Below are 112315 nucleotides of genomic sequence, written 5' to 3' on the forward strand. Positions count from 1 at the left end.
CGAGGCGCGCATTCTACAGCAGCCTCATTTGCTGTCAAGTGATTATTTTCAGAAGCTTTCGAAGATTTCTTCAACAACTTCAACCACTTGCGCTTTCGATCTCTCGTCAGCGGGAGGCGAATAATACAGCATTGAATTACATGGTCAACCCCGCTCTGAAAAATCTTTTCCTTAGCAAAGAGCCCACACCGCGACGCAACGACGCCCTCCTTTAAAAGAAGCGCGTCGTTGCGTCTATATAGATAGAAGGTGTACTTGGCCAATAGGGGATGCGACTGCCAAGGATGACTCCGGTGTCCCCGTGAAGTCAGGCGACTCTTTAATACCGCAGGAGAGCCCGGTACGCATCGGGTCTTTGTTTTCACGCCCAGAACAGGGATCATCGCCCTCCCCCAACCCCAGAGGAACCGACACCATGGAATTGACGCTGGAAGCTGTTGCGCTCTTTGCACTCAAGCTCGTGCATGAGGAGGACGGCGGCAGCCCGGTGTTGAGGGACGACCTGGTGATGGATCGGTATGAGCGGGAGGTGTTCGGATTGCTGGTGCGACAGGGGGATCTGCCTGGAGTTCTGCTGAAGATAGACGAGTGTATGGCGCAGGCGCTGGTCGCTTTGGGTGGGGCCGATACGGTATTGGGACGTGAGCTGCAGCGGTTGTCTACCGACGTACAGCAAGCCTCCACGCTGGAGGAACTCAAGCCACTGCTCGCGACACTGAAGGACTACCTTAAAGCCATTCAATAACGGACTCACCACAAGGACCTTCACATGATCGACTTCAATAACAAAGGCTTCTTCAAACTCAAGCAAAACAACGAATACGCCGAACGCGTCGCGGCCCTGCTGCTGGACGGCGAAGAAGTCATCGACGCCTACAAAGCCATGCGCGACGGCGTGGTCTTCACCACCAAACGCATCATCGCAGTGAACGTACAAGGCATAACAGGCAGCAAGAAGGACTTCACCTCGCTGCCGTACAAAAACATCGTCGCGTACTCGGTGGAAACGTCCGGGACGTTTGACCTGGATTCGGAACTGGAGATTTACTTTTCGTCGTTGGGGAAAGTGAAATTTGAATTCACCGGCAAGACCTCGATTGTTGAAATCTCGCGCTTGATCTCCAAGCACTTGCTGAGCTGATCAGCAGGCATGCTTCAGAACATCACCGATGACGCCTATTGATCGTCACCCACGCTGTTGAACCGAGCCCGATCACCTAAAAGTAAACCGAGGCTGACGACACGCAACCTCATCAAATAAGTGGAGCCCCCAGTCAACAGCTGACGCTACCCACATTCACCAAGCCAGAACTCAGAAGCATGAGGCTACCGCCCCCCAATCTGCATTTCCTACACCGTCGCCCCTTATTTCACTAGCCCACGTTCACAAACCCTGTCGTTATTCCGTCCTGCTTGCTCCGGCCAGTGCCCCACACGCTTTGCAAAAAAAGCCTGTCGGGCCTGGCGCCGCAGTTGATCAGGGAATGATTATGGCGAGTGACAGGGATGCGAAGCCGCACGGTGTCGAGCACGGCTGTGCGCCGAATGAAATTTGGCTGTTCTTGATCCATCACGACGCAATCATTCGTCAGCGCTGTCGACGGTTGCTGCGCCGCCCCCAGGATGCAGAGGACGCCTTGAGCGAGGTGCGCCTGCATTTGTTCAACCTGTTGAGCAAGGCCCCCGAACGCTTGAATAGCGTGGAGAATGTGCCCGCCTGGCTCAAGCGGGTGGCGCACAACTTTTGTATCGACCGCCTGCGCAAAACGCCGGTCACCTGCAGCCTTGAATGGCTTGATCACGATCTGTATGAAAGCGTCACCTGGCAACCTCCGCATGATGACCCGGAACGCAATGCGTGCGGACAAGAAGCCTTGCAGGCCCTTAACCTGGCCATCGGCCGGTTGCCGGCGACACTTTCGCAGGCGTTGGCGCTGCGTTGCATCGATGGCCTGGAATACGAAGGTATGGCAGGCACGTTGCTGATCAGTGAGTCCAACGCCCGAAAGCGTGTGCAACTGGCACGGCAGCAATTACGGGGTTTACTCGGTCCGATTTGCGGCACTTGATTCATTGGCAAGCCCCGCAAGAACAAGCCTGCCCCAAATCATTGGGGCAGGCTTTTCCATACTCAGAAAGCCGCGATCGGGAAGGCTGAACTCACCCACCAAACCAAGGCAGCACCAGGCGCAGGGGGAATACCGTTGAGATAGCCGCCAACCGTAAATGCCAGCCCTTGCTCATCAACACAATAAGGATTGGGAACGACGGCGATCACCGTCGGCGCGGAAGGCCCGAAGAAAATCTGGCTGTTTCCCCCACCCATCACCAGGCCAGAGCTCAAGTGCATGAAGGCATAGCGAATCGACGCGACAACCTGCTGTTGCGTGCAACTGTCGGGGAAGAACGTGGAAGGCCCTGCCTTGGCCACCCACGTCCCCGTCGCCACGTTAAACACTTCTACGTTGGCGTTTGCATAGCGGTAATCGTTAGGTTGATTAAGCCCGTAAGGCACCATGTATGTACGAGGACCGATGGTACGCGCGGCAACCGGGTCAAGCGCCAGCGGCCCCACCAGCGGATCATGGTTACCGGGCCGAGAGTGAAACCCCACCGCATTGCCAGCGGCGTTGATCTCGCCACAGAAGATATGCCGTTGGTTTATCTGCGGGTTGCTCCGGCTGTTAGGGATAGCCACGTTGCTGACCTGCACCGGTAGCGGGATCACCGCGGCTGAAGCCGCAGCGCAGTCCATCTGCGCAGCAGCCGACAGGCTCAGTAGTGCGCTGGCCACACCCATGGCAACGACGGTAAGTGCGTGCATGACAAGACTCCTTTCTGACAATCGGGACGGAATGCCCCTTCGTCAGGACGCAACGCGACTACCAGTTGTGAAGCGTACATGACCGCGTCTGCACGGCTTTCTTGCACAGCGAGGAAGAAGTTGAAACAGATCTTCACAAGCGGTGACGCGGTACGTCAGGAGGGATAAGCCAAGGCATGTTGCTCCGGCTTGAACAGGGAACAAGGAGAAGGACAATGACCACATTCAATGTGAACTTCGCTGTCGATGATATGGAAGGCAAGACCGTTCTGGTATTTCTCAAACCCCAACAGCCTCAGCGCGATTATCGGATTCACGCCTGGCAGATCCTGACCGGCTCTGCCGGTGCCACTGAGTCGTTCGACTACGAGGCCATCATCGAAACCGATGTCACCACCCTTGGTGAAAAAGACAGCAATACCATCATCTCGGGCCGTCGCACGCTTAACCCTGGCACCTTGCTTCAGGCGGTCAGCCCTAACGGATTGTCACCGTACCTTGAGCCGGCGGCGCTTTCACTGGCCAAGGAGAAACTCACACCGCAGCAGTGCGGCATCATCAACAAAACCAACCCGTACCTGCAGTTCGACAGCAACTGGTACGTCAACGGTCGGCCTGTAGTGACCATGCCGAAAGTGGACTCGAGCATGACCGTAAGCTTTGAATACGAGCCCAATTTTTACTTCATGGTGGCAACGCCTCCGATGGTCGGGCAAACCTATATCGTGCAGAACTTCTCGGACATGACCCAGTTCATCGCGCCCATCACCGCCACTGAGGTGAACGTGACGGTAAGCCGTGCCAGCGGCCTGTGGTCGTTCGATTTCGCGCCGATGTAACGTTGAAACACGCGGCGAGCAGATCGCCGCGTGCCTTACCTGCCCCCCCGTCCCCCTCGTAGCCTCACTCCCTAGCACAAGGAAGTGAGCCATCCATGTCAGAACGCTTTTATCCCCCCACCGAAGAAGAGTTACTCAAACAGCGAATCCTGACCCCACAGCCGTCGCGGGCGCCGTATTCGCCATCTGTTGATTTTTACGAGCCATCCCCGCGTTCGCAGATGCGCTTGCATATCGAGCAACGCGAGGACGGCACGCTCAAGGGGTATGGGTTTACACCGGCAATAATCCTGATTGGCAAATGATTGATGTGGTGCAGTTCCAAAGCCGTGGCGATCAGTTTGTGGCGGATTTGGGTGAGGGTGTCGAGCTGATCTGGACACCCGCCGTTGATCCAAGTGGCACGCTGGGTATTCCGACCCTGGAGGCTGCGCCACAAGCACCGGTGATCTGGATTTACCCGCCGACGGATAAAGCGGCGCAGATTCTGGTGAACCCGATTTATCCGCCGTCGTATCGGGATTTTATTCTGGTGTTCCCGGTGGAGTCGGGGATTCGACCGCTGTATGTGGTGGTTAGTGTCAAGGCGGGGGATCACAAGTACCACAAGGCTCCAAATACTGAACAAATAACTGGCTTTGGAAACCTGATAAAAGCAAAACCCATGGCTCCCAGACAGGGCGGTGCCGGGCTGAGAGAGCGTTGGATTGAGGAAAAAGGCAGGAAAGTTTATGAATGGGATTCCCAACATGGAGAGTTGGAAGTTTATCTTGCAAGTGATGGGTCGATAGACGAGGACGTCAATAACGGTATGTTTGAACTGCGGCGTGAATGGCTATCACTGATACAGACACACTTCTCTCATGAAATTGCTCTCTCAGAAAGCGACTACTTCATCGCGTTTGATTACGAAGGTGCAAACGAATAACACAGACTTAGAGAATTCATCTTCATGCGCAGACTGTCGTTCAGGCAGGCCTCCAAGAAGTTGGCTTTCACTTCATCCACGAGGACGAAAAAGGAAACGTTTTCGAATCAGAGCATTGGTACTTCGGCGAAGTCAGCACAACCGATGAAGACCCTGGCGGAGAGCGCTGGAAGTATCAAACCTTCAGGTCCTTCCAAGCGCATCATCCGCATTTGTTCGGCCGTCCACCTAACCCTCTTTCGCCTCACTCCCCTCCCCCCCAATCAGAACCCGTTTCCCCGGATCCGTAATATCAAACACCTGCTGCGCACACGCCGAAGGTTTGAACTGGAACTCCACCAGATACACCTTGCCCTTTTCAGGCTGGAAGCTACTTAACAGAGGCCCGCAAATGGCGTAGATGCCAGGGCGTGAGTCGGTGGACGAACTGGCAACGATCAGCTTCTTGCCAGGTTCTGCCTGGATCTCCAACTGCGGGAAGCGCTTGAACCCAGCGCTGGCCACCGTCTGGTTGAGCTTTGCAATCCAGTTGAAGACGCGGCCTTCACCTGTATCCATCACCGTGCCCAGGGTTTCCATGCGTTCATCGGGGTCGCCTTCGCGGCGTATCGAGAACTCGACGGGAGCGGTGCCGCCGTAGGCTTTCATGATGACTTTGGCATGCTCAGCATCGACGGCCACGGCTTTCTGGCGCAGCTGGATGCCGTCCTTGAACAGGCTGGGCGATGAGTCGCGTTGGTTGGATTGGCAGGCACATAGCGCCAGGGCCAGGGAGAGCAGTGCGATTCGCTTCACGGGAGGATGTCCTTATCTTATCAAGGTGAACGATGATGACTGGACCTGCGATTAAACAGAATGTTCCGCCATGATCGCCTCAGGTCTCGTTAAACACCAACCGCGCACACAACCCGCCCTGCTCCCGGTTATGCAACGCCAACCGGCTGCCGATCTTGCCCACGATCATCTCCACAATCGCCAGCCCCAGCCCAGCGCCATTGGCATTGCCACGGCTGTAGAACCGCTCGAACAAACGCCCCATTTCCGCCTCATCAATGCCCGGCCCCTGGTCCTCCACGCTCAGGCAATGGGCGCCAATCACCACTTTCACTTCGCTGCCCGGCGGGGAGAAGTTGAGGGCGTTGGTCACCAGGTTTTGCAGGGCGATGGCCAGTGCCACCGGTTCGGTTTCGATCCAGCAGTCTTCATCCCCTTCCAGCACCAACTCCACGCCTTTCTCCATGGCCAGCGGTGTCAGTTCGGCGAGTTCTTCGCGCACCAGCTCGGTGAGTTGTACGCGGCTGCGCTTGGGATTGTTCAACTGCGGTTCGATACGCGCCATGGTCAGCAGTTGGCTGCCAATACGGGTGGCGCGATCGACGCCGTTGACCAGGAAGTCCAACGCTTCTCGCCGCTGGGCCTCGGTGCCGGCGCTTTGGGCGTTTTGCGCATGGATGCGCAGGATCGCCAGGGGTGTGCGCAGTTCGTGGGCGGCGTCGGCGATAAAACGGCGTTCGCGTTCCAATAGATCATCCACCTGGACCAGTAGCCGGTTGAGCGCGGTTTGCATCGGCTCCAGGTCGGTAGGCAGCGGCTTGAGGTGCAGCGGTTGCAGGGTCTCGGCGGTTCGCCCGCGAATCTTGCGGGCCATGGCGCGCAAGGGCTTGAGGCCCCAGCCGATCACCAGCCAGATCAACACCGTGAGCAGCGGCACGCCGATCAAGGTGGGCCAGAGGGTGTGGCGCATGATGCGCTGGATCACGTCCTGACGAATGTCGTCGCGCTCGCCCACCCAGATCAGCAGGCCCTGTTGCGGATCGGCGAGGAGAAAGGCGCACCAGTCGTTGCCGTTGTCCATGATGTCGTGGGACCCGAGGGTAGCCGGCGGTGCGACCAACACCGGCGCTTCGGCGGAGCGTACGAGTAATTGGCCGTCGCTGCGCCACACCTGGAAGGTCAACCGGGTTTCATAAGGGTGAGCGACGCCGTCTTCGCCGACACGGCTCATGGCCTGGTCGAAGGCCTGGTACAGGCGGTCCCAATCAGCCTCGCCGGGGTCGCGTTGGCGTAGCACGCCTTGCAACAGGCGCGCGCTTTGGGCGAGTTGGGCGTCGTAGACTTCTTCGATTTCGTGGTGGCTGTCGCGCAGCACCAGCCAGCTGATCAGGGCGTCGCCCAACAGGATCAGCACCAGGACAGGGATGAGGATACGAGCACGCACGGAGGTCATGGTTTGAGCGCCAGTACATAGCCAACGCCGCGCACGGTGCGGATCAGCTCGGTGGATAACTTTTTACGCAGGTTGTGGATCAACACTTCCAAGGTGTTGCTCTCGACCCGGTCCTGCCAGCCATACAACGCGCGGGACAGGCGCTCGCGGGTCACCACTTTGCCGGGGCGCACCATCAGTTGGTGCAGCAGTTGGTACTCCATCGGCGTCACGATGATGTCCGCGTCCAGGTACCGCACCTGTTGGGTGGCCGGGTCGAGGCTGACGCCGGCATGTTCCAGCATCGGTTGCGCGCGCCCCTGGCTGCGGCGCAGCAGGGCACGCACGCGGGCCTTGAGTTCTTCCACATCGAACGGCTTGACCAGGTAATCATCGGCACCGGCATCCAGACCGGCGATGCGCTCGGCGGTGCCGTCGCGGGCGGTGAGGATCAGCACCGGCAGGTCGTGCTGCTCGGCACGCAGTTGCTGCAGCAGATCCAGGCCATCAAGGCGCGGTAGACCTAAGTCGAGCAGCAACAGATCGAAGCTTTCCGTGCGCAGGGCATGCAGGGCCGCAACGCCATCCTGCAACCAATCCAGGGTGTAGCCCTCAACGCCCAATGCCACGCGAATCCCTTGGCCAAGGGCACGATCATCTTCGACAAGGAGTAGGCGCATAGCAAAGTCTCTGTAGGAATCGGCGGCATCATGCCGGGTTCTGGGCGGGGCTATTCCAGCAAAGATGTTACGGCGCGTTGCCAACTAAGGTTGCCCTAAGGTTGGTTTTGCACTGTTAAATCTCCCACATCTGCTGAGAGCTTTTCCATGCGCAAAATTCTCCTGCTGTCCCTGATTATCGCCAGCCCCCTGGCCGTTGCCGGTCCGCAATGCACCACCGCCGAACGCTCGCAATGGCAAGACGAAAAAGCCTTCCAGGACAAGCTCAAGGCCGAAGGCTACGAGATCAGCAAGTTCAAGGTCACCGATGGCAACTGCTACGAGATCTACGGCTTCGACAAGGACAAGCGCAAGGTGGAGATCTACCACGACCCGGTCACCGGCCAGGCCGTGAAGACTGAGATCAAAGGCTGATGCCAGGCGAATCCCTGCGTCTGTGGGACCCACTGGTGAGGCTGTTTCATCTGTCGATCGCCGGGGTCTTCGTCGCCAATTACTTCTTTAACGAAGCGGGCGACGACTGGCATGTCTGGCTGGGCTACTACGCCATGGCCTGGCTGCTGGTACGAACGGTGTGGGGGTTCATCGGGCCGCGCAGTGCACGCTGGGCGGACTTCTGGCCGACCCCGAAACGCTTGAACACCCATCTGCGCTCGCTGCTCAACCGCCGCCCGCAGCATCGCCTGGGCCACTCGCCCATTGGTGCGCTGGTGATGCTGTTGATGTTGCTGGCATTGCTGACCCTCGGCATCAGCGGCTTTTTGATGCAGGAAGTGGATGCCCTGTGGGGCGCCGATTGGCCCCTGCAAATCCATGAGACCGCCGCCAATGTGCTGTTGGGCCTGGTGTGCATCCATGTGCTGGCCGCGGTGTTTGAAAGTATCCAGGTGCGGGACAACCTGCCGTTATCCATGCTCACCGGTCGCAGGAAGCGCCTGCCGGATGAGCGTGCGCAGTAATCCTTTTCTCGACAGGTCCTCTATGCGCTCCGCCTTACTGATCTGCAGCCTGCTCGCCGTCTTCGTGGCCGCGTGGCTAAGCCATCCGCCCCATGTGCTGGCCCCCTTTGCCCAAGTGACGCCAAACACCTCGAAGGTGGCGGCGCCGCCGCAATACACCAGCCGTTTTGTGTCCTCGCAGCTCACTGACTTTGTCCACGCTTCCTCGGTCACCGCCCTGCCCGGTGGCGACTTGATAGCCGTGTGGTTTGCCGGCTCCCGTGAAGGCGCCGCCGATGTACAGGTGCGCACCGCACGCTTCGATGCGCGCAGCGGCGAATGGGGTGCCGAGCAGGTACTGGCCACGCGGGAAAGCACCCGCGCCGGCACCCAGCGTTATATCCGCAAGCTCGGCAATCCGGTGATCGCCCTCGGGCCGGATAAACGCCTGTGGATGTTTTATGTCTCGGTGTCGGTCGGTGGCTGGGCCACCAGTGCGATCAACCTGATGGTCTCGGATGACCTCGGCGCCAGTTGGTCCGCGCCCCGACAGTTGGTGACCTCACCGTTTTTCAACATCAGTACCCTGGTGCGCGCCGCACCGGTGTTTCACGCCGACGGCTCCATCGGCCTGCCGGTGTACCACGAGTTCATGGGCAAGTTTGCCGAGTACCTGTACTTGAGTGCCGACGGCGCGGTGATCGACAAATTCCGCATCAGCCGCGGCAAGAATTCCCTGCAACCGACCATCGTGCCGCTGGATGGCAAGCGTGCCGTAGCGATGTTGCGCTACGCCGGCGACACCCACCACCGCGTCCTGGCCAGCCGCACCGAAGATGCGGGGCAAACCTGGAGCGAGCCATACCCGCTGGAACCGGCAAATCCCAATTCATCGTTGGCGGCGGTGGGTACCGAGGATGACGGGCTGCTCGTGGCCCTCAACGACCTGCAGGACGGCCGCTTCAAGCTCAGCCTCTACGGCACCGACGCCCAGCTCAGTCAATGGCGCACCGTGGTGCAACTGGATGAATCACCCGACCCGCTTGGCCAACCGTTCTCCCCCGAGGCCTATAAAGCAATCATCGGCGAAGGCTTCCGCGCCTCCAGCGGCGCCAAACGCCTGCCGCTGGAACAGCGCTTTCTCAGCAACCTCGACTACCGCGTGTGCAAACCCCAAGGCTGCGATTTCGAATACGAGTACCCGTACTTCAGCCGCAGCCCGGACGGCATGTACCACGTGGTGTACTCGTGGAATAACACCTTTATCAAACATGTCAGCTTCAACGAAGCCTGGCTGGCGGAGCGTCTGTGATGGTTTCTGTGTGGCAGGCCCATTTGAGTTTTGTGCTGCTGGGGTTTGTGCTGTTGAGCGCGCTCAGGTTTACCGCTCCCTGGCGGCCATGGCTGCTGCCGGTGCTGGTGGCGGTCAGTTTTATCCCGGTCAACGCGCTGCCGCTGGCGGCGTATGTGCGCAGTTTTACCGATGACCTGGCGATCAGCACATTGGTGCTGTTGGCGTGGGTCGTGCTCAGCCGCCTGGGCTTAGTGCAACCGCTCGCTCGTCGGCATCAAGTGCAGACGTTGCTGCTGTTTGGCCTGCTGAGCCTGGTGCTGTACCCGGCCACGTTGGGCCTGACCTACTTCGACCCGTACCGCTGGGGCTTCAACCCGCGGCCGATGATCGTCCTGGTGGCGGCAGCCGCACTGTTGATGCTGTGGCTGCGTAATACGCTGGCGGCGTGGATGCTGGCGGTGGGCACGTTGGCCTTTGCGTTACGGCTCAAGGCGTCGGAAAACTATTGGGATTATCTGGTCGATCCGTTGCTGACCGGTTACTGCCTGATCGCCGGCGCGGGGCTGCTGATCAGCGCCGCCTGGCGCCCTCTTTTGAAATGGCACCGGGGTCAATGATGAGTGCGTTGCAATCACGCCGCCTGCGCTACGGCCTGGGCGCGATCGGGTTGGTATTTGTGTTGCTGGCTGCGTTGCGGCTGGTGTTTGTGCTGGGTTTTTCCGGCCTGGACTTGAACACCCCGGCGCTGCTGGAAACCCTGGGAATCGGCCTGCGTTTCGACCTGCGCCTGGCGGTGTTGATCCTGCTGCCGCTGGCCGTGCTGGCGTGGCTGCCGCGCTGGAACCTCACCACCCTGCCGGCCCTGCGCTGGCTGGCGCGCGCTTACCTGGTCATCGCACTGGCCGTGGTGGGGCTGGTGTACATCATCGACTTCGGCCACTACGCCTACCTCGGCGTGCGTATCAATGCGACGGTGCTGCGCTACCTGCAGGATGCGCAGATTTCCCAGCAGATGGTGTGGGAAACCTACCCGGTACTGTGGATAACCGCCTGCTGGCTCGCGGCGGTGGCGCTTTGGGTCTGGGCGTTGGTCTGCCTGGAGCGGTTGACCCTGGATCGAGCGCCCGCCCTTATCGGCAAACCGGCACTGGCAGTGGTGAGTGTGATGGGCGTCGTCGCGGTGCTGCTGGCCCTGCTCGGCCGTGTCGCCCATCTCAACCTGGAAAACCCGGTGCCCCTGCGCTGGAGCGATGCCTTCTTCGCCGGCAACAGCCAACTGGCCGCCGTGGGCCTGAACCCGGTGCTGTTTTTGTATGACACCCTCAAGGTCGGCCAATCGCAGTTCGATGAGGCCCAGGTCCGCCAGTATTACCCGCAAGTTGCCCAATACCTGGGCGTGACCCAGCCCGATGCCCAGTCCCTGGACTTCATCCGCGAACAAGGCGTGCAGCCCTATCGACTGGCCGGCGAGCGCCCGCCCAACGTGATTTTCGTGATGCTCGAATCCCTCGGCACCAGCGCCGTGGGCGCCTATGGCAACCCGCTCAACCCCACGCCGAACCTGGACAAACTGGCGACGCAAAGCTGGTTCTTCAAACACTTCTACGTGCCTGTGACCGGCACCGCGAAAACCGTGTGGGCCAGCATCACCGGCGTGCCCGACGTCACCCGCCAGGAGACCGCCACGCGCAACCCGCTGATCACGCGGCAACACACATTGATCAATGCATTCGAGGGCTACCAGAAGTTCTACATGATCGGCGGCAACGCCGGCTGGGCGAATATCAATGCACTGATCCGCCAGAGCATCGACGATGTGCAACTGTTCGAGGAGAGCGACTGGCAGTCGCCACGGGTAGACGTGTGGGGGATTTCCGACCTGGACCTGTTCAAGGAAGCTGACGATCTGCTGAGCACGCTTCCCAAGGACCAACCGTTCTTTGCCTACCTGCAAACCTCCGGCAACCATCGCCCCTTCACCATCCCCAAACACAACGATGGCTTCCAGCTCAGCCACGTGACGCTGGAACAGGCCCAGGCCGCGGGGTCCCGCAGTGTCGAGCAGTACAACGCCGTGCGTCTGCTGGACTACAACATCGGCCGGCTGATGGACATCGCCAAGGCCGGTGGCTACTACGACAACAGCATCTTTGTGTTCTTCGGCGACCACAACACCCGCATCAGCCAGATCCCGCACATGGCGCCAGCCTTCGAGCAGCTGGGCCTGGAAAGTAACAACGTGCCGCTGCTGATCCACGCTCCCGGCCTTGCACCGCGTGTGATCGAAGAAGCGGTGGGGCTGGCCGACCTGCTGCCCACCGTGGCCGGCATGGCAGGCGTACCGTTCCGCAACGGTGCGATGGGCCGTGACATCCAGCAACCGGCGCCCGAGGGCGAGCGCGTGGTGCCGCTGGTATTGCGCGAAGGCACCTTCCCGATCATCGGCGGCGTGACCCGGCACTTTTTGCTGCAGATGCAGCACGACGGCAGCTCACCCACCTTGCATGACCTGGCATCACTCACCCCGCGTGACGATGTGGCCGCGCAGCACCCCGAGGAATTCCAGCGCCTGCAGGCACTGACCCGTGGGCTGCACGAAAGTGCGCGGTTGATGCTGTTCAGGAATGTGCGTGAGTGATTACTTGGGCTGGAACGTCTCAAGGTACGCCAGGATATTGTCGATTTTTTCCGGGTCGCTGATGCCCCAGAAAATCATGCGCGTACCACTCACCACCTTTTTGGGCGCTTCGATGTAGGCCGCGAGCTTGTCGCGGGTCCAGACCACACCGGAGTTTTTCATCGCGTCCGAATATTGATAGTCGGTGGTGGTACCGGCAGGTCGGCCGATGATGCCGTTGAGCTCCGGGCCAAAGCCACCGCGAGCGCCTTCGCCGACGCTGTGGCAGCCGCCGCAGGTCTTGGTGAAGAGTTTGCCGCCGGCCTCGGCATCGCCGGCGGCATTGGCGGCGCCGGTGTTGAGGATCAGCGCGAGGGTCAGCAGGACGTACTTCATGGGTGACTCCACATCGGTGTTGGCGGCGATTATGCCTGTTTGTCAGGAGCGCATGCCCATCCAGATCACCGCTTCGGTCCACGCCGTAACCACCGGCGTCAGCGCACGAAACCAGGGATCCTGCACATCGATCTGCGCAGCCGAGTGGTCGTGGTGGTGTTGCTCTTCTTCAACGATGGAAGCAATGGCCGCCACTGCCAGTGGGTCGATTTCGCGTAACGCATGAAGCTGATGAGCCAGGTGCTTGAGCACCACGCTTTCCACCGCGACGGTGGTGGCAACAATAGCCTTGCGCCCGCACACCCCGGTGAGCAGGCCCAGCACCAGCCCGCCAAGGCCGCACAGCCAGTAGCTGCGGCAGCGTCGGTAACCCCGTCGTTGCAACTCGGCCTGGAACACCGCGCGATGGCGACGTTCGTGGGACAGGAATTCCTCGAGCTCACCCACCATGCCGGGTACAAACAATCGCGCCATAAACAGCTGGCCGCTGTAGATACAGATCGCGCCATGCTCGCCGGCGTGATCGACTTTGATCATGCGATTGCCCAGGTCCGGGTCGATCAAGGGGGCTGCGGAAGCGTTCACGGTTGACGACCTTGTGCGAGGGCCCACGGGATTCGGGCCGATCCTGATTGCAGAGCGCCGGTATCCTGCCGTACCTCCGCGCAAATGCGCAACCTAGATCCTCGAAACTGACCACCCATCGCCCCATACGCATCCAATCGAACCTAACCGGCCCCGTTCCACTCCACCTTACTGAACCCTGATGGTGGAGTAAGGATCATGGCTCAGCCATCGATTTTGGTATTGGAAGACGACGAGATCATTCGGTCGTTGATGGTGGATGTACTGGAGGATTTCGGCGCGGTTGTGACGTCTTTTCCTTCAGCCGATGAAGGAATGATTTACCTGGAACGCGGCGATGATCCGGTGGACTTGATTGTCAGCGATGTGCAGATGCCGGGGTTGCTCAACGGCTATGACTTGAGCCGGGTAGTGGCTCATCGCTGGCCGTCGGTGCCGGTACTGCTCACCTCCGGCAATGCCAAACTTGCACAGCAATTGGGCGGCTCCGTGCGGTTTCTGCCCAAGCCGTGGAGCACCGAACATTTGCTTGAGTGTGTGCAAACGGCGCTGACCCAGCAGGGCTCATCCATGCATTGATAGCTTCGCGATATCACTTTTGCCGAACTTCACAGCCTGCCTTGTGGTCACTTGCATCAGCAGGGAGCGACTTTTCTGATCCGCTGGTCAGCCTTTTCGTCTTGTGCGTTCAGCTGATGCTCACCTGTTGTGTAGAATTGTCGCCTTTTACAACGCGTCATTCATGGCCGGAAGGCCCACAGTTCGAGCTCATTGCATGCATTCACAGGCCCATGATGGTGGTGCGCCCTCATTGCTGGACGCGTTGCGCGCAGGCACCGGCCTATTGCACGTAGCCTTGGAAGAACGCCTGCCGTTTTTTTCCGAGGAGCTGGATGCCGACTGGTATCGGCGCCTGATCCAGGCGTATTACGGGTTTTACCGGCCGATTGAAGCAGCGCTGTACAGCTGTGAGTTTATCCCTGAAGGCTTCGACCCTGCGTTGCGTATGAAAACGCCGACGCTGATCGACGATCTTCACGCCCTTGGCCTGGACGCCTGCGCGATCAACGCCTTGCCGCACTGTGGGCAATTGCCCGCTTTCGACACCCCCGCCGCCTGCCTCGGCGCCTTGTATGTGCTTGAAGGCGCAACCCTGGGCGGCCAGGTACTGCGTCGGGAAATGGCTCGACGCCTGGCGCTGGACGCCGACAACGGAGGGGCGTTCCTCGATGTGTACGGTGCCGAAACCGGTCGGCTCTGGAAAGATTTTCTCGACTACCTGGGCCGCCTGCCGCTGGACACGCCAGCCAAACAGCGCGCGGTGCACGCGGCCCGCTCGACATTCAGCTGCTTTGAGCAATGGCTCGACAGCCAGGAGGTACTGCTATGAAACCCGAAGACTTTGAAGAGCTGCTTGCCAACTGTGCCGACGAGCCCATCCGCTTTCCAGGGGCGATCCAACCCCACGGTGTGCTGCTGACGTTGTCGGAGCCCGACCTGAACATCATTCAAGTCAGCACTAACGTCGCCAGCCTGTTCAACCGCGCCCCCGAGTCGTTGCTGGGCCAGCCACTGCACACGCTGCTCGGTGCCGAGCACGCCCAGGCCGTGCAGGCCATGGCCGAACACAACAGCTTCTTTGATGCGCCGCCTTTGCACGTCACCCTCAACGGCGCCGAGTTCGAAGGCCTGTTGCACCGCCATCAGGACGTGCTGGTGCTGGAATTCGAACCGCGGCTCAAGGACTTCCGGCCGCGGGCCCTGAAAGGCCGCAGCAGTGACTTGGGCAAGATGCTGCAACGTTTGCAATCAGCGAAAACCCTGCAAGCGCTGTACGAAATCAGCGTGACTGAAATCCAGGCCATGACCGGTTACGACCGGGTGTTGATCTACCGTTTCGAAGAAGAAGGCCATGGCCAGGTGATCGCGGAAGCGTCGGCACCGTCCATGGAGCTGTTCAACGGGCTGTTCTTCCCCGCGTCCGATATCCCGGAACAGGCCCGCGAGCTGTATCGCACCAACTGGTTGCGCATCATCCCGAATGCGGCCTACGAGCCGGTGCCATTGCTGCCCAAGCTGCGCCCGGATACCGGCGAACCGCTGGATTTGAGCTTTGCCACCCTGCGCAGCGTGTCGCCGATTCACTGCCAGTACATGCAAAACATGGGCGTGCTGTCGTCCATGAGCATTTCGCTGATGAAGGGCGACAAGCTCTGGGGCCTGATCAGTTGCGGCAACCGCGAGCCGCTGCTGGTACCCAATGATTTGCGCATCACCTGCCAGACCATCGGCCAGGTACTGTCATTGCAGATCAGCGCCATGGAAGCCCTGGACCTGAGCCGTCAGCGGGAAGAAAAAGTCGAGGCCCTGGCGTTGCTGGATAAAGCCATGAAGGCCTCCGAAGAAAACGTGTTCGACGGCCTGGCCCAGCGCGGCCAGGTGCTGATGGACCTGACCTTGTCCGGCGGCGTGGCGATCATCGAAGACAAGCAATTGCACCGCTACGGCAACTGCCCGGAACCGGCGCAGATCCGGGCCTTGCACAAGTGGCTGCAGGACAGCGGCGAGCCGGTGTTCTCCAGCCATAATCTGGTGTCGATCTATCCGCCAGGCGCCGAGTTCCAACAGGTGGCCAGCGGTGTCCTGGCCATGAGCCTGCCAAAGCCTGTGGATAACGGCGTGCTGTGGTTCCGCCCGGAAGTGAAAGAAAACATCAACTGGAGTGGTGACCCGAAAAAGCCGCTCGACCTGGAAAACTCCGACGCCGGCCTGCGCCTTCGCCCGCGTACCTCGTTTGAAATCTGGAAAGTGGAGATGGCCGGTATTTCCACCAAGTGGAGCCATGGCGACCTGTTCGCCGCCAACGACCTGCGCCGCTCGGCCCTGGAAAACGACCTGGCTCGCCAGGTGCTGCGCGAGCAACAGGCCGTGCGCGCCCGCGATGACCTGGTGGCGGTGGTGTCCCACGACCTGCGCAACCCGATGACGGTGATCTCCATGCTCTGCGGCATGATGCAAAAGGCCTTCAGCTCCGACGGCCCGCATACCTCGCGACGCATTTCCTCGGCCATCGACACCATGCAACAGGCTGCCGGACGCATGAACGTCTTGCTGGAAGACTTGCTCGACACCTCGAAAATCGAGGCCGGGCGCTACGTGGTCAAACCCGTGGCCCTGGACGTCAGCCAAATGTTCGAAGAGGCCTACTCCCTGCTCGCGCCGTTGGCGATGGAAAAAGGCATCGACCTGTCGTTCAACGCAGAGCCTGGCCTGCAGATCAACGGCGACCCGGAGCGGCTGTTCCAGGTGCTGTCGAACCTGATCGGCAATGCCATCAAGTTCACTCCGCGCCAGGGCAATATCGGCATCAGTGCGATGACCAATGGTGAAGAGATCGTGTTTTCGGTGCGTGACTCAGGCGAAGGGATTGCGCCTGATCAACTGCCCCACGTGTTTGATCGCTACTGGACCCAGTCGGAAAACAATCCCACCGGCACCGGCCTGGGGCTGTATATCACCCAGGGGATTGTCCAGGCCCATGGCGGCAAGATCATGGCTGAAAGTGAAGTGGGCCGTGGCAGTGAGTTCCGGTTTACGGTGCCGAAGGTGATTGAGGACTCCCATACCTGACCGCCCCTGTGGCGAGCACCGGTTACACCGGCAACACCACCACCGCCTCCAACCCACCACCCTGGCGCTCCGACAGGGTGAGTGTGCCGCCGTGTTCCAGCACAATCGCCCGGGCGGTAGACAGCCCAAGTCCGACGCCGCCGGTGCTTTTGTTGCGTGAATTTTCGAGGCGGTAGAACGGCAGGAACACCTGTTCGCGATACTGCGCCGCAATCCCCGGGCCGCGATCCAGCACGCGGATCACCACTTCGGCCGGCCCTTGTTGCAGTTCGATTTCAGGCGCCCGGCCGTAGTGGATGGCATTGTCCATCAGGTTGGTCATCACCCGCTTGAGGCCCAAGGGCCGGCCAAAGTACACCAGGCGCGGCGGTCCGCTGAAAGCCAGTTCGATCGCCTGGTCGCGGTAGTCGTCGATCAGGGTTTGCAGCAGTTCCGCCAGATCCAGCTGGGTGGCCTGCTCCAGGCGTGCGTCGTCGCGGAAGAACGCCAGGGCCGTGTTGATCATGGCCTGCATTTCATCGACATCATTGAACAGCCGGCGTTGCTGGTCGGCATCTTCGATGAATTCACCGCGCAGGCGCAGGCGGGTCAGGGGCGCACGCAGGTCGTGGGAGATGGCCGCGAGCATTTGCGTGCGATCCTGGATAAAGTGCCGCAACTGCGCCTGCATGCCGTTGAACGCGAGGATCGCCTGGCGTATTTCGTGGGGCCCGACCGGCTCGATGGGCGGCGCGCGGAAGTCGGCGCCAAAGCGCCGCGCGCCCTGGGCGAAGTGTTGCAGGGGGCGAGCCAGGCGACGGGTCGCGACCAGGGTGACCAGCGCAGTCGAGATCAGCACCAGCAGCACTACGATCACGCTGCGCACGCCCTCGTCCAGCCCCCAACTGCGGGCACGGGCGCTGAACATCAGCCAGGACTGATCGGCCAATTGCATCAGGAGCACATACTGCCCGTTGCCACCTGGCCAGTCGGACGGTTCGTAGGCTTCCATGGGCCGGGTCGGTCCCTGAAGCAGGTGCTTGAACGCTTGCTCTCCCGAATCAAAGTCCGGGTCGTTCAGCACGGGCAAATCAAAGGCCGCGCGCTGCGCTACCCACGTCACGCTGAAGGACTCATCGCCCATCACCTGAGCCAGGTGTGCTCGCTGGGCAGGCTGCGACGCCTCGACCGCGCGCACCACCACGGCGATCTTTTCCAGCAAGCCGATTTCGGTCAACGGTGGTCGTGCCCACACGCCCGCCAATTGTACGAACAGGGCGTTAAGCGCCAGCGCGGTAAACATCGCAACCAGGATGGTCAGGGCAATCCAGCGCGCTACGGTGTCACGTGGACGGCGGCTCATGAACGGCTCACACTGGCGGTGAACTGGTAACCGCCGTTGCGCACGGTGCGGATCATGGCCGGACGCTTGGTATCGAACTCCAGCTTGCGGCGCAGGCGGCTGACCTGCACGTCGATGCTGCGGTCGAACGCGTCATGGCTATGGCCCCGCGCCAGGTTCAGCAGTTGTTCGCGGGTCAGCACGCGCTGGGGGTGTTCGACGAAGACCAGCAGCAGGTCGAATTCGCCGGATGACAGCGGGATCATCACCTCGTCGGGGGAGCGCAGTTCACGGCGCGTAACGTCCAGTTGCCAGCCCGCAAAGCGAATCAAGGGACGGGCAGATCCGCCCAACACTGGCCGCCCCTCGCCTGCCCGACGCAATACCGCACGCACCCGCGCCAGCAGTTCACGGGCGTCGAAGGGTTTGCTCAGGTAATCGTCGGCGCCCATTTCCAGGCCTACCACACGGTCGCTGAGTTCGCCCATGGCGGTGAGCATGATCACCGGTGTTGCGTACTGCTGGCGCAGGCGCTGGCACAGCAACAGGCCGTTCTCCCCCGGCAGCATCAGGTCAAGAATGATCAGGTCGGCGGGATGACGCTCCATGGCGGCCCACAGCTCGGTGCCAACGGCGACGGTCTCGACCGCATAGCCATGTTGCATAAAAAATTTCTTCAGCAGCGCGAGGACTTCAAGGTCATCGTCCACGATCAAAAGGTTGCTCACGGGCGGGCATCACTGGGTGTTGTCGATGCGCCATCTAAAACCATTCGACGCAGCCCGTCATATATTTCAATCGTGCAATAAAGCGTCAGCGCCGCAATAAACCAGACATCTTTGCGCAAGGGACGGCTGCCAGCATCGGCCTCCCTTTTGCGGAGACCGTGCTTATGCGCTCGCTGACCTATCCCCGGCACCTGGCTCGCCAGGTCGTGCTGTTGTTGACCGTGTCTTACCTCACGGGCTGCGCCAGCCCGGCCCCCTCGGGCACCACCACCCGCTGCGCACAGGTGAATTACCCGGTGTACGACCCGGCCGAACCGCTCAATCGCGGGGTGTTTGCCTTCAACCGGACGGTGGATAACTACGCCCTGGCGCCGGTAGCACGTGGCTACCGCTACCTGCCGGATTTTTTCCAGCAGGGTGTGCATAACTTTGCGAGCAACTTCAGCGAGCCGAAGGTGTTTATCAATGACCTGTTGCAAGGCAACCCAAGGCGCTCGGTCAATACCCTTGGCCGTTTTGCGCTGAATACCACAGTGGGCGTGGTGGGGCTGATCGATGTATCAGACCGCGTGGGCATCCCGCGCCATAGCGCCGACTTCGGCCAGACATTCGGCGTGTGGGGCATCGGCAACGGGCCGATTGTCGAACTGCCACTGCTGGGCACCGGCAACAGCCGCGATGCGGCAGGCAAGGTCTTGAGTTTCCTGGTCTCGCCGTTGGGAGACAGTGACACCGTGCAGACCCTGGGCACCCTCAGCCTGGTAGGTGGCACCGTGGATACCCGGGCATCACTGTTGCCGCTCACCGACAGCCTGCAAAAATTGCCGGACTATTACAGCGCAATACGTAATGTCGTGGCACAAAACCGTGCGGCCTTTGTGCTGGATGGCAAGGACGGCGCGACCACTCCCGCGACCGGGGGTTGCGCGGACGGCGCCGCTGATGACTTCTGAGCCGAGTAGCCAAAGGTCGTCATATCTTGCAGCAGGACGTTTATAGCTCGCCAGCGCCCTGCTCTATAAGTTTGGCGGCACTTCGCTCCAAGGGGTGAAGTAACACTCGACTAATAGATAAAAGGACACTGCCATGCTCAGCTCTATCAACGCCACACCGCTCCCCCCTCCTGCCCCCACTACGCCGCAGGACGACACAGCCCTGCAACGCAAGAAACGCAGCATTGAAGACCCTCAGCCGCAACTGGAGCCTCAGGAGGCTGACGGTTCATCGCGCAACCGCCCCAGAAGTGGCGGCCTGGATAGCCTGGGCAAGGGGAACTTGCTCTGAACCGCAGGAAGAAGGGCAGCGTATTGCCCTTCTTCTTTTTTACAGACCGCCCCGCTTTAACAAAACACTGACATCCGTTGCGCTAACCTTGCCGGTTCAACCCTGGCCGGAGCCTGTTACCGCATGCCACATCCCGACACCTTGCCCGCCGTACTCGCCGGCCCTCTGCTGCGGCGCCTGGAACCCCGGCGCCTGGTGCTGTGGCTGGTGGGGAGCCGGGCATTGCCCCTGAGCCTGAAACTGCACTGTGCCGGCCAGTGCCTGGACATACCGCTGGGCCAGGACCGGTGCCAGGTCGTGCCGGTGGGGCGCCAGGCGTACATCCATCTGATTGATGTACGGTTGGACGAGGCGCTGCCCCAGGACATAGTCATCCACTATGACCTGCTGGTCGACGACGCCGGCATTGCCGAATGGGCACCGCACCTGCTGTACGCCGACACACGCTGCCCAAGTTTCGTACTGCACAGCCATATCCATCAACTGGTACACGGCTCCTGCCGCAAACCTCACCACAGCGCCGACGAAGGCCTGCTCTGCGTCGATCGGCTGCTGGCGGATGCGCCTACCCCGGCCGACCGCCCAGCCTTGCTGATGATGAGTGGCGACCAGGTGTACGCCGACGATGTGGCCGGGCCGATGTTGCGGGCGATCCATGGGCTGATTGCGCGCCTGGGCCTGTTCGATGAGTACCTGGAAGGCGCGGTGGTAGACGACAGCGCCAGCCTCTACGGGCATCACGCCAGCTACTACCACCGCGCTGACCTGCTACCCGCGCTGGACAGCAATGAGACCCTGCGCGAACGTTTTTTTGGCGGCGTGAAAAAGCCGATTTTCACCAGCAGCACCGCCGACAATCACCTGGTGACGTTCGCCGAAGTCATGGCGATGTACCTGCTGGTGTGGTCGCCCACCCCCTGGTCCCTGATCACCGTACAGCCACCGCAACTGAACGCCGATGAAGCTGCACGCTATGCCCGCGAACAGGTGCAGGTGGATAAATTTCGCGACGGCTTGCCGGGCGTGGCGCGGGTATTCGCCCATCTGCCCACCTTGATGATCTTTGACGATCACGACATCACCGACGACTGGAACCTCAGCGCGCAATGGGAAGAAACCGCCTACGGCCATCCGTTCTCCAGACGCATCATCGGTAACGCCCTGCTGGCGTACCTGCTGTGCCAGGGCTGGGGCAATAACCCGGACGCCTTTGATGAGCTGGTGGGCCACACCCAGGCACTGGCCACCCAGGCGCAGGACAATCACTTGGACGCCCAGGCACAGGATGATTTGCTCGCGGCGCTGCTGAAGTTCCAGCAGTGGCACTACGTACTGCCCACCACCCCGGCCCTGGTGGTGCTCGACACCCGCACCCGGCGCTGGCGCAGCGAATTCACCCTCAAGCAACCGTCCGGCCTGCTGGACTGGGAAGCCTTGAGCGAACTGCAACAGGAACTGCTCGACCATCCCTCGGCCATCATCGTCTCCCCCGCGCCGATCTTCGGCGTCAAGCTGATCGAGACCGTGCAGAAAATCTTCAGTTGGTGCGGTCACCCGTTGCTGGTGGACGCAGAAAACTGGATGGCCCATCGCGGTGCGGCCCAGGTGATCCTCAATATCTTTCGCCACTCGCGCACACCGGGTAACTACGTGATCCTCTCGGGGGATGTGCACTATTCGTTCGTCTATGAAGTGCTGATCCGCCATCGCAACGCCGGTCCCAGGATCTGGCAGATCACCAGCAGCGGCATCAAGAACGAATTCCCGCCGCGCTTGCTGGAATGGTTCGACCGCCTCAACCGCTGGCTGTACTCGCCGCGCTCGCCCCTCAACTGGTTCACTCGCCGCCGCACCATGCAGGTGGTGCCGCATATCCCGGAGCATGCCGAGGCCGGTGAACGGTTATGGAATTCGGCAGGCATCGGCCAAGTGTTCTTCAACGAGCGGGGGCAACCTGACACGATCTACCAGCACAACGCCGATGGGAAGGCGCGTACGAGGATGATCGCGCCGAAGCAATAGCCCATGGCCACCCTCCTGTAGCCGTCCATCCGCCCTATTCAAAGCGCACAAGCTCCGTTGTACAGTAGCTCCAGCCACGGAGTATCGGCATCAATATGACTGGCCTTGGACGCCAGCCCATGCAAGGAGCGCACAGATGGACGATACCTCCGACAACGGTAATTTCTCCCACCTCAATGCCGACATGCTGCATACCGTGCTGGAGCTGGTCAGCGACGGGATCTGGGACTGGAACGCCAATACCGGGTTCGTCTACCGCAACCCAGGCTGGTACGAAATGCTGGGCTACCCCCGCCACTCCCTGGAAAACAGCGTGTTCACCTGGGAGACCGTCATCCACCCGGAAGACTACCCCCACGTGATGACGCTGTTCGATGACTACATCCACCGTCGCGCTCCCCATTATCAAATCGAATACCGTTGCCGCAAAAAAGATGGCAGCTACCTGTGGATTGAAGACCGGGGCTACGTGATTGCCCGTAACCCCGATGGCTCGGTGGCGCGGATGGTCGGCGCCCATCGCGATATTCATATACGCAAGTGCTCCGTCGAACAGCTGGAGCGGCGCAACCAATCCCTTGAGGCGCTGGTGGCCGAGCGCACGCGCGAATTGTCACGGGTCAACCAGCAGTTGCAATTGCAGCTGGACGAAAACCGCTCCCTGGCCGAACGGGATGCCCTGACCCTCGTCGCCAACCGCTATCGCCTGGAAAAAGTCCTGCTGGAAGAGTGCGACCGCGCCCAGCGTTTTCGCCTGCCGCTGGCATTGATCGCGATGGATATCGATGATTTCAAGCCGATCAATGACCAGCATGGTCACGGCGTGGGCGACCAAACCCTTTTGCAGGTAGTGGAATGCCTGGAAAGCTGCCTGCGCCCAGGCGACCTGCTCGCGCGCTGGGGTGGCGATGAGTTCATCGCGGTCCTGCCCAAAAGCGCACTGGAAACCGCCAGGGAGCTGGCCGAGAAAATCTGCCAAAAGATGCGCAAGATCCCGATGCGCGGCGGCCTCCACGTTACCCTGAGCGTGGGCGTGGCCGAGCGCCGTATGGATGAATCCCCCAGCGCGCTTATGGCGCGCGCCGATCAGGCGCTGTATCGCGCCAAGGCGGCGGGCAAGGATGGGGTGTCGGCGTAGCATCGACGGGGCTACGGCGTTGCCAAAAACGAGCTTTTAGCAACAGCTCTTCCGATTTGGAATGACCCGGCGACTTTATTTCGTTTGCGGCAGGGCCTGGCCCACGGCTTAGATAAAAGCACGCCCGCCACTGCCGAGTCCGAGATTCATGAGCCGCGAAACCATCAGCCAGTCGATTTCCATCGTTCATCCCATCAGCCTCAGCCATGGCAGCAACGCCGAGGTCTGGGACACCACGGGCAAACGCTATATCGATTTTGTCGGCGGGATCGGCGTGCTCAACCTTGGCCATTGCCACCCGGGCGTGGTGGCGGCGATTCGGGAACAGGCGACGAAGTTGACCCACTATGCGTTCAACGCGGCACCGCACACGCCCTACATCGAACTGATGGATCGCCTGACCGGGTTTATCCCGGTGGACTACCCCGTCAGCGGCATGCTTACCAACAGCGGTGCGGAAGCGGCAGAAAACGCCTTGAAGATCGTGCGCGGCGCCACCGGCCGCACGGCGGTGATCGCCTTTGACGGTGCTTTCCACGGCCGCACCCTGGCCACCCTCAACCTCAATGGCAAGGTGGCGCCCTACAAACAAAAGGTCGGCGTCCTGCCCGGCCCGGTGTATCACCTGCCCTACCCCAGCGCCGATAACGGCGTGAGCTGCGCTGAAGCGCTGAAAGCCATGGACCGCTTGTTCAGCGTGGAAATCGACGTCGGTGACGTCGCCTGTTTCATCATCGAGCCGGTGCAGGGCGAAGGCGGTTTCCTGGCGCTGGATATCGAGTTTGCCCACGCCCTGCGGCGCTTTTGCGATGAACACAATATCCTGTTGATTGCCGATGAGATCCAATCGGGCTTCGGGCGCACCGGCCGGCGTTTCGCCTTCTCACGCCTGGGCATCGAACCGGATCTGATCCTGCTGGGCAAAAGCATCGCCGGCGGCGTGCCGCTGGGTGCGGTGGTCGGGCGCAAGGCCTTGATGGATAACCTGCCCAAAGGCGGCCTCGGTGGTACTTACTCGGGTAACCCCATCGCTTGCGCGGCAGCATTGGCTACCCTCGATGCGATGACGGACGAACACTTGCAGGCCTGGGGCTCGCAACAGGAAGCAGCGATCGTCGGCCGCTATGCCGCCTGGCGTTCGCAGCACCTGTCGCCGTACCTGGGCCGCCTGACCGGCGTCGGTGCCATGCGCGGCATCGAACTGGCCAACGCCGACGGCACGCCCGCGTCCCGGCAACTGAGCCAATTGCTGAGCCTGGCGCGAGACGCCGGGCTGTTGTTGATGCCCAGCGGCAAGTCGCGGCACATCGTGCGCTTGCTGGCACCGCTGACCATCGAGCCTGCGGTGCTGGAAGAAGGACTGGATATTCTCCAGGCGTGCCTGAAGCAGTTGGTTTGACGCCCTGCATTCGCCGGTCGGCAGCCTTGACCTGATCCCCCTCCCCGCTGAAAATGCGCGACGCTTTTTTGTCTTCCGTTTACTGAAGTAGTGAAATTTCAATGTCCGATTCTTACACCGAACACTCCGCCGAAGAATCCGTAGTCGCCTTGCACGCCAAGGCTGAATACGAAAACGCCATCAATCTTTCACAGCATGTGCCAGCCGCCAAGATCATCAGCGAGATGGTGCTGGACGCCTTTCACACCTCCAAGGAAAGCGACCAGATCCGCGAACTGCGCGTGGCCATCCGCCAGGCCCACGACGCCTTCGACGACGACAAGGCCTACGACCTGATGGGCCAGCTCAAACAGCTCAAGGACGCCGAAGCCGCTGACAACCTCGCCCTTGAAGACCTGAGCGGCAAGTTCTCCATCAGCCGCATCCTGTCGAGCTTCAAGGATGATCCTGAGTTTCAGGAGCTGGTCTACGGGCTGGCCCTCAAAGTGCTGAACCAGTCTCACCAGGCCATCAGCAACCCAAGCGCCGGCAAAGGCAAGGCCGCTCGCCCCAAGAAAGAAGCCGAAGTGTTTGTGATCAGCAAGGACGGCACCAGCGTCACCCTGCCGCTGCGCACGCCACGCTCGCGGTTGAACGTCGACCGTGAGGCGTTTGAGTTCCTGGGCTTCAGCTTTGTAGGCGAAGGCGACGAAGCCGAGCTGGAGGTTGAAAGCTTTGTGGATAACGCCGGCGTCGAGCAGCCGCTGAGCCGCAAGAGCGTGATTACTGCGCTGCAACAGCAGACGGCGTTTGAGGGCTACAGCATCGCGCAGCAGTGACATCCCTGAACTGAATGTGGGAGGAAGAAATCCTCCTCCCACATCGGCGCTAGACCGTCGCCGCAAACACCTCGCGAAACCGCTCCATCTCCCGCTTGTTCCCCACCGTCACGCGCACCCACTGTGGCCAGTTTTTCCACACCCGCCCGATGAACACGCCCTGTGCGGCAAGCTTGTCGATGACCTGCTCGGCCGGTTGCTTCACGTCGATCATGAAGCAGTTGGCCTGGGAGGCCGTGCAGGTGAAGCCACGGCCCTTGAGCCAGGTGATTGTTTCATCGCGCAGCTGGGCATTGAGTGCCTTGCGTTGTGGCAGCAGCTTTACGTCTTCCAGGCTGGCGAGGCCGCCGAGCAGGGAAGAACCCGCCGGGACATTGTCACCGCCGAATACCGCCAGCCGTTCCAGCAGCGCCGGGTGGCCGATCGCCAGGCCCAGGCGGGCGCCGGCCATGCCGTAGATTTTCGAGAAGGTGCGCAACACCAACAGGTCGTCATGGTCCTTGACCCAGCTCACCACGCTTGGGGTGTCGGCGAAGTCGATGTAGGCCTCGTCCACCACCAATACGCTGCCTTTGGGCTTGTTCGCCAACGCCTGGCGAATAGCCTCGGTAGAGGTGAGGGTGCCCGTCGGATTATTGGGATTGCAGACATAGAGCATCCCCGCCTGGGGATCGGCGGCGAGCATGGCGGGAACGTCGTGGGCGTGGTCGGCGTCAAGGTCCACTTCGCGCACCGGCGCCTTACGGGACTCGGCGGCCTGGCGCGGTACTTCGTAGGAAGGCGTGGCCATCACCAGGCCGCGGGTTTCGCTGGTGAACGCCAGCACCGCGTAGCGCAGCGCGGCCATGGAGCCGGCGAACACCGCCACCTGCTCTTCGGCAATCCCGTGCTGCTGGGCAAACAGGCCGGCCAAGGCGTACATATGTTTGTACGGATACCGGCCGGCTGTCGCGATGCCGCGCTGCATCGCTTCGCGGGCCGCCGTCGAAGGCCCGTAGGGGCTTTCGTTGTAGTTGAGCAGTACCTTGTCAGTCTTGGTCGGCGCAGGTGCGGCGAGCGCCCAATCCAGGCGCCCGAGCAAAGGCAGGGCGGCGCCAAGAGCGAGAAGGGATCGACGACTAACGCTGACCATGGTGACTACTCCTTGTAGACGGGTGAGGAATTCGCACAGCTCGTATAGAAGGGTATGACGAGACAAGGAACGAAGGATTTAACCGAGCCACCATGAAAAAGCCCCGTACAACGTGCGAAGACGGGGCTTTTTTCGAGCAGGGCGCTTCAGCGTTCCCAGTAGCCGGCGATGGGATATTTCGCACACAAGGCTTCGAGTTCTGTACGCAGTTGTTGCTGCAGAATCGGTTCGAGGCGGTACGCGTGCTCCCCCAGCGGGGTGACATTGTCCAATACCCGGCACACCAGATCGATGATGTGTCGACAGCCCTCGGCATCAACACCGCGTTGCGCCATGGAGCCCGTGCCGATACACAAGCCACTGGCAACGGCAGACGAACGCGTCTCACCCGGTATGCGGTTTTTATCCACCACGACACCGCAGCTTTCCAGCGCCGACTCGGCGATAGCGCCGGTAACGCCGCCGCGCAAGCGAATCAGCACGGTATGGTTTTCACTGCGCCCGCCGACCACTTCATAGTCATGGGCCTGAAACGCGCTGGCCACTTCATCGGCCAGGGCACGAATCCGCCCCATGCACGCGTCGAACTCCGGTGTCATCGCGTAGCCCAGCGCAGCGGCTTTGGCGGCGATCATATTGACCGCAGGCGCGCCCTGCATGCGTGGGAACACGGCTTGATCAAGTACACGGCTGAAGGTCGCCCTCAAGCCGGGCACCTTGGTATGGGCATCGCGGCCGGACAGGATCAAGCCTCCGCGCGGCCCACCCAGCTGCTTGTGGGTACAGGTGGTGGTGACATGCGCGGCGTTGATCGGACTCGGGTGCCGCCCCGTCACGACCAGCCCGGCAATATGAGAAATGTCGGCGAGCAGGATCGCACCCGCTTCATCGGCTATGGCGCGAAACCGCTCGAAATCCACAACCCGCGAATAAGCCGATGCACCGCAGATGATGATGCGAGGGCGATGGGCAAGCGCCAGACTACGCACCTGCGCGTAATCGATCAGTCCGTCGGCGGTGGTGCCGTAGCGAATGGCCTTGTAGTAGGCACCGGTAAATACGGCGGGGCTGCCATGGGTAAGGTGCCCACCGTGATCGTGGGCCATGCCCAGCAGGGTATCCCCCGGTTCAAGCAGGGCGGACAGCACTTGGGCGTTGGCGTTGGAAGCCGAGTGCGACTGCACGCCGGCGTAGTGGGCATCGAACAATTCACGCGCCCTGCGGATAGCCAGGGACTCGACCAGATCGACATTCTCGCAGCCCGCCCGATGGCGTCGGCCAGGCGCGCCCTCGGCGGTGATGTTCACCAATGCAGACGCGGAGGCCACCAGGGTGCGGGGTTCGACCGCACAGGAGGACGCGACCAGTGACAGTGTGCGGTGCTGGCGCGCCACTTCCGCGTCCAGCAGCATCGCCAACTCCATGTCCTCGGCGTGCAGATCCGCCATGCCTCGGCGCAACAGGTCAGCCTGATCCTGCAGGTGTACGGTATTGACTGCCATGGGGAGTGTCCTTTCCTTGGTCGCTGCGTAGCGGTTCGTCCTGAACCGTGGCGCTCAATTAAACAGGAAATTAAACATTTTCCAAATTAAATGTTCGCTTTTGTCCCCCTTTGCCGAGTAACTGGCCATTTGCCTTTCCGCCTGACAGGGTCGAGCATCTTGGGCTTTATTGTTAAGCCACGCGCGTGCAACACTTGCGCCCGCCGCAAAGCCTGAACGCCCTGGATGGGTACTTCAGTGCTGAAACAGCCTGCGTGGCGTCTTCAAGGATCAACGGTTTTTACTAAAGGGAAGTGGTGAGCACGTGATGCACAGACGAGAAAAAGCCGAGCACTTGAAGAGCAACATCAAGTACTTGATCAAGAGCCGCGGCGAGACCCAACTGTCGTTGTGCAGCGCGGCCGGCCTGACCCGCACCACGATCTACAACATCCTCGAAGGCAAGGTCGTCAACGTTCAACAGTCGACCCTGCGCAAGATTTCCGATTTTTTCGGCGTGTCTTACGAAGAAATCGAGACCATCGATTTTGAAGCCAAGGAAATCATCGAGAGCAGTGTGTCGCCCCAGGGCAATATGAACCCGGCAGCCGTGCCTGTGCTCAAGCAAAGCCAGGTCATGCAGCACCTGGACAAGCGCATCGGCGAACTGGCCACCCTCTTCCCGCTCACGTACTACTTCGGCGCGTCCCATAACCTGATCGGCGTGCAGTTGGAGCATCCCATCGCGGGTGTGAACGAGCCAGGTGACCTGCTGATCATCCAGAAGGGCTCATCGAGCGATGCCAAGGAAAAGCTGGTGTTCGACAAGGTCACTCAGGCGCTGTTGATCAGCCGTGAGGCCTGCGCCAACTCAGAACGCCTGTGTGTACTGGGCGATATCATTGAGGAGCGCTTCAATGACCACGCATGAAAGCGAGATAGAAAACAGCAAGTACAAACTGCTTGGCTTCGAAAATGACAAGAGCCTGGCCGTGATCATGATCATCGCCACGGGCAAGATCATCCGGGTCAAGTTGAGCGAAGTCATCAACAGCGAAATCATGGACAACTTAAATAAAATGGAAGTTAAAAACCTGTACAAGAAGTTCTATTCCCAAGGCGGCTCGGTGACCGCGTACGACCTCAATGACCGTAATGAAAACTCATGGATGATCTACATCATCCTGAACCTGCTGCTCTTCACTTTTTATATTTTCACCAGCATCGCCGCGACCAAACCGATCTACATCGAGTCACTCGACATCATCGTCACACCCGGCACTTTCCTGTATCCGTTGACCTTTTTGATCGTGGACCTGCTCAACGAAAACTTCGGCCTGAGACTCGCCAGAAAGGCCATTCTGTTTGCCTTTGCCAGCAACGCGATGATCATCATCCTGCTCTACGGCTCGACCTTCCTGCCCGGCCTGCCAGGTTGGAAGCTCGACGGTCCTTACAACGATGTGATCGTCCAGGTATCGTCGGTATTGATCGCCTCTTCGGTGTCGTTCCTGGTGTCGGAAAATATCAACTCGTATTTACTGTGCAAGATCAAAGAACTGACCAATTCCAAATACCTGTACCTGCGCATTTTCCTCAGTACGTTCTTTGCAGTGATTATCGACAGCTTCCTGTTCTGCTTCATCGCGTTCTACGGTGCCATGCAGACCAGCGACATCCTGAGCATGATCTATGTACAGATCGCGATCAAAGTCGGTTTTGCGTTCTTCAATATCCTGCCGGCCTACGGTGCGCGCTCGTTGTTCAAGCGCTACCTGACCGCCGCCACTGCCTGATGCGTAGCAGCTGTCGAGCCTTGTCGAGGCTCGACAGCTGCGTGTTGGAGGTCAGTTCAGCTGCAATTTCTGCTTAAGGCTCTGCATGACCGCTGCCTTGTTCTGCAGGTAGTCATTCAAGCCACGTGCACGCAGGTTGCACGCATCGCACTCGCCGCAGCCGGTGCCGATAATGCCGTTGTAGCAGGTCAGGGTCTGCTCGCGGACCAGGTCCAGTTGCTGGTGGTAATCCGCCAATGCCCAGGTCTCGGCCTTGTTCAGCCACATCAACGGGGTTTCCAGGCGTACGTCGTACTCCATGCCCAGCTTGAGCGCCTGGTTCAAGGCTTTGACGAACTCATCGCGGCAATCGGGGTAGCCGGAGAAGTCGGTTTCACACACGCCGGTGATGACCGTCTCGGCCTTGACCTGATACGCGTAGATGGCCGCCAGGGTTAAAAACAGAATATTGCGGCCCGGCACAAAGGTGCTCGGCAGGCTTTCGCCGGAGCTGTTCACGGTAGGCACCGGGATGTTGTCGCGGGTCAGGCTGCTGATCGCCAGTTCGTTGAGCAGCGACACGTCCATCACTTTGTGAACGGTGGCCCCCAGTTGCTTGGCCAACTGCCGGGCGACTTCGATTTCCGCCACATGGCGCTGACCGTAATCGAAGGTGATGCAGTGCACTTCGTCATACAGCGGCAGCGCCTGGATCAGGCAGGTGGTCGAATCCTGACCGCCACTGAACACCATAACGGCTTTTTTACTCATCACTTTGCTTCCTGCAGGGGTAGGGTTTGGTCGTAGTTTAAAGGTCACTCAATAAAAAACCCCGCGCTTCTTTCGAAGGCGGGGCCTTTTTATTACTCAGACACTCAGTGGGCGTAGGTCAGCAACAGCTCTTTCGGCACTTGGAAATCCAGGGACATCATCACGCTGAGCGCGGTGATGGTGAAGATCGAGAACACGAACAGCTTGCGCGCCCAGACGGTGTCGTCCACCGCCTTGTAGCCGGTCCAGGCCATGTACAACCAGTACATGCCCATGGCGGCGGCGACGGCAAGGTAGCTCATGCCGGCGTAGCCACTGAAGGTCAACATCAAGGTCGCCACGAGGAAGGCCAGGATGTAGAGCAGGATGTGCTTCTTGGCGACCTGGATGCCACGCTTGACCGGCAGGACCGGAATCGAAGCAGCCAGGTAGTCGTTGAAGCGGAAGATCGCGATGGCGTAGGAATGCGGCATCTGCCACAGGCTGAACATCACCAGCAGCACCAGCGCAGCCATGTCGAAGCTATTGGTCACAGCCACATAACCAATCACCGGCGGCATCGCCCCCGACAGACTGCCCACCAGCGTGCCGTGCACCGACTTGCGCTTGAGGTACAGGCTGTAGAGACCGACGTAGATGACAAAACCGATCACGGCAAACAACGCCGCCAGCGGGTTGGCCACCTGGTACAACAGGGCCACACCGGCAACACCCAGGACGGTCGCGAAGATCAGCGCCAGTTTCAGGGAAATCAGGCCCTGGACCAGCACGCGATTCTTGGTGCGCTCCATCTTGATGTCGATGTCACGGTCGATGCAGTTGTTGAACACACAGCCGGAAGCCACCACCAGGGACGTACCGATCATCGCAGCCAGGAAGATGGCCAGATCGACATGTCCCTTGGAGGCCAGGAAGAAACCGCCCGCCACAGAAAGCACGTTACCGAAAATGATCCCCGGTTTGGTGATTTGGATAAAGTGCTTAAGCGACATCGGGTCTTACCTCACTTCGCCATCATGAACGTATGGATGCTGAACATGATCCATATCGACAGGCCAACCAGCAGCAGGATTACTAAGCCTGCGAACACGAACGCAATCACGTTATCGCGCTGCTCTTTAGAGCGATCCAGGTGCAGGAAGTACACCAGGTGAACCAGAACCTGAATCACCGCGAACGCCAGTACGATCATCAAAGTGATCGACTTCGGCAGGGTCGGGTACATCACCAGACCGAACGGGATGAGCGTCAGGATTACCGACAGGATGAAGCCGATGGCGTACGACTTAACGCTGCCGTGGCTCGCATCATGGCTGTCATGGTCATGGGAGTGTGCATTAGCCATTACAGAGTCCCCATCAGGTAAACAACGGTGAAGACGCAGATCCAGACCACGTCCAGGAAGTGCCAGAACAGGCTCAGGCAGCTCAGGCGAGTCTTGTTGGTGTTGGTCAGGCCGTGTTTATTGACCTGATACATCATCACCGCCATCCACAGCAGGCCGGCCGTCACGTGCAGACCGTGGGTACCAACCAGCGTGAAGAACGCCGACAGGAAGCCGGAACGGTGCGGGCCGTAGCCTTCGGAGATCAGCAGGTGGAACTCGTTGATCTCCATGCCGATGAAGCCCAGGCCGAACAGGAAGGTCAGTGCCAACCAGCTCAGGACGCCTTTCTTGTTGCCCTTGTAGAAGGCCAACATGGCGAAGCCGTAGGTGATCGAACTGAACAACAGCAAGGCGGTTTCGCCGAGCACGTAAGGCAGTTCGAAGATGTCGTGGCCCGACGGGCCACCCGCAACGTTGTTTACCAGTACCGCGTACACCGCGAAGATCGACGCAAACAAGATGCAGTCGGTCATCAGGTAGAGCCAGAAACCGAAAACGGTCATCGGCCCCGAGTCGTGGTGATGGTCATCGTGCCCATGGTCATCGACATGGGCGTGTCCAGCATTGGTCACTAAGTTCGACATGGTTTAAGCCTGTTCCAACGAGGTTTCTACACGGTTGGCCGGGATTTTCTTCTCGGCGACCAGGCGAGCGTGCTGCTCGGCTTCGATGCGCTCGATCGTTTCGACCGGCACCATGTAGCCTTGATCATCACGTGCTGCGTGGACAATGAAGTAGCCGATGGTGCCCACCAGGCTCACGATTGCCAGCCACCAGATGTGCCAGATCATCGCGAAACCGAACACGGTCAACAGCGCACCCATCACCACGCCAGTAGCGGTGTTGCTTGGCATGTGGATCGGCTCGTAGTGCTTGGGCTTCTGGTACGCAGTACCGTCTTCCTTGGCTTCGGTGAACGCATCGATGGTGTTCGCAGTCGGGATCACGGCGAAGTTGTAGAACGGAGGTGGCGACGAGGTCGACCATTCCAGGGTGTGGCCATTCCATGGGTCGCCGGATTCGCAAGCGTTCTGCTTACGGTCACGGATGCTCACGTACAGTTGGATCAACTGGCAGGCAATACCCACAGCGATCATGAGTGCACCGAACATGGCGACGTACAGGTACGGCACCCACTCAGGGTTGGTAGTGGCGTTCAGACGACGGGTCATGCCCATGAAGCCCAGTGCATAGAGCGGCATGAACGCAACGAAGAAGCCCGAGATCCAGAACCAGAACGCAGCCTTGCCCCAGCCTTCGTGCAGCTTGAAGCCGAACGCTTTCGGGAAGTAGAAGCTGAAACCGGCGATGTAGCCGAATACCGCACCACCGATGATCACGTTGTGGAAGTGCGCGATCACGAACAGGCTGTTGTGCAGTACGAAGTCAGCACCCGGGATGGCCAGCAGTACGCCGGTCATGCCGCCGATGGCGAAGGTCACCATGAAGCCCAGGGTCCACAGGACCTGGCTGGTGATGCGCAGACGGCCGTGGTAGATGGTGAACAGCCAGTTGAATAGCTTCACCCCCGTCGGGATGGAAATCAGCATCGTCGCCAGGCCGAAGAAGGCGTTGACGCTGGCCCCCGAACCCATGGTGAAGAAGTGGTGCAGCCACACCATGAAGCCCAGTACGGAGATTGCGCCCGATGCGTAGACCATCGAGTGGTGACCGAACAGGCGCTTGCCGGTAAAGGTCGAGATCACTTCGGAGAAGATACCGAACGCTGGCAGGATCAGGATGTACACCTCAGGGTGACCCCATGCCCAGAACAGGTTCACGTACATCATTGGATTGCCACCAAGTTCATTGGTGAAAATGTGGAAATCCAGGTAACGGTCAAGCGACAGCAGCGCCATGGTAGCGGCCAGGATCGGGAACGACGCCACGATCAGGACGTTGGCCCAGGTGCAGGTCCAGGTGAAGATCGGCATGTCCATCAGTTTCATGCCAGGGGCGCGCATTTTCAGGACGGTGGCCAGGAAGTTGACCCCCGTCAGCGTCGTCCCGAGTCCTGATAACTGTAGCGCCCAGATGTAGTAGTCCACACCCACGCCAGGGCTGTACTGGATGCCCGACAATGGCGGATACGCAACCCAACCGGTCTTGGCGAATTCGCCGACCCCCAGGGAAACGTTGATCAGCACCACGCCGGAAACCAGCAGCCAGAAGCTCAGGGAGTTCAGGAACGGGTAGGCAACGTCACGCGCACCGATCTGCAGCGGCACTGCAAGGTTCATCAGGCCGGTGAAGAAAGGCATCGCCATGAAGATGATCATGATCACACCGTGGGCGGTGAAGATCTGGTCATAGTGTTCAGGCGGCAGGTAGCCAGGCGAACCTTCGGTGGCCATGGCCAACTGGGTACGCATCATGATGGCGTCGGCAAAACCACGCAGCAGCATGACCATGGCAACGATGATGTACATCACGCCGATTTTCTTGTGGTCGACCGACGTCAGCCACTCGGTCCACAGGTAGGTCCACTTCTTGAAATAAGTGATTGCTGCAAACAGTGCCAGACCACCCAGCGCGATCATGGCGATGGTAATCATCACAATCGGCTCGTGGAACGGGACCGCATCCCAACTTAATTTACCAAACATCGTTTACTCCTCTGCCCCAGCAGTTGAATGCGAGCCGGTGTCAGAACCTTCAACCGCGGCCACTTCTTTCTTCTCGTGCTTGACCGGCTTGCCTGGCTTCATACCTTCGTACTTGTCGACGATTTTCTGAAACAGGTTCGGCTCATACGCGGAGTACAGGGCGACAGGGTTGTTCTGACTTGGTTTGGTCAGGGCGTCGTATTCAGCTTGATCAAGCTGTTTAGGTGCGGCCTTGACTTCGGCTACCCAGGCGTTGAAATCTTCCTGGCTCGTCGAGATCGCTTTGAATTTCATGCCGGTGAAGCCAGCGCCGCTGTAGTTCGCGGAGATGCCTTCCATTTCAGCTTTTTCGTTGGCGATCAGGTGCAGTCGGGTCTGCATGCCTGCCATCGCGTAGATCTGACCGCCCAGGGCAGGGATGAAGAACGAGTTCATCACGGCGTCGGAGGTGATCCGGAAGTTAAGCGGGGTGTTCTCAGGGAAGCGAATCTGGTTAACCGTGGCGATACCCAGGTCCGGGTAGATGAACAGCCACTTCCAGTCCAGCGCGACCACTTCGATGTTGATCGGCTTGACGTCGGACTCCAGCGGACGGTACGGGTCCAGCTCGTGGGTCGACTTATAGGTGATGTAACCCAGGGCGATGATGATGAGGATCGGGACCAGCCACACCGCGATTTCGATCTTGGTGGAGTGCGACCACTTAGGCGCGTAGGTCGCGCTGGTGTTCGACGCGCGGTATTTCCAGGCGAAGGCAAAGGTCATGATGATCACAGGCACCACGACCAACAGCATCAGCAGGGTGGCAGTGATGATCAGGTTTCGTTGATCCAGACCGATCTGTCCTTTTGGGTCCATCAAGGTCCACTTGCAGCCTCCCAGCATTAACATCATGCCAAGCAGCGGCAAAAAGCCTAGTAATCGGGGGTACCTGTTTTTACTCATCTCACGACCTCTAAAGCAGCTTGCGCAATGCAGTTGGGTTTTGATCGCCAACACTTCACCCTGCCAAGGGTTGGCATTTCTCTTCGATTGAATAAGAGCCTGCCCGGCACGCCATATAACGGAGCGTTTCACGGACCTGCGGTGAGTTCTTATTCGATTTCGTGGTTAAAGGCCTTATTACAGACCAATTCCCTTTGGTGCGGATAGTTGAAAGGCTGCCGGAACCTTGGGGTCGCACAGAGCCGTCCATCTGCCCCTCGACCGCTCCAGTGCTCAAAGATTGAGCAGCACCGGACATTCAGTGCGGGCGATTGTAGTTAGCTAGCGATGTATAAACCATGTCTTATAAAGAAATAATTTTTATCGATTACAGCAATAATCCTTCACCAATATTGCAATGGTTCGCGATCTTATCGCGTTCGATTCTCAACAAAAACCAAAAAAATTGCCGTGTTATAGGGCAAACCGTCACAGCCCTTACCCCCCGTAAGGGCCTACGAAACCTATGCAACCCCCCATAAAACAAGGCATTCGGACATCACTCAAAGCCTTGTACGACGTGAGGTACGTGGCGGCGTCCAAACCACGAACTGACAGCACATCCTGGAGGCTTTTTGCAAATTTAAGCGCTGGTTTGGCGGGTCAGGAACGTCCTGCGGCGGCTTCCGTGTGACAACATGTCGCACACTGCGCGCAGCCAAAATTGTCCGGCGTCACGCTCTGTTCACAAAAGCCTACATGCAAAAACGCCCCGGCCTTCCTTGAAGAAAGACCGGGGCGTTTCACTGATGGGTTCAGCCTTTGTGGCGGCGATTGCGATAGATGCCCAGGGGCACCAGGATGACCGTCAGCACGAACGCCACCAGCGCCCATTGCGCCAGGGACAGGCCCAGCACCGGCGGGTATGGGGTGCTGCAGAAACCGTCGACCTGGAAGCCCAGTGGGAAGACCTTGGCCAGGGGCAGGTCGTCGACGATAGGTTGCAGTACATCGACGCCGCAGCTCACCTGCGGGAAGAACTGGGTGTACACATGGTGACCGGCCGCAGCCACCCCACCGAGAGCGCTGAGTACCACCAGGCCTTCGAACAGCGTGAGGGCGCCCTTGGTGCGCATGGCGGCACCGATGAACGCGAAGATCGCAATCAACAGCAAGGCATAGCGTTGCAGGATGCACAACGGGCACGGCGCCTCGCCCAACACCACCTGCATGTACAACGCCCCACCGATCAGCGCCAGGCAGATGATGCCCAGCAACACCAGAAAGCGCCGCTCCCTGCCTAAACGCAATTCGTCACTCATCCCCGTATCCCTTTGTTTGGTTGTGCCAATGGCCGCAAGTTTACACACAGAGAGTGGTTTAAACAGAGAGGGGTTAACAGGGGATTAATCGAGAGGAACAGAGATCCAAATGTGGGAGAGGCGAGCCCCCGCCCACATTATTTTGAACAGTGTGAACCTTCAGGTCCTATTCCAAGGCAGCCGCCGGGCCGAAGAATTCGTAGCGGCTTTGTTTCTCGGGTACGCCCAGGGCCTTGAGGTGGCGCTTGATCGCCGCCATGAAGCCTTTAGGTCCCAGGAAGTACGCGTCCAGGTCACGCTGCTCCGGCAACCATGCGGCCAGTTGCTCCTGGCTCAACAGACCGACTTTATCCGCCGCCGGGCTCACGCCATCGTCCTCGGCATAGCAATAAAAGCGCTTGAGCTGCGGGTGCTTGGCTGCCAGGCCGTCGACCCAGTCACGGAACGCATGCACCCCGCCATTGCGCGCGCAGTGGATAAAGTGCACCGGACGCTGGGTGGCCAGTGCGGCCTCCAGCATCGGCAAGGTTGGGGTGATCCCTACCCCGCCGCTGATCAGCACCAGCGGCTTATCGCTGGCCGCCAGGGTGAACTCGCCCGACGGCGGAAACAGGTCAATCGTCGCACCGACCTGCAACTGGTCATGCAGGTGATTGGAAACCCGCCCGCCGGCCTCGCGCTTGACGCTGATGCGGTATTCACCCCCATCACTCAACGCCGACAGCGAGTAGTTGCGGCGCACTTCCTCACCGTCGAGCACCAGCCTCATGCCGATGTATTGGCCCGGCGCGGCCGCGAGGATCGCCCCGTTGTCCGCCGGCGCGAAATAGAAGGAAGTGATCTCGGCGTTCTCCTCCACACGCTTGACCAGGGTAAACGCCCGCGCACCGCGCCAGCCGCCGGGGGCCTGGGCTTTCTCTGTGTAAATAGCGGCTTCGGCACCGATCAGGATGTCCGCCAGTTGGCCGTACGCGGCGCCCCAGGCATTCATCACCTCAGGGGTGGCGATCTCACTGCCCAGCACCTCGGAAATCGCCCGCAGCAAGCAAGCGCCCACGATCGGGTAATGCTCCGGCAGGATCTGCAAGGCGACGTGCTTGTTGATGATCTTCGCCACCAGGTCGCCCAGTTGGTCGAGCTGGTCGATATGCCGCGCGTACATCAATACGCCATTGGCCAGGGCGCGGGGCTGGTCACCGCTGGCCTGGTGAGCCTGGTTGAACAGCGGGCGAACCTCAGGGTACTCGGAGAGCATCATGCGGTAGAAATGGGTGATCAGCGCTTCGCCGCCGCTTTCCAGCAGGGGCACGGTGGATTTGACGATGGCACGGTCTTGGGCACTAAGCATGGGAGCCTCCTGGGCTTCTTTACTGATTGCCCTTAGCTACTCAGTATTCATGCCAACTTATAAATCCTTTAATTTCAATAAGTTGAACATTATGTAGTCAGTATGACCTCCTACACCTTATAGTCATATGGACTACAAGGAGTCATTATGACTGCACACTCGCTGCTCACCACCCTGCTGCCGCTGGTCGCCGACCTGTCGCGGGAACTGCCCGAAGGCGAACGCTATCGACGCCTGCTGCAAGCCATGCGCGCCCTGTTGCCGTGTGATGCGGCCGCCCTGCTGCGCCTGGACGGCGAGTCGCTGGTGCCGCTGGCGGTGGATGGCTTGAGCGCAGACACCCTGGGCCGCCGCTTCAAGGTCAGCGAACATCCGCGCTTCGCCGTGTTGCTCAGCAGCCCCGGGCCCACACGCTTTGACAGTGACAGCGAATTGCCCGATCCCTACGACGGCCTGGTCGATGGCGTGCACGGCCACCTGGAAGTCCACGACTGCATGGGCTGCCCGCTGTTTGTCGACGATCTGCCCTGGGGCCTGTTGACCCTGGACGCGCTGGACACCGAACGCTTCGAACGGGTGGAACTGGACGCCCTGCAAGCCTTCGCCAGCCTCGCCGCCGCCACGGTCAACGTGGCCGAACGTATCGAACGCCTGGCGTTGCGCGCCGAAGACGAACACCAGCGCGCCGAAATCTACCGCCAGGCCAGCGGCCAGCAGCACAAGGAAATGATCGGCCAGAGCAAAACCCACAAGCGCCTGGTGGAGGAAATCAAGCTGGTGGGTGGCAGCGACCTCACGGTGCTGATCACCGGCGAAACCGGGGTGGGCAAGGAACTGGTGGCCCAGGCCATTCACGCGGCGTCGTCCCGGGCGGACAAACCGCTGATCAGCCTCAACTGCGCGGCCCTGCCGGAAACCCTGGTGGAAAGCGAGTTGTTCGGCCATGTGCGTGGCGCCTTTACGGGCGCGCTGAATGAACGGCGCGGCAAGTTCGAGCTGGCCAATGGCGGCACGCTGTTTCTGGACGAAGTGGGCGAACTGTCCCTGAGCGTGCAGGCCAAGCTGCTTCGGGTGCTGCAAAGCGGCCAGTTGCAGCGCCTGGGCTCGGACAAGGAACACCAGGTGGACGTGCGCCTGATCGCCGCCACCAACCGCGACCTCGCCGATGAAGTGCGCAACGGCCGCTACCGCGCCGACTTCTACCATCGCCTGAGCGTGTACCCGCTGCAAGTGCCGGCCCTGCGCGAGCGCGGGCGTGATGTGTTGCTGCTGGCCGGCTTCTTCCTCGAGCAGAACCGCTCACGCATGGGCCTGGGCAGCCTGCGCCTGACCAGCGATGCCCAGGCGGCGCTGCTGGCCTATAACTGGCCGGGCAATGTGCGGGAGCTGGAACATTTGATCGGACGCAGTGCGCTGAAAGCCCTGGGTAACTGTCGCGAACGCCCGAAGATTCTGAGCCTGAGTGCCCAGGACCTGGATTTGCCCGACGTCAGCACGCCAATGATCGAAGCACCGGCAGAAGCAGCCCTGGCCGTCACCGGTGACCTGCGCCAGGCCACCGAGGACTACCAGCGCCAAGTCATCAACGCCTGCCTGGAACGCCACCAGCACAACTGGGCCAGCGCCGCCCGCGAACTGGGCCTGGACCGCGCCAACCTCGGCCGGATGGCCAAGCGTTTAGGGCTCAAATAAACCAGACAACTCGGTCAAATGTGAGAAATGCAGGAAATGTGGGAGGGAGCTTGCCCCCTCCCACACTAGACCTGCTTTGCCTGAAGGATCGGATTCACCGGCTGAGCCACCTTGGGCTTACGAAACACCAACACATTCCCCAGCATCACCAGTACCAACCCCGCCAACGCCGGCGCGGTCCACTGGTAGCCTTCGGCAAACGCCGACACATTCAGCGCCACCACCGGGAACAGCACCGTGCAATACGCCGCACGCTCCGGCCCCATGCGCCCGACCAACGTCAGGTAAGCGGTAAAACCGATCACCGACCCCGGAATCACCAGGTACCACAACGCACCGATGTACCGTGCGCTCCAGTCCATCTCAAACGGAATACCGCGCACCACGCAGTAGGTCGCCAGCATCAACGAACCATACAACATGCCCCAGGCATTCGTGGTCAGCGGCCTCAGACCGGCCTTCTGCTGCAGGCTCGAGAGCATATTGCCCGCCGAGAAACACATCGTCCCCAGCAACGCCAACCCCAACCCCAGCAAGGTCTGCGGGCTGGCGGTATGCCCCACCAGTTCCGGCCAGAACAGCAGGCCCAAGCCGGCCAAGCCCAGGCTACCGCCCATCAACACATTGCGTGCCACCCGCTGGCCGAAAAACACCCGGGCGTTCAGCGCATTCCACAGCGTGGCCGTGGAAAACACCACCGCCACCAGGCCGCTGGGGATCCATTGGCTGGCGGTGAGAAAGCACATGAAGTTGACACAAAACAGGCACAACCCCTGGGCCAGGCAGATAAGGTGCCCGCGCCGGTTCATCACCTGCAACTTGCGACTGACCAGCAGCAACGCAAACAACACCAGGGCCGCCAGGCCGAAGCGGTAGACGATGGACACGGGAATCGCCACCACGCCAAGCTGCCATTTGAGGGCGATCCAGGTGGTGCCCCAGATCAGCACGGTAAGTAGATACAGGGAAAGGTTCATAGCGGGCTCCATCGATTGAGCCACAGTGTCGCCTTCAACCCGGGCAAGGCTCTTGCACAATCTTGCGCTTTTGTCGGGCGATGGGATCACAGCGCCAGCCTCGCGGAGTAGGATGCAAGGCGTCGGAGAACACACACCATGCCAGACCTGGAATCCCTGCAAGTCTTCCAAGCCCTTAACCGCTCGCCCAACGCACGCCTGGAAGCCTGCGCCGAGCTCGGTGACGGCTTGTCTGCGGCCTTGTGGAGCAACCATCACGATTCCCAGGACTACCAGGCGCCCAGCCATCACACCTTGTCCTGCTATGTCGGTGGCGGCACCGGCACGTTTCGGCGCGACCGGCCGGGCACCAAGGGCGGCCCCGACAAGCTGTGCATCCTGCCTGCCGAGCACCAATCGGCCTGGGTGATCAACGGTGAAATCCGCCTGGCCCACGTGTATTTCAGCCCGGAACAATTTGCCCTGGGCTGCGTTACCCTGCTTGATCGCGAACCGCGCGCGCTGGAACTGCGGGAAAGTACCTTCCTGGAAGACCAGCGCCTGGCCCGACGCTTCCACCAGTTGATCGCCCTCAACTGGGACGAACCCGCCGAACGCCTGCTCACCAGCAGCCTCGCCCATGAAATGCTCAGCCACACCCTGCTCAGCCAGGTGGGCGCCCGCGAAGGCCTGCGGTTGAAAGGCGGGCTGGCCGCCTACCAACGACGGTTGCTGGTGGACTACATCGACCAGCACCTGGAAGACCCCATCAGCCTTGGGCAACTGGCTGGGTTGTGCGCGTTGTCGGAGTACCATTTCGCCCGGATGTTTCGCCAGAGTTTCGGCCTGCCGCCCCATCAGTACCTGCTGGCGCGCCGGCTGACCCGCGCGCAAAACCTGCTGCGTGGCGGCGCCCTGCCGTTGGGCGAGATTGCCCTGCTGTGTGGTTTCTCCAGCGCCAGCCACTTTACCCATCGCTTCCGCCAGGCCATGGGCGCCACGCCCGGCGAATACCGTCAGGCGTTCATCTAAACCATCAGGCCCAAGGTCTTGGCCTTGGCCACCGCCTGGGTGCGCCGCTCCACGCCGAGCTTGCTGTGAATGCGCCGTGCGTGGGTCTTGACGGTGTGCAGGGAGATAAACAGGCGGTCGGCAATCTCCAGGTTGGAACTGCCGAGGGCGATCAGTTGCAGCACTTCCAGTTCGCGCTGGCTCAAGGGGTTTTCCACCGTGCCGGAGGTTGATGCCTGAGGCTCCAGGCCCAGCTCACTCAGCAGTCCCGGCGCGCGCAGACGCAGTTCGCGAATCGCTTGCTGCACCTGGCAACGCCCGGCCAGTTCCAGGCCGGCTTGCAGCGAGCGGCGCGCCAAGGCCGGATCACCCAGCTGCCAGGCGACTTCGCCCAGCACCAGGTGCAGTTCGATTTCCAGGCACAGCATGCCGCGCTGATGGGTGGCTTGCAGCAACGCGTGGAGCCGTTCCAGCGGTTGCTCGGCGCAGCCCAGCTTCACCTCCGCCAGCACCAACAGGTATTCAAGACGCGGGATCAGTTCCAGGGTGGCCGGCGGTGCTTGTTTGGCCTGGGGCCCACGGAAGTGACGCAGCACGCGGCGCACCGCTTCCACGGTCAATTCGGCGCGCCCCTGCTGCAACCAGAAATGCCCGCTGACCAACAGCAGCACCGCGCGGTACACCGTGTCCGGTACCTGGCGTTGCTGCATCAGCCGCTCGGCCTCACGCAACTGGACAAAGGCCTGGGCGTAATCGCCACGGTTGGCAGCCAACAGTGCCAGGCCGAGAAAGCCGTAGAGCACGCGCTTGTCCTGGCTGTGCAGGCACATCTTCAAGCCCGTGTCGAAACACTCGGCGGCCAGGCTGTCCTGGCCCTGGCGCAAGGCCAGGTGCCCGCGTCGCAAGGCGATACGCCCCACCAAGGGGCCGGCCTTGAGCCGCTGTTCAAGCAACATGGCCTGTACATTTTCCAGCAGGCTCTGGGCCCGGTACGGTGCCCCGCGCTGTTCCAGCAGTTGAGCGTGATCCAGCTCAAGCAGCGCCTCCAGCAACAACGAACCCTGGGCGCGCGCCAGGCACAGCGCTTCGCGGTTCAGGCGTTGGGCCACGTCCAATTCGCCGCGCAACAAGGCTTGCTGGGTCAGGCCCGACAGGCACATCAGCCGCGAGGTCCACGCGCTGTCGGGCAAGGCCTGCAGCGCCTCCAGAAAATGCAGGCGCGAGCCCTCGGCATCGCCGCCCAGGTGCAGCAGCCAGCCCCATTGCGCCTGCCAGCGCGCCAATAAATACCGCTGCTGCGCCGCCGTCGGTTGCGGGGCAAACCGGGCCAGTTGATCGATGCACACCGCTGCCTGCTCGAAGCGCCCGGCAAACAGCAACGCCGCCGTCACCAGCCCCACCAGTTGTGCCGAGCCGAGCATCAACTCATCGCCATGCTGCTCATGCAGGTGCAACAGCAAGACGGCGTTCTGCTGGCGGAACAGGTCCTCGAAACTGAAATGCTGCAACAGACTCACTGCCATTTCATATTCTTCGGCCAGCAGCGCCTGTTCGAAGGCGGCCTGCCAGTCCTGTTCGGCGCAGAACCATTGGCAGGCGCGGCGATGCCAGGAGCGTTTGGCCGGCCAGGGCTCGTTTTGCATCAACTGCGCCAGGGGCGGAAAAACCTGCAGCCAGTCGGTGTCTTCCCACGGCTGGATAAAGGCGCCGAGCACCTGCAGATCCCTCAGGTACTGGTCACCGTCACCCGCGCCGAACAAGTGCTCGCACAGGCCGGCGTTGAAGCGCGGCAGATGGGCCAGCACGCGCCAGGCCTCCGCCAGCTCCGGCGGCAATGTGCTGAACAGTTCGTGTTGCAGGTAGTCGAGCAAGGTCTTGTCGGGGTGCCCATCCCCCAGCAGGGCGATGCGCACGCCCGCGCACCAACCGGCGCTGAACTGCTGCACGCTGTCGACCGAATGCCCGGGGGCATGGCTGAGCAGTTGCTGGATTTCCCCAGGGCTGAAGACCAGTTCGGCGCCACATTCGAGCAACTCATCGTCGAGCAGCAGGCGCGGCCAGTTGCACGCCGGTCGCCGCCGTGCGCCCAGCCACCAGGTCAGGGCCGGGCTGCTGGCGGTGAGCAGGCGGTCGAGCAAGGCGTCGGTGTCGGGCGTGGGCAAGCGGCAAAAATCATCGAGGAACAGCCACGCCGAGGCCTGCCAGCGGCTGAGGTCGAGCAGCAAGGTGGTTTCATCGGTAAACGTCAGGCCCAGGTTTTGCGCCAGCCGCAGGCACAGATCGAGGGGGCTGAGCACCGCGCCATTGAGGGGCAACCAGTACACCTGGCAACCCGCAGGCGCCTGCAACGCACATTCGGCGAGCAGCGCGCTCTTGCCACTGCCGCCGGGGGCGCAGAGTAATTTGACCCTGGCCTGGTCCGTCAGCAACGGCTCGGCCAGGCGTGGGCGCAGCAAATGGTGAGCGGACAGCCGGGGCATGAATCCAGGACGGTCCAGGCAGCGTGTCATGGCAGTCATTGCTGCATCCTGCTTTTTTATTGTTATGCAACCTGATGCTTACCCTAGTCCTGTGGCGGGTGGTTGTTGAAGAAGTATTCAGCGGGGTGATTGAAGGCCATGCACAGAACCCCATGTGTACAAAACCCACTGTGGGAGGGGGCTTGCCCCCGATGAGGGACTGTCAGTCACTGGATTGGTTGACTGATACACCGCCATCGGGGGCAAGCCCCCTCCCACATTTGATTGCATTTCATATTGGGATCAGCGCACGCCTTCAGCCCTCAACGCCGCCGGGGTGTAGTCCGCTGCCTTGGCCGCAAAGCCGAACACGAAGCTGCTCTTCTCTTCGTTCTTCATGCCCAGTGCGATGTAGCGCCCAGCAATGATGTCGTACAGGGTCTCGACGGTGTAGGCCGGCACCTGGTGGTCGTAGTAGAACTGCGCATGGCCTTCGGCGACGCGCCACAGTTGGCCACGACCGTCGTAGTGATCCACCAGCGCGACTTGCCAGCTGTCTTCGTCGATGTACATGTGGCGCTTGGCGTAGATGTGCCGCTCGCTCGGCTTGACCGTGCCGACCACTTCCCACACGCGGTGCAGTTCGTAACGGGTCAGGTCCTGGTTGATATGACCGGCCTTGATGATGTCGTCGTACTTGAGCGACGGCGAATCGAGCTTGTAGCTGTTGTAGGGGATGTACATCTCTTTCTTGCCCACCAGCTTCCAGTCATAGCGGTCGGGGGCGCCGGAGAACATGTCGAAGTTGTCGGTGGTGCGCAGGCCGTCGGATGCGGTGCCCGGGCCATCATAGGACACTTGCGGCGCGCGGCGCACGCGCCGCTGGCCGGCGTTGTAGATCCAGGCCAGGCGTGGCTCCTTTACCTGGTCGAGGGTCTCGTGCACCAGCAGTACGTTGCCCGCCAGGCGTGCCGGGGCGGTCACCGATTGCTTGAAATAGCTCAGCACGTTGGCCGCCTTGGCCTGGTCGATATCGGGAATCGCCTGGGGCACCGCCACTTCCTCCTCGAAGCGGATCGGCGTGTAGCTGCCATTGGTCTGCGGGGTGGCCTGGGTGATGATGCGGCGCAGGTTGCCACCGTGGTAGCGGGTGATGTGGTTCCACAGCACTTCCACGCCATTCTTGGGAATCGGGAACGCGTAGTAACGGTTACCGGTGAAGTTTTCCAGGCCGTTGCCGTCGTTGATCGTCTTGACGTTCAGCGCGCTGCGCTTGATCGACTCGTAGATGTCCGGTGGCAGGTTGACCGTACGGTGGCTCGGGTACACCGGGATCTTGTAGGTCTCGGGGTAGCGCTTGAACATCGCCACCTGGCCGTCGGAGAGTTTGTCCTTGTACTTGTCCACCGTGGCGGCGGTGATCACGAACAGCGGTTTTTCATTGGCGAACGGGTCGGCGAGGAAGCCTTTGCTGTCTACCGCGCCGGCGTTTTTCGGGATACCGCCGGTCCAAGCCGGGATCGAGCCATCGGCGTTGCCGGCTTTTTCGGCGCCGACCGGTGTCAGGGTGGTGCCCAGCTTGGCCGCCTCTTCCGGCGACACCGCCGCCATCACGTGGGAAGCCAACAGGCTGAGGGCCAATACTGCAATTGTCTTACGCATGGATTCTTGTCCTTCTTTTTTAAGCCAAATCAGAAGTTCACGCCGAAGCTGAGGGCGAGGAAGTCGCGGTCGGTCAGGGTGTTGTAGTCGCCGCCAAAGAAGTCGGTGTAGCTGAGGCTGGCGGTGTAGGTGCTGCGATAGTCCGCATCCACGCCGACGCTGATGGCCTTGGCGCCTTTATTGAAGATCCCGTTGGGCCCGTAGCCGGCCACGTCATGGGACCAGGACAGGTTGGGCTTGAGGTTCACCCCGGCAATCGCATTGTTGTAGTCGAGGATCGCCCGCGCGCGGTAGCCCCAGGAGGTGGAGGTGACGAAACCGTCGGTGTCACCCTGGAAACCATAGGCGCCGTACACCGAGTCGCGGCCGTAACGCAGCTTGGATTTATCCTCCAGGCCGGCCACATGCACCACGGCCGCTTCGCCCACCAGGGTCAGGCGTTCAGCGCCCAGTACCTGGTCGAAGAACTGGGTCATGGTGCTTTGGATCTGGGTGATTTCCTTGCGGCGGTAGCCCTTGTTGTCGGCGCCGAAGGAGGAACGGATCGGCGATGCCGCATTGCCGGCAATCGGGTTGATCAGGGCCAGGGTCAAGTCAGTGGTGTTGAGCTGCACCGGTGCATTCGGGCGGTAGCTGATCTCGCCGGTCCACGCCGTGCCGGTGGGCAAGGTGGTGGAGAAGCTGGCGCCGAACAGGCGGATGTCTTCCGGATAGTCGAGGTAGTACTGGCCACGGCCAAGCATGGTGCTCTGGGCCAGGGCCGAACCGAAGCCCGCCGGAGCGGCCGCCGCGATACCACCGATGGTCGCCAGATTGGTGTTGGCGGTAATCGTGCCCACAGTCGGGGTGCGGCTGTGGTAGTTCATGAAGTACAGGCCGTACTCCGTGTCATCGCCCAGCCAGCGCAAGGCTGCACCGAATTGGCCGGAGTCCCGTGCATCGCGGTCACCGGCACGCTGCACCACCACGCCTTCGCGGGTCACCACAAAGCCTTGGCCGCGAGCCGCTGCGATCGGTTGGAGCGGTGCAATCGCCGGACTACCCACCGTGTAGTTGCCGGTGCAGCCATCCGCCGCCACGTCATTGCCAAAGAAGGTGCCGCAGTTATCCAGCACCGTCTGGTCCCACTCCAGCTGGTAGAAGCCTTCCACGGTCAGTTGGTTGGTCAGGCTCTGGGACGCAAACAACATGTTGACCGGGATCAGCCCTTCCTTGATCTCGGCACCGGGCCGACGGAACGCCGACACGTCAATCGGGTTGATGCTGTTGATGGAGTTGCCGATGAAGGTACTTTCGCCCCAACTGACCACCTGCTTGCCGGCACGCACGGTGCCCGGCAGGTCGCCCAGGGAGTAGTTGTGGTAGACGAACGCATCGAGGATCTGCGCACCGCTGGACTTGGCGCCTTCCTTGCGGTTGTGGTCGCTGATCTGCTTGAACTCGCGGTCTTCGTCCTTGAGTTCGAAGTCGTACCAGTACTTGCCGCGCACGAACACACCGGTGTCGCCGTACTTCAGCTCCAGGTCATGCAGGCCTTTGAAGATCTTGGAGAAGGTCTCACCCTTCTTGAAGTTGAGACGCCCGTCATCCCCCGTGGAAGCCTGGCCCGTGCCACCATTGACGGTGCCCACGAGCTTTTTATCGGCATCGCGCATGCCCCAGCTCGAGCCGACCGACAGCGAGGAGTCGAATTGCCCTTCGATCTCGCCGATGTTGAAGGAAACAGCCTGTGCCTGGGCACAGCAACCCAACGCAACCGCAGCGGCCAGCGCCTGTGGCGTGAAGATGGCGCGCATTGTTGTTTTTGTCATGCGTCTTCCCCGGTGAGTGACAGAAGGCCTCACCCTACTGCCGCGCATCAGGAGCGATAAGCGCACCAAGGAGGGATTCGCTCTATCGCTCGAAAGGATGACAAGCCGCTCTGGCCGGGGTGCGGGCAGCCCCATGGATTGGGTGGATGGCGGGCTATCAGGGGAATGGATGGCTTGCCCTGAAACTGTTGCGCTTTCAGTAACAGTCCTTGTCATGAATCGGGATTACTCATTTTGTAACAACCGACTATTCTTGCCTGGCTTTCAGGGCAAACAGCCCGCTTCCCCCTCGGGAAGAACAGCCAGACTTGAATGGATTGATGCCTGTTTTCAATCTGTTACCTGTGTTCACTGACGTTGATTTGTCGCTCCTTGATCCAACGTCTGACTTCAGCCGCTGCGTTTGCAGCGGCTTTTTTTTGCCTGAAATAAAACGGGGCGCCATCAGCGCCCCGTGGGATTCAAGCTTTTTCAAGCAACGATCACAGGCTGTACTTCTGCAAGTTCGCCATCATCTCCTTCAGCGCTTCGATGTTGTCGGTGGGGTGGGCTGCGCCTTCAAAGTCGCAGATCTGCGCCCAATGCGCCGCCACGTCATCGGGGGAGAACCCGGCTTCAGGGTCGAAGCCTACGCCCAGGCTGCGTTCCCAGCGGGTCTTGCCGATCCAGCCGCCACCCACCTCGAACAGCCCGGACGTTTCCTGGCACGCTTCGCTGCCCAGGTACACCACCAGCGGGCTGACCAGTTCCGGCTTGAGGCGCTCGAACACTTGCGGCGGGATCAGGCCTTCGGTCATGCGCGTACCGCCGGTAGGGGCGATCGCATTGACCAGGATGTTGTTCTTGCGCCCTTCCAGGGCCAGGGTGCGGGTCAGGCCGTACAGCCCGAGCTTGGCCATGCCGTAGTTGGACTGGCCGAAATTGCCGTAGATGCCCGAGGTGGACGCGGTGAAGATCACCCGGCCGTAGCCTTGCTCACGCAGGTGGGGCCAGGCGGCGCGGGTGACTTTGTAGGCGCCTTCGACATGCACGCGGTAAACCAGGTCCCAGTCGGCGTCGTCCATTTTGTGGAAGGTTTTGTCACGCAGGATGCCGGCGTTGTTGACCACTACGTCGACGCGACCGAAAACGTCGAGGGCGTTCTGGACGATTTTGTCACCGTCGGTGACAGAGTCATGGTTGGCCTCGGCGACACCGCCCGCAGCACGAATCTCGGCGACCACCCGGTCGGCGGCGGAGGCATTGGCGCCCTCGCCCTGGGTAGAACCGCCGAGGTCGTTGACCAGGACCTTGGCCCCGTGCCTGGCGAACAGCAGCGCATGGGCCCGGCCCAATCCGCCGCCGGCACCGGTGACGATCACGACCTTATCCTGGAACTGCACTGACTCACTCATACCAAACTCCGCTGGCGACAATGGGAATGGTTCGAGTGTCCGGCAACGCGCCTGCGGTCACAATAAATACGGCGGAGTCTGAATGGTGCTCGATAAGGCTGGGGGATGATGACTCGTCTCTCTGTAGGAGCGAGCTTGCTCGCGAAAAATCCCAGAGCGCCGCGTGGTGTCAGGATTCCCACGTTATCGTTGACGATTTTCGCGAGCAAGCTCGCTCCTACAGAAAAGGATTCGGGATCAGGAATAGGCCACTTGCGAGGCCGGCTGCCCGAGCCGATCACGAAAGGCCTGGTAGTGCCTGAGCACCTGCACCGGCGCCTCGATCTGCGGGTAGTGGCCGATATTGGCCAGCAACACCGTGTCGGCGTCGGGCACCAGTTGCTGGTAACGCTCGACCATATGCGCGCCGGAGATCGGGTCCACTTCGCCGTCGATCACCCGCAACGGCACTTCGGCGCGCTGCATCGCGCCGACCCAGCGATCACGCAGGCGACGGCGCTGGGGGACGTAGGCGATCAGTTTGTGCAGGATGCGCGTGCCGCCGTTGGCATTGATCAGGCTCCAGAAATCATCCAGCGCACTTTCACTGGGGCGGGTGTCGGGGCCGAATATCTGGCCGAAGCTGTCAGACAGGGCACTTCGCCCGAAGGCGCGGCCGATCATCCAGCCCAGGGGGCTGAGCAAGAGTTTTTGCACCAGCGCCAGGCGATGGGTTTCGGGGAACAACCCGCCATTGAGGAACACACAGCTGGCCATCTCAAACCGGCCTTCGTAGTGCCGGGCCAGGAGTTCCTGGGCGACGCTATCACCGTAGTCGTGGGCCAACACATGCACCGGCTGTTCCACCCGCAAGTGTTCGAGCAGGGCCTGTTGCAAGTCAGCCTGTTCCAGCAGGCAGTAATCGTGGTCCAGCGGCTTGGCCGAGTCACCGAAGCCGAGCATGTCGCAGGCGATCACCAGGTGCCGCTGGGCCAGGGGTTGCCATAGGTAATGCCAGTCCCAACTGGCCGTGGGGAAGCCATGGATCAGCAGCAGCGGTTCGCCCTGCCCGGCCACCCAATAGCGAAGGGTACGGCCGCGAAAGACGAAATCCTGGCCACGCTTGCGCCAGACTCTGAGCGGGATTTCGGCGAGTGGCATCAGCGGTTATACCCTGGGTCTTGCAGGTCCAATTTGCGCAGCAAGGCCGGCCAGGCCAGCGCGCCGCCCATGCCTTGGGCGCTCTTTGTGACAGCCGCCACCATCGCCTTGGCACCGGCAAGAATCTGCGGCCCGATGGCGATCAATTCGGCGCCGCCGCTCTGCGCCAGCACCTGAATATCGCAGGCGCGCTGGAAGGTGAACATCATCAGAAAGGTGTCGGCAATGGTACTGCCGCAGGTCAGCAGGCCATGGTTGTGCAGCATCAGGAAATTGCTATCCCCGAGGTCGGCCTGCAGGCGGGCTTTTTCTTCGTGGTTCAAGGCCACGCCTTCGTAGGCGTGGTAGGCCAGGCTCGACAGCACGAAAAGCGATTGCTGGCTGATGGGCAACACGCCCTGCTTCTGCGCAGCGACGGCCACACCCGCGGCCGTGTGGGTGTGCAGCACGCACGTCACATCATGGCGAACTTCATGGATGGCACTGTGGATGGTGTAGCCCGCCGGATTGATGTCGTAGGGGCTGTCCATCAGTTTGTTGCCGGCCAGGTCGACCTTGACCAGGCTCGACGCGGTGATCTCGTGGAACATCAGCCCGTAGGGGTTGATCAGGAAATCATCGGTGCCCGGCACCTTGGCCGAGATATGGGTAAAGATCAGGTCATCCCAGCCATGCAGCGCCACCAGGCGATAGCAGGCCGCCAGGTCGACGCGGGTCTGCCATTCGGCAGCGCTGACCTGGTCTTTGACATTCTGCGGCGATAGAACGGGGGCTAGGCTCACGGCGATGACCTCCTTGGCGCACTGTCTTATTGTTGTTTTTTTGTGTGATGGGCCAGTCTAGTCAGACCTCATGGCCGCCGGAGTTGCCTTGGCAGCCAGCTTGATGACCGAGCGGGTCAGTTCAGAGAATAGTTGAAGTTTGTTTAAAGCGCGTCAGAGAAGCGCCGCCAGAAAAGGCACGGCAAACAGGTTGAGCAACCCCGTCAACACCATCACCAGGCCGGCGACCGAGCCCTCTTCGCCACCCACTTCATGGGCGCGGCTGACACCCGCACCGTGGGCGCCCACGCCAAACAATGCGCCACGTGCCAGGGGTGTCCGCAGCGGCAGCCATTTGAGCAAGACACCACCGAGCATGGCGCCGAACACACCGGTGAACATCACAAACACCGCCGTCAGCTCCGGCACGCCACCCAGGTCGGAAGACACCGGCATGGCGAACGGTGTGGTGATCGAGCGCGGCACCAGCGACATCGTCACGGCGCTGTCCAACGCCAGGGCTTTTGCCAGGCCGAACGAGGTCGCGATCGACGCCACGCTGCCCGCCATCATGCCCAGCAACAACGCTGGCCAGTGCCGCGCCAGCAAGCGGCGCTGCTGCCAGATCGGCACGGCAAACGCCACAGTCACCGGGCCCAGCACCAGCATCAGCCAGTGGGTGTCGGTGGCGTATTCGGCATAAGCGGTGTGCATCGGCAAGGCCACCGCCAGCAACAGTGCCGGCACCAGGATCAGCGGCGACAGCAGGTAGCGCCCGGTACGTCGGTAGAGCCAGCGGCTGAATACGTAGGCGCCCAGGGTCAAGGCGAGCCAGAACACCGGCATCAGCTCAAGCTTCATGGCGCAACCTCCAGCGGCACACCGCTTCTACCGTAAACGCCGTGACCAGCATCACCGCCAGCGTGCTGAAGCCGATCACCAACAGGATGCGCCAGCCATCGTTGCGCAGCAGGCCACCGTAATCGAGCAGGCTCATCAGGGCCGGGATGAAGAACAGCAGCATCTCGGCCATCAACACCCCGGCGCCCAATTGCAGTGCCGCCGGTTTGACCAGGCCGCTGGCGAACGTTGCCAGCAACAGGCCCAGGCCCACCACGCCACCGGGAATGGGCCAGGCCAGCCAGGTCGCCAACTGGGTGCCCAGCAGATAAATCGCGAGCAGCACGACCAGTTCAGTCAGCAAACGGCCAAGGTGTTTGATGGGAAAACGTTTCATGGGCTTTGGGTCCTCGCAGGCCCCCATTTTAGAGCGCGGCCTTCCATCCCCACAGCGAATTGTTAGACTGCCAGCCATTCCAAACTGGAATCAGGCCGATGGAATTCAAACAGCTGCGCAGCTTTGTCGAAGTGATCCACCGAGGGGGCTTTACCCAGGCGGGGAAAACCCTGCATATCAGCCAGTCCGCCGTCAGCAAACAGGTGGCGCAACTGGAGCAAAGCCTTGGCACACCGCTGCTCGACCGCATCGGCTCGCAGACCCGCCTGACCGCCGCCGGCCAGGTCGTACTGCAACGCGCCGAAGCCATGTTGCGCCTGCAAGCCGAACTGCTGAGCGAGCTGGACGATATGCAGCAGCTCACCCGCGGCGAGTTGCGCCTGGGCCTGCCGCTGCTGGCGGGTGACACGCTGTTCGCCGGGTTGTTTGCCGAGTACCGCCGGCGCTACCCGAACGTCACCATCCAACTGCTGGAAGGCGGTAGCCGCAATATCGAACAGGCCATCCTGAGCGGTGAGCTGGAAGTGGGCGGCAGCTTGAAACCCAATGACCCGGCGTTTGCCTGGCAAGCCTTTTGCGATGAACCCCTGGACGCACTGCTGCCGATTGACCATCCCCTGGCGGACAACGCCCAGGTGCGCCTCGAGGAATTGGCGGACACACCGTTCCTGATGTACCAGCGCAGCTTTGTGCTTAACGACCGCCTGATGCAGGCGTGTCAGCAGTTGGGTTTTACCCCGAAGGAAATCGGCCGCAGCGGCCAAGCGGATTTCCTCGCCGCCTTGGTGGCCGCCGGCCAAGGCGTGGTGCTGCTGCCCAGCGTGGTCGCCCGTGGGCTGGTGCGACCTGGGGTGGTGCGCCTGACGTTGAAGGCGCCCGACTACCTGCGCTGGGACATTGCCTTTATCTGGCGTGAGGGCGCCTACCTGTCGAAAGCCGCCCAGGCCTGGCTGGCGTTGTTACGCGAGTTTCCGGTCAAGCGCGCAGTGCAGTGACCAGCTCGGCCAGCCATGGCTCGGCGTCGGCTTCCGGGGTGACGCTTTCGCTGGCGTCCAGGCGCAGCATCGGCAGCACTTCACGCACACCCAACTCGCCGAACAGCTCGCGCATTTGCTCGCCACCGCCACAGAAGGTATCGCCGTAGCTGGCATCGCCCAGGCCGATCACTGCGCCGGGCAGGCCGCGCCAAGCGGCGGGCAGTTGGTCGCGAATGGTTGAATACAGGGGTTGCAGGTTGTCGGGCAATTCGCCCATGCCGGTGGTGGAGGTCACCGCCAGAAAGGCTTGCGGACTGAAGGCTATTACATCCGCCAAGGTCGCACGGGGATTGTGCCAGGCCTCAAAGCCGGCCTTGTTGAGGAGGTCGGCGGCGTGGCGCGCGACTTCTTCAGCCGTGCCGTACACCGAGCCGGAAAGGATGGCGACTTTCATCAATCTGATCCTGTAGTTGAGCGAAAGCCTGGGATATTAGCAGCTGGCGCAAATATTTCGGCGCCCGCCGTGCAAGATTCAAGGCATGTCTTAAACTGCCCACTCCAACCACAAGCCATGGACCGCTCAATGATTAACGCCAAGCTGATGCAAATGGTGATCAACGCTTCCAACGACGGCATCGTCGTCGCTGAAAGAGAAGGCAAGGACAAGCCGCTGATCTACGTGAACCCTGCATTCGAACGGCTGACCGGCTACACCCTCGACGAAATCCTCTATCAGGATTGCCGCTTCCTGCAATCCGGCGACCGTGACCAGCCGGCCCTGATGGCCATCCGTGAAGCGCTGGAGAACGGCGGTGCCTGCCGGGAAACCCTGCGCAATTACCGCAAGGACGGCAGCCATTTCTGGAACGAACTGTCCCTTTCAACGGTTTACAACGCCGCGGACAAGCAGACGTATTTCGTCGGTGTACAAAAGGACGTCACGCTCCAGGTCAAGGCCCAGCAGCGTGTCGCGCAGCTGGAAAGTGAACTGGCCGAGGTCAAGGCCGAGCTGGCAGCGCTCAAAGCGACAAGCGGATTAAACAAAATTTAGAAACTGCGGCCATAACAGCGGATAATGGCACTTTAATACCTCTCCATTGAGCAAGCACGATGCAACGCAATGCGCTTCTGACCCAGGATGAGCTGGATTTCATTCAGAGCATGCAGCACAACCCGCAACTCAACCTGCGGGATGCTTCGTCGAGCCTGACCGTCAACGGCGGTGCACAGATTCGCGACTTGCTCACCCGCCTGGCCGCCCATGACCACCTCACCATCCAGGCGCAGTTCGACAACCAGCAACTGACCTTCCCCCTGCATCTGGTAGAGGATGAGTTCAATGCGGTGCATCTGCGTTTGGGCGTGCCGAGTATTTTCGAAGACGGGCCGATGATACGCCCGTGGCGCCTGGCGCTTGAAACGCCGGTGGCGCTGGAGAACATCCGCGGTGCTGCTGGCGCCCTGCGGGTGCATGAAGTGTCATTCAAGGGTGTGCTGGTGGAGATTCGCAGCCGGATCAAGCCGCCAAAAACCTTTTCCCTGTGGTTCAGCCCGTCGGGCTACGAACGCATCGCGCTGCGCGGCTCGTTCGAGCGGGAAACGGCGCGAGGTTTGTTTGCCTACCGCTTGAGCCAAAGCGACGTGGATGAAACCGAGCGCCTGCGTCAGTTCATCCTGCACCAGCACCGCCTGGTCCACCCGCACATGCATGCCTGAAATCAGGTATCCAGCGCGCCGCTGAGAAACTGTTGCAAGCGCCGCCGCATCAAGCGACCTTCATTGCCCAGGCAGCCGATGGACGTGCCGGCCAGGCCGTCCTCGGCAAGATCCGACGCCGCACCTGCAAGCAGCAGCGGGCAATCCAGGGTCAACGCCAAGCGGTTCAAGCGCCCGGCAAGATCATGGTTATGCGAGTAATTGGAGAAGAGGATCAGCGCCTGTGGGTGAGTCTTCTCGCAGACCAGCGTCAACTCGTCAAACGGCTGTCCCATGCCCAGCACTTTCACGGCCAGGTCATCCCGGCTCATCAAGAGCGCCGCCACCAGCAACTCCAACTTGCGGCACTCACCCGCCATGGCCGCCAGCAATACCCGCGGCACGGGTGAAGCACACGCCAGTTGCAGGCGCTCCAGGGCACGTACTCGCAGGAAGTTGTCGAAGAACAGCCACTCGCTGGCCTGGCCGAAACGCCCCTGATGACGCAACAGCTCATTCCACAGGGGCATCAGAATGTCCTGGAACACTACGTCGAGTGGGTAGGTCGCCAGGACCTGCCCATACACACGCTCCAGTTGACGGTCATCGAAGTCGCTGACGGCCTGCATCAGCCGCGCCTGCCACTGCGGCCATTCGCTTTCCTCGACCGCATCGCGCTGCGCACGAACGGCTTCGGCCTGCTGATCGTCGCGAGCGAGAATCTTGCCCACTTTGCTCACGGCGACGCCGCGTTCGATCCAATCGAGAATACGATGGACTGTCTGTATATCGGCCTTGGAATAGAGGCGATGCCCACTTTCGGTGCGCGTGGGCTGTATCAGCCCATAACGGCGCTCCCAGGCACGCAGGGTGACCGGGTTGACGCCTGTCAATCTCGAGACTTCACGGATCGGAAACAGCTCATCGGAATCAGTGGAATCCAGATGCGAAACACTTTCAAGCGGAGCAGTAATCACGGGCATTTTTGACCAAAAAACCAACGTTAACTGGGCGCTCATTTAACGCCTTTACACCTGTCTTTTTCAAGTTTCCCGCTTTTCGGACCAATGTCGCTGGTGTATTCGGGTAAAACAGGAATAATCCTTGCCTGCTTTTTTACGCGTCGCTGCAACACCCCGCAGCTTCGTCTGTGCGCCACCTACACGGTCCAGTGCACCCGTACATTTGGAGATACACAATGTCTACCTCTCCCGTCACCTTGATGGTTGCGCGCCGCGTGGCCAAAGGGCGCTATGAAGAACTGATGGCCTGGCTGCGCGAAGGCGAGCAATTGGCCACCGACTTCCCCGGTTACCTGGGCTCCGGCGTGCTGGCCCCACCGCCCAATGACGATGAATTCCAGATCATTTTCCGCTTCGCCGATGAGAAGACCCTGCACGCCTGGGAGTTTTCCGCCTCACGCAGTGCGTGGTTGAGCCGTGGCAGCGATTTGTTCGCCGACCCGTCCGAGCACCGTGTACGGGGCATCGATGGCTGGTTTGGCGCAGCGGGTGCCCGTCCGCCACGCTGGAAGCAGGCGGTGGCGATCTGGCTGGCGTTTTTCCCGGTGTCGCTGCTGTTCAACTTCGTCCTGGGGCCGCTGCTCAGTGAACTCGAGCTGGGGCCACGGGTGCTGGTCAGCACAATCGCACTCACGCCCTTGATGGTGTACTGGTTCATTCCGCTGTCGACCCACCTGCTGGCGAACTGGCTGCACCCAGCGCCAGCCCCGCGCAAGGCCTCCGAAGCGGCGGCGTGAGTACAGGGGCGGCCCGTCGCTGGTATGATTTGCGCCTGCCAGCGACGCGAGCCTCCCATGACTGCAACGAACGCCCCGATCCTGATCACCGGCGCCGGCCAGCGCGTCGGCCTGCATTGCGCCGAGCGCCTGCTGGACGAAGGCCAGCCGGTGATTTTCAGCTACCGCAGCGAACGCCCCGGCGTGCAGGCCCTGCGTGAGCGTGGCGCAGTCGGCGTGTTTGCCGACTTTTCCACCGAAGCCGGGATTCTCGCGTTTATCGCTGAACTGAACAGCCACACCCAAAGCCTGCGTGCGATCATCCATAACGCTTCGGCCTGGGTCGCGGAGGCGCCGGGCGACGAAAGCCGTGCCTTTACCGACATGTTCAGCGTGCACATGCTTGCGCCGTACCTGATCAACCTGCATTGTTCACCCTTGCTGCAACGCTCGACACCTGCCGACATCGTGCATATCAGCGATGACGTGGTGCGCAAGGGCAGCCGCCAGCACATCGCCTACTGCGCCACCAAGGCCGGGCTCGACAGCCTGACGCTGTCGTTCGCCGCGCAGTTTGCGCCGCTGATCAAGGTCAACGGCATCGCCCCGGCGATGGTGATGTTCAACGAAGGCGACGACGCGGCCTATCGCACCAAGGTGCTGGCCAAGTCGGCCCTGGGCATCGAGCCTGGCCCCGAGGTGATCTACCAGAGTGTGCGTTACCTGCTGGACAACCCCTATGTCACCGGTACCACCCTGACCGTCAACGGCGGGCGGCATATCAAGTAAGCCGTTTGTGAGGATGTTGTATGACCTTATCCCTGCCCCACCATTACCGCGAGATCCTCAAGGGCCTGGGCGAAGACCCGGAACGCGAAGGCTTGCTCGACACCCCCAAGCGCGCCGCCAAGGCCATGCAGTACCTGTGTCATGGCTATGAACAGAACCTCGAGGAAATCGTCAACGGCGCACTGTTCGCCTCCGACAACGACGAGATGGTGATCCTCAAGGACATCGAGCTGTATTCGCTGTGCGAGCATCACCTGCTGCCCTTTATCGGCAAGGCCCACGTGGCCTATATTCCGACCGGCAGGGTACTGGGCCTGTCGAAGCTGGCGCGCATCGTCGACATGTTCGCCCGGCGCCTGCAGATCCAGGAAAACCTCACCCGGCAAATCGCCGATGCCATCCAGGACGTGACCCAGGCCGCTGGCGTGGCCGTGGTGATCGAAGCCAAGCACATGTGCATGATGATGCGCGGCGTGGAAAAACAGAATTCAACCATGAACACCTCGGTGATGCTCGGCGCGTTCCGCGAGTCGAACACCACGCGCATGGAGTTCCTGCAACTGATTGGACGGAGCAAGTAGCAATGCCACAACTTCAACCAGGCATGGCGCGCATCCGGGTCAAGGACCTGTGCCTGCGCACCTTCATCGGTATCAATGAGGACGAAATCCTCAACAAGCAGGATGTGCTGATCAACCTGACCATCCTGTATGCCGCCCAGGAAGCCGTGCGCGACAACGACATCGACCACGCGCTGAACTACCGCACCATCACCAAGGCCATCATCGCCCACGTGGAAGGCAACCGCTTTGCCTTGCTGGAGCGCCTGACCCAGGAACTGCTGGATCTGGTGATGAGCAACGAATCGGTGCTGTACGCCGAAGTCGAAGTGGACAAGCCCCATGCGCTGCGCTTTGCCGAGTCGGTGTCGATTACCCTGGCGGCCAGCCGCTAACCCCTGAATTGTCAGTGAGCCCTATGAACGATCAACAACGCCTCGAACTCGAAGCCGCCGCCTTCCGCCGCCTGGTGGCGCACCTGGACAGCCGCAAGGATGTGCAGAACATCGACCTGATGAACCTCGCCGGTTTCTGCCGTAACTGCCTGTCCAAGTGGTACAAGGCCGAGGCCGACGAGCGCCAGATCGAGCTAAGCCTCGATGACGCCCGTGAAGTGGTGTACGGCATGCCGTACGCCGAGTGGAAAGCCCAATACCAGCAAGAAGCCAGCGCCGAACAACAGGCGGCGTTCGCCAAAGGAAAAACCCATGACTGATTTGAACACCCTGCGCGCCAGCCTCGACAGCGGCGCACACGTTTTTGCCGACACCCTGGCGTTTATCGCTGCCGGTTACGATTACCAGCCGCAGGCCTTCACCAACGGCGATGTGGAAAACGCTGCCGGGCAGAACGAAGGTTCGTGCAAGACCTTGGGCCTGGCGCTGCTGGAAGGCTTGAGCGACCAGGAAGCGCTGCTGGCGTTTGGCGAGCATTACCGCTCGGTGGTGGCCACGCCCGAGGGCAGTGACCATGGCAATATCCGCGCGTTGATTGCCCATGGGTTGGCAGGTGTGAAATTCGCCGCCCAGCCACTGACCCGCAAATCCTGAGTCAGATGCAGATCAAAATGTGGGAGAGGGCTTGTCCCTCCCAGATTTAAATTGCACCCATAAAAAAACCGGCCTCGTAGCCGGTTTTTTTATTTCAACAATTTAGAACGCAGCGTCCTTCAAACCGTCGAGGTAACGCTCGGCGTCCAGGGCCGCCATGCAACCGGCGCCGGCCGAGGTGATGGCCTGGCGGTAAACGTGATCGGCCACGTCGCCGGCAGCGAAGATGCCTTCGATGTTGGTCGCGGTGGCGTTGCCTTCACGACCGCCTTGCACCACCAGGTAACCGTCTTTGGCTTCCAGCACGCCTTCGAACAACGACGTGTTCGGGGTGTGGCCGATGGCGATGAACACGCCGTCGACTTTCAGCTCGTCGAAGCTGCCGTCGTTGTTTTTCAGGCGAGCACCGGTCACACCCATGTTGTCGCCCAGGACTTCATCCAGGGTGGCGTTGAGCTTGAGGATGATCTTGCCTTCGGCGACACGGGCGTGCAGCTTGTCGATCAGGATCTTCTCGGCGCGGAACGTCTCGCGGCGGTGAACCAGGGTCACGGTGCTGGCGATGTTGGCCAGGTACAGTGCCTCTTCCACGGCCGTGTTGCCGCCACCGACCACGGCGACCGGCTTGTTGCGGTAGAAGAACCCGTCACAGGTGGCGCAAGCGGAAACACCCTTGCCCATGAACGCTTCTTCCGATGGCAGGCCCAGGTAACGAGCGCTGGCGCCGGTGGCGATGATCAGTGCGTCGCAGGTGTAGACGCCGCTGTCGCCGGTCAGGCTGTAAGGTTTTTTCGAGAAGTCGACCTTGTTGATGTGATCAAACACGATCTCGGTTTCAAAGCGCTCGGCGTGTTCTTTCATACGTTCCATCAGCACCGGACCGGTCAGGCCGTGGACATCGCCCGGCCAGTTGTCGACTTCAGTGGTGGTGGTCAACTGACCGCCCGCCTGCATGCCGGTGATCAGCAGCGGCTTGAGGTTGGCCCGGGCAGCGTAGACGGCAGCGCTGTAACCGGCAGGGCCGGAACCGAGAATAATCACTCGCGAATGACGGGTATCAGACATGACTCACTCCTATCGACCGCCCGGACTACAAGACGGCTGGAATAAAAAAGGGACCACGAAGCACTTGGGGAAGGCTTTAACTCGCAGGCCCTGAAAAATAATGGGTGCAGCGTATCGAGGGGGGCAAGATTAAGGAAATACGCAATAACAATCCAGCTCATAGGCGGTCTCTATGCAGTCAGGCCGATTAATCGACGCCTTTGTTACCGTTGATGTCGTCACACCGACCACGCTTTCGCCTTGAAGGCAAAGCCGGTAAGGTCGGCGCGTTCGTCATCCTGCTCGGAGTTCTCCATGCCCGCCCCTGTTCTTTCCGGCCCGCAATACCTGCGTGAAGGCCTCAAACTGGTGCTGAGCCCCGGCCTGCGGCTGTTTGTGCTGCTGCCGCTGGCGATCAACCTGGTGCTGTTCGTCGGCTTGATCTACTTTGCCGGCCATCAGTTCAGCCTGTGGGTCGACCACTTGATGCCGACCCTGCCCGGCTGGCTGAGCTTTCTGAATTACCTGCTATGGCCGCTGTTTGTAGTGCTGGTGGTGCTGATGGTGTTTTTCACCTTCACCATGCTCGCCAATATCATCGCGGCACCGTTCAATGGCTTTCTTTCCGAGAAAGTCGAAGTGGTGGTACGGGGTACCGATGACTTCCCGGCCTTCAGCTGGGGCGAACTGATTGAAATGGTTCCGCGTACCCTGGCCCGGGAAATGCGCAAGCTGGGCTACTTCCTGCCACGGGCCATCGGCCTGTTTATCCTGTCTTTCATTCCGGTGGTCAACCTGATCGCCGCGCCACTGTGGCTGCTGTTCGGCGTGTGGATGATGGCGATCCAATATATCGACTACCCGGCCGATAACCACAAGCTGGGCTGGAACGAAATGCTCGCCTGGCTGCGCCAGAAGCGCTGGCAGAGCATGAGCTTCGGCGGCATCGTCTACCTGGTGCTGCTGGTGCCAGTGGTCAACCTGTTGATGATGCCGGCGGCAGTGGCCGGGGCGACGTTGTTCTGGGTGCGCGAACAGGGCGCCGAGGCCATGGCGACGCCGAAAGTGGCCAAGTCATAAATCCATCATCTGCATGACACAATGGCGACATGGCCCACGGCGACACTGTGGGTCATGACGACAGCTTCGCTCCACATCACTCTCATCACCGAAACCTTCCCGCCAGAGATCAACGGGGTGGCCAATACCCTTGGCCGCCTGTGCGAAGGTTTGCGCGCGCGCGGCCATCAAGTCGAACTGGTTCGCCCGCGCCAGGGCGCCGATGCAAGCCGGCCCAGCGATGATGGCTTGCTGCTCTGCCGTGGCTGGCCGCTGCCGGGTTACCCCGGCCTGCAATGGGGCCAGTCGTCGATGCACAAGTTGCTGCGCCGCTGGACCCGCCAGCGCCCCGACGTGCTCTACATAGCCACCGAGGGCCCGCTGGGGCTGTCGGCGCTGCGGGCGGCACGGCGCCTGGGAATCAGTGTGGTCAGCGGTTTTCACACCAATTTCCAGCAGTACTCCAACCAGTACGGCCTGAGCCTGTTAAGCCGCATGGTCACGCACTACCTGCGCTGGTTTCATAACCGTTCGACCTTGACCCTGGTGCCCAGCGCCAGCCAACGCCTGGAACTGGAGCGTCGGCATTTCGAGCGCCTGGGGATGCTGGCGCGCGGGGTGGACAGCCAGTTATTCCACCCGGCCAAGCGTGACAACGCACTGCGGGAAAGCTGGGGCCTGGAAAACGACGATATTGCCGTGCTGCACGTGGGGCGCCTGGCCCAGGAGAAAAACCTCGGGCTGCTCAAGCGCTGCTTTGACGCGCTGCAGGCAACTTATCCACAGCGTCGGCTGAAGCTGATCATCGTCGGCGATGGCCCGCAACGCCCGATGCTCGAGCGCGACCTGCCCGACGCGGTGTTCTGTGGCACCCAGCGCGGCGAAGAACTGGCGCGGCATTACGCATCAGGGGATGTGTTCCTGTTCCCCAGCCTGACCGAAACCTTCGGCAATGTGGTGCTCGAGGCCATGGCCTCCGGGCTGGGTGTGGTGGCGTACGACCAGGCGGCGGCGACCCAGCATATCCGCCATGGTTACAACGGTGTGCTGGCCATGCCGGGTGATGAGGACGCGTTTTGCGATGCGGCCAGATGGTTGCTGGAAGACAGCGAACATTTGCGCAGGGCCCGCCTCAATGCACGCCAACATGCGAGCCGCCAGGGCTGGCCGGCGATTATCGAGCAGTTCGAGAACCAGTTACGCGATGTGTGCGCAGAACATTCGGCAGCTCCAACACTGCCTGACATTCGTTGAACGCTCTACGAATGACGTAGGCCAATTCCCCGCCCTGCCTGCCTACCCCTTGAATACTGGTTTCAACGGTAGGAATCCCTCCCTGAGACTGCCTGAATCGGTACGCCACAACAGGATATTTCCGGAACGTCGAGCGAATTATCACCACTGATATGACACCTGCCGTAAGAGGGGGTGTGTCCCTGTGAAACACACTCGAACGAGGCAGGTCATTCATGCTGAAAAACTAATAGAGAGCACTATGTCGACACTGATAAATGGATCAATGGCGCTGAGATTCCAACCATTCAACCCCTCCGCATGGGCATCCCCATCCGGAAGCGGTCACAACCACCAGAACCACGCAAACACTGGCTGGAACCGCCCGCAACCTTCGCGCCCGCAAAACAACTGGCAAACGGCGCAGAATGACTGGCAACGCCCATCGCACAACCATGACAACCGCCCGCAGTCCACACGCCCGCAAAACGCCTGGCGGCCGGCGCAGAACGACTGGCAACGCCCACTGCACAACCCTGACAACCGCCCGCAGTCCACACGCCCGCAAAACGCCTGGCGGCCGGCGCAGAACGACTGGCAACGCCCACTGCACAACCCTGACAACCGCCCACAGTCCACACACCCGCAAAACGCCTGGCAACCGGCGCAGAACGACTGGCAACGCCCGCAGCCCACTGACGGCCTCCCACGACCTGGCGGTACGCGCCCAAACCAGGAGCAATGTTCCGTCAGGCCACCTCAATGGGCACGTTCCGACCAGACGGACAGCACTTCTAGCTTTAACCAATATGGACCAAGGACAAGGCAATAAGCATTGAGGCGAATGATGGTCTGAACACAAGCGAAAGGCCGGGTACTCACTACCCAGCCTTTCGCCTGAAACAGCTAAACCTTCACGCTCAGCCGTCGATAGTGACCGCAGGCCTGGGCTCCCCCCTACACCAGGGTCGTCAACGCCTCGCGACTGAACGGCAGAATGTCGCCTTCACGACCTTCACGCACCTTCACGGCCCAATCCGGATCTACCAGCAGCGCACGGCCAACAGCGACCAGGTCGAACTCGTCGTTGTTCAAGCGCTCCAGCAGTTTTTCCAGACTGGCCGGTTGGGCGACCTTGTCGGTATTGACCATGAACTGCAGGAATTCGCCATCCAGGCCGACACTGCCCACGGTGATAGTCGGTTTACCCGTGAGTTGGCGGGTCCAGCCGGCGAGGTTGAGGTCGGAACCTTCGAACTCCGGCTCCCAGAAACGGCGGGTGGAGCAGTGGAAAATATCCACACCGGCATCAGACAACGGCTTGAGGAATTCACCCAACGCCTCGGGGGTTTGCACCAGGCGTGCGGTGTAGTCCTGCTGCTTCCATTGGGAGAAACGCAAGATGATCGGGAAGTCCGGGCCGACGGCGGCGCGGGTGGCCTGGATCAACTCGATGGCAAAGCGCGAACGGTTGGCCAGGCTGCCGCCGTATTCGTCGGTGCGCTGGTTGCTGCCTTCCCAGAAGAACTGGTCGACCAGGTAGCCATGGGCGCCATGGATTTCCACGCCGTCCATGCCGATGCCCTGGGCATCCTTGGCGGCTTGGGCGAACGCGGCAATGACATCCTTGATGTCCTGGGTGGTCATGCCGTGGACGACCACGTTGCCATCCTTGAGTTTTTCCATCGGGCCGTAGGCCGGCACACTGGCGTCAGGCTCGGTACCGATGCGGCGCACACTGCCCACGTGCCAGAGCTGCGGGACAATCTTGCCACCTTCGGCGTGCACGGCATCGACGACCTTCTTCCAGCCGGCCAGCGCCGCCTCGCCGTAGAAATGCGGGACATTCGGGTAGCCATTGGAGGCCGGGTGACCGACCACGGTGCCTTCGGTAATGATCAGGCCCACGCCGGCAGCGGCACGGCGGCGGTAGTACTCGATGACCTTGGAATCAGGCACGCCACCTGGGGAAAACGAACGGGTCATCGGCGCCATGACCACACGGGTCGACAGCTGCAGTGCACCGAGCTGGAACGGTTTGAACAGGGCTTGGACAGGCATGGGAGCACTCCGCGGAAAACGAGGTTTATGATGCGGATAATATGGGGAGTGCAGCGTGCCGAATAGCACTATTGATTTGGGTGATTAAGGGGTATGAAAGCAGCGGCTAGCTGCAGGTTTAAAGCTGCAAGAGCCGCGCATGTGCTTCTACTTGCAGCTTCAAGCTTACAACTTGAAGCTGCACCGGCAGGTGTTCAACTCAGGGCTTTTTCGATGGCCTGCACGACCGTCGGATCATCCGGTGCAGTGCGCGGCGAGAATCGCGCGAGGACCCGGCCATCCTTGCCCAGCAGGAATTTCTCGAAATTCCAGGTGATATCCCCTGGAAACTCTGCACCCTCGCCCGCCAGCAAACGGTACAGTTGGTGACGCTCAGGGCCGTTCACATCGAGTTTGCTGCCCAGGGGGAAGGTCACGCCGTAGTTCAGGCTGCAGAACTCGCGGATTTCTTCCTCGGTGCCCGGTTCCTGGCCAGCAAACTGGTTGCACGGCAGGCCAAGCACGGTAAAACCCTGGTCCTTGTACTGCTGATAGAGGTTTTCCAACGCAGCGTACTGCGGGGTCAAGCCACATTTGGAGGCTACGTTGACCACCAGCACAACGTGCCCCTTGAAGGGCGCCAGCGGCAGCTCTTGTCCGTCCAAAGCTTTGAGTTTCAGGTCGTGGAAAGCACTCATGACGAACTCCAGATTTCCCATGTTCTTAGCAAAGCAGCGCTTCGAGATTACAACCCGCAAGCCTGCAATCATAGACGCCGATTGCAAAACTCGCCTGCGGATTACTGAGCGGTCGGCCACGGCAGAATAGGAATCGCCGTCACCGCGTTCTGCGGGCTGCCTTCGATCAAGCGGTCACTGTAGACCAGGTACACCAGGGTATTGCGCTTCTTGTCGAGGAAACGCACCACCTGCATGGTCTTGAACACCAGCGAGGTGCGCTCCTTGAACACTTCGTCGCCGTCCTTGAGCTCGCCCTTGAAGCGAATCGGGCCGACCTGACGGCAGGCGATCGAGGCTTCGGCACGGTCTTCGGCCAGGCCCAGGCCGCCTTTCACGCCACCGGTCTTGGCGCGCGACAAATAGCAGGTCACGCCGTCGACCTTGGGGTCATCGAACGCTTCGACCACAATCCGGTCGTTGGGGCCGACGAACTTGAACACCGTCGACACCTGGCCAACTTCTTCGGCCGAAGCCAGCAGCGGCAGGGCCAGCAGCAGGCCGAGCAATCCCTTCATCACGCGCATCGTGTATTCCCTTTGTTTAGACCAGGATCAGGTTATCGCGGTGAACCAGTTCCGGCTCCGCCATGTAACCCAAGAGTCCGACAATCGCGTCAGACGATTGTCCGATGATTTTCTGCGCTTCCAGGGCGCTGTAGTTGGCCAGGCCCCGGGCGATCTCACGACCGTCGGGCGCCACGCACACCACCATCTCGCCACGGCGGAAGCTGCCCTGCACCAACTTGACGCCCACCGGCAGCAGGCTCTTGTTGCCCTGGGACAACGCCGACACCGCGCCATCGTCGAGCACCAGGGTGCCACGGGTTTGCAGGTGCCCGGCCAGCCATTGCTTGCGCGCCGCGAGCATGCCGCGTTCGGGCGACAGCAGCGTACCGATGCGCTCACCCGCCTTGAGGCGATCCAGCACACGCTCCAGGCGCCCACCGACGATGATGGTGTGGGCCCCGGAACGTGCTGCCAGGCGTGCTGCGCGCAACTTGGTCTGCATGCCGCCACGCCCCAGGGCGCCGCCGACGCTGCCGGCCACGGCGTCGAGCGCCGGATCATCGGCGCGCGCTTCGTAGATCAGTTGGGCATCGGGGTTATGGCGTGGGTCAGCGTCGAACATGCCGTCGCGGTCAGTGAGGATCACCAGCAGGTCGGCCTCCACCAGGTTGGCCACCAGCGCGGCCAGGGTGTCGTTGTCGCCGAAACGGATTTCGTCGGTGACCACGGTGTCATTCTCGTTGATCACCGGGATGACCTTGAGCTCCACCAGCGCACGCAAGGTGCTGCGGGCGTTGAGGTAGCGCTTGCGGTCGGACAGGTCGTCGTGGGTCAGCAGGATCTGCGCCGTGTGGCGGCCGTGCTCGGCAAAGCTGGATTCCCAGGCTTGCACCAGGCCCATCTGGCCGATGGCGGCGGCGGCTTGCAGCTCATGCATCGCGCTGGGTCGCGCGGTCCAGCCGAGGCGGCTCATCCCGGCGGCAACTGCCCCGGACGACACCAGCACCAACTCGACACCTGCTTCATGCAAGGCCACCATCTGCTCGACCCAGACGCTCATGGCTGCACGATCCAGGCCTTTGCCATCTGCCGTCAGCAGCGCACTTCCGATCTTTACGACCCAGCGCTGCGCACCTGTCACTTTGCTCCGCATCATCTTCAACCTTAGATTGAGGGCCGCGCGACCCAGCGCCGCCCATAACGTTATACCCGGATACCAAAACGCCGCTCCTGGGAGCGGCGTTCAAGTTTATCGCAACGGATCAGTCGCGCACGTAAATGATTTCCGGACCGTCTTCGTCATCCACGTCTTCTTCGTCCCAATCATCGTCGCCAATGTCATGGACCGACTTCACGCCGCTGCGGCGCAGGGCACGCTGGTCGTCCAGGGCTTGCAACTGGGCACGGGCCTCGTCTTCGATCTGCTGATCGAGTTCGGCGAGTTCGGCCTTGAATACCGGGTCGGCCGCCAGACGGTCGGCACGGTCTTCCAGGTAGCGCATGATGTCGCGGGTCAGGCGCTCGGTGCCTTCTTTGGCGATCGCCGAGATCACGTAGACCGGACCGGTCCATTCCAGGCGATCGACGATTTCCTTGACGCGCTCCTCGTGCTCTTCCTCGAGGATCTGGTCGCACTTGTTCAGCACCAACCAGCGATCACGCTCGGCCAGGGCCGGGCTGAACTTGGTCAGCTCGCTGACGATCACTTCGGCGGCGTCCGGTGCACTGGTGTCATCCAAGGGCGCCATGTCGACGAGGTGCAGCAGCAAACGGGTGCGGGACAAATGCTTGAGGAAGCGAATCCCCAGGCCTGCGCCGTCGGAAGCCCCTTCGATCAGGCCGGGAATGTCGGCGATCACAAAGCTTTTCCAGCGGTCGACGCTGACCACGCCCAGGTTTGGCACCAGGGTGGTGAACGGGTAGTCGGCGACTTTCGGCTTGGCGGCCGACACCGAGCGGATGAAGGTACTTTTGCCGGCGTTCGGCAGGCCCAGCAGGCCCACGTCAGCCAGTACTTTCATTTCCAGCTTCAGGTCACGCTGCTCGCCCGGCTTGCCCGGCGTGGTCTGGCGCGGTGCACGGTTGGTACTGGACTTGAATCGGGTGTTACCCAGACCGTGCCAACCGCCCTGTACAACCATCAGTTTCTGGCCGGCCTTGGTCAGGTCGCCAATCACTTCCTGGGTCGCGGAGTCGATGATCGTGGTGCCGACCGGTACGCGCAGTACCAGGTCTTCGCCTTTTTTACCGGTGCAGTCTGTGCTGCCGCCGTTGGAGCCACGCTCGGCATCGAAATGCCGGGTGTAACGGTAGTCCACCAGGGTGTTGAGGTTTTCGTCGGCCATCATGTAGATGGAACCGCCGTCACCGCCGTCACCGCCGTTGGGGCCACCGTTTTCGATGAATTTTTCGCGACGGAAACTCATGCAACCGTTACCGCCGTCGCCTGCTTTTACTCGGATGGAAACTTCATCAACGAACTTCATAACAAAACGCCTCTCGCCGCACGGACGAGCTTAAGAAACCAAGACATAAGACTCTTGCAAAAATGAGCGCAGCGACCTCAATCAACAGCCGCAAATCCAGCTGCTTGAGCCCATTACAAACAGCTTTGCAAGAGACTCACTCCACAAACGAAAAAGCCCCGTCGCAAGACAGGGCTTTTCCAGCGATCGCGCAATTAAGCGGCGACAACGCTCACGTAACGGCGGTTGAACGCGCCTTTTACTTCAAACTTGATCACGCCTTCGATTTTCGCGAAGAGGGTGTGATCTTTACCCATGCCAACACCGTAACCGGCGTGGAATTGGGTGCCGCGCTGACGCACGATGATGTTGCCCGGAATGATTTTCTGGCCGCCATACATCTTAACGCCAAGGCGTTTGGCTTCTGAGTCGCGACCGTTACGGGTACTACCACCAGCTTTTTTGTGTGCCATGAGTCAATTCTCCTAGTGAGGAATTAGGCTGAAATTAAGCCTGAATACCGGTGATTTTGATCTCGGTGTACCACTGGCGGTGGCCCATACGCTTCATGTGGTGCTTACGACGACGGAACTTGATGATGCGGACTTTATCGTGACGACCTTGGGAGATCACTTCAGCCACAACGGTAGCGCCAGCAACAACTGGAGCGCCGATGTTCACGTCATCGCCATTGGCGACCAACAGAACGCGATCAAAGGTAACGGATTCGCCGGTAGCGATTTCCAGTTTTTCGATCTTCAGGTATTCACCTGGGGCGACCTTGTATTGCTTGCCACCAGTAACAATTACTGCGTACGACATGGTATTTCTCCGATAATCCTGCTCACCCAGCGCTTTATAAGAAGAGGTATTGGCTGGCATGGCTGCATGGGATGGACGTCCCGAATGCAATTGCGTAAGGCAGGTGCTGCCCAGGAAGTTCAGGGTGCGCGATTGTACGCAAGGTAAATGGGTGTTGCAAGTGGCCGTCTATCGCGCCTTGACACCCGGGGGTCAGGGTCCTAGCATGCCGCGCAACCCTTCTGGAGCGACTGTCGCTGATGCAACCCCAAGCTTTCTACCGCGCGGTCGCGGACGATTTTAGCGCCGTCGACGGCATCATCAAGCAGCAGCTGACGTCTAAAGTGCCGCTGGTCTCCAAAATTGGCGACTACATTACGTCGGCGGGCGGTAAACGCCTGCGTCCTTTATTAGTGCTGCTGTGTGGCAAGGCCCTGGGCCGCGAAGGCGATGACCTGCGCCTGCTGGCCGCCACCATCGAATTCCTGCACACCGCGACCCTGCTGCATGACGACGTGGTCGACATGTCCGGCATGCGCCGTGGCCGCGAGACCGCCAATGCGATGTGGGGCAATGCCCCGAGCGTGCTGGTGGGCGACTTCCTGTACTCGCGCTCGTTCGAAATGATGGTCGAGCTGGGCTCGATGCCGGTGATGAAGATTCTTTCCCAGGCCACGCGCATCATCGCTGAAGGCGAAGTGCTGCAGCTGTCCAAGGTTCGCGACGCCAGCACCACCGAAGAAACCTATATGGAAGTGATTCGCGGCAAGACCGCGATGCTCTTCGAAGCCTCCACACACAGTGCCGCCGCGCTCTGTGGCGCGACCGCCGAGCAGGCCGAAGCCCTGCGGACCTTCGGTGATCACCTGGGCGTGGCATTCCAGCTGGTGGACGACCTGCTCGACTACCGTGGCGATGCAGAAACCCTGGGCAAGAACGTCGGCGACGACCTGGCCGAAGGCAAACCGACCTTGCCGCTGATCTACACCATGCGCGAAGGCACGCCGGAACAGGCGGCCCTGGTGCGCAAGGCGATCCAGAAAGGCGGGATCGAAGACCTGGAGGCCATCCGCGCTGCCGTGGAAGCGTCCGGTTCCCTGGAGTACACCGCGCAACTGGCGCGTGACTACGTGGCCCGTGCGATCCAGTGCCTGCAAGCCCTGCCGGCCAGCGAGTACCGGGATGCCCTGGTTGAGCTGAGTGAGTTTGCGGTCGCGCGTACTCACTAAAACATACCTGCAAGACCAATGTGTGAGGGGGCTTGCTCCCGATAGCGGTGGATCAGCCGGTCGATGTATCGACTGGAACACCGTCATCGGGGGCACGCCCCCTCCCACATTTGGATTTCATACAGCCTGCAACATCACAAAACCCTATATAATGTGCGACTTTTAGTCATCCCTGAATCTCAAGGAGCTTTAGTGAGCACGTTGCCACCCTGCCCGAAATGCAATTCCGAATACACCTATGAAGACGGCGCCCAGCTGATCTGCCCGGAATGCGCCCATGAGTGGTCCGCCAATGGCGAGGCCGAAGTGGCCGGCGATGAAACCGTGAAGAAAGACTCTGTGGGCAACGTCCTGCAGGACGGCGACACCATCACCGTGATCAAAGACCTCAAGGTCAAGGGTACGTCCCTGGTCGTGAAGGTCGGCACCAAGGTCAAGAACATCCGCCTGTGCGACGGCGACCACGATATCGATTGCAAGATCGACGGTATCGGCCCGATGAAACTCAAGTCCGAGTTCGTGCGCAAAGTCTGAACCTGCTGCATCCATCCCGCGCCCGCGCGGGATGGCGTTTTGCCCTCCCCGTTGACCCCTCGCAATATCCACACAGAAAAACCAGGAAACTGCCAATAGGCACTTGCTATTCTACGAATAAGAATTATTCTCATTGAAACCCATCAAGGAGATGTACCCATGACTTATTTGATAGATGCCTGGCTCGACCGCCCACACCCTTACCTGCGCATCCTTCATCGGGAAACCGGCGAAGTCTGTGCGGTGCTGGAAGAAGAAGCGCTGAATGAATTGCAGGATCAGGGTGACCTGGACGTCAACGGCCTGAGTTCGAGTGAACCAGGAGTGCTCAAGGAAGTGGTGCGTAATCTGTTTCTGTTCTGCTATGCCCGAGCGTTGCGCCCGGCGACGGAGCTCAATGGCAAGTTCCATCCATGAACACACCGGCAAAACACTGTGGGAACGAACGACCCCGTTCCCACAGGTAACCAGCAGGTCTTACAGAACGTCGAGCAGTTCGACGTCGAATACCAGCACGCTGTGCGGCGGAATGCTGCCAACGCCTTGAGCGCCGTAAGCCAACTCGCTCGGCACGTACAGGCGCCATTTGCTGCCGGCATTCATCAGTTGCAGGGCTTCGGTCCAGCCGGCGATCACGCCGCCTACCGGGAATTCTGCAGGCTGGCCACGCTCGTAGGAGCTGTCGAACACAGTGCCGTCGATCAAGGTGCCGTGGTAGTGAGTACGAACCTGGTCTTCACGGGTCGGCTTGGCGCCGTCACCAGCGGTCAGCACTTCAAATTGCAGGCCGGAAGCCAGGGTGGTGATGCCATCACGCTTGGCGTTTTCAGCCAGGAACGCCAGGCCAGCGCCAGCGGCGGCTTCAGCCTTGGCAGCAGCCTCGGCTTGCATGATTTCGCGGATGACCTTGAAGCTGGCGGCCATTTGCTCCTGGTCAACACGGCTTGGTTTGCCGGCGAATGCATCGGTCAGGCCAGCCAGGATCGCGTCCAGGCTCACACCCGGTGGTGGGTTGTCGCGCAGTTGGTCGCCCAACTGACGGCCGATACCGTAGCTGACGCGGGTTTCGTCGGTGGACAGATTAACTTCGGACATGAAGAGGCTCCGCTGTAGGGCAGCACTGGAAACAGTGATGTGCGCGCCGCCCTGAACTAAAAGGGCCAGCAGACTAGCACACAAGACCTGCTGGTGATGAGCCCCCCACCGCGGCACGGCACCGGGATCGCGACCCTTCGTCGCACGCGCAATAAAAGCGCTTCAGATTCAACCCTCCCCGCCGATACAGCGCTACACACTTTGGCTGGCTCAAACAACAACACCGTCCAGCAGACAAAAAATCACCTTCGCGGAGCATTCGATGAACAGCTGGTTCGGTAACATCAGCGTCAACCTCAAACTGGGCCTGGGCTTCGGCCTGGTACTGGTTCTCACCTCAATCCTGGCCTTCACCGGCTGGACCAGCCTGGGCAGCCTGATCGACCGTAGTAACTGGATGAGCGATATCACCCAGCTCAACGCGTCGCTGACCAAACTGCGCATCGTGCGCCTGCAATACATGTTGGCCAACGGTGATGAAGCCGTGGCGCAGAACGTGCAGACCAGCCTGGATGCCTTTGCTGCCCAGCAACAGAAACTCCTGGACAGCTTCAAGAGCCCGGAAAACGTCAAGCTGCTCAACGAGCAGAAAGCCATCATCACGGCTTATCAGCAATCCCTGAACAAAATGCGTGAGGCTTACCGTAACGGCAACGCTGCTCGCCAGGTCATGGGGGACAAGGCCGATATCGCCAACGCCCAGATCGATGCGCTGGACACCAGCGTGCAGCAGATACCCGACAGCCCGGAGCGCTTCACTCAGTTCCAGGCGGTGACCAACGCCAAGCAGGCGTTCCAGTTGGCCCGCTACGAAGTGCGTGGCTACACCAACAACGTCAACCCGGACACCGAAGCCCGCGCTGCGGCACAAATCGAGAAAGCCATCGGCGGCTTGAAAGGCCTCAGTGTCGCATTCGGCGCCAGCCAGCAAAGCGCGCTGAGCGCCCTGGAAACCGCCCTGGGCGCCTATCGCACAGCCGTTCAAAACTACAAGACGGCCAACGCCAATATCGTGGCTGCCCGTGCCGAAATGACCACCCAAGGCGCCGATATCGTCACCATCAGCGACAAGCTCTACGACATCCAGCTGGATCGTCGCGACGCCGAAAGTGCCCAGGCCCGTAGCCTGCAGTTGATCAGCACGCTGCTGGCACTGCTGGTCGGTATCATCGCGGCACTGGTGATCACCCGCCAGATCACCCGTCCACTGCAGGAAACCCTGGCTGTGGTTGAGCGCATCGCCTCCGGCGACCTGAGCCACAATATCCAGGTCACCCGTCGCGATGAACTGGGCGTACTGCAACAAGGCATCCAGCGCATGGGCACCACCTTGCGTGAACTGATCAGCGGGATTCGCGACGGCGTGACCCAGATCGCCAGTGCCGCCGAAGAGTTGTCGGCCGTCACCGAGCAGACCAGCGCCGGTGTGAACAGCCAGAAGATCGAGACCGATCAGGTCGCCACGGCAATGCACGAAATGACCGCCACCGTGCAGGAAGTCGCACGCAACGCCGAGCAAGCCTCTCTGGCTGCCGCCGACGCTGACGGCCAGGCCCGCGCAGGCGATAAAGTGGTAGCCGAGGCCATCGCCCAGATCGAACGCCTGGCCGCCGAAGTGGAACGTTCCACCGATGCCATGGCGCACCTGCAACAAGAGAGCAACAAGATCGGCAGCGTGATGGACGTGATCAAGGCGGTGGCCGAACAGACCAACCTGCTCGCGCTCAACGCAGCGATCGAAGCGGCGCGTGCCGGTGAAGCCGGTCGTGGCTTTGCCGTGGTCGCCGACGAAGTGCGTGGCCTGGCCCAGCGCACGCAGAAATCCACCGAGGAAATCGAAGGCCTGGTCGCCGGTTTGCAGAACGGCACCCAGCAAGTTGCCAACGTGATGAACAACAGCCGCAGCCTCACCGACAGCAGTGTCGAACTGACGCGCAAGGCCGGTGTGTCCCTGGAAAACATCACCCGCACGGTGTCGAACATCCAGTCGATGAACCAGCAGATCGCCGCCGCTGCCGAACAACAAAGCGCCGTGGCCGAAGAGATCAGCCGCAGCATCGTGAATGTGCGTGATGTGTCCGAGCAGACCGCCACCGCGAGCAATGAAACGGCGAAATCGAGCGTGGAACTGGCGCGTTTGGGTAGCCAGTTGCAGCAGATGGTCAGTCACTTCCGGGTGTAAGAAATCAAAAAGCCGCCTCGGCATATACCGAGGCGGCTCCACCTCTCAGACGTTAGCAGTCATCGAAGCTGTCCCGCAGGAACTTCCATACGTGATAAGCACGTAGGCAGTTCACTACGAGGTTCCATGTACGTCGTGCAAACCTAGACATACTCGGCCCTCCGTGAGTTGGGCCTTACCTCCAGCACACTTACCGGAACATGTGGGCCTTAGGATGCTGGTCATAGCTTCCGATGAGGCGGCCGGGCTTTGGTTCCTCCCGCATAAATCCGGCACGGATTACTAGCCCGTGGCGTTCGGTCCATAATTCCGCGCGCATACCCAGCCACCTACAAAACGACATACTTGGAACGGGGTGATACTAACCAACATCCTCATCGAAGGTGTGACGGGAGATGAGAAAACCCTCCGCGGAGGTCCGCTAATTTATTGCCAATTCTTGCCACCGTTTTTTATAACATTCAGTGAAATGCGTGAAAACCGTCGGCCTTGGCCAGTCCTTGCGGGGCGCGACAATCGGCAGTAGTATTCTTCTCGCTGGTCATAGCTTCCGCTGAATATGCAACCCCAGCTACTAACCGGGATTGCAATAAAAAACCGCCCTACTAAGGCGGTTTTTTATTGCCTGCGATTTACCTCTCAGCCCTCACCTTCCTCAACAAACACCACCCGATTCCCAAACGGATCCTTGATGCTCATCTCCCGCGATCCCCAAGGCGTTTCCTCAACCCCAGGCTTGGCGTAACGGTAATCCTTGCCCGCCAACTGCTGCTGATACGTGTCCACCCCTTGCGCCTGAATCCGCACCGCCGCGCCCGGCGAAGCATCGCCATGATGTTCGGACAGGTGCAGCACACAATCGCCCAGCGAAACCTGCAGATAGAGTGGATAGTTCGCCTCGAAACGATGCTGCCAATCGACCTTGAACCCCAGAAAGTCGACGTAGAACTCCAAGGCCTTGGCCTCATCGAAAATCCGCAGGATGGGGGTGACTTTTCCTAAGTGCATGACAATCGCTCCGTGTATGAAAGCGCCCACTATAGAGTCGAAAACCCACCACGCAAATCCCCACTGCGCGCCAGGAAGCGCCCCGGTCGCTGACCGTTCGCTTGGCCATCGCTGTAGCTCAATACGCCGTTGACCCACACGCCGTCAATGCCTTGCGCCGCCCGCTGTGGCTCATTGAAATCCGCCACATCCCGCACCCGCAACGGGTCGAACAACACCAGGTCGGCCCAGTGCCCTTCACGAATTTCACCACGCTCGGATAACCCAAAACGCGCTGCCGACAAGCCGGTCATCTTGTGCACGGCGGTGTGCAACGGGAACAACCCGACATCCCGGCTGAAATGTCCCAGCACCCGTGGAAACGCCCCCCACAAGCGTGGGTGTGGAAACGGATCTTCGGGCAACCCATCAGACCCCACCATCGACAATGGATGCGCAAGGATGCGTCGCACATCCGCTTCATCCATCCCGTAGTACACCGCCCCCGCAGGCTGTAGACGACGAGCGGCGTCCATCAACGAGACGTCCCATTCGCCGGCAATGTCCTGCAAGTCGCGCCCTCCCACTTCCGGGTGCGGCGTCGACCAGGTAATCGTGATGCGAAACGCGTCGGTCACCTGCTTGAGGTCCAGGGTCGAAGAACTGGCCGCGTAGGGATAACAATCACACCCCACCGGGTGGGTTTTCGCCGCCGACTCCAACGCTGCCAACAGCTGCGGACTACGCCCCCAGTTCCCCGCGCCCGCACATTTGAGGTGGGAAATGATCACCGGTACCTGTGCGTGCCGGCCGATCAGAAAAGCCTCGTCCATGGCCTCCAGCACCGGTTCGAATTCGCTGCGCAAATGGGTGGTGTACACCGCACCGAAGGCCGTGAGTTCTTCACTCAGTTGCAGCACCTCATCGGTCTCGGCATTGAACGCGCTGGCGTAGGCCAGGCCGGTGGATAAACCGAGGGCGCCGGCCTCGAGACTCTCGTGCAACTGCACACGCATGGCGGCGATTTCATCCGGTGTGGCGGTGCGATGCAGGTCGTCCATGTGGTTACTGCGCAGCGCCGTGTGACCGATCAATGCCGCGACGTTGACCGCTGGATGAGCGCTTTCAACGGCGCTGCGATAGTCGCTGAACCGGGGATAAACAAACGCCGCAGCGCTGCCCAACAAGTTCATCGGGTCCGGCGGATCGCTGCGCAAACTCACCGGTGAGGCGCTGATGCCACAGTTGCCGACAATCACAGTGGTCACACCCTGGCTGAGCTTGGGCAGCATCTGCGGCTGGCGGATGACCACCGTGTCGTCGTGGGTGTGGACATCGATAAAGCCCGGCGCCAGTACACGGCCAGTCGCATCGATTTCATGCGAGGCCACCGCCGTCGACAAGTCGCCAATGGTCTCGATGCGCCCGTCACGCAACCCCACATCGGCGACAAACCCTTCGGTGTTGCTGCCATCGATGATCAGCGCCTGGCGAATCAGCGTGTCGTACGTCATGTCAATCTCCAAGCGGCAGGCGGTCAGGGCCGCCGCGATAATCGTCGAGGGCCAGCTTGATCCGGCGCAGGCGTTCCTGGTTGTCGTCGGGCAGGGCCAGCGCCAGTTCGGTGGCGAGCAGGTCGATGGCCAGCAGCATGCCGTAGCGCGCCGCCGTGGGTTTGTAGATAAAACTGGTTTCGGCCGGTTGCAGCGGCAGCAGCACATCCGCCAACTGCGCCAGGGGTGAGTCGGCCAGGGTGATGGCGACGATGCGCGCGTCGTAGTTGCGTGCCAGCGCCACCACATCGAGCAACTCAGGGGTGAGGCCCGTGAGCGAGCAGACAATCAGCGCGTGTTCCGGCCCCAGGGTTGCCGCCGTGACACGCATCATCACCGGGTCGTGGCTGGCGGCAATCGGGTAGCCCAGGCGAACCAGGCGCACCTGCAATTCATCGCTGCACAAACTCGACGGCCCGCCCATGCCGAACGCGTGGATCATCCGCGCCTTGCCCAGCAGGTTGACCGCATCGACAAAGCTGGCCTGGTTGAAACCCGACAAGTGCTGGCGCAACGTCGCTTCGATATCGCCGAGAATCTGCCGATGAAATGCCGACTGTTCAGGCAGCCCCGCCGGGTCCAGGAAGCGGCTGCCGACGCCGCTGGCCTGGGCCAGTTGCAGGCGCAGGTCGCGCAAATCCCGGCAACCGACACTGCGGGCAAACCGCGACAACGTCGCGGTACTGACCTCGGCCCGTTGGGACAGCTCTTCCAGGCTGGCCGAGGCGGCAAAGCCCACATCCTCCAGCATCAGCCTGGCGATACGCCCTTCGCCGGCGCTGAAGGAATCCTGACGGGCGCGGATCTGGTAGAGGATGTCCATGAAGGCTCCGGGTTACAAAATACAGGACAGACCGTAAGTCAGACCGAAGGCAACCACAGAGATCAGCGTCTCCAATACGGTCCAGGTCTTGAAGGTCTGGATCACCGTCATATTGAAGTATTCCTTGATCAGCCAGAAGCCGCCGTCGTTAACGTGGGAAAAGATCACCGAACCCGCGCCAGTCGCCAACACCAGCAATTCCGGGTGTGGATAACCCAGGCCCAGGGCGACCGGCGCAACCACGCCGGATGCGGTAGTCATGGCCACCGTGGCCGAACCTGTGGCGATGCGCATCAAGGCCGCAAACAGCCACCCCATCACCAGCGGCGACAACTGAAACGCGTGGGCCAGGCCGAGGATCTCATGAGTGACGCCTGCATCCACGAGGATCCGGTTCAGGCCACCGCCCGCGCCCACCAGCAAGGTGATGCTCGCGGTCGGCGCCAGGCATTCATTGGTGAACCTGAGGATCGACTCACGGTTGAAGCCCTGCGCCAGGCCCAGGGTCCAGAAACTCACCAGGGTTGCCACCAGCAGCGCAATCACCGAGTTGCCGATAAACAGCAGAAACTGATTGAAGCCGCTGCCCGGGGTGGAGATCACGTTGGCCCAACCGCCGATCATCATCAGCACCACCGGCAACAGGATGGTGCCCATGGTCAGCGTAAAGCTCGGCAAACGCTCACGAGGTTCACGCTCGATAAACTGGCGTTCCAGCGGGTTTTCCGCCGGCAGGTGAATACGCGGCACGATGAATTTGGCGTACACCGGGCCGGCGATGATCGCCGTGGGTATACCGATGAGGATCGCATAGAGCACGGTCTGCCCCACCGACGCGTTATACGCCAGCACGGCCATCATCGCCGCCGGGTGCGGCGGCACCAGCGCATGCACCACCGACAGGCCGGCAACCATCGGCAGGCCGACCATCAGGATCGACACCCCCACGCGCCGCGCCACGGTAAAGGCGATTGGCACCAGCAGCACAAAGCCCACTTCGAAAAACAGCGGCAGCCCCACCAGGAAGGCGATGCACACCATGGCCCAATGGGCATTACGTTCGCCGAAACGGTTGATCAGGGTGCGCGCCACCTGCTCGGCGCCACCGGACTCGGCCATCATCTTGCCGAGCATGGTGCCCAGCGCCACGACCAGGGCGATATGCCCCAATGTTTTGCCGACGCCCGCCTCGTAGGAGCCCATGATGGTGTCAGCCGGCATCCCGGCCATCAGCGCCAAGCCGATGGACACCAGGGTGATGACGATAAACGGGTTGAGCCGGTAACGTGCGATCAGCACGATCAAAGCAATGATGGCGATGGCAGCGTATGCCAACAGCCCGAAGCCCGGTGATGCGGCCATGCGGTACTCCTCGGAAAGGGTCACGTCGAATTGGTTGTGAAACTCATAAATCATTACCGAGGAGCATTTTCAAATTTTATGAAAGTAACTTTCGCCCACGGATAAGCGCTGTCGCGTTGGGGTATGCCCAAGGGCCGTGCATGAAAATCCGGGGGGTGTTCTTACATGAAGATCAGAGAAGGCTGGAAACTCAACGAATACCCTTGAGTCATAGAATGCACATCCACCGTTGCCAGGAAAATCGAGCATGATTCGTACGACACTCGCCGCCGGCGCCCTGCTTCTCGCCGTGTGCGGCACTGCCGCCGCCGCCGACAACCCGGCGCTGAAAAAATGCATGGACGGCGCCAACACCACTGCCGACATGGTCAGCTGCAACGTCAAGGAAACCAAGGTGCAGGACACGCGCCTGAACAAAGCCTACAAAACCGCCCTCGCCGCCCAGGAAGGCAACCGCAGGCAGCAACTGCAGGACCTGCAGCGCCTGTGGATCAAGTACCGTGACGCCAATTGTGCCTTCGCCGGCTCGGCTACTGGCGGCACCATCGACCAGGTCAACGGCACCGGCTGCGTGCTGGACATGACCCAGACCCGCGCCCAGGAACTGGAAGACCTGGTCGGGCCATAAAATCAGTCGTGATGCACCCTCGCACGCTTGAGCAGCTTCTTGCAGCGTTCGGACAAATGCAGCACGCGCAAATGCTTGCCGGCCTTGCTGTAGCGCTCGCGCAGGGTCATCAGCGCGGCAATCGCCGAGTAGTCGACAAAGCTCAGGTGACGACAATCCAGCGTCACCTGGGCGGGGTCGTTGGCCGGGTCGAACTGGTTCAGGAACGGCGTCGTCGAGGCAAAGAACAGCGTGCCGTGCAGGCGATAGAGCTTGCTGCCATCCGCTTCCAAATGCGCATCGGCGTACAGCTCACGGGCCTGTTGCCAGGCAAAGTTCAGTGCTGCGATCACGATGCCGCACAGCACGGCGGTGGCCAGGTCGGTGAACACCGTGATCACGGTCACTGCGATGATCACCAGCACATCATTGAGCGGCACCTTGTTGATCACCCGCAGGGACGCCCAGGCGAAGGTCTGCTGGGACACCACGAACATCACCCCCACCAGCGCCGCCAGCGGGATCCGCTCGATCAGCGGTGACAGAAACAAAATAAACAGCAGGATCATCACCCCGGCGAACACCCCGGAGAAACGTCCGCGCCCGCCGGAGCTGAGGTTGATCACGGTTTGCCCGATCATCGCGCAACCGCCCATGCCGCCGAACAGGCCCGAGAGCATATTCGCCGCGCCCAGGGCCACGCTCTCGCGGTCAGGATAGCCACGGGTCTCGGTGATTTCGTCGGTGAGGTTCAGGGTCAGCAGGGTTTCCAGCAGGCCGACCATGGCCATCAGGAACGCATAAGGGGCGATGATGCCGAGGGTTTCCAGGGTCCAGGGGATCTGCGGCAGCGCGAAGGCCGGCAGGCCGCCGGCGATGTGGGCCATGTCGCCGAGGGTACGGGTCGGCAGGCCGAGCAGGTACACGGCCAGGCCCACGCCAAGGATCGCCACCAGGGCTGGCGGCACCGCACGGGTGATGCGCGGCAGCAGGTAGACGATGGCCATGGTCACCAGCACCAGGCCCGTCATCACGTACAACGGCATGCCGCTGAGCCAGCGTTCACCGTTCTTGAAATGTTCCAACTGGGCCAGGGCAATGATGATCGCCAGGCCGTTGACGAACCCCAGCATCACCGGGTGCGGCACCATGCGCACCAGCTTGCCCAGGCGCAACAGGCCGAACGCAACCATGATCAGCCCGCCCAGCAGCACCGTGGCCAGCAGGTATTCCACGCCGTGCTGCACCACCAGCGCGACGATCACCACCGCCATCGAGCCTGCCGCCCCGGACACCATGCCCGGCCGGCCGCCGAACAAGGCGGTGAGGGTGCAAATGATAAAGGCGCCGTACAGCCCCATCAGCGGGTTGAGGTGAGCCACCAGGGCAAAGGCGATGCACTCGGGCAGCAGCGCGAAAGACGTGGTGAGGCCGGCCAGGGCATCGGCGCGCAGACGGGTGAGGTTCATGAGGTACCAGGGCATTGCGGGGGATAAGGCGGGGAATGGTACGGAATTGAGCGCGGTGGGGCCAGATTTTTAAGGCAAGCACACACCCTGTAGTGAGCGGGCTTGCCCCGCGTTGGGCTGCGAAGCAGCCCCAAAACCATTCACCGTATTTCTGTCTGAATGTATGCGATTACTGACAGGGGGCCGCTTCGCAGCCCGACGCGGGCAGGCCCGCTGGCCACAACTAAACGGCGGAAAACTTAGACCATCTCCTGACGAATCCACTCCACCACCGACGTACGCTTCGGCGCCCAGCCCAGCAACTCCCGGGCATGCCTGCCACGCACGCGGCTGTTGGAGCCCAGGCCATAGTTGGCCATTTCATAGCCCCACTCGGCCTCAGCCTCGGCCAATGGCCAATCCTGCGGCCGGCCCAGGTTCAGGGCTTGGGCAATCGCCGTGGTCATGTCGATAAACGAGGCCTCGCCGCTTTCCACAAAGTAGAAGGTGCCCGGCACGTTGCGGGTCAGTGCCAGCAGGTACAGCGCCACCACGTCTTCAATGTGCACGTTGGACCAGATGTTCTGCCCGGCGCCCACATGGCGCACCACGCCGCTCTTGCGTGCCTGCTTGAGCAAGCGCGGCAGTTGCACGCTGTCGCGCTTCACACCGAGGCTGTGGCCGTAGATCAGGGTGTTGCAGATCACTGCTGAGTTCACGCCGTCTTTTGCGGCCGCCAGGATCAGGTTGTCGATGGCCACGCGGGCAGCCTTGTCGACGGTCGGCTCCGGCAGGCTGTCTTCGAAATAGATGACATCGCTGGACTTACCGCCCGACGCATCCCCCACGATGCTCGAACCGCTGGTGTGCAGGAATGGCTTGTCCGAACCTTTCAGTGCGGCCAGCAGGGTTTCCACCGCGGCACGATGGTCGCTGCTCGCGGCATTGATCACTGCATCGGCTTTGTGCGCTTGCTCGGTCAACACAGCAGCATCGTCGAGGGTGCCGATCACCGGGTTGATGCCCAGGGCAGTCATTTCAGCCGCTTGCCCGGCGCTGCGTACCAGGCCGGTAACCGTGTGACCAGCCTTGACCAGGCCGGTGGCGATGGAACCGCCGATAAAACCGGCTGCGCCGGTAATGAATACGTTCATGGAGAGTGCTCCTGACGGGGTAAGTGATGGCTCCATTGTTGCGGACTCATCCCTGACGAATAAGCCCGCACCGCCCAATTCACTCTTGCGTGAGGGTCACGAATCAGCAGGCATACCGCGCCAGCTTGGCCTGGATAAAGTCCAGGAAGCACTGGATGCGCAGCGCCAATTGCGAGTTGCGGTAGAACACCGCGTGGATCGGTTGGCGATACCCGCTGTTGAACGCCTCCAGCACCGGCACCAGGCGCCCGGCATTGATGTCTTCGACGGTCATGAAGTTCGACAGGCAACAAATGCCCTGCCCTTCCAACGCCAACTGGCGCAGGGTTTCACCACTGGACGCGGCCACGCTGGGCTCGATCAGCCAGCGGTCACCTTCCACATGGCGCAGCGGCCAGTGGTTGAGGGTTTCGGTCTGGGTAAAGCCCAGCAGGGTATGGTCAGCCAACTCGGCGACCGTCGTCGGCGTGCCGTACTGCTTGAGGTAGTCGGGGCTGGCGAGGATATGCAGCGGCGTACAGCCCAAGGATCGCGCATGCAGGGTGGAGTCGGCCAGGGCACCGATGCGAATCGCAATATCGGTGCTCTGTTCCAGCAGGTCGATGATCAGGTCATCGCTGTTCAACTCCAGCTGGATCTGCGGGTACAAACGGCGGAATTCGGCGATGTAGGGCACGATCCCATGCAGCATGAACGGCACGGCGGCATTGATGCGCAGGCGCCCGGCGGGGTTTTTCTGGCGTGACGACAGGCGCTCTTCCAGCTCGTCCATCTGCGCCAGGATCAGCTTGGCCTGCTCGAAGAAGTACTTGCCCTCCTCGGTCAGGTCCATGCGCCGCGTGGTGCGGTTGATCAGCGTGGTCTCAAGCTTGGCTTCCAGGCGCGACAGGGTGCGGCTGACCGCCGACGGCGTCTGCCCGACCTGCTCCGCGGCGGCGGAAATCGAGCCGCACTCAATCACGCTGACGAAGATCTGTAGCTCATCGGATCGGGCTTTCACGGGCGGTCCTCGTTATCGGTGTACCGCAGCTTACACCGAGAGGTTGAACACCCGCGCCAGATGCTGTTCGTAGCGCGCCACATCCACCTCGATGGCCGGGCGTTTCATCACGTCCACGCACAGGAAGGTCGGCAGGCCGGTCATGCCGAGGAACTCGTTGGCTTTGTGGAACGGGAAGTACACCGCATCCACGCCCTTGGCTTCGAAGAAGTCGGTCGGATCGTCGAAGGCTTGCTGCGGTGCATTCCAGGTCAGTGACAGCATGTAGTGCTTGCCCTGGACCAGGCCACCGCTGCCGTATTTCTGCGAGGCGTCGGAACGGGTGCGACCATCGCTGGCATACAGGCTGCCGTGGCCTTCGGTGAAGACTTCGTCGATGTACTTCTTGACGATCCAGGGCGCGCCCATCCACCACCCGGGCATCTGGTAGATGATCACATCGGCCCAGAGGAATTTGGCGACCTCTTCGGCCACGTCGTAGCCTTCGTCGATATGGGTGACCTTGACGTCGATACCGCCTCGGTCCAACACCGCCAAGGCGGTGTCATGCAGGGTGGCGTTATAGCGGCCGTCGGAGTGGGCGAATTTTTTACCGCCGTTGAGCAGGAGTACTTTTTTCATGGGAGGCATCCAGAAGGTTGAAAATGTCTGGACGCAGACTATCCACCTCGGCCCTTCGGAATAAGCGGTCACCGGGCAAAATACCTTTGACCACAAGGAACGAATGGATCGCTAATTGTTAACCGCCGATCAGCAAATGCCCGCCCAGCAGTGCCATGCCGATAAAAAATACCCGCTTGAACAGCACCGCACTGATGCACTGGCGCACCACCTGGCCCAGCCACATGCCCAGCAGCGCCGGCACCAAGGCCAGCAACGAGGCGTTGATTGCACCAGCGCCCAAGGTGCCGCGCCAGGCCAGACCGGCGGCCAGGGCCAGGGTCGATACCGTGAACGACAACCCCAACGCCTGCACCAGTTGATCGCGATTCAAACCCAGCGCCTGCAGGTACGGCACGGCAGGAATCACAAACACACCGGTGGCCGAGGTGATAAGGCCGGTGATCAGCCCGCACACCAGTCCCAGCCAACGCTCGGTCCGGGCCTTGACCTTGAACGTGGGCAGGAACAGTCCGCTCAGTGCATACACCAGCAACGCGGCGCCCAGTGCGCGCACCACCCATTGCCCGCCGTCCATCCCCAGCCACACCGTGCCCAGCCCGGTGCCGAGGAAAATCAGCAGCAACATCGGCCAAAGGCGCTTGAGCAAAGCACTCAGGTGCCCGCCAAATGCCAATTGCCACAGGTTGGTGACGATCGAAGGGATGATCAGCAATGCCGCAGCCTGCGCCGGTAACATAGCCAGGCCGAGCATGCCCATGGCGACAGTGGGCAGCCCCAAACCGATGATACCCTTGACCGTACCGGCCAGCAGGAAGGTGCCGATCACCAGCAAGGTAAGGGCGGGGCCGAGGTTCTGGTAAAATGCGAGAAAGGTATTCATGGGCAGAGTGTGCGACTTTTCGATGCGCTCTAAAATTCGCCATATACTGAGGCAGCCTCTTGTTTTGCGTGACCCTGAGGCCAGTCCAGTCACCCGAGCCATCAGCCATGCACTTTGACCTGATCGACCTGCGCCTCTACCTGCACACCCTCGACACCGGCAACATCACCGCCGGCGCGGCCCGCAGCCATTTATCCCTGGCCGCCGCCAGTGCCCGCATCCGGGCGATGGAGGCATCGTTGGGCATCGAGTTTCTCCAGCGTGGGCGTCGCGGCGTCACCCCCACACCGGCGGGCAAGGCCCTGGCCCGTCACGCCCGCCTGTTGTTGCAACAGGCCGAGCACCTGCAACAGGACCTGGCGGAATACGCCAACGGCGTCAAAGGCCAGGTGCGCCTGCTGTGCAACACCACTGCGCTCAGCGAATACCTGCCGGAACTGCTTGCGGACTTTCTGCGCGAACACCCCAACCTCGATATCGACCTGCAGGAATTGCCCAGCCTGCGCATCACCCAGGCCTTGCGCCAGGGCACGGCGGAGTTGGGGATCATCTCCGACGCCGTGGACACCCACGGCTTGCAGACCTTGCCCTTTCGCGACGACCCGCTGGCGCTGATCATGCCGCACGACCATCCCCTGGCGGGCGGCACGGTGAGCTTTGTCGACAGCCTGCAATACGACTACGTGGGTCTGGCCGCCGCCAGCGCCCTCGCGGTGTACCTGGAAGAACAGGCACTGCACGCGGGCTTTCGTGTGCAGACGCGTATCCGCGCCGAGGGTTTTGACGGGCTGATTCGCATGGTGGCCCGCGGCGCCGGCCTGGGCATCGTGCCCCTGGCGGCGTTGGCGCGCTGGCCAGCGCCGCGCCGCTTCATCGCCCAACCGTTGCAGGAAGAGTGGGCTTGCCGAACGCTGCTGTTATGCGCGCGTTCGTTCGAACAATTGCCGGGTTACGCCAGGGCCTTGTTCGATGCCTTGGTCCTGCCCTTGCGGAAAAACCCGTAATACACCGCCGACAGGATCAGCAGGAACGGCACGCCAAACACCAGGGTCATCTTGAACGCTTCGGTGAAGTACGTGGTGATCATCACCGCGCCCATCAGCACCAACCCCAATAACGTGCTGTAGGGAAACAGGCGCAACTGGAACGACAGCTTCGCGCCGCCATGACGCTTGCGATAGCGCCGGAAGAACAGGTGCGTGAGGAAGATCATGAACCAGGTGAAGATCGCGCCAAACATCGAGATCGCCATCATCAGGGTGAACGAACTTTCCGGGTACACCAGGTTCAACAGCGTCGCCAGGGCGATGCCCGAGCTGGACAACAGCAAGGCATTGAGCGGAATGCCGCTCTTGCTCAAGGCCCCCATGGACCTGGGCGCAAAGCCGGCGCGGGACAGGCTGAACATCATGCGCGTGGTGATGTAGAGCTGGCTGTTCATCGCCGACAAGGCCGCGATCAGGATCACGAAATTCATCACCCCGGTGGCGCCGGGAATGCCGATGGTCTGCATCACCGTGACGAACGGGCTCTGGGCCTGGCCGGCCTGGTTCCACGGCACGATGGCGAGCATCAGCGCCAGGGTCAGCAGGTAAAACACCACCAGCCGCACGATGGTCGCGCGAAAGGCTTTCTTCACGGCCTGCTCCGGGTCCGCCGCTTCACCGGCGGCCACGGCGATCATCTCGACGCTCAAGTAGCTGAAGATCGACACGATCACGGCAATCCACATGCCGCTCACGCCATGGGGGAAAAACCCGTCGTGGGCCGTGTAGTTCTGCACCCCGTATTGTGGGTTGCCGGAGCCGAACACCACGTACACCGCGAGGATGATGAAGCCGACGATGGCGCTGATCTTGATCGTCGAAAACCAGTATTCGAAGTTGCCGAAAGTCTTGACGCTGATGGCGTTGAGCAGGATCAGCACGCTGGAAAACGACACGATCCACACCCATTCCGGCACGTGGGCGAACCAGTACTTCATGTACATCGCCACCGCCGTGACCTCGGCCCCCACCGCCAGCACAATCGCCGCCCAGTAGGCATAACGCACCAGAAACCCGGCCAGCGGGCTGATGTAGAACTCGGCATAGGCGCCGAAAGAGCCCGAGGTGGAATGGGCCACCGTCATCTCGGCCAGGCAGCCCATCAGCAGCAAGGTGATCAACGCGCCGATCGCGTAGCTCACCAGCACGCTGGGCCCGGCGTAGCCGATGGCATAGGCGCTGCCCATGAACAGCCCGGTGCCGATGGCGCCACCGATGGCGATCATGCTCATCTGGCCGGAAGTGAGCTGGCGCCTCAGGCCCAGTTCGCGGTGGGTGATCTCGGCAAAGCCGTGGTCGGGTGTGCTCACGTGGTGTGCCCCTTTATTATTGTGGTTGTACTGTCTAACCGTTGTCACAGATCCCCTGTGGGAGGGGGCTTGCCCCCGATAGCGGTGGATCAGCAAAAATTTAAGTAACTGACAAACCGCCATCGGGGGCAAGCCCCCTCCCACATTTTCTCCGGCGTTTATTCAGGTGACGCTGTGGCGGACCTTGAATTGCGGCTGGTCCCAGGTGATGTTATCGAGAATCTCACCGAGGATTTCCACCGCATCCCACACCTCGGTAAAACTCGTGTACAGCGGCGTAAACCCAAAACGCATGATGCGCGGCTCGCGGTAATCACCGATCACGCCACGTGCGATCAGGGCCTGGATCACCGCATAGCCTTCCGGGTGTTTGAAGCTCACATGGCTGCCACGCCGAGCGTGTTCACGCGGCGTGATGAGCACAAGGTTGTGGGCGGCGCAGCGGCTTTCGACCAACTCGATAAACAGGTCGGTCAGCGCCAGGGATTTGCTGCGCAGGCGGGCCATGTCGGTCTGTTCAAAAACTTCCAGGCCGCATTCCACCATCGCCAGCGACGTGATCGGCTGGGTGCCGCACAGGTAGCGGGCGATGCCAGCGCTCGGCGCATAGCTGGATTCCATGGCGAACTGCCGGGTATGCCCGAACCAGCCCGACAGCGGCTGGTGCACCAGGTCCACCAACGCCGGGTTGACCCACACGAACGCCTGGGAACCGGGGCCGCCGTTGAGGTATTTGTAAGTGCAGCCAATCGCATAGTCAGCACCGGCCCCGTGCAGGTCGATGGGCACCGCGCCGGCCGAATGCGCCAGGTCCCAGATGCTCAGCGCGCCGCATTCATGGCTCAAGGCGGTGAGCGCCTGCATGTCGTACATGTAGCCGGTCTTGTAGTTGACGTGGGTGAGCATCACCACCGCCACGTCGCCGTCGATGGCCCGGGGCAGTTCATCCGGGCTGTTGACCAGGCGCAGGGAATAGCCCTGTTGCAGCAACTCGGCGAGGCCCTGGGCGATGTACAAATCGGTGGGGAAGTTGCTCGCTTCGCTGACGATCACCTTGCGCGCCGGCTCACGTTGGCGCTGCACGCTCAAGGCGGCGCTGAGCACCTTGAACAGGTTGATCGAGGTGGTATCGGTGATCACCACCTCTGCGTCCCGCGCCCCGATCAGCGGCGCCAGGCGGTTGCCCAGGCGCTGGGACAAGTCGGCCCAGCCGGCGCTGTTCCAACTGCGGATCAAGCCATTGCCCCACTCTTGCGCGATGACCGCCTGCGCCCGCGCCAACGCCGCCACCGGACGCGCACCGAGGGAGTTGCCGTCCAGGTAGATAACGTCCTGCGGCAAGGCGAACTGCTGACGTAGCGGCGCCAGCGGGTCCTGGGTGTCGAGGGCTTGGCAATGGCTGCGAGGGGTCATGGGCTGTCCTGGTTTTTGTCAGTGAGGATGCAGCAAATAATGAACGAAGATTTAAAGAATTTTCGTGCAAAGTGGTGGGTAACAGGCTAATTAAGCTGTAGGAAATTCGAATTTAACCCCTAAATACGCGGATTTATTCTAACCATGATCCTTGACGCCACCGACCTGCGCCTCCTGCATTTCCTGCAACAGGATGGCCGTATCAGCAACCAGGAACTGGCGGAAAAAGTCGCGTTGTCGCCCTCTGCCTGCCTGCGTCGTCTACGCCTGCTGGAGAGCGAAGGGATTATCAGCGGCTACCGTGCGGTGTTGAATGCCGAGCAGTTGGGGATTGAACTGGAGGCCATCGTCCACCTGTCATTGCGCCAGGATGTGGAGGATTGGCATGAGACGTTTATCAAGAAGGTGCAAGGCTGGCCGGAAGTGGCCAGCGCCTACGTGATCACCGGCGCCAGCAACTATGTGCTGCGGGTGCAGGCACGCAACCTCAAGCACTTTTCGGACTTTATCGTGAACCACCTGAACCGCACGGCGGGGGTGATGGATATCCGCTCGGAGATTGTGCTGCAGAAGATCAAGGATCGGGATGAGGTGCTTGATCTGGTGGTACGCAAATAGGAGCAGCGCCATCGGTAAAATGTGGGGGGCAAGCCCCCTCCCACATTTTTGACCGCATTTAGTCTTCGAGGGCGCGAACCCGCTGCATGCGTTTTTGCTCTACCGGCGCTGCGGCGGTTTGCAACTCAAAGTCAAAATCAATCTGCGCAAACCGCCCTTCCACGCCAAACTCCCGCGCCAGTTGCTGATCGTCACTGAAGCGAATCTCGGCAATCAACTCATCCCGCGTCGCGTAGGCAAAATCATCGTGCAGGTACGGGTCATCCGACAGGTTGATCTGGGTGGTCAGGTGCCGATGCCCCGGCGCCGAGATAAAGAAGTGGATATGCGCCGGGCGCTGCCCGTGGCGCCCCAGTTGATCGAGCAACTGCTGGGTCGGCCCGGTCGGCGGGCAGCCGTAGCCCGACGGCACGATGCTGCGAAAGCGGTAGTTGCCCTGGGCGTCGGTCTCGATACGCCGACGCAGGTTGAATTCGGATTGCGTCGGGTCGAACCACGAATACGTACCGCCGGTATTGGCCTGCCACACATCGACAATCGCCCCGGCCAACGGCTTGCCGTCGGTGTCGCGCACCTGCCCGCGCATAAACAGCGGCACCGCGTCGTCCTTGCCATCGTCCAGCCGCGCCTCGTACTTCGACAGCGGCGCGCCGGCCACATACAGCGGGCCTTCGATGGTGCGCGGGGTACCACCGGACTTGCCGGCTTCCTCGTCGGCGGCGTCCATCAGCATATCCAGGTAATGCTCCAGGCCGAGCCCGGCGGCGAGCAGTCCGGCCTCCTGGTGCTTGCCCAGTTCGTTGAGGTAGTTGACCGCCTTCCAGAACTCTTCCGGGGTCACGTCCAGGTCTTCGATGATGTTTACCGTATCGCGCAGGATCCGGTAGATCAGCGCCTTGGCGCGCGGGTTGCCGCCGTCAGTGAGGTTGCCGCTGGCTTCTTCGAGAAACCGTTGGGCGTGGGCAGTCTGGGACAGTCGGATGGACATGGTGCGTTCCTCATCTTGTAGTTATCAGAGTGAAAACCGGCCTAGCGGTCGTCTTCATGGATCGACGAAGGGTGCCGGCACAAGGCATTCACTTCGATGGCCATGTAGGGGTAAAGCGGCAGTTGCATCAGCAGGTCATGCAGTTCTTGCACGCTGTCGACGTCGAACACGCTGTAGTTGGCGTAGAGCCCGGCGATGCGCCATAAGTGGCGCCATTTGCCCTGGTGCTGCAGACGCTGGGCAAAGGCCTTTTCGTCGGCCTTGAGGCTGGCGGCGCGCTCGGGGTGCATGTCGACGGGCAGGTTCACGGTCATTTTTACGTGGAACAACATGGGCGGCGCCTCTTAGTGTTTGTCACGACGGAAGAACGCAAGGCGCTCCTCATCGATGGCCAGGCCCAGGCCCGGCAAGTGGGAGACATGCAGCTGGAAATCGCGGTACAGCGGCGGCTCGGCAAGAATGTCTTCGGTCAGCAACAGCGGGCCGAACAACTCGGTACCCCATGCCAGCCTGTTCAGCGTGAGGAAGGCATGCGCCGACGCCAGGGTGCCGATCCCCCCTTCCAGCATGGTGCCGCCGTACAGGCCGATACCGGCGGCCTCGGCAATCGCGGCGGTGCGCAATACCGCGCGGGGGCCGCCGTTCTTGGCGATCTTCAGGGCGAACACCGAGGCCGCGCCTTCACGGGCCAGGTTGAAGGCCTCTTCGACACACTCGATGGATTCGTCGGCCATGATCGGCGCCGGGCTCGACAGGTTGAGCCGGGCCATGCCGCCACGGTTGTTACGCGAGATCGGCTGTTCGATCAGGTCGATGCCGTGGTCGCCGAGCACCTTGCACGCCCGCAGGGCCACGGCTTCGTCCCAGGCCTGGTTGACGTCGACGCGCACGCTGGCACGTTCGCCCAGGGCCTGTTTGATCGCGATGACATGGGCCAGGTCCTCGCCCACTTCACCGGCACCGATCTTCAATTTGAAGATGCGGTGGCGGCGCAGGTCGAGCATCTTTTCGGCCTCGGCAATGTCCTGGGCGGTATTGCCGCTGGCGAGGGTCCAGGCCACCGGCAGTGCATCGCGCACACGCCCACCGAGCAGTTCGCTGACCGGCAGGTTCAGGCGCTTGCCGAGGGCGTCGAGCAAGGCGCTTTCGATACCGGATTTGGCAAAGGTGTTGCCGCGAATGCTGCGCTCCAGGCGCAACATGGCCGCGTTGATATTGCTGGCGTCCTGGCCAATCAGCAGTGGGGCGAAGTGACGGTCGATGTTGACCTTGATGCTCTCGGGGCTCTCGTTGCCGTAGCTCAGGCCGCCGATGGTGGTGGATTCACCGATGCCTTCGATGCCGTCGGCGCAGCGCACGCGGATGATCACCAGGGTCTGGTTTTGCAGGGTGTGCATCGCCAGCTTGTGCGGGCGAAGGGTGGGAAGGTCGACGATAATGGTCTCGATCGACTCGATGGCGCAAATCGGCATGGCAATACCCGCTGGGTTCTTTATAGATTTACGTCGATTCTGTGCCGCATTCTTCCTGGCTTCCAATATAGAATTGGTCTCGATCAATACCCTCAAGGTATGAAAGGAGCCGTTATGGAACTGCGTCATCTGCGCTACTTCCAGGTGCTGGGGCAGACCCTCAACTTCACCCGTGCTGCCGAACGCCTGCACATCGCCCAGCCGCCGTTGAGCCGGCAGATCCAGCAATTGGAAGAGGAATTGGGCGTGATCCTGCTGGAGCGTGGCCGACCGCTGCGGCTGACCGAGGCCGGGCGGTTTTTCTATGAGCACGCCAATGTGTTGCTCGAACAATTGGCCACGGTCTGCGACAACACCCGCCGCATCGGCCAGGGCGAGAAGACCTGGCTGGGCATCGGCTTTGCGCCGTCGACCTTGTATGGCGTGCTGCCGGAATTGATCCGGCGGTTGCGCAGCCATGAGGCGTTGGAACTGGAGTTGGGGTTGTCGGAGATGACCACCTTGCAGCAGGTCGAGGCGCTCAAGGCCGGACGTATCGACGTGGGCTTCGGGCGCATTCGCATCGACGACCCGGCCATCGTCCAGCGTGTGCTGGTGGAGGATCGGTTGGTGGCCGTGCTGCCCGCCGGCCACCCATTGCTCGATGCACCCGCGACCCTCGCCCAACTGGCCGCCGAGCCGTTTGTGCTCTACCCCGGCAACCCGCGCCCCAGCTATGCCGACCATGTGATCGCACTGTTCGACGCCCACGGCCTGAGCCTCAAGGTGGCGCAGTGGACCAACGAACTGCAGACCGCCATCGGCCTGGTCGGTGCGGGCATGGGCGTGACACTGGTGCCGGCGTCGGTGCAGGTGCTGCATCGCGCGGATATCGGCTACACGCCGGTTGTGGAAGCGACGGCGACCTCGCCGATCATTCTCAGCCGACGGGTGAATGATCAGTCGCCGGGGCTCAGTCATTGCCTGCAGTTGGTTGAAGAACTGATCTGAAATCGCCCAGGCACCGCCCCTCCCACTGGTTGATCTTCATCAGGTTCAAGTACTGCGCATACGCATGCGTTGCAGCGTCTGGCTGGGGGATTCATCGAACAGTTTTCGATACTCCGCCGAGAACCGCCCCAGGTGGGTAAAGCCCCAGCCGAAGGCGATCTCGGAGATGGTACGGATCGATCCATGCTCGAGGATTTCCTGGCGCACCGCACTCAGCCGGTGCTTCTTCAGGTAGGCCATGGGTGACAGGGCAAAGTACTTGCGAAACGCATCGAACAGCTTGAACCGCGACACCCCGGCAGCGGTTTCCAGGTCTTCCAGGTGCAGCGCCTCGCGGGCGTTGTCGTGAATGTACTGGCGCGCACGGATCAGGTAATGGGGCAGTTTCACCCCCAATACATCGCGCAGTTCTTCCGAGTAGTTGTTCGGCTGGGCGAGGATCAGGCCCTTGATCAATGAGCTTTCCAGGTCACGGGTGAACGCCGCCTGTTCATACAATTCGCTACGGCACTCCAGCTCCGCGATGAAGTAGCGCGCCATGCGCCACCACGACGCCGACGCCCCCTCCACCGCATCCATCACCGGTTCAAATTGCAGCGGCGCCTCGATCGGCCGTTGCAGCAAGCCCTCCAGCGACTCGCTCATCGCCGCCCGCGTGATCACCACTTGCAACTTGCGGCAGTCACCGGAAATCGCCAGCACCTGATGCTCGTTGGGCGCGATGATCACGCCCTGGTCGCGGTTGGAACTCAGGCGTTGGCCGTTCTTGCTCAGCTCCTGCTCCCCCACCAACGGCAGCGTGAGGCTGTAGCTGCTGAAGTGCTCGGCGTCTTCGATATCGATGGTCACGTCGGTGCCGTACTCGATCACCCCCAGGGTGGTGGCGCGGGACTTGAACACGTTGGCACTGTGATGAAAGCGCAGGCGCTCGGGCGTGCTCGTCACCAGGCGGTGCGGTCCGCAAATGCCGGACATCCAGCTGCGGGCGCCTTCGAGGTCGAAGCGTTGGACATGGATATCGCGTGTAGGACTATTCATCAGTGTGCACCCACGGCGGTCAGGCGGTTGCGCGCTCTGGCGGCGCGTCGTTGTGGTTCCACAGCAAGTTCTACGCCACGCCGACCCGATTGCAACCGAGTGGATAGCAACGGCCGACTATGTGGATAAACCACAGGTTTTGCCGCCCCTGGCCGCACCGGACAGTGGCGCGTTGCGTCACCGCCCCGCACCGCCGTGGGTATTTGCTGCCCAACTTTGCGGCCCACCTTCCCCCATTAAGCGGATAGCCCGCCACCTTGTCGCAGCCTCCTAATGGCTCACCTGTTCAGCCATTATCAAAAGGTGCCTCCCATGAGTGGTGCAAGAAGCGTCGAGCAATGGAAAAGCTTTATCGAGAGCTGCCTGGATTTTCGCCCGGCAGACGCCGTGTTCCGCATCGCCCGCGACATGTTCACCGAGCCGGAACTGTTCGATCTTGAGATGGAGCTGATCTTCGAGAAGAACTGGATCTACGCCTGCCATGAAAGCGAACTGGCCAATAACCACGACTTCGTGACGATGCGCGCCGGGCGCCAGCCGATGATCATTACCCGTGATGGCGAGGGCCGGCTCAATGCGCTGGTCAACGCCTGCCAGCATCGCGGCACCACCCTCACCCGGGTCGGCAAAGGCAACCAGTCCACCTTCACCTGTCCGTTCCACGCCTGGTGCTACAAGAGCGATGGCCGGCTGGTGAAGGTCAAGGCGCCGGGGGAATATCCGGAAAGTTTCGACAAGGCAACACGCGGCCTGAAAAAGGCCCGCATCGAGAGCTACAAGGGTTTTGTCTTCATCAGCCTGGACGTGAATGGCCGTGACAGCCTGGACGACTTCCTCGGCGATGCCAAAGTGTTCTTCGACATGATGGTCGCGCAGTCGGCCACCGGTGAGTTGGAGGTGCTGCCGGGCAAGTCGGCCTACACCTACGACGGCAACTGGAAACTGCAAAACGAAAACGGCCTGGACGGGTATCACGTCAGCACCGTGCACTACAACTACGTGGCCACGGTGCAGCATCGCCAGCAGGTGAATACCGAGAACGGCAGCGGGTCCGCCAGCACCCTGGACTACAGCAAGCTCGGCGCCGGCGACGCCAACACCGATGACGGCTGGTTCGCCTTCAACAATGGCCACAGCGTGCTGTTCAGCGACATGCCCAACCCCAGCGTGCGCTCCGGCTACGCCACCATCATGCCGCGCCTGGTGCAAGAGCACGGCCAGCAGAAGGCCGAGTGGATGATGCACCGCCTGCGCAACCTGAATATCTACCCGAGCCTGTTCTTCCTCGACCAGATCAGCTCGCAGCTGCGCATCATCCGCCCGGTGGCGTGGAACAAGACCGAGATCATCAGCCAGTGCCTGGGGGTGAAAGGCGAATCCGATGCCGACCGCGAAAACCGTATTCGCCAGTTCGAGGACTTCTTCAACGTCTCGGGCATGGGCACACCGGACGACCTGGTGGAGTTCCGCGAAGCCCAACGTGGTTTCCAGGGCCGCCTGGAACGCTGGAGCGATATTTCACGCGGCAGCCATCGCTGGGAAACCGGGCCGACGCCGAACAGCGAAGCCATCGGCATTCAACCGGCCATGACCGGCACCGAGTTCACCCATGAAGGCCTGTACGTCAACCAGCACCGCAACTGGCAGCAGTTCCTGCTCAAGGGTCTGGACCAACAAGCGCTGACACTGCGGGAGGTGAAGTGATGAATGCGCCATTGCAGTACCGGATCGAGCAGTTTTTCTACCGCAAGTCCGAGCTGTGCGACGCCCAGGACTGGGACGCCTATGTGCAATTGTTCGACCCGCACAGCGAATTCCACCTGCCGCAATGGGACTCGGAGCACGTCTACACCCGCGACCCCAAGCGCGAGATGTCGCTGATCTACTACGCCAATCGTTCGGGCCTGGAAGACCGCGTGTTTCGCCTGCGCACCGGCAAGGCAGCATCCGCTACACCGATGCCGCGCACCTTGCACCTGATCAACAACGTACGCATTGCCGAGCAGGCGGACGGCACGCTGGAGGTCCGGTTGAACTGGCACACGCTGTTCTATCGGCTGGCCACATCGGAGCAGTTCTACGGGCATGCCACCTATCGCCTCAAGCCCCATGGCGACAGTTGGCTGATCACTCGCAAGCATGCGCTGCTGCTTAACGACACCATCAATTCGGTGCTGGATTTCTATCACCTTTGAAGCACATCACATCTTGTGGCGAGGGAGCTTGCTCCCTCACCACAGGTGATGTGCCAGCCCTACACGCGTGGAGTTTCCGTGAATGAATCACAAAGTGGCCTTCAGTTTTGCCGACGGCAAGACCCTGTTTTTCCCGGTGGGCACAAATGAAATCCTGTTGGATGCGGCACTGCGCAATGGCATCAAGATCCCCCTGGACTGCCGCGAAGGCGTATGCGGCACCTGCCAGGGCCGGTGTGAGTCAGGTGACTACACCCAGGACTATGTGGACGAGGAAGCCCTCTCCAGCCTCGACCTGCAACAGCGCAAGATGCTCAGTTGCCAGACCCGGGTGAAGTCCGACGCGGCGTTCTACTTCGACTTCGATTCGAGCCTGTGCAATGCGCCGGGGCCGGTGCAGGTGCGTGGCACGGTAAGCGAGGTGCAGCAGGTGTCGGCCAGTACGGCGATCTTGACCGTGCGGTTGGACGCGGCGCTGGATTTCCTGCCGGGCCAATATGCGCGCCTCTCGGTGCCCGGCACCGACTGTTGGCGTGCCTACTCGTTCGCCAACCTGCCGGGCAACCAGCTGCAATTCCTGATCCGCCTGCTGCCGGATGGGGTGATGAGCAATTACCTGCGGGAACGTTGCCACGTCGGCGATGGGTTGCTGATGGAGGCGCCGCTGGGTGCGTTCTACCTGCGCCATGTCAGCAAACCGCTGGTGCTGGTGGCCGGCGGCACCGGACTGTCGGCGTTACTGGGCATGCTCGATGAACTGGCCGCCACGGGCTGTGATCAGCCGGTGCTCCTGTACTACGGCGTGCGCGGGGCCGAGGACTTATGTGAAGCGCAGCGTATCCATCAATACGCCTCGACAATCCGCGGTTTTCGCTACACCGAAGTGCTGAGCGCACCGGCGCCTGAATGGCCCGGCAAGCGCGGCTACCTCACCGAGCATTTCGACCTGGCCGAATTGCGCGACGGATTGGCGGATATGTACGTGTGCGGCCCTCCGCCAATGGTCGAATCCATCCAACAATGGCTGGCGGATCAGGCACTTGATGGCGTTCAGCTGTATTACGAAAAGTTTACCCAGAGTAATATCTGACTCCTCAGCACTTCTGAGGGGTTCTACCCCGAGAAAAACAAGTAGAAGGGAACGTTAATGGCGGATGACATGGTTAACCCGGCAGGCCTCAAGCGTGGCCTGAAGAACCGGCATATTCAGTTGATCGCCTTGGGCGGGGCGATAGGCACGGGGCTGTTCCTCGGTTCGGCCGGGGTACTCAAGTCGGCGGGGCCGTCGATGATCCTGGGCTACGCGATCGCCGGTTTCATCGCGTTCCTGATCATGCGCCAGCTCGGCGAGATGATCGTCGAAGAACCGGTGGCCGGCTCGTTCAGCCACTTCGCGCACAAATACTGGGGCGGTTACGCGGGCTTCCTGGCCGGCTGGAACTACTGGGTGCTCTACGTGCTGGTGGGCATGGCCGAGCTGACTGCGGTGGGCAAGTACATCCAGTTCTGGTGGCCGCAGATCCCGACCTGGGTCAGCGCCCTGGTGTTCTTTGTCGCGGTGAACCTGATCAACACTCTTAACGTGAAGTTCTTCGGTGAAGCCGAGTTCTGGTTTGCGATCATCAAGGTGGTGGCGATTGTCGGCATGATCGTGCTCGGCTGCTACCTGCTGTTCAGCGGCACCGGCGGCCCGCAAGCGTCGGTCAGCAACCTGTGGAGCCACGGCGGATTCTTCCCGAATGGCGGCATGGGGCTGTTGATGTCCATGGCCTTCATCATGTTCTCGTTCGGCGGCCTGGAGCTGGTGGGTATCACCGCTGCCGAGGCCAGCGAGCCACGCAAGGTGATCCCCAAGGCGATCAACCAGGTGGTGTACCGGATCCTGATTTTCTACGTCGGCGCATTGACCGTGCTGCTGTCGCTGTACCCATGGGATCAACTGCTGCAAACCCTCGGCGCGTCGGGCGATGCCTACAGCGGCAGCCCGTTTGTGCAGATCTTCTCGCTGATCGGCAACGACACCGCCGCCCACATCCTCAACTTCGTGGTGCTGACCGCGGCGCTGTCGGTGTACAACAGCGGCGTGTACTGCAACAGCCGCATGCTGTTCGGCCTGGCCGAGCAAGGCGATGCGCCGAAAGCGCTGATGAAGCTCAACAAGCAAGGCGTACCGCTGCGGGCCCTGGCGATCTCGGCGCTGGTGACGATGCTGTGCGTGGTGGTCAACTACGTGGCACCGCAAAGTGCCCTGGAGCTGCTGTTCGCGCTGGTGGTTGCCTCGCTGATGATCAACTGGGCGCTGATCAGCATCACCCATATCAAGTTCCGCAAGGCCATGGGCGAGCAAGGCGTGACGCCGTCGTTCAAGACCTTCTGGTTCCCGTTCAGCAACTACCTGTGCCTGGCGTTCATGCTGATGATCATCAGCGTGATGCTGGCGATCCCGGGGATTCGCGAGTCGGTGTATGCGATGCCGGTTTGGGTGGGGGTTATCTATGTGGCCTACCGGTTGCGAGTGAGTAAGACGAAAGCGGTTGCCGCTGCGCAGTAATATCCATGTGGGAGGGGGCTTGCCCCCGATAGCAGTGTGTCAGTCACTTATGTGTCCACTGACCCTCCGCCATCGGGGGCAAGCCCCCTCCCACATTTGATTGCGTTTACAGCGTGGAGCGCACTCGCCACAGCTCGGGGAACAGCACGGTGTCGAGCATCTTGCGCAGGTAACCCACGCCCTCGGTGCCGCCGGTGCCGGGCTGGAAGCCGATAATCCGCTCCACTGTGGTCACATGCCGGAAGCGCCATTGGCGGAACGAATCCTCCAGGTCGATAAACTTCTCGGCCAACTGGTACAAGTCCCAATACCGGCTCGGATCGCGATACACCTCGCGCCACGCCGCCTCCACCGACTCATCGTGCACGGTCGCCGCCGTCGGGTCGCGCTCGGCACGCTTGGGGTCAATCGCCAGCCCCGCCTTGACCATCAGGTTGATCGCCTCGTCATACAGCGACGGCGTGGCAATCGCCACCTGCAACGCCTGCAACAACTCGGGCCGATGGGCATGGGGGCGCAACAGCGCCGGGCTCTTGTTGCCGAGGATAAATTCGATCTCGCGGTACTGGAACGACTGGAACCCGGAGGACTGCCCCAGGAACGGGCGAATCGCCTTGTATTCCGACGGCGTCATGGTCGCCAGCACAGCCCAGGCGTGCACCAGTTGATCGAAGATTCGCGACACCCGCGCCAGCATCTTGAATGCCGGCGGCAACTCGCCCAGGCGCACGTGTTCGCGGGCGGCCTTGAGTTCGTGGAGCATCAACTTCATCCACAGCTCGGAGGTCTGGTGCTGGATGATGAAGAGCATTTCGTTATGGTCCGGCGACAGCGGGTGCTGGGCGCTGAGCACTTTGCCCAGGTCCAGGTAGTCGCCGTAGCTCATGGACTCGGAAAAATTCAGTTCGGCGTTATGCCATTCTTCCGGTGGCTGGTAGTCGGCAGAGAAAGGACATTGGCTCATCGCGTGGGCTCCTTGAGCGGGCGGAGAATGGCACGGACCGGGCTGGCGTCCAGGTTGGCGAAACGCAGCGGCAGGGCGATCAGTTCGTAGTCGCCCTCCGGTACGTCGTCGAGCACGATGCCTTCGAGAATCGCCATGCCATGCCGCGCCACGGCGTTGTGGGCATCCATGGTCTTGGACTGTTGCGGGTCCAGGGAGGGCGTGTCGATCCCGATCAGGCGCACACCCAGGCTGGCCAGCAGTTCAATGGTCTGCGGGGCGATGGCGGTGAAGTTCGCATCCCATTCGGTCAGCGGTGCTTGTGGATAAGTACGCAACAGCACGCGCTCCGGCAGGTTATCCACACGCCCTTGCAACTGATGGGGCTGGACCAGCGCGCCGCTGTCCAGGCAATGCAGCACCCGGCACGGGCCCATGTACACCTCCAGCGACACCTCGCCAATCGGCGCTCCGTCGGCGCTGTAATGCAGCGGCGCATCCACATGGGCGCCGGTGTGCGGCGACAGGGTGATGCGCCCGACATTCACCGGGCACTCCGGGCCGAACTGCCACACACGCTCTTCCTGGAACGGCGTATCGCCCGGCCAGGTCGGGGTTGCCGTGCTCAAGGGCGGGCTGATATCCCACCACGTTTTTATTGAGGTCATTTGAAGGCTCTCGGCGGTTACTGGGGTGAATGATACGAGGGCCAGATGTGAATTTTCTTGCGAATTCGTGCGCCGCGAGTGACTTCTTTCGCACTTACTGCGAGGAAACGACGGATTCACGCTCAAAAGTGTCGGCTGACCTGGCGCCATCGGGGGCAAGCCCCCTCCCACACTGATTCGCGATGCCCCGACAATCGTGTTCGCCTGCGCTTCTGGGCATCCCGATGTCGAGTTCAGACCACTGGCGCAACGTCCCAGGCCTTAGGGTGCATCTTTCCATTCCCTGCCTCGGAGTCATCATGTCCAAGCCCATCACCGTACTGCGCGACACCCACCCCCTGCCGGTCCTGGATGCCTGCAAATGGGAAAAGCTCGAAGGCGACCCGCACACCGTCAACCTCAACGCCTACACCAGCGAAGACGGCAGCAAGATCATGGGCACCTGGATCTGCACGCCGGGCAAGTGGTATGTCGAATACGTGAAATGGGAATACTGCCATTTCCAGGAAGGCTACTGCGTGATCACGCCTGAGGGGATGGAACCGATTCACTTGCGGGCTGGGGATATCTTTGTGGTGGAGCCAGGGATGAAGGGGACGTGGGAAGTGGTCGAGACGGTACGTAAGTATTTTGTGTTTGCTTGAGCCACCTCTTCCAGTGAACTGCTTTTTTGTGGTGAGCGGGGCAAGCCCGCTCACCACCGTCAGTTTATTCGGGTTTGCGATAGCTGTTGATGATCGCCGAAAAGTCCTTGCCCCCTTCGCCGCGCTGACTCATCGATTGATACAACTGCTGGGCCACCGCACCGAGGATCACCGGTTGCTTCGCCTGGCGAGCGGCCTCGGTGGCCAGCCCCAGGTCCTTTAGCATCAAATCGGCGCCGAACCCGCCGGTATAGCCACGGGACGACGGCGCGGTTTCGATCACGCCCGGCCATGGGTTGTAGGTGTCGGAACTCCAGCAGCGCCCGGTGGAGCTGTTGATGATCCCGGCCAGCACCTGGGTGTCGATGCCCAGCGCGTCGCCCAAGGCCATGGCTTCGCTGACGCCGACCATGCTGATGCCGAGCAGCAGGTTGTTACAGATCTTGGCGATTTGCCCGGTGCCCACATCGCCGCAGTGCACGATGTTGCGGCCCATCTGTGCCAGCACCGGTTGCAGGGTGGCGAACAGTTCCGGGGTGGCGCCGACCATGAAGGTCAGGGTCCCGGCCTGCGCCCCGCCGGTGCCGCCGGAGACCGGTGCGTCGGCCATCACCACGCCTTGCTTGGCGGCAGCAGCGGCGACGTCGCGCGCGGTCTGTGGGTCGATGGTGCTGCAATCCACCGCGGGCACGCCGTTGCCGATCCCCGCCAGTACACCGTCTTCATTCAGCCAGACACTGCGCACATGGGCGGCGGCGGGCAGCATGGTGATCACCAGCTCGGCGCCTTGGGCAGCGTCACGCGGCGAGTCGCTGATGCTGCCGCCCAATTCGGCGAGTTCCTTGAGCACCGTCTGGTTCAGGTCGAACAGGTTCAGCCCATGGCCGGCCTTGATCAGGTTGCGGGCCATCGGTGCGCCCATGTTACCCAAGCCGATAAATGCAATCTTCATGGTCGTCTCCCGAATCAGCGCAGGTTGATGGTGGTGTTGACGCCATCGTTGACCGTGTCGTCGTCGAACCAGCGGCTGGTGACGGTCTTGGTCTGGGTGTAGAACTGCACCACTTGCTTGCCGTACGGGCCGAGGTCGCCGAGCTTGGAGCCACGGGAACCGGTGAAGCTGAAGAACGGCACCGGCACCGGGATCGGGATGTTGATACCGACCTGGCCCACATCGATTTCGCTCTGGAATTTACGCGCCGCCGCCCCGCTCTGGGTGAACAGGCCGGTGCCGTTACCGAACGGGTTGGCGTTGACCAGCGCAATGGCCTGGTCGAGGGTGTCGACTTCCAGCACCACCAGCACCGGGCCGAAGATTTCCTGGGTGTAGATCTGCATATCGGTGGTCACGCCCGAGAACAGGGTCGGGCCGACGAAGTTACCGTGCTCGAAACCCGGCACCTTGATGTCGCGGCCGTCCAGCTCGAGCTTGGCGCCTTCTTTCACGCCGCTTTCAATCAGCTCCAGGATGCGGGCCTTGGCGCGCTTGGAGATCACCGGGCCGACATCCGTGCCCGCTTCGCTGCCGGCGTTGACCTTGAGCTTTTGCGCCAGCGCTTTCAGATCCGGCAGCCATTGCTTGGCCGCCCCCACCAGCACCACCACCGAGGTGGCCATGCAACGCTGGCCCGCCGCGCCGAAACCGGCACCGACCAGGGCATTGAGGGTGTGTTCACGGTTGGCATCCGGCAGTACCACGGCGTGGTTCTTGGCGCCCATCATCGATTGCACGCGCTTGCCGTGCTTGCCGGCCAGGTCGTAGACATGAGTGCCGACGGCAGTCGAACCGACGAAGGACACCGCCTTGATGTCTTTATGGGTGCACAGCGCATCCACCACATCCTTGCCGCCGTGCACCACGTTGAGCACACCCGCCGGTACGCCGGCTTCCAGCGCCAGCTCCACCAGCAGCAGGGTCGACAGTGGGTCCTGTTCGGACGGCTTGAGAACGAAGGTGTTACCGCAGGCGATGGCCATCGGGAACATCCACAGCGGAATCATCGCCGGGAAGTTGAACGGGGTAATGCCGGCACACACGCCGATGGGTTGGCGCAGTGTGTAGGTATCGACGCCACCGGCGACGTTCTCGGCGAACTCACCCATTTGCAGGGTGCCGATGGAACAGGCGTGCTCCACCACTTCCAGGCCACGGAAAATATCGCCCTCGGCATCGGCAATGGTCTTGCCCTGCTCGGCGCTGAGGACCACCGCGATACGCTTGGAGTGTTCGCGGATCAGGGCTTGCAGCTTGAGCATGATGCGCATGCGCGCGCCGATCGGCGTCAGCTTCCAGGTCTGGAAGGCTTGATGGGCGGCGTCGATGGCGGCATTGACTTCATCGGCCGTGGCGAACGGGACTTTGGCCAGCACTTGCTGGGTGGCCGGGTTGACGATGTCTTGCCAATGGGTGGTCCTGGACTCGACCCACTCACCGTTGATGAGCAACTTGACCTGTTGCACGGAAATATCGGCAGATGCGTTCATGTGGTCTCCAACTCTTATATTTATACAGAGACAAGGCGCTTGAATCGCCTTGAAGAATGAGGCGTTCGGACTGTTTTTGGAGTATAGATGTGCAAATCTCTAATAAGAACGCACATAAAAGCCGGTCCAATATGCAAAAAAACATCACATCACTGGGCTCCCTGAATTGGGACGACCTGAAGTTTTTCCTCGAAGTGGCCCGCACCCGCAAGGCCAGCGTCGCCGCCAAACGCCTGGCGGTGGACTACACCACCGTGTCGCGGCGCATCAGCTCATTGGAAGTGTCCCTCGGTACGCTGCTGTTCGAAAAATCCCGGACCAACGGCTTCGTCCTGACCCCCGAAGGCCAGCGTTTGCTGGGCTACGCCGAGTCCATCGAAAGCACCCTGCACATGGCCTGCGAACAGGTGTCCGGCTCCGGCGTGGCGCTGTCCGGCCATGTGCGCATGGGCTGCACCGAAGGCTTCGGCAGCTTCTTCGTCACCCCGCAGTTGAGCCACTTCGTCGACACCTACCCCGCCATCTCGGTCGACATCCTGCCCCTGCCCCACTTCATCAGCCTGTCCAAGCGCGAAGCCGACATCGTCATCGCCCTGGAACGCCCGGAACACGGGCCCTACGTGTGCTGCAAACTGTGCGACTACAAACTGCAGCTGTACGCGACCCAGGAATACCTCGACCAACACCCGCCTATCCACAAACCGGCAGATTTGGCCGAGCATCCGTTTATCAGCTATGTGGATGATCTGGCCTTCAGCTCGGAGCTGCTGTACCTGGCCAACGTCGTGCCCGGCGCCAGCGCCAGCCTGCGCAGTACCAGCGTGATTGCACAGTACGTGGCGGCGCAGCAAGGGCGGTCGATGGCGATCTTGCCGTGCTTTCTGGCGGCGCAGGATCCACGGTTGCTGCCGGTGTTGGGGGAGCAGATTGCGATTACACGGCAGTTCTGGATGTATTGCCGGGAGGATTTGAGGAAGCTCAAAAGAATCACTCTCCTATGGGATTACATAAGAGAGGTCACTGAGATGAATGGCCCATTATTGCTGGGCGAAACACGACTACTCCGATTCGCAGATTGAGTGCGGGCAACGAGTAAGGGAGTTTCATCGTAATGATGCCAGCAGGGGTTAGCAACAGGTTGCTGCCAAGGGTTGCTGCTAAGTTTGTGAAATCTGAGGAGGCCTCACAATAACACGTAGACGCGATAAGACTGCTGTGTTGGCCTAGGTGGTGGACGCAATCTGAGGGTATAAGGGGAACGCACGAGGAGCACCCCAGTGAAGTGATGTCTCGAAAATTTCCATCATATTCCGTTGAAGAGCTCAAAGAAGCAGTTTAGAAAAAAGCATGAAGGGATATTCGCGAGGGGTTGCCGAAAGTCCTTCCACCCTATAGTTTCAGATCTTGGGCATGGCGAGATGCCATCTCCATCTATCCATGGGTAGTCGGCCAGTCGGGTAACGCCCTATCAAATCAAGGAAGAAGCACATGTCCTCAATCGTACCGAAGCCCCCTGAGCCAGCACTTCCAGCACTGCTGTCAACGGTACTTCCCGCATTAACCTCACTAACGACAGCGCTTGGAATCCCCAGAACCGTTCTGGCAAGCGATGAGGAAATAGAGTACGCATGGCGAGACTTACCACGTGAACTTAGAGATATACCGGCGCCCCTGCGTGGGGAGTTAGTTGCAAGGATGTGTGTTGCGGTAAGCACTGGCCTCTTTGATAGTGCTATGAACTACATCTGGAACGCTGCCATTTTGCAGCTGCGTACAAAAGTAAGAAACTTTGGCCTGCCTATAGTTGCTCAAATTCTTCAGTCAGATTTTGAGGAAAAGCATTTACTGGAATTGCAAGACAGCCGACTCCTTGAACTTGCCCTGAAGCTAAACTTGGTCAACGAGGACGGCTTTTTCTTCTTGGACCAGTGCCGTGATGTCCGGAACAATTTTTCTGCTGCACACCCTACCATTGGGACAGTAAATGATCGTGAATTCACGACATTCCTCAACAGATGTGTCCGCTACGCACTTGCAGACGCCTCGTCACCACGAGGAGTCGACATTGGTGCTTTCATTACTGCAATCAAAGGCGCGCGGTTCAACGCAAATCAGAATGGCATTTGGGTCCAGCGTCTTTCCGAAACTCACGATGCTCAGCGACAAATGCTGGTCGTCATGGTGCATGGGATTTATTGTGATCCCAACACATCCGAGCCATCGCGACTCAACGCGTTAGACGTTTGCAGTGCTCTTAACAATGGATTCACTGCTGGCATTCGATCAGACCTTGTGAACAAGCACAGCGAGTATGCCGCCAAGGGAGATGAGCCGCGCCATACAGCTTCGCTCCAATTCTTCGAGAAACTTGGCCTTCTAACTCTCCTAAATGAGTCGGAACAGCATGCGGTTTTCTACCGAGCAATTGATCGACTGTGGAACGTCCACAACGGCGCGAACAATTTCTACAACGAGCCTCCTTTTGCAGAGCGCCTTTTAGAGCTTTCAAAGCAAAGCGCAATACCCGAGACGATCCAAGAACAATTTGTACAAGTCGTAATTTGCTGCATTATCGGGAATGGGTACGGCGTATGCTGGGCAGCAGTATCAAATTACGAGCAACTCATTCGTTCTTTTTCACCTCGGGAGGTTGCGATGATGATTGGTTTAGCCGCCACGCCAACAACTATACTGGCTCGCAGAGTATCGAGCCATGCCTCTTGCCGCCAACGGTTTAAGCAAACATTAACACTCATAGACCCGGCAAGTGTCCCAAGCAGCGTAAAAGCGGCATATGATTTCTATATGAAATAAACAACTTAAAGCTTATAGACCAGCTCGCAAGCCAAAGCTACAACACCAAAAGGGAACTGAATCGTGGCGGAAAACTTACCTTATAGCACCTCCGTTGGAACACTTATTAATATGCTGGATAAGATAAAATCAGCATCCGTCCCCGAGAGAGTCACCCAGGACTTTGTTTCGACAAAATTAGCAATGAAAGGTGGCACCGCAGCTGCATGCATTCCATTCCTAAAAAAGATGGGCTTTGTAGCAAGCGATGGAACTCCGACCGACTCGTACAAAGAGTTCAGAAATCCCAAAAAATCAAAACTTGCGATCGGCAAAGCCTTCAAAAAACTTTATCAAAAACTCTATGAGATGAATGAATACGTCCATGACGCTACCGACCAAGAGATACTTGGCTTGATTGTGGAGTGTACAGGCGGAGAAAAAGACTCGTCAGCAACAAAAGCAACACTAACAACTCTAAACGCGCTTAGAAAAATTTCGGATTTCGACATCGAAAATGACGAATCCACCGAAGCTTCAGAGTCAATTAACGGCAGGGCAATACCATTTGAGCCAAATCAACCAACACCTTCGCACTTTCAAATTCCGCCACAGCATAGCTCTGGCAGCAAAGGGATCAACCTCGCTTACACAATCAACCTAAACCTGCCAGCAACTAAAGATATAGAGGTATTCAATGCGATATTTAAAAGCCTTAAAGAACACATCCTAGGAGACTAATATGGCCTTCGAAGAGACAGTAAAAGCATTTGGCATGACCAACATGCTAATCGAATCAGAAATTGATCAGTTGGAAAAAAGCCTCTCAATTAAACTTCGCAACGAAATCAGCAAAGAGGAAGGACTGAACGAAATCGAGAAGGCGTACGTCCCCCAATTTGCAGAAACTTTGCGAATTGAAGCTGCAGAAATGGCTCGAAGCTACGAGCTATTTTATTGCCTGGAAAAGACTATCCGACGACAAATAACGGAGATCTTAGAACTCAACCAGGGTGCTAATTGGTGGAGCGATAAGACTATTCCTCAACAAATTTTTGCTGACGTAAAAAAACGAGTACAACGAGAGCGAGAGTCGGGCATAACTCCGCGCTCCTCAGACCAACTCGATTACACCAACTTCGGCGAACTCGGAGAAATCATAAAATCAAACTGGCAAATATTTGCAAGCGTCTTTAACAACATAAAAGCAGTTGAGAAGATCATGTCAAATCTCAACTCACTCAGAAATCCAATTGCGCACTGCAGCATGCTTGCAGAAGATGAAAAGCTTAGGCTCGATCTTAGTCTCCGTGACTGGTTCAGGCTGGCGGAATGACACAAAATTTTACGTTGAATATCATATGAGCTAGCCATTAGGGCGAGTAGTTTGTCGGGTTACCCAGATGGAGTGCAATGAAGGTTTCGGCAAGGCGTCATGGGGTGTCCATAACAACCTTTCTGTCAGTAGTCTTGAGTGAAACGGATGCAGTGCGGGTGATGCTGCCGGTTTCGTGAAGGCGCAGAGAGTAAATACCATTACTTCGACAGTGGTAGAGCTTAACGAGCTTCGTCCTCGGATTGCGTGAGATCAGTAGTTTTGTGACAGCATTTTTGACAACAGGTCGAGTTGCGAGGAAGGTCATGTCGGTTAGCAACGTAATCATTGCGTTAACCCTTACTCCCATGCAGTTCTGGATCTATTGCCGGGATGACTTGCGCAAGTTAAAGCGGAATACGATGTGGTGGGATTACATCATGAAGGTGACGGAGCAGAATCAGGTTTTTTGATGAGGGAGACATGGGACGTCACTTTCAAGAACTAACAAGAACTAAAGGGCCATCAACGACGATTCGCTTTAAATTGCAGGACGTTTCCTAGAGAATCTCCGGCCTATTGCGCTGTACCGTTTGGATCACTAGCCTCCCTGGGTCGCTGCACATCAGCGATCGGGTTTAGCGATCCGGTTTCGAGCGTGGCACTGCCCCCAACAGTATCAGCTGGCGTCCGTCAGCTTTTAGCGTTTTATGGCGGCTGTGTGCGGGAGACTTTCGAGTCTACCCGGGATGCGCTCTGGCCCGGATCGCTAACCTGCACACAGCTGCCACCCTCTTCATGTTTAGCGATGTGATGTGGCGGCTCTACTTCAGCAGAGAGCAATTACCATGAGCAAAATCATTCCCGACCCACCGCTTTCCTCCCTCACCACCCTCGGCGTCGTTACCTTCGGCGACTACGGCGAAAACGAAAAACCGCTGTTCCGTGTCAATTCCGGCATGCCCATCGGCGAAGCGCTGGAGCATGCCTCAACCTTGCTTTTTTACTCCAAGAAACTCGCGATGGAAGCCGCCATGGATGTGCGCGGCGAGCAATACGCATGGGCCGCGCATTATCTGTGTGAGATGGGCAAGGCCGTGGTGGATGACTTGACGCAGGCGATGACGCCGAGCTGTTGAGCGAACGCTATTCATATGTGGGAGGGAGCTTGCTCCCGATGGCGGTGCGTCAGTCAGCTTATCTATCACTGACCAACTGCTATCGGAGGCAAACCCTAATGCCGGTCAGTTAAGAAGTCTTAAGAGCGCAAAGTAACCTGTGGCGAGGGAGCTTGCTCCCGCTGGACTGCGCAGCAGTCCCAGTCTTTTTAAACAAAGAGCTGGGGCCGCTTCGCAGCCCAGCGCGGGACAAGCCCGCTCACTACAATATTGTGTAGATACCTTTGCTGCGATGGCGGTGTGTCAGTCAGTACATCCAGTACTGATACACCGCTTTCGCAGGCAAGCCAGCTCCCACAGTTGATTGGATTTCAGATTGAAATCGGCGGTACGGACTCAGTCCGACATCACCACTATCGACACCCGTCGATTCTCCGTGCGCCCCGCCGCGGTGTCATTGGACGCCACCGGCTCGCTGCTGCCCAAGCCGCGCAGTTGGATGTTTTCTTCCTTCATGCCCACACTCATCAACACCGTCGCCACACTTTTCGCGCGGCGCAGGGACAGTTGCTGGTTGTAGGTTTCCTTGCCCGAGCCGTCGGTGTGGCCATCGACGCGTACGCGCTCGATGCCTACACCCAGCAGGGCCTTGCCGATGCGCTGGACGATGTCGGTGCTGGGTTGGTTAAGGGTTTCGACGTCACTGCCAAACAGCACTTTGCCGGACAGGCCGAACGCCCAGCCGTCATCGGTAAGCTCGAAGCCCTGTTGCTTGAGGACGGCGACTTGCGCCGGGGTCAGGCCTTTGGAAGGCGCCGTCTGGCAACCGCCCAGGGCGAGCAGCGCCACCAGCAGGGTGATAAACATAAAACGCGCGGTCGAGAACAAGGAATCAACTCCTGTGTTGAACGTTGACGACGGGGCTCTCCGGCTCCGCCGTTTGCTGGCCCCCCGAGGACAAACGCTTGGCCTGGTACATCGCCGCATCAGCGGCATTGAGCAAGGTGCCGGGTGTGACGCCATGTTCGGGGTAGATGGCTATCCCGATACTGAGGGAGGTCAATACCTGGGTGCTGCCGGGCACGGCAATCGGCATGTCCATGCTGGCGATGATTTTTTCGGCGATGCGCTGGGCGTCTTCGACCTTGTGCAGCGGCGCCAGCAGGATGGCGAACTCGTCACCGCCCAGGCGCGCTACCAGGTCATCTTCACGCAATTGCGCACGCACCCGTTCGGCGACGGCCACCAGCACGGCATCACCGGCGGCATGGCCGAAGCTGTCATTGATCTCTTTGAACCGGTCACTGTCGAGGTACAGCACGGCCACCTGTTCCTTGGCCTTGGCGGCGCTGCGCAGCGCGCGAATCAGGCGGCCTTCGAAGTACGCGCGGTTGGGCAGACCGGTAAGGCTGTCGTGGTTGGCCTTGTGGGCGAGGGTTTCGTTTTCGCTTTGCAGATGGTTTTGCCAGGCTTCCATCTCGCCGAGCAGGGCATTGAAGTCGCTGCCCAGGCTATCGAGTTCGGCGATGCGGGCCGGCGGCACGCGGCGGTCGAAGTCACGCTCGCTGCGGGCGGCGTGGGCCACGGCGGCGAGGCTTTGCAGCGGCTCCGTAATGCCGCGCAACAGACGCCGCGCCAAGTGCAGGGCGACCCAGGCACTGAGGACGGTGCAGATCAGGATCCCCGCCAGGCCGCTGAGCAGGAAGCGCAGCAGGCTACCGCCGTGGCCGGTCAGGTGAATGCTGCCGATGGTGCGCCCCTGGTGGAGGATCGGTTGGCTGATGGGCTGTTCGAGCAGGGTATGCGCCAGCGCCAGTTCAACCCGGGAGAGCATGCCGGTTTCCGGGCGTTCCCAGTGCGCCAACAGCCGGCCACTGCTATCGAACACGTCAGCCTGGGCGACTTCTTCGGTGGAGGCAATCAGGCTGAGGGCTTCGGTGGCGGCGCTGCGGTCGTTGAACACCACGGCCGCTTCCACGGTGTAGTTGATGGAACGGGCGATCAGGTGCAGGTTGTGTTCGGCGTAGACCCGCAGCGCCAACACGCCGAGCAGGGTCAGGGAGACACTGGCCAGCGTCACCGCCACCAGCGCCAGGATCATGTGCCCCCGGCCGATGACGGAACGCAGGGTAGGTCGTACGTTCGCCGCTTTCATGTGGTGGGCGCCCGGCGCCGGGACAGTTGCAACACGCTGGGATGAATGCGCACGCCGCTGCGCGCCACCGAGTCGAGGTTGACCTCAAACGACACTTGCTCATCGCCCACCCGCAGGCAGAACAGGCTGCCCACGGTGCATTGGTCGCCGCCTTCACTGATGCTGAGCACCGGGTGGCCGATCAACGAGGCAAACAGGCGGCTGCGTTCGTCATTGCTGAGTTTGCCGATGTACACGGCGTCGCAGGCGTTGACGATATCGGGATGGTCGGCCAGCAGGCGCCGCACCACGACCGGACGGCCGGTGGCCTGGATGGTGCCTTTGATCAGGTCGTCGGTGTATTGGGTCGGGCCGACGATGCACAGGCGCAGTTGCGCAGGCTCTACTGGCCAACGGGCATAGCTGAGGATACCGAGTACCACCTGGGTGACCGCCTGGGCGCGCTGGTCAGCCGGGCCTGGGGCCTCGGCAAATACCCGGGGCGCCAGCAGGCATAGAATCGCCACCAGCAGCAAGCGTCTCCAGCTCGAACTAAGCTCTGTGGGCGAGACAGCCAGGTTCATGCAACGATTCTCTCAGGTGTTTTCGGGGTGATGCCGCAACGATAGCACAGCGTCAGATATTTCTGACTCCTGACCCAACTCCAGCATCAACCCACTCAAGCGTTTGACCTTGCGGCGCACGGCCTCTTCAAACACCCCGCCCCGGGGTTCGATCAGGCTGAACCAGCGCTTGGCGCGGGTGATGCCGGTGTAGATCAACTCTTTGGTGAGCACCGGGTTCAGCGCGTCCGGCAGGATCAATGCGGTGTGGGTGAACTCCGAGCCCTGGGATTTGTGCACGGTCATGGCGTACACGGTTTCCACATCATTGAGACGGCTGGGCAGGACAAAGCGCACGCCACCCTGGCCATCGTTACGTGGGAAAGCCACCCGCAGCACCTGGGGGCCGCCGTCGCTTTCAGGCAGTTTGAGGGCAATGCCGATATCGCCGTTCATCAAGCCCAGGCCGTAATCGTTGCGCGTCATCAACACCGGACGGCCTTCGTACCATTGCTCATCCCCCTCGATCAGCCGCACTTTGCGCAAGGCGGCCGTGATGCGCAGGTTCAGGCCTTCGACACCCCAAGGCCCCTTGCGCACGGCGCAGAGCAATTGGAACGCATCGAAGGCTTGCAGCAGTTGCTGGGCCCAGTGGATCCAGGCGAGGTCATCGCGCGGGGTGTCGACGGCGGGGCGTGCGCTGTGCAGCAGGTTGAGGTAATAGCGATAACCCTGGGCGCCGTCGCCCTGCCCGTCCAGCACCAAGCGCTCCAGGGCGTGGTCGTGCTCACCTTTGAGGCTGATGCAGAACAGGTCGCTGTGGCTGCGCGCGGCCAGCAGCTTGCGAGCATCGTCGGCGTTTTGCTGGTTGACCCAGCGCGCCAGTTGGCCGATGCCGCTGCCTTCGCCGAAACGCCGTGAGTAGCGCAGCATCACCACTTGCTGAGCCAAGGGATGGCTGCCATCGAGGTCTTCGTGCAGGCCACTGGCGCTGAGGTCTTCGCCGCTGACGGTTTGCAGCCATTGGCGGGTGTCGGGGCTGTACCAGCCGGCTTCGGCATCGCGGCACAAATCACCGAGTACGGCGCCGGCCTCCACCGAGGCGAGTTGGTCCTTGTCGCCCAGCAGCACCAGGCGGGCATGGGGCGGTAACGCATCCAGCAGGTTAGCCATCATTTCCAGGTCGATCATCGAGGCTTCGTCCACCACCAGTACATCCAGGGGCAACGGGTTGCCAAGGTGATGGCGGAAGTGCCGAGTGCCCGGGCGACTGCCCAGCAAGCGGTGGACCGTGGTGACCTGGGTCGGGATCTTTTCCTTCACGCTTTGCGGCACTGTCAGC

The 112315-nt window shown here is 60.6% G+C and carries 112 protein-coding genes and 4 pseudogenes (1 of these 116 cut by a window edge); 54 read left to right on the forward strand and 62 right to left on the reverse strand.

Features of this window, described 5'->3' with window-relative positions; genetic code table 11:
* The first annotated feature begins 415 nt into the window (after window positions 1-415).
* The 3 genes from C8K58_RS28555 to C8K58_RS28565 all read left to right on the forward strand — a co-directional run bounded on the left by C8K58_RS28555 (window position 416) and on the right by C8K58_RS28565 (window position 2069).
* Entirely contained in the window at window positions 416-745 is a 330-nt protein-coding gene (locus tag C8K58_RS28555; protein ID WP_027607589.1) for a hypothetical protein, read from the forward strand.
* Between the two features lie 24 nt (window positions 746-769).
* Window positions 770-1141 (forward strand): PH domain-containing protein, encoded by a 372-nt coding sequence (locus C8K58_RS28560; protein ID WP_027607590.1) that lies wholly within the window; start codon window positions 770-772, stop codon window positions 1139-1141.
* Window positions 1142-1490: 349 nt separating this feature from the next.
* The gene (locus C8K58_RS28565) at window positions 1491-2069 is read left to right on the forward strand and encodes an RNA polymerase sigma factor (protein ID WP_065926019.1); all 579 of its coding nucleotides are present in this window, start codon (window positions 1491-1493) and stop codon (window positions 2067-2069) included.
* Window positions 2070-2131: 62 nt separating this feature from the next.
* On the opposite strand, the gene C8K58_RS28570 is transcribed toward C8K58_RS28565, so the two are convergent.
* Entirely contained in the window at window positions 2132-2824 is a 693-nt protein-coding gene (locus C8K58_RS28570) for an EndoU domain-containing protein (protein ID WP_027607592.1), read from the reverse strand.
* A gap of 215 nt (window positions 2825-3039) precedes the next feature.
* On the opposite strand from C8K58_RS28570, the gene C8K58_RS28575 reads away from it, so the two are divergent.
* The 3 genes and pseudogenes from C8K58_RS28575 (at window position 3040) to C8K58_RS32565 (ending at window position 4591) form a co-directional block, all read left to right on the forward strand.
* Window positions 3040-3663, forward strand: coding sequence for a hypothetical protein (locus C8K58_RS28575; protein WP_027607593.1), 624 nt, complete (start codon window positions 3040-3042; stop codon window positions 3661-3663).
* Window positions 3664-3758: 95 nt separating this feature from the next.
* A pseudogene (locus C8K58_RS28580) lies at window positions 3759-4450 on the forward strand (S-type pyocin domain-containing protein); the annotation flags it as partial.
* A gap of 24 nt (window positions 4451-4474) precedes the next feature.
* Entirely contained in the window at window positions 4475-4591 is a 117-nt protein-coding gene (locus C8K58_RS32565; RefSeq protein ID WP_175472335.1) for a colicin E3-like toxin immunity protein, read from the forward strand.
* Window positions 4592-4819: 228 nt separating this feature from the next.
* Here the strand turns inward: C8K58_RS32565 and C8K58_RS28590 are convergent, their stop codons facing one another.
* The 3 genes from C8K58_RS28590 to C8K58_RS28600 form a co-directional block, all read right to left on the reverse strand.
* Complete coding sequence (locus C8K58_RS28590) at window positions 4820-5386, reverse strand: hypothetical protein (protein ID WP_098480106.1); 567 nt, start codon at window positions 5384-5386, stop codon at window positions 4820-4822.
* A 79-nt stretch (window positions 5387-5465) separates the two neighbouring features.
* A complete protein-coding gene (locus tag C8K58_RS28595) occupies window positions 5466-6818 on the reverse strand; it encodes a sensor histidine kinase (protein ID WP_027607595.1) in 1353 nt (450 codons plus the stop codon).
* Window positions 6815-7477, reverse strand: coding sequence for a response regulator (locus tag C8K58_RS28600; protein ID WP_027607596.1), 663 nt, complete (start codon window positions 7475-7477; stop codon window positions 6815-6817). The genes C8K58_RS28595 and C8K58_RS28600 overlap by 4 nt, the downstream gene beginning before the upstream one ends.
* Before the next feature lie 147 nt (window positions 7478-7624).
* On the opposite strand from C8K58_RS28600, the gene C8K58_RS28605 reads away from it, so the two are divergent.
* Genes C8K58_RS28605 through C8K58_RS28625 form a run of 5 tightly spaced genes read left to right on the forward strand, consistent with a single transcriptional unit; the run spans window position 7625 to window position 12347 of the window.
* Window positions 7625-7891, forward strand: a complete 267-nt coding sequence (locus C8K58_RS28605) for a PepSY domain-containing protein (protein ID WP_108574756.1) — start codon at window positions 7625-7627, stop codon at window positions 7889-7891.
* Window positions 7891-8436, forward strand: coding sequence for a cytochrome b/b6 domain-containing protein (locus C8K58_RS28610; RefSeq protein WP_092359267.1), 546 nt, complete (start codon window positions 7891-7893; stop codon window positions 8434-8436). Before C8K58_RS28605 ends, C8K58_RS28610 begins: the two co-directional genes overlap by 1 nt.
* A gap of 22 nt (window positions 8437-8458) precedes the next feature.
* The gene (locus C8K58_RS28615) at window positions 8459-9727 is read left to right on the forward strand and encodes an exo-alpha-sialidase (protein ID WP_108574757.1); all 1269 of its coding nucleotides are present in this window, start codon (window positions 8459-8461) and stop codon (window positions 9725-9727) included.
* Window positions 9727-10326 carry a hypothetical protein gene (locus C8K58_RS28620; RefSeq protein ID WP_027607600.1) on the forward strand — a complete coding sequence of 200 codons (600 nt, stop codon included), beginning with the start codon at window positions 9727-9729 and terminating at the stop codon, window positions 10324-10326. The genes C8K58_RS28615 and C8K58_RS28620 overlap by 1 nt, the downstream gene beginning before the upstream one ends.
* The gene (locus C8K58_RS28625) at window positions 10326-12347 is read left to right on the forward strand and encodes an LTA synthase family protein (RefSeq protein ID WP_027607601.1); all 2022 of its coding nucleotides are present in this window, start codon (window positions 10326-10328) and stop codon (window positions 12345-12347) included. Before C8K58_RS28620 ends, C8K58_RS28625 begins: the two co-directional genes overlap by 1 nt.
* Here C8K58_RS28625 and C8K58_RS28630 read toward each other — a convergent pair whose 3' ends face one another.
* Both C8K58_RS28630 and C8K58_RS28635 read right to left on the reverse strand, forming a co-directional pair.
* Window positions 12348-12722, reverse strand: coding sequence for a cytochrome c family protein (locus C8K58_RS28630; RefSeq protein WP_027607602.1), 375 nt, complete (start codon window positions 12720-12722; stop codon window positions 12348-12350).
* 42 nt (window positions 12723-12764) lie between these two features.
* Window positions 12765-13307 (reverse strand): demethoxyubiquinone hydroxylase family protein, encoded by a 543-nt coding sequence (locus C8K58_RS28635; RefSeq protein WP_223841625.1) that lies wholly within the window; start codon window positions 13305-13307, stop codon window positions 12765-12767.
* 198 nt (window positions 13308-13505) lie between these two features.
* On the opposite strand from C8K58_RS28635, the gene C8K58_RS28640 reads away from it, so the two are divergent.
* The 3 genes from C8K58_RS28640 to C8K58_RS28650 all read left to right on the forward strand — a co-directional run bounded on the left by C8K58_RS28640 (window position 13506) and on the right by C8K58_RS28650 (window position 16937).
* Entirely contained in the window at window positions 13506-13886 is a 381-nt protein-coding gene (locus C8K58_RS28640) for a response regulator (protein ID WP_027607604.1), read from the forward strand.
* A gap of 196 nt (window positions 13887-14082) precedes the next feature.
* Window positions 14083-14697, forward strand: a complete 615-nt coding sequence (locus C8K58_RS28645; protein ID WP_027607605.1) for a biliverdin-producing heme oxygenase — start codon at window positions 14083-14085, stop codon at window positions 14695-14697.
* Complete coding sequence (locus C8K58_RS28650) at window positions 14694-16937, forward strand: ATP-binding protein (RefSeq protein WP_108574758.1); 2244 nt, start codon at window positions 14694-14696, stop codon at window positions 16935-16937. The genes C8K58_RS28645 and C8K58_RS28650 overlap by 4 nt, the downstream gene beginning before the upstream one ends.
* Before the next feature lie 22 nt (window positions 16938-16959).
* On the opposite strand, the gene C8K58_RS28655 is transcribed toward C8K58_RS28650, so the two are convergent.
* Both C8K58_RS28655 and C8K58_RS28660 read right to left on the reverse strand, forming a co-directional pair.
* Window positions 16960-18279: an ATP-binding protein gene (locus C8K58_RS28655; RefSeq protein WP_027607607.1), complete on the reverse strand. Its 1320-nt coding sequence runs from the start codon at window positions 18277-18279 to the stop codon at window positions 16960-16962.
* The gene (locus C8K58_RS28660) at window positions 18276-18986 is read right to left on the reverse strand and encodes a response regulator (protein WP_108574759.1); all 711 of its coding nucleotides are present in this window, start codon (window positions 18984-18986) and stop codon (window positions 18276-18278) included. The genes C8K58_RS28655 and C8K58_RS28660 overlap by 4 nt, the downstream gene beginning before the upstream one ends.
* Window positions 18987-19150: 164 nt before the next feature.
* Here C8K58_RS28660 and C8K58_RS28665 point away from each other — a divergent pair, with 164 nt between their 5' ends.
* The 6 genes from C8K58_RS28665 (at window position 19151) to C8K58_RS28690 (ending at window position 25647) form a co-directional block, all read left to right on the forward strand.
* Window positions 19151-19939: a VacJ family lipoprotein gene (locus tag C8K58_RS28665; RefSeq protein WP_092359278.1), complete on the forward strand. Its 789-nt coding sequence runs from the start codon at window positions 19151-19153 to the stop codon at window positions 19937-19939.
* Window positions 19940-20072: 133 nt separating this feature from the next.
* On the forward strand, window positions 20073-20270 hold the full coding sequence (locus C8K58_RS28670; protein WP_108574760.1) for a hypothetical protein: 198 nt from the start codon (window positions 20073-20075) through the stop codon (window positions 20268-20270).
* 123 nt (window positions 20271-20393) lie between these two features.
* Complete coding sequence (locus C8K58_RS28675; RefSeq protein WP_108574761.1) at window positions 20394-22292, forward strand: alkaline phosphatase D family protein; 1899 nt, start codon at window positions 20394-20396, stop codon at window positions 22290-22292.
* Window positions 22293-22428: 136 nt separating this feature from the next.
* Window positions 22429-23430 (forward strand): diguanylate cyclase domain-containing protein, encoded by a 1002-nt coding sequence (locus tag C8K58_RS28680; protein ID WP_027607612.1) that lies wholly within the window; start codon window positions 22429-22431, stop codon window positions 23428-23430.
* A 148-nt stretch (window positions 23431-23578) separates the two neighbouring features.
* The gene (locus C8K58_RS28685; protein WP_108574762.1) at window positions 23579-24829 is read left to right on the forward strand and encodes an aspartate aminotransferase family protein; all 1251 of its coding nucleotides are present in this window, start codon (window positions 23579-23581) and stop codon (window positions 24827-24829) included.
* Between the two features lie 101 nt (window positions 24830-24930).
* Window positions 24931-25647: a hypothetical protein gene (locus tag C8K58_RS28690; protein ID WP_092359284.1), complete on the forward strand. Its 717-nt coding sequence runs from the start codon at window positions 24931-24933 to the stop codon at window positions 25645-25647.
* A 49-nt stretch (window positions 25648-25696) separates the two neighbouring features.
* Here the strand turns inward: C8K58_RS28690 and C8K58_RS28695 are convergent, their stop codons facing one another.
* Window positions 25697-26779 (reverse strand): pyridoxal phosphate-dependent aminotransferase, encoded by a 1083-nt coding sequence (locus C8K58_RS28695; protein ID WP_092359286.1) that lies wholly within the window; start codon window positions 26777-26779, stop codon window positions 25697-25699.
* Window positions 26780-26925: 146 nt separating this feature from the next.
* Window positions 26926-28281 (reverse strand): serine hydroxymethyltransferase, encoded by a 1356-nt coding sequence (gene glyA / locus C8K58_RS28700; RefSeq protein WP_027607616.1) that lies wholly within the window; start codon window positions 28279-28281, stop codon window positions 26926-26928.
* Window positions 28282-28585: 304 nt separating this feature from the next.
* On the opposite strand from glyA, the gene C8K58_RS28705 reads away from it, so the two are divergent.
* Window positions 28586-29191, forward strand: a complete 606-nt coding sequence (locus tag C8K58_RS28705; RefSeq protein ID WP_027607617.1) for a helix-turn-helix transcriptional regulator — start codon at window positions 28586-28588, stop codon at window positions 29189-29191.
* A complete protein-coding gene (locus C8K58_RS28710; protein WP_027607618.1) occupies window positions 29178-30056 on the forward strand; it encodes a queuosine precursor transporter in 879 nt (292 codons plus the stop codon). The genes C8K58_RS28705 and C8K58_RS28710 overlap by 14 nt, the downstream gene beginning before the upstream one ends.
* Window positions 30057-30107: 51 nt before the next feature.
* Here the strand turns inward: C8K58_RS28710 and queC are convergent, their stop codons facing one another.
* The 8 genes from queC to hmpA all read right to left on the reverse strand — a co-directional run bounded on the left by queC (window position 30108) and on the right by hmpA (window position 38393).
* Complete coding sequence (gene queC, locus C8K58_RS28715) at window positions 30108-30806, reverse strand: 7-cyano-7-deazaguanine synthase QueC (protein WP_027607619.1); 699 nt, start codon at window positions 30804-30806, stop codon at window positions 30108-30110.
* Between the two features lie 104 nt (window positions 30807-30910).
* Complete coding sequence (gene cyoE, locus C8K58_RS28720) at window positions 30911-31798, reverse strand: heme o synthase (RefSeq protein WP_027607620.1); 888 nt, start codon at window positions 31796-31798, stop codon at window positions 30911-30913.
* A gap of 11 nt (window positions 31799-31809) precedes the next feature.
* Window positions 31810-32151 (reverse strand): cytochrome o ubiquinol oxidase subunit IV, encoded by a 342-nt coding sequence (cyoD, locus tag C8K58_RS28725; RefSeq protein ID WP_010206434.1) that lies wholly within the window; start codon window positions 32149-32151, stop codon window positions 31810-31812.
* Entirely contained in the window at window positions 32151-32777 is a 627-nt protein-coding gene (locus tag C8K58_RS28730; RefSeq protein ID WP_010206435.1) for a cytochrome o ubiquinol oxidase subunit III, read from the reverse strand. Before C8K58_RS28730 ends, cyoD begins: the two co-directional genes overlap by 1 nt.
* Window positions 32778-32780: 3 nt before the next feature.
* Window positions 32781-34799 carry a cytochrome o ubiquinol oxidase subunit I gene (gene cyoB / locus C8K58_RS28735; RefSeq protein ID WP_065939027.1) on the reverse strand — a complete coding sequence of 673 codons (2019 nt, stop codon included), beginning with the start codon at window positions 34797-34799 and terminating at the stop codon, window positions 32781-32783.
* Window positions 34800-34802: 3 nt separating this feature from the next.
* Complete coding sequence (gene cyoA / locus C8K58_RS28740; protein WP_027607622.1) at window positions 34803-35744, reverse strand: ubiquinol oxidase subunit II; 942 nt, start codon at window positions 35742-35744, stop codon at window positions 34803-34805.
* Window positions 35745-36538: 794 nt separating this feature from the next.
* Complete coding sequence (locus tag C8K58_RS28750) at window positions 36539-37045, reverse strand: disulfide bond formation protein B (protein ID WP_027607623.1); 507 nt, start codon at window positions 37043-37045, stop codon at window positions 36539-36541.
* 166 nt (window positions 37046-37211) lie between these two features.
* On the reverse strand, window positions 37212-38393 hold the full coding sequence (hmpA, locus tag C8K58_RS28755; protein ID WP_108574763.1) for an NO-inducible flavohemoprotein: 1182 nt from the start codon (window positions 38391-38393) through the stop codon (window positions 37212-37214).
* Between the two features lie 147 nt (window positions 38394-38540).
* Here hmpA and norR point away from each other — a divergent pair, with 147 nt between their 5' ends.
* Complete coding sequence (gene norR / locus C8K58_RS28760; RefSeq protein WP_027607625.1) at window positions 38541-40085, forward strand: nitric oxide reductase transcriptional regulator NorR; 1545 nt, start codon at window positions 38541-38543, stop codon at window positions 40083-40085.
* 65 nt (window positions 40086-40150) lie between these two features.
* Here the strand turns inward: norR and C8K58_RS28765 are convergent, their stop codons facing one another.
* Window positions 40151-41062: a DMT family transporter gene (locus C8K58_RS28765; RefSeq protein ID WP_027607626.1), complete on the reverse strand. Its 912-nt coding sequence runs from the start codon at window positions 41060-41062 to the stop codon at window positions 40151-40153.
* A gap of 138 nt (window positions 41063-41200) precedes the next feature.
* Here C8K58_RS28765 and C8K58_RS28770 point away from each other — a divergent pair, with 138 nt between their 5' ends.
* Window positions 41201-42073: a helix-turn-helix domain-containing protein gene (locus tag C8K58_RS28770; RefSeq protein ID WP_027607627.1), complete on the forward strand. Its 873-nt coding sequence runs from the start codon at window positions 41201-41203 to the stop codon at window positions 42071-42073.
* Here the strand turns inward: C8K58_RS28770 and C8K58_RS28775 are convergent.
* From C8K58_RS28775 to C8K58_RS28810, 9 genes and pseudogenes are all read right to left on the reverse strand, one after another.
* Complete coding sequence (locus C8K58_RS28775; protein WP_108574764.1) at window positions 42070-44571, reverse strand: LuxR C-terminal-related transcriptional regulator; 2502 nt, start codon at window positions 44569-44571, stop codon at window positions 42070-42072. The two genes, C8K58_RS28770 and C8K58_RS28775, sit on opposite strands and share 4 nt — an antisense overlap.
* 243 nt (window positions 44572-44814) lie before the next feature.
* Window positions 44815-46173 (reverse strand): DUF1329 domain-containing protein, encoded by a 1359-nt coding sequence (locus tag C8K58_RS28780; protein ID WP_027607629.1) that lies wholly within the window; start codon window positions 46171-46173, stop codon window positions 44815-44817.
* Between the two features lie 29 nt (window positions 46174-46202).
* Window positions 46203-47984: a DUF1302 domain-containing protein gene (locus C8K58_RS28785; protein ID WP_081744486.1), complete on the reverse strand. Its 1782-nt coding sequence runs from the start codon at window positions 47982-47984 to the stop codon at window positions 46203-46205.
* A 482-nt stretch (window positions 47985-48466) separates the two neighbouring features.
* Complete coding sequence (locus C8K58_RS28790) at window positions 48467-49378, reverse strand: SDR family oxidoreductase (protein ID WP_027607631.1); 912 nt, start codon at window positions 49376-49378, stop codon at window positions 48467-48469.
* 95 nt (window positions 49379-49473) lie between these two features.
* A pseudogene (locus C8K58_RS33245) lies at window positions 49474-49587 on the reverse strand (outer membrane lipoprotein carrier protein LolA); the annotation flags it as partial.
* A 28-nt stretch (window positions 49588-49615) separates the two neighbouring features.
* On the reverse strand, window positions 49616-50518 hold the full coding sequence (locus tag C8K58_RS28795; RefSeq protein ID WP_108574765.1) for an alpha/beta fold hydrolase: 903 nt from the start codon (window positions 50516-50518) through the stop codon (window positions 49616-49618).
* Complete coding sequence (locus C8K58_RS28800) at window positions 50518-51300, reverse strand: class II aldolase/adducin family protein (RefSeq protein WP_027607633.1); 783 nt, start codon at window positions 51298-51300, stop codon at window positions 50518-50520. Before C8K58_RS28800 ends, C8K58_RS28795 begins: the two co-directional genes overlap by 1 nt.
* Before the next feature lie 153 nt (window positions 51301-51453).
* Entirely contained in the window at window positions 51454-52140 is a 687-nt protein-coding gene (locus C8K58_RS28805; RefSeq protein WP_027607634.1) for an LrgB family protein, read from the reverse strand.
* Window positions 52130-52516, reverse strand: a complete 387-nt coding sequence (locus tag C8K58_RS28810; RefSeq protein WP_108574766.1) for a CidA/LrgA family protein — start codon at window positions 52514-52516, stop codon at window positions 52130-52132. Before C8K58_RS28810 ends, C8K58_RS28805 begins: the two co-directional genes overlap by 11 nt.
* A 98-nt stretch (window positions 52517-52614) precedes the next feature.
* Between C8K58_RS28810 and C8K58_RS28815 the strand changes: the two genes are divergently transcribed.
* A complete protein-coding gene (locus C8K58_RS28815; protein WP_027607636.1) occupies window positions 52615-53511 on the forward strand; it encodes a LysR family transcriptional regulator in 897 nt (298 codons plus the stop codon).
* Here the strand turns inward: C8K58_RS28815 and C8K58_RS28820 are convergent.
* Window positions 53492-53947 (reverse strand): flavodoxin, encoded by a 456-nt coding sequence (locus C8K58_RS28820; RefSeq protein ID WP_065925982.1) that lies wholly within the window; start codon window positions 53945-53947, stop codon window positions 53492-53494. The genes C8K58_RS28815 and C8K58_RS28820 overlap by 20 nt on opposite strands.
* Window positions 53948-54076: 129 nt before the next feature.
* Between C8K58_RS28820 and C8K58_RS28825 the strand changes: the two genes are divergently transcribed.
* A complete protein-coding gene (locus C8K58_RS28825) occupies window positions 54077-54544 on the forward strand; it encodes a PAS domain-containing protein (protein WP_027607638.1) in 468 nt (155 codons plus the stop codon).
* A 59-nt stretch (window positions 54545-54603) separates the two neighbouring features.
* Window positions 54604-55209, forward strand: a complete 606-nt coding sequence (locus C8K58_RS28830) for a hypothetical protein (RefSeq protein ID WP_027607639.1) — start codon at window positions 54604-54606, stop codon at window positions 55207-55209.
* Between the two features lie 2 nt (window positions 55210-55211).
* Here the strand turns inward: C8K58_RS28830 and C8K58_RS28835 are convergent, their stop codons facing one another.
* A complete protein-coding gene (locus C8K58_RS28835; protein ID WP_108574767.1) occupies window positions 55212-56171 on the reverse strand; it encodes a MerR family transcriptional regulator in 960 nt (319 codons plus the stop codon).
* Between the two features lie 215 nt (window positions 56172-56386).
* Here C8K58_RS28835 and C8K58_RS28840 point away from each other — a divergent pair, with 215 nt between their 5' ends.
* Genes C8K58_RS28840 through C8K58_RS28865 form a run of 6 tightly spaced genes read left to right on the forward strand, consistent with a single transcriptional unit; the run spans window position 56387 to window position 59324 of the window.
* Window positions 56387-56947, forward strand: coding sequence for an antibiotic biosynthesis monooxygenase (locus tag C8K58_RS28840; RefSeq protein WP_027607641.1), 561 nt, complete (start codon window positions 56387-56389; stop codon window positions 56945-56947).
* A 57-nt stretch (window positions 56948-57004) separates the two neighbouring features.
* Window positions 57005-57715 (forward strand): dihydromonapterin reductase, encoded by a 711-nt coding sequence (gene folM, locus C8K58_RS28845; RefSeq protein ID WP_027607642.1) that lies wholly within the window; start codon window positions 57005-57007, stop codon window positions 57713-57715.
* 20 nt (window positions 57716-57735) lie between these two features.
* Window positions 57736-58296, forward strand: a complete 561-nt coding sequence (gene folE, locus C8K58_RS28850) for a GTP cyclohydrolase I FolE (RefSeq protein WP_027607643.1) — start codon at window positions 57736-57738, stop codon at window positions 58294-58296.
* A 2-nt stretch (window positions 58297-58298) separates the two neighbouring features.
* Window positions 58299-58670, forward strand: coding sequence for a dihydroneopterin triphosphate 2'-epimerase (gene folX / locus C8K58_RS28855; protein WP_003194073.1), 372 nt, complete (start codon window positions 58299-58301; stop codon window positions 58668-58670).
* 23 nt (window positions 58671-58693) lie between these two features.
* Window positions 58694-58990 (forward strand): DUF1244 domain-containing protein, encoded by a 297-nt coding sequence (locus tag C8K58_RS28860; RefSeq protein WP_027607644.1) that lies wholly within the window; start codon window positions 58694-58696, stop codon window positions 58988-58990.
* Window positions 58983-59324, forward strand: coding sequence for a HopJ type III effector protein (locus C8K58_RS28865; RefSeq protein WP_027607645.1), 342 nt, complete (start codon window positions 58983-58985; stop codon window positions 59322-59324). Before C8K58_RS28860 ends, C8K58_RS28865 begins: the two co-directional genes overlap by 8 nt.
* A gap of 102 nt (window positions 59325-59426) precedes the next feature.
* Here the strand turns inward: C8K58_RS28865 and trxB are convergent, their stop codons facing one another.
* Window positions 59427-60389 (reverse strand): thioredoxin-disulfide reductase, encoded by a 963-nt coding sequence (gene trxB / locus C8K58_RS28870; RefSeq protein WP_025858049.1) that lies wholly within the window; start codon window positions 60387-60389, stop codon window positions 59427-59429.
* 294 nt (window positions 60390-60683) lie between these two features.
* On the opposite strand from trxB, the gene cysZ reads away from it, so the two are divergent.
* Window positions 60684-61448, forward strand: a complete 765-nt coding sequence (cysZ, locus tag C8K58_RS28880) for a sulfate transporter CysZ (protein WP_027607646.1) — start codon at window positions 60684-60686, stop codon at window positions 61446-61448.
* 54 nt (window positions 61449-61502) lie between these two features.
* Window positions 61503-62681 carry a glycosyltransferase family 1 protein gene (locus tag C8K58_RS28885; RefSeq protein ID WP_027607647.1) on the forward strand — a complete coding sequence of 393 codons (1179 nt, stop codon included), beginning with the start codon at window positions 61503-61505 and terminating at the stop codon, window positions 62679-62681.
* Window positions 62682-63617: 936 nt separating this feature from the next.
* Here C8K58_RS28885 and C8K58_RS28890 read toward each other — a convergent pair.
* The 7 genes from C8K58_RS28890 to rplU all read right to left on the reverse strand — a co-directional run bounded on the left by C8K58_RS28890 (window position 63618) and on the right by rplU (window position 69233).
* Window positions 63618-64721, reverse strand: a complete 1104-nt coding sequence (locus C8K58_RS28890) for an NADH:flavin oxidoreductase (protein ID WP_065925973.1) — start codon at window positions 64719-64721, stop codon at window positions 63618-63620.
* Window positions 64722-64915: 194 nt separating this feature from the next.
* The gene (locus C8K58_RS28895; protein ID WP_027607649.1) at window positions 64916-65398 is read right to left on the reverse strand and encodes a glutathione peroxidase; all 483 of its coding nucleotides are present in this window, start codon (window positions 65396-65398) and stop codon (window positions 64916-64918) included.
* Between the two features lie 101 nt (window positions 65399-65499).
* Window positions 65500-65964, reverse strand: a complete 465-nt coding sequence (locus C8K58_RS28900; RefSeq protein WP_027607650.1) for a CreA family protein — start codon at window positions 65962-65964, stop codon at window positions 65500-65502.
* 16 nt (window positions 65965-65980) lie between these two features.
* A complete protein-coding gene (gene proB / locus C8K58_RS28905) occupies window positions 65981-67099 on the reverse strand; it encodes a glutamate 5-kinase (RefSeq protein WP_065939004.1) in 1119 nt (372 codons plus the stop codon).
* 109 nt (window positions 67100-67208) lie between these two features.
* Entirely contained in the window at window positions 67209-68432 is a 1224-nt protein-coding gene (gene cgtA, locus C8K58_RS28910; protein ID WP_015885843.1) for an Obg family GTPase CgtA, read from the reverse strand.
* 194 nt (window positions 68433-68626) lie between these two features.
* Complete coding sequence (gene rpmA / locus C8K58_RS28915; RefSeq protein ID WP_003176049.1) at window positions 68627-68884, reverse strand: 50S ribosomal protein L27; 258 nt, start codon at window positions 68882-68884, stop codon at window positions 68627-68629.
* A gap of 34 nt (window positions 68885-68918) precedes the next feature.
* Window positions 68919-69233, reverse strand: a complete 315-nt coding sequence (gene rplU, locus C8K58_RS28920) for a 50S ribosomal protein L21 (RefSeq protein WP_003176051.1) — start codon at window positions 69231-69233, stop codon at window positions 68919-68921.
* A gap of 239 nt (window positions 69234-69472) precedes the next feature.
* Between rplU and C8K58_RS28925 the strand changes: the two genes are divergently transcribed.
* From C8K58_RS28925 to C8K58_RS28935, 3 genes are all read left to right on the forward strand, one after another.
* Window positions 69473-70441, forward strand: a complete 969-nt coding sequence (locus C8K58_RS28925; protein ID WP_027607652.1) for a polyprenyl synthetase family protein — start codon at window positions 69473-69475, stop codon at window positions 70439-70441.
* Between the two features lie 192 nt (window positions 70442-70633).
* The gene (locus C8K58_RS28930; protein ID WP_003230858.1) at window positions 70634-70975 is read left to right on the forward strand and encodes a zinc ribbon domain-containing protein YjdM; all 342 of its coding nucleotides are present in this window, start codon (window positions 70634-70636) and stop codon (window positions 70973-70975) included.
* A gap of 159 nt (window positions 70976-71134) precedes the next feature.
* Complete coding sequence (locus C8K58_RS28935; RefSeq protein WP_003194088.1) at window positions 71135-71392, forward strand: hypothetical protein; 258 nt, start codon at window positions 71135-71137, stop codon at window positions 71390-71392.
* A 60-nt stretch (window positions 71393-71452) separates the two neighbouring features.
* Here C8K58_RS28935 and C8K58_RS28940 read toward each other — a convergent pair whose 3' ends face one another.
* The gene (locus C8K58_RS28940) at window positions 71453-72070 is read right to left on the reverse strand and encodes an FKBP-type peptidyl-prolyl cis-trans isomerase (protein WP_003176055.1); all 618 of its coding nucleotides are present in this window, start codon (window positions 72068-72070) and stop codon (window positions 71453-71455) included.
* 262 nt (window positions 72071-72332) lie between these two features.
* Between C8K58_RS28940 and C8K58_RS33250 the strand changes: the two are divergent.
* Window positions 72333-73397 (forward strand): annotated as a pseudogene (locus C8K58_RS33250) (methyl-accepting chemotaxis protein); the annotation flags it as partial.
* A gap of 261 nt (window positions 73398-73658) precedes the next feature.
* Window positions 73659-74252 (forward strand): annotated as a pseudogene (locus tag C8K58_RS33255) (methyl-accepting chemotaxis protein); the annotation flags it as partial.
* Between the two features lie 639 nt (window positions 74253-74891).
* Here C8K58_RS33255 and C8K58_RS28950 read toward each other — a convergent pair.
* The 4 genes from C8K58_RS28950 to C8K58_RS28965 are packed head-to-tail and all read right to left on the reverse strand — an operon-like array spanning window position 74892 to window position 78977.
* On the reverse strand, window positions 74892-75260 hold the full coding sequence (locus C8K58_RS28950) for a glyoxalase superfamily protein (RefSeq protein ID WP_027607654.1): 369 nt from the start codon (window positions 75258-75260) through the stop codon (window positions 74892-74894).
* Window positions 75261-75289: 29 nt separating this feature from the next.
* A complete protein-coding gene (locus C8K58_RS28955) occupies window positions 75290-76753 on the reverse strand; it encodes an amidohydrolase family protein (protein ID WP_108574768.1) in 1464 nt (487 codons plus the stop codon).
* Between the two features lies 1 nt (window position 76754).
* On the reverse strand, window positions 76755-77615 hold the full coding sequence (locus tag C8K58_RS28960) for a MurR/RpiR family transcriptional regulator (RefSeq protein WP_027607656.1): 861 nt from the start codon (window positions 77613-77615) through the stop codon (window positions 76755-76757).
* A 12-nt stretch (window positions 77616-77627) separates the two neighbouring features.
* Window positions 77628-78977: a gluconate:H+ symporter gene (locus tag C8K58_RS28965; RefSeq protein WP_223841626.1), complete on the reverse strand. Its 1350-nt coding sequence runs from the start codon at window positions 78975-78977 to the stop codon at window positions 77628-77630.
* Between the two features lie 247 nt (window positions 78978-79224).
* Here C8K58_RS28965 and C8K58_RS28970 point away from each other — a divergent pair, with 247 nt between their 5' ends.
* Window positions 79225-79605, forward strand: a complete 381-nt coding sequence (locus C8K58_RS28970) for a lysozyme inhibitor LprI family protein (RefSeq protein WP_065938998.1) — start codon at window positions 79225-79227, stop codon at window positions 79603-79605.
* A 2-nt stretch (window positions 79606-79607) separates the two neighbouring features.
* Here C8K58_RS28970 and C8K58_RS28975 read toward each other — a convergent pair whose 3' ends face one another.
* The 5 genes from C8K58_RS28975 to C8K58_RS28995 all read right to left on the reverse strand — a co-directional run bounded on the left by C8K58_RS28975 (window position 79608) and on the right by C8K58_RS28995 (window position 84690).
* Window positions 79608-81053, reverse strand: a complete 1446-nt coding sequence (locus tag C8K58_RS28975) for a SulP family inorganic anion transporter (protein WP_092359321.1) — start codon at window positions 81051-81053, stop codon at window positions 79608-79610.
* Window positions 81054-81292: 239 nt separating this feature from the next.
* Window positions 81293-82186, reverse strand: coding sequence for an NAD-dependent epimerase/dehydratase family protein (locus tag C8K58_RS28980; protein ID WP_092359323.1), 894 nt, complete (start codon window positions 82184-82186; stop codon window positions 81293-81295).
* A gap of 103 nt (window positions 82187-82289) precedes the next feature.
* The gene (locus C8K58_RS28985; protein ID WP_065947220.1) at window positions 82290-83186 is read right to left on the reverse strand and encodes a LysR family transcriptional regulator; all 897 of its coding nucleotides are present in this window, start codon (window positions 83184-83186) and stop codon (window positions 82290-82292) included.
* A 30-nt stretch (window positions 83187-83216) separates the two neighbouring features.
* Window positions 83217-83807, reverse strand: coding sequence for an NAD(P)H-dependent oxidoreductase (locus C8K58_RS28990; protein ID WP_027607662.1), 591 nt, complete (start codon window positions 83805-83807; stop codon window positions 83217-83219).
* Window positions 83808-83925: 118 nt separating this feature from the next.
* A complete protein-coding gene (locus C8K58_RS28995) occupies window positions 83926-84690 on the reverse strand; it encodes a sulfite exporter TauE/SafE family protein (RefSeq protein ID WP_092359326.1) in 765 nt (254 codons plus the stop codon).
* A 107-nt stretch (window positions 84691-84797) separates the two neighbouring features.
* On the opposite strand from C8K58_RS28995, the gene C8K58_RS29000 reads away from it, so the two are divergent.
* Entirely contained in the window at window positions 84798-85694 is an 897-nt protein-coding gene (locus tag C8K58_RS29000; protein ID WP_027607664.1) for a LysR substrate-binding domain-containing protein, read from the forward strand.
* Here the strand turns inward: C8K58_RS29000 and C8K58_RS29005 are convergent.
* Entirely contained in the window at window positions 85640-87046 is a 1407-nt protein-coding gene (locus C8K58_RS29005; RefSeq protein WP_027607665.1) for an amino acid permease, read from the reverse strand. The two genes, C8K58_RS29000 and C8K58_RS29005, sit on opposite strands and share 55 nt — an antisense overlap.
* Before the next feature lie 162 nt (window positions 87047-87208).
* A complete protein-coding gene (kynU, locus tag C8K58_RS29010) occupies window positions 87209-88459 on the reverse strand; it encodes a kynureninase (RefSeq protein WP_092359330.1) in 1251 nt (416 codons plus the stop codon).
* A 144-nt stretch (window positions 88460-88603) separates the two neighbouring features.
* Between kynU and C8K58_RS29015 the strand changes: the two genes are divergently transcribed.
* Window positions 88604-89077 carry an Lrp/AsnC family transcriptional regulator gene (locus C8K58_RS29015; protein WP_003176072.1) on the forward strand — a complete coding sequence of 158 codons (474 nt, stop codon included), beginning with the start codon at window positions 88604-88606 and terminating at the stop codon, window positions 89075-89077.
* 58 nt (window positions 89078-89135) lie between these two features.
* On the opposite strand, the gene catA is transcribed toward C8K58_RS29015, so the two are convergent.
* The 3 genes from catA to C8K58_RS29030 are packed head-to-tail and all read right to left on the reverse strand — an operon-like array spanning window position 89136 to window position 91537.
* Complete coding sequence (gene catA, locus C8K58_RS29020; RefSeq protein WP_027607667.1) at window positions 89136-90065, reverse strand: catechol 1,2-dioxygenase; 930 nt, start codon at window positions 90063-90065, stop codon at window positions 89136-89138.
* 41 nt (window positions 90066-90106) lie between these two features.
* Window positions 90107-90397 carry a muconolactone Delta-isomerase gene (gene catC, locus C8K58_RS29025; protein WP_027607668.1) on the reverse strand — a complete coding sequence of 97 codons (291 nt, stop codon included), beginning with the start codon at window positions 90395-90397 and terminating at the stop codon, window positions 90107-90109.
* Between the two features lie 12 nt (window positions 90398-90409).
* Window positions 90410-91537, reverse strand: coding sequence for a muconate cycloisomerase family protein (locus C8K58_RS29030; RefSeq protein WP_092359332.1), 1128 nt, complete (start codon window positions 91535-91537; stop codon window positions 90410-90412).
* A gap of 114 nt (window positions 91538-91651) precedes the next feature.
* Here C8K58_RS29030 and C8K58_RS29035 point away from each other — a divergent pair, with 114 nt between their 5' ends.
* Window positions 91652-92527 carry a LysR family transcriptional regulator gene (locus tag C8K58_RS29035; protein ID WP_092359334.1) on the forward strand — a complete coding sequence of 292 codons (876 nt, stop codon included), beginning with the start codon at window positions 91652-91654 and terminating at the stop codon, window positions 92525-92527.
* A gap of 45 nt (window positions 92528-92572) precedes the next feature.
* Here C8K58_RS29035 and C8K58_RS29040 read toward each other — a convergent pair whose 3' ends face one another.
* Complete coding sequence (locus tag C8K58_RS29040; RefSeq protein WP_108574769.1) at window positions 92573-93565, reverse strand: helix-turn-helix domain-containing protein; 993 nt, start codon at window positions 93563-93565, stop codon at window positions 92573-92575.
* Between the two features lie 312 nt (window positions 93566-93877).
* Here C8K58_RS29040 and antA point away from each other — a divergent pair, with 312 nt between their 5' ends.
* From antA to C8K58_RS29060, 4 genes are all read left to right on the forward strand, one after another.
* Entirely contained in the window at window positions 93878-95269 is a 1392-nt protein-coding gene (antA, locus tag C8K58_RS29045) for an anthranilate 1,2-dioxygenase large subunit (RefSeq protein WP_092359337.1), read from the forward strand.
* Entirely contained in the window at window positions 95269-95760 is a 492-nt protein-coding gene (gene antB, locus C8K58_RS29050) for an anthranilate 1,2-dioxygenase small subunit (RefSeq protein WP_027607673.1), read from the forward strand. The genes antA and antB overlap by 1 nt, the downstream gene beginning before the upstream one ends.
* Before the next feature lie 82 nt (window positions 95761-95842).
* Window positions 95843-96850, forward strand: a complete 1008-nt coding sequence (gene antC / locus C8K58_RS29055) for an anthranilate 1,2-dioxygenase electron transfer component AntC (RefSeq protein ID WP_108574770.1) — start codon at window positions 95843-95845, stop codon at window positions 96848-96850.
* 57 nt (window positions 96851-96907) lie between these two features.
* Window positions 96908-98311 carry an amino acid permease gene (locus tag C8K58_RS29060; RefSeq protein ID WP_027607675.1) on the forward strand — a complete coding sequence of 468 codons (1404 nt, stop codon included), beginning with the start codon at window positions 96908-96910 and terminating at the stop codon, window positions 98309-98311.
* Between the two features lie 106 nt (window positions 98312-98417).
* Here C8K58_RS29060 and kynA read toward each other — a convergent pair whose 3' ends face one another.
* Window positions 98418-99275 (reverse strand): tryptophan 2,3-dioxygenase, encoded by an 858-nt coding sequence (kynA, locus tag C8K58_RS29065; protein WP_027607676.1) that lies wholly within the window; start codon window positions 99273-99275, stop codon window positions 98418-98420.
* Complete coding sequence (gene kynB / locus C8K58_RS29070) at window positions 99272-99922, reverse strand: arylformamidase (RefSeq protein WP_108574771.1); 651 nt, start codon at window positions 99920-99922, stop codon at window positions 99272-99274. The genes kynA and kynB overlap by 4 nt, the downstream gene beginning before the upstream one ends.
* 299 nt (window positions 99923-100221) lie before the next feature.
* On the opposite strand from kynB, the gene C8K58_RS29075 reads away from it, so the two are divergent.
* The gene (locus tag C8K58_RS29075; protein ID WP_003230905.1) at window positions 100222-100566 is read left to right on the forward strand and encodes a cupin domain-containing protein; all 345 of its coding nucleotides are present in this window, start codon (window positions 100222-100224) and stop codon (window positions 100564-100566) included.
* Between the two features lie 64 nt (window positions 100567-100630).
* On the opposite strand, the gene mmsB is transcribed toward C8K58_RS29075, so the two are convergent.
* Both mmsB and C8K58_RS29085 read right to left on the reverse strand, forming a co-directional pair.
* Window positions 100631-101518: a 3-hydroxyisobutyrate dehydrogenase gene (mmsB, locus tag C8K58_RS29080; RefSeq protein WP_092359345.1), complete on the reverse strand. Its 888-nt coding sequence runs from the start codon at window positions 101516-101518 to the stop codon at window positions 100631-100633.
* Window positions 101519-101532: 14 nt separating this feature from the next.
* Window positions 101533-103050: a CoA-acylating methylmalonate-semialdehyde dehydrogenase gene (locus C8K58_RS29085; RefSeq protein WP_027607679.1), complete on the reverse strand. Its 1518-nt coding sequence runs from the start codon at window positions 103048-103050 to the stop codon at window positions 101533-101535.
* Between the two features lie 131 nt (window positions 103051-103181).
* On the opposite strand from C8K58_RS29085, the gene C8K58_RS29090 reads away from it, so the two are divergent.
* The 5 genes from C8K58_RS29090 (at window position 103182) to C8K58_RS29115 (ending at window position 108297) form a co-directional block, all read left to right on the forward strand.
* Window positions 103182-104129, forward strand: coding sequence for a LysR family transcriptional regulator (locus C8K58_RS29090; protein ID WP_108574772.1), 948 nt, complete (start codon window positions 103182-103184; stop codon window positions 104127-104129).
* A 409-nt stretch (window positions 104130-104538) separates the two neighbouring features.
* Window positions 104539-105864 (forward strand): hypothetical protein, encoded by a 1326-nt coding sequence (locus C8K58_RS29095; protein WP_166655333.1) that lies wholly within the window; start codon window positions 104539-104541, stop codon window positions 105862-105864.
* 63 nt (window positions 105865-105927) lie between these two features.
* Window positions 105928-106584 (forward strand): DUF5343 domain-containing protein, encoded by a 657-nt coding sequence (locus tag C8K58_RS29100; protein ID WP_108574773.1) that lies wholly within the window; start codon window positions 105928-105930, stop codon window positions 106582-106584.
* A gap of 1 nt (window position 106585) precedes the next feature.
* A complete protein-coding gene (locus C8K58_RS29105; RefSeq protein ID WP_108574774.1) occupies window positions 106586-107179 on the forward strand; it encodes a Swt1 family HEPN domain-containing protein in 594 nt (197 codons plus the stop codon).
* Window positions 107180-108006: 827 nt separating this feature from the next.
* Complete coding sequence (locus tag C8K58_RS29115) at window positions 108007-108297, forward strand: DUF3077 domain-containing protein (RefSeq protein WP_108574775.1); 291 nt, start codon at window positions 108007-108009, stop codon at window positions 108295-108297.
* Window positions 108298-108672: 375 nt separating this feature from the next.
* Here C8K58_RS29115 and C8K58_RS29120 read toward each other — a convergent pair whose 3' ends face one another.
* The 4 genes in view from C8K58_RS29120 to recD are tightly spaced (at most 12 nt apart) and all read right to left on the reverse strand, a layout consistent with a single transcriptional unit that may run on beyond the window.
* Entirely contained in the window at window positions 108673-109164 is a 492-nt protein-coding gene (locus C8K58_RS29120; RefSeq protein ID WP_178087843.1) for an OmpA family protein, read from the reverse strand.
* A gap of 4 nt (window positions 109165-109168) precedes the next feature.
* The gene (locus C8K58_RS29125) at window positions 109169-110431 is read right to left on the reverse strand and encodes a diguanylate cyclase domain-containing protein (RefSeq protein WP_092359350.1); all 1263 of its coding nucleotides are present in this window, start codon (window positions 110429-110431) and stop codon (window positions 109169-109171) included.
* Window positions 110428-110994 carry a YfiR family protein gene (locus C8K58_RS29130; protein WP_027607683.1) on the reverse strand — a complete coding sequence of 189 codons (567 nt, stop codon included), beginning with the start codon at window positions 110992-110994 and terminating at the stop codon, window positions 110428-110430. The genes C8K58_RS29125 and C8K58_RS29130 overlap by 4 nt, the downstream gene beginning before the upstream one ends.
* Window positions 110995-111006: 12 nt before the next feature.
* Window positions 111007-112315, reverse strand: the 3' portion of a protein-coding gene (gene recD / locus C8K58_RS29135) for an exodeoxyribonuclease V subunit alpha (protein WP_108574776.1). 797 nt of this gene lie beyond the right edge of the window; the window shows 1309 of its 2106 coding nt (coding positions 798-2106); its start codon lies beyond the right edge, outside the window; it ends in the stop codon at window positions 111007-111009.

It is taken from the genome of Pseudomonas sp. GV047, assembly GCF_003058245.1.
Classification (GTDB): domain Bacteria; phylum Pseudomonadota; class Gammaproteobacteria; order Pseudomonadales; family Pseudomonadaceae; genus Aquipseudomonas; species Aquipseudomonas marginalis.

What these genes read in the sequence shown, in the direction of transcription:
- C8K58_RS29075 (WP_003230905.1), top strand. Translation starts at nt 100,222, where the DNA reads ATGTCCAAGCCCATCACCGTACTGCGCGACACCCACCCCCTGCCGGTC.
- rpmA (WP_003176049.1), bottom strand. Translation starts at nt 68,884, where the DNA reads ATGGCACACAAAAAAGCTGGTGGTAGTACCCGTAACGGTCGCGACTCA.
- C8K58_RS28730 (WP_010206435.1), bottom strand. Translation starts at nt 32,777, where the DNA reads ATGTCGAACTTAGTGACCAATGCTGGACACGCCCATGTCGATGACCAT.
- kynB (WP_108574771.1), bottom strand. Translation starts at nt 99,922, where the DNA reads ATGACCTCAATAAAAACGTGGTGGGATATCAGCCCGCCCTTGAGCACG.
- C8K58_RS28885 (WP_027607647.1), top strand. Translation starts at nt 61,503, where the DNA reads ATGACGACAGCTTCGCTCCACATCACTCTCATCACCGAAACCTTCCCG.
- C8K58_RS28840 (WP_027607641.1), top strand. Translation starts at nt 56,387, where the DNA reads ATGTCTACCTCTCCCGTCACCTTGATGGTTGCGCGCCGCGTGGCCAAA.
- C8K58_RS28950 (WP_027607654.1), bottom strand. Translation starts at nt 75,260, where the DNA reads ATGCACTTAGGAAAAGTCACCCCCATCCTGCGGATTTTCGATGAGGCC.
- C8K58_RS29030 (WP_092359332.1), bottom strand. Translation starts at nt 91,537, where the DNA reads ATGCCGATTTGCGCCATCGAGTCGATCGAGACCATTATCGTCGACCTT.
- C8K58_RS28690 (WP_092359284.1), top strand. Translation starts at nt 24,931, where the DNA reads ATGTCCGATTCTTACACCGAACACTCCGCCGAAGAATCCGTAGTCGCC.
- C8K58_RS28995 (WP_092359326.1), bottom strand. Translation starts at nt 84,690, where the DNA reads ATGAATACCTTTCTCGCATTTTACCAGAACCTCGGCCCCGCCCTTACC.
- C8K58_RS29060 (WP_027607675.1), top strand. Translation starts at nt 96,908, where the DNA reads ATGGCGGATGACATGGTTAACCCGGCAGGCCTCAAGCGTGGCCTGAAG.
- C8K58_RS32565 (WP_175472335.1), top strand. Translation starts at nt 4,475, where the DNA reads ATGTTTGAACTGCGGCGTGAATGGCTATCACTGATACAGACACACTTC.
- C8K58_RS28665 (WP_092359278.1), top strand. Translation starts at nt 19,151, where the DNA reads ATGCGCTCGCTGACCTATCCCCGGCACCTGGCTCGCCAGGTCGTGCTG.
- C8K58_RS28860 (WP_027607644.1), top strand. Translation starts at nt 58,694, where the DNA reads ATGAACGATCAACAACGCCTCGAACTCGAAGCCGCCGCCTTCCGCCGC.
- cyoD (WP_010206434.1), bottom strand. Translation starts at nt 32,151, where the DNA reads ATGGCTAATGCACACTCCCATGACCATGACAGCCATGATGCGAGCCAC.
- trxB (WP_025858049.1), bottom strand. Translation starts at nt 60,389, where the DNA reads ATGTCTGATACCCGTCATTCGCGAGTGATTATTCTCGGTTCCGGCCCT.
- C8K58_RS28655 (WP_027607607.1), bottom strand. Translation starts at nt 18,279, where the DNA reads ATGAGCCGCCGTCCACGTGACACCGTAGCGCGCTGGATTGCCCTGACC.
- C8K58_RS28935 (WP_003194088.1), top strand. Translation starts at nt 71,135, where the DNA reads ATGACTTATTTGATAGATGCCTGGCTCGACCGCCCACACCCTTACCTG.
- folM (WP_027607642.1), top strand. Translation starts at nt 57,005, where the DNA reads ATGACTGCAACGAACGCCCCGATCCTGATCACCGGCGCCGGCCAGCGC.
- C8K58_RS28610 (WP_092359267.1), top strand. Translation starts at nt 7,891, where the DNA reads ATGCCAGGCGAATCCCTGCGTCTGTGGGACCCACTGGTGAGGCTGTTT.
- C8K58_RS28795 (WP_108574765.1), bottom strand. Translation starts at nt 50,518, where the DNA reads ATGCCACTCGCCGAAATCCCGCTCAGAGTCTGGCGCAAGCGTGGCCAG.
- C8K58_RS28670 (WP_108574760.1), top strand. Translation starts at nt 20,073, where the DNA reads ATGCTCAGCTCTATCAACGCCACACCGCTCCCCCCTCCTGCCCCCACT.
- C8K58_RS28710 (WP_027607618.1), top strand. Translation starts at nt 29,178, where the DNA reads ATGACCACGCATGAAAGCGAGATAGAAAACAGCAAGTACAAACTGCTT.
- antB (WP_027607673.1), top strand. Translation starts at nt 95,269, where the DNA reads ATGAATGCGCCATTGCAGTACCGGATCGAGCAGTTTTTCTACCGCAAG.
- C8K58_RS28965 (WP_223841626.1), bottom strand. Translation starts at nt 78,977, where the DNA reads ATGGCCGCATCACCGGGCTTCGGGCTGTTGGCATACGCTGCCATCGCC.
- C8K58_RS28990 (WP_027607662.1), bottom strand. Translation starts at nt 83,807, where the DNA reads ATGAAAAAAGTACTCCTGCTCAACGGCGGTAAAAAATTCGCCCACTCC.
- C8K58_RS28785 (WP_081744486.1), bottom strand. Translation starts at nt 47,984, where the DNA reads ATGACAAAAACAACAATGCGCGCCATCTTCACGCCACAGGCGCTGGCC.
- C8K58_RS28865 (WP_027607645.1), top strand. Translation starts at nt 58,983, where the DNA reads ATGACTGATTTGAACACCCTGCGCGCCAGCCTCGACAGCGGCGCACAC.
- C8K58_RS28600 (WP_027607596.1), bottom strand. Translation starts at nt 7,477, where the DNA reads ATGCGCCTACTCCTTGTCGAAGATGATCGTGCCCTTGGCCAAGGGATT.
- C8K58_RS28960 (WP_027607656.1), bottom strand. Translation starts at nt 77,615, where the DNA reads ATGGACATCCTCTACCAGATCCGCGCCCGTCAGGATTCCTTCAGCGCC.
- cyoB (WP_065939027.1), bottom strand. Translation starts at nt 34,799, where the DNA reads ATGTTTGGTAAATTAAGTTGGGATGCGGTCCCGTTCCACGAGCCGATT.
- C8K58_RS29125 (WP_092359350.1), bottom strand. Translation starts at nt 110,431, where the DNA reads ATGAAAGCGGCGAACGTACGACCTACCCTGCGTTCCGTCATCGGCCGG.
- C8K58_RS29015 (WP_003176072.1), top strand. Translation starts at nt 88,604, where the DNA reads ATGATCCTTGACGCCACCGACCTGCGCCTCCTGCATTTCCTGCAACAG.
- C8K58_RS28790 (WP_027607631.1), bottom strand. Translation starts at nt 49,378, where the DNA reads ATGAGTGAGTCAGTGCAGTTCCAGGATAAGGTCGTGATCGTCACCGGT.
- C8K58_RS29095 (WP_166655333.1), top strand. Translation starts at nt 104,539, where the DNA reads ATGTCCTCAATCGTACCGAAGCCCCCTGAGCCAGCACTTCCAGCACTG.
- mmsB (WP_092359345.1), bottom strand. Translation starts at nt 101,518, where the DNA reads ATGAAGATTGCATTTATCGGCTTGGGTAACATGGGCGCACCGATGGCC.
- C8K58_RS28890 (WP_065925973.1), bottom strand. Translation starts at nt 64,721, where the DNA reads ATGCCTGTCCAAGCCCTGTTCAAACCGTTCCAGCTCGGTGCACTGCAG.
- C8K58_RS28675 (WP_108574761.1), top strand. Translation starts at nt 20,394, where the DNA reads ATGCCACATCCCGACACCTTGCCCGCCGTACTCGCCGGCCCTCTGCTG.
- C8K58_RS28765 (WP_027607626.1), bottom strand. Translation starts at nt 41,062, where the DNA reads ATGAACCTTTCCCTGTATCTACTTACCGTGCTGATCTGGGGCACCACC.
- C8K58_RS28820 (WP_065925982.1), bottom strand. Translation starts at nt 53,947, where the DNA reads ATGAAAGTCGCCATCCTTTCCGGCTCGGTGTACGGCACGGCTGAAGAA.
- glyA (WP_027607616.1), bottom strand. Translation starts at nt 28,281, where the DNA reads ATGGCAGTCAATACCGTACACCTGCAGGATCAGGCTGACCTGTTGCGC.
- C8K58_RS28970 (WP_065938998.1), top strand. Translation starts at nt 79,225, where the DNA reads ATGATTCGTACGACACTCGCCGCCGGCGCCCTGCTTCTCGCCGTGTGC.
- C8K58_RS28560 (WP_027607590.1), top strand. Translation starts at nt 770, where the DNA reads ATGATCGACTTCAATAACAAAGGCTTCTTCAAACTCAAGCAAAACAAC.
- cysZ (WP_027607646.1), top strand. Translation starts at nt 60,684, where the DNA reads ATGCCCGCCCCTGTTCTTTCCGGCCCGCAATACCTGCGTGAAGGCCTC.
- C8K58_RS28825 (WP_027607638.1), top strand. Translation starts at nt 54,077, where the DNA reads ATGATTAACGCCAAGCTGATGCAAATGGTGATCAACGCTTCCAACGAC.
- C8K58_RS28620 (WP_027607600.1), top strand. Translation starts at nt 9,727, where the DNA reads ATGGTTTCTGTGTGGCAGGCCCATTTGAGTTTTGTGCTGCTGGGGTTT.
- antC (WP_108574770.1), top strand. Translation starts at nt 95,843, where the DNA reads ATGAATCACAAAGTGGCCTTCAGTTTTGCCGACGGCAAGACCCTGTTT.
- catA (WP_027607667.1), bottom strand. Translation starts at nt 90,065, where the DNA reads ATGTCCATCCGACTGTCCCAGACTGCCCACGCCCAACGGTTTCTCGAA.
- C8K58_RS28625 (WP_027607601.1), top strand. Translation starts at nt 10,326, where the DNA reads ATGAGTGCGTTGCAATCACGCCGCCTGCGCTACGGCCTGGGCGCGATC.
- rplU (WP_003176051.1), bottom strand. Translation starts at nt 69,233, where the DNA reads ATGTCGTACGCAGTAATTGTTACTGGTGGCAAGCAATACAAGGTCGCC.
- C8K58_RS28645 (WP_027607605.1), top strand. Translation starts at nt 14,083, where the DNA reads ATGCATTCACAGGCCCATGATGGTGGTGCGCCCTCATTGCTGGACGCG.
- C8K58_RS28770 (WP_027607627.1), top strand. Translation starts at nt 41,201, where the DNA reads ATGCCAGACCTGGAATCCCTGCAAGTCTTCCAAGCCCTTAACCGCTCG.
- C8K58_RS28805 (WP_027607634.1), bottom strand. Translation starts at nt 52,140, where the DNA reads ATGAAGCTTGAGCTGATGCCGGTGTTCTGGCTCGCCTTGACCCTGGGC.
- C8K58_RS28900 (WP_027607650.1), bottom strand. Translation starts at nt 65,964, where the DNA reads ATGCGCGTGATGAAGGGATTGCTCGGCCTGCTGCTGGCCCTGCCGCTG.
- C8K58_RS28640 (WP_027607604.1), top strand. Translation starts at nt 13,506, where the DNA reads ATGGCTCAGCCATCGATTTTGGTATTGGAAGACGACGAGATCATTCGG.
- C8K58_RS28835 (WP_108574767.1), bottom strand. Translation starts at nt 56,171, where the DNA reads ATGCCCGTGATTACTGCTCCGCTTGAAAGTGTTTCGCATCTGGATTCC.
- cyoA (WP_027607622.1), bottom strand. Translation starts at nt 35,744, where the DNA reads ATGAGTAAAAACAGGTACCCCCGATTACTAGGCTTTTTGCCGCTGCTT.
- C8K58_RS28680 (WP_027607612.1), top strand. Translation starts at nt 22,429, where the DNA reads ATGGACGATACCTCCGACAACGGTAATTTCTCCCACCTCAATGCCGAC.
- folX (WP_003194073.1), top strand. Translation starts at nt 58,299, where the DNA reads ATGCCACAACTTCAACCAGGCATGGCGCGCATCCGGGTCAAGGACCTG.
- C8K58_RS28695 (WP_092359286.1), bottom strand. Translation starts at nt 26,779, where the DNA reads ATGGTCAGCGTTAGTCGTCGATCCCTTCTCGCTCTTGGCGCCGCCCTG.
- C8K58_RS28685 (WP_108574762.1), top strand. Translation starts at nt 23,579, where the DNA reads ATGAGCCGCGAAACCATCAGCCAGTCGATTTCCATCGTTCATCCCATC.
- C8K58_RS28955 (WP_108574768.1), bottom strand. Translation starts at nt 76,753, where the DNA reads ATGACGTACGACACGCTGATTCGCCAGGCGCTGATCATCGATGGCAGC.
- queC (WP_027607619.1), bottom strand. Translation starts at nt 30,806, where the DNA reads ATGAGTAAAAAAGCCGTTATGGTGTTCAGTGGCGGTCAGGATTCGACC.
- C8K58_RS28650 (WP_108574758.1), top strand. Translation starts at nt 14,694, where the DNA reads ATGAAACCCGAAGACTTTGAAGAGCTGCTTGCCAACTGTGCCGACGAG.
- C8K58_RS29130 (WP_027607683.1), bottom strand. Translation starts at nt 110,994, where the DNA reads ATGAACCTGGCTGTCTCGCCCACAGAGCTTAGTTCGAGCTGGAGACGC.
- C8K58_RS29115 (WP_108574775.1), top strand. Translation starts at nt 108,007, where the DNA reads ATGAGCAAAATCATTCCCGACCCACCGCTTTCCTCCCTCACCACCCTC.
- catC (WP_027607668.1), bottom strand. Translation starts at nt 90,397, where the DNA reads ATGTTGTTCCACGTAAAAATGACCGTGAACCTGCCCGTCGACATGCAC.
- cgtA (WP_015885843.1), bottom strand. Translation starts at nt 68,432, where the DNA reads ATGAAGTTCGTTGATGAAGTTTCCATCCGAGTAAAAGCAGGCGACGGC.
- C8K58_RS28555 (WP_027607589.1), top strand. Translation starts at nt 416, where the DNA reads ATGGAATTGACGCTGGAAGCTGTTGCGCTCTTTGCACTCAAGCTCGTG.
- proB (WP_065939004.1), bottom strand. Translation starts at nt 67,099, where the DNA reads ATGCGGAGCAAAGTGACAGGTGCGCAGCGCTGGGTCGTAAAGATCGGA.
- folE (WP_027607643.1), top strand. Translation starts at nt 57,736, where the DNA reads ATGACCTTATCCCTGCCCCACCATTACCGCGAGATCCTCAAGGGCCTG.
- C8K58_RS28780 (WP_027607629.1), bottom strand. Translation starts at nt 46,173, where the DNA reads ATGCGTAAGACAATTGCAGTATTGGCCCTCAGCCTGTTGGCTTCCCAC.
- C8K58_RS28940 (WP_003176055.1), bottom strand. Translation starts at nt 72,070, where the DNA reads ATGTCCGAAGTTAATCTGTCCACCGACGAAACCCGCGTCAGCTACGGT.
- C8K58_RS28975 (WP_092359321.1), bottom strand. Translation starts at nt 81,053, where the DNA reads ATGAACCTCACCCGTCTGCGCGCCGATGCCCTGGCCGGCCTCACCACG.
- antA (WP_092359337.1), top strand. Translation starts at nt 93,878, where the DNA reads ATGAGTGGTGCAAGAAGCGTCGAGCAATGGAAAAGCTTTATCGAGAGC.
- C8K58_RS28570 (WP_027607592.1), bottom strand. Translation starts at nt 2,824, where the DNA reads ATGCACGCACTTACCGTCGTTGCCATGGGTGTGGCCAGCGCACTACTG.
- C8K58_RS28630 (WP_027607602.1), bottom strand. Translation starts at nt 12,722, where the DNA reads ATGAAGTACGTCCTGCTGACCCTCGCGCTGATCCTCAACACCGGCGCC.
- C8K58_RS28980 (WP_092359323.1), bottom strand. Translation starts at nt 82,186, where the DNA reads ATGAACGTATTCATTACCGGCGCAGCCGGTTTTATCGGCGGTTCCATC.
- C8K58_RS28810 (WP_108574766.1), bottom strand. Translation starts at nt 52,516, where the DNA reads ATGAAACGTTTTCCCATCAAACACCTTGGCCGTTTGCTGACTGAACTG.
- kynA (WP_027607676.1), bottom strand. Translation starts at nt 99,275, where the DNA reads ATGAGCCAATGTCCTTTCTCTGCCGACTACCAGCCACCGGAAGAATGG.
- C8K58_RS28605 (WP_108574756.1), top strand. Translation starts at nt 7,625, where the DNA reads ATGCGCAAAATTCTCCTGCTGTCCCTGATTATCGCCAGCCCCCTGGCC.
- C8K58_RS28925 (WP_027607652.1), top strand. Translation starts at nt 69,473, where the DNA reads ATGCAACCCCAAGCTTTCTACCGCGCGGTCGCGGACGATTTTAGCGCC.
- C8K58_RS28565 (WP_065926019.1), top strand. Translation starts at nt 1,491, where the DNA reads ATGGCGAGTGACAGGGATGCGAAGCCGCACGGTGTCGAGCACGGCTGT.
- C8K58_RS29105 (WP_108574774.1), top strand. Translation starts at nt 106,586, where the DNA reads ATGGCCTTCGAAGAGACAGTAAAAGCATTTGGCATGACCAACATGCTA.
- C8K58_RS29035 (WP_092359334.1), top strand. Translation starts at nt 91,652, where the DNA reads ATGGAACTGCGTCATCTGCGCTACTTCCAGGTGCTGGGGCAGACCCTC.
- C8K58_RS28595 (WP_027607595.1), bottom strand. Translation starts at nt 6,818, where the DNA reads ATGACCTCCGTGCGTGCTCGTATCCTCATCCCTGTCCTGGTGCTGATC.
- C8K58_RS29040 (WP_108574769.1), bottom strand. Translation starts at nt 93,565, where the DNA reads ATGAATAGTCCTACACGCGATATCCATGTCCAACGCTTCGACCTCGAA.
- C8K58_RS28815 (WP_027607636.1), top strand. Translation starts at nt 52,615, where the DNA reads ATGGAATTCAAACAGCTGCGCAGCTTTGTCGAAGTGATCCACCGAGGG.
- C8K58_RS28895 (WP_027607649.1), bottom strand. Translation starts at nt 65,398, where the DNA reads ATGAGTGCTTTCCACGACCTGAAACTCAAAGCTTTGGACGGACAAGAG.
- kynU (WP_092359330.1), bottom strand. Translation starts at nt 88,459, where the DNA reads ATGACCCCTCGCAGCCATTGCCAAGCCCTCGACACCCAGGACCCGCTG.
- C8K58_RS29085 (WP_027607679.1), bottom strand. Translation starts at nt 103,050, where the DNA reads ATGAACGCATCTGCCGATATTTCCGTGCAACAGGTCAAGTTGCTCATC.
- C8K58_RS28575 (WP_027607593.1), top strand. Translation starts at nt 3,040, where the DNA reads ATGACCACATTCAATGTGAACTTCGCTGTCGATGATATGGAAGGCAAG.
- C8K58_RS28830 (WP_027607639.1), top strand. Translation starts at nt 54,604, where the DNA reads ATGCAACGCAATGCGCTTCTGACCCAGGATGAGCTGGATTTCATTCAG.
- norR (WP_027607625.1), top strand. Translation starts at nt 38,541, where the DNA reads ATGACTGCACACTCGCTGCTCACCACCCTGCTGCCGCTGGTCGCCGAC.
- C8K58_RS28615 (WP_108574757.1), top strand. Translation starts at nt 8,459, where the DNA reads ATGCGCTCCGCCTTACTGATCTGCAGCCTGCTCGCCGTCTTCGTGGCC.
- C8K58_RS28775 (WP_108574764.1), bottom strand. Translation starts at nt 44,571, where the DNA reads ATGACTGCCATGACACGCTGCCTGGACCGTCCTGGATTCATGCCCCGG.
- cyoE (WP_027607620.1), bottom strand. Translation starts at nt 31,798, where the DNA reads ATGTCGCTTAAGCACTTTATCCAAATCACCAAACCGGGGATCATTTTC.
- hmpA (WP_108574763.1), bottom strand. Translation starts at nt 38,393, where the DNA reads ATGCTTAGTGCCCAAGACCGTGCCATCGTCAAATCCACCGTGCCCCTG.
- C8K58_RS28750 (WP_027607623.1), bottom strand. Translation starts at nt 37,045, where the DNA reads ATGAGTGACGAATTGCGTTTAGGCAGGGAGCGGCGCTTTCTGGTGTTG.
- C8K58_RS29000 (WP_027607664.1), top strand. Translation starts at nt 84,798, where the DNA reads ATGCACTTTGACCTGATCGACCTGCGCCTCTACCTGCACACCCTCGAC.
- C8K58_RS29090 (WP_108574772.1), top strand. Translation starts at nt 103,182, where the DNA reads ATGCAAAAAAACATCACATCACTGGGCTCCCTGAATTGGGACGACCTG.